Raw genomic sequence first — 109086 nt, 5'->3', positions numbered from 1 at the left:
AGAAACCTGCCGCACCGGGCAAGCCGCGTGAACCGCTTCGACGCAAAACTGAAGCGGACAAATGATGTGCTACCAAACCGGACAACTTGATTTGCTACCGACAGGGGAGGCCGGCGCAGCGCGCATTTCTGCGCTGGGGCGGCGGACTTTCAAGTCGAACCATGCCGCCGCTCATCTTTTTGTTGAGATCGGATTTTCCGACAACCGGTACCCACTTTGGATCCGACCGACTGGCCGCCCTATAGCGCGTCGTCGTCAGCCTGACCCGACGTCGTCATAACTGCATCTCGATCGTCAGGTTGGCCGTGTCGCCAGCCCCGAGGCCTTCGCGGACCCGCACCGCGGTCTTGATCGGCAAGAGCAGGCTGCCGGATTTCTTGTCGGGAAACAGCGATGTCCGCCATCTGGTCTGGCCGATGACGGCCTCCACGCCAAGCGAGCCCCAGGGCCTTGCCATCCCAACCATCGCCGCCTTGATCCGGGCTCCAAGCTCCGGCGGCAGGGTCACGAAATGCCAGCCGCCCTTGCCCGGATAGACCCAGATCTCGGCCTGCATGTCGTAGCGAAACATTCTATGCACCTCCTCAGGTCAAGGCCTTCACGACCGGCTTTTGCCATGGTGTCTTGCTGGCATGCTGACGATCGGCGAACCATCCATGATATCCACAGCCCTGCTGGGGAGGAGTCATTCTTCCCCGCAAGGAGGAAGGCAGCGCCGCCATTCCACTACCGCCTTGTCACTATAGACGGCCGCCGCGTTTCCCAGCCTTCCCGTTCCAGTTCCGGCACGCTGTGGTTCTCGCTCGGGTAGCCGATGCAGAAGTAACCGATCAGTGTCCACTCCGGCGGCACGTCCAGGATCGTCGCCATCTCGGCCGGATCGAGGATCGAGACCCAGCCCATGCCTATTCCCTCGGCGCGCGCCGCCAGCCACATCGTGTGGACCGCCATGACAGCGGAATAGTCTATGGTGGCTGGCATGGTCTGGCGGCCAAGCCCATGCCCTTGCTCGGTTGCGCGGTCGGCGAAAACCGCAAGCTGGCAGGGCGCCTCGTTCAGGCCGGCAAGTTTCAGGCGCCCATAGAGCGCGGCGCGTTCACCGCAAAAATTTGCGAGTGCCTCCGCGTTGCAGCGCTCGAAGCATGCCCTGACGGCGGCGCGGCATGTTTCGCTCTCGACGATGACGAAGCGCCAAGGTTGGCTCAGCCCGACGGACGGCGCGGCGCTGGCAAGCTCGAGCAGCCGCTCCAGCGCCCCTTCCGGGAGCAGCGTCGGCTTGAACCGCCTGACGTCGCGCCGCCACAGGAAGAGCTTGGCGAGCCCGGCGCGAAAGTCGGCCGGGAACTCTGGGTTTGCGGTCATGGCGCGCTGCCTTTGTTGTGGTTGCCCGGTTCGCCGGATTTTCGTCTTGTTTGCTTCGATCCGGGCAGTGATGCGGCGCCTCAAACCCCTTGATCAAAACGGATACTTTAGCCGAGGCCGGGCGACGTTGCCGTCATCTACGCCGTTGAACCTTGATCGGCAAACAAAACCCGCCTCGGCAAGCCGGGCGGGTCGTCGGTACGAATCAGCACCATACCCAAATTAGTAGCATAGCTGCCGGCACAAAGCAAGAACAAAATGTGGCGTTGCCGATGAAGCTGCCGAGCTCAACTTGCGAGAGGTGCGATCGCTGCCGGCGCGACCGTCCGGCCGAGGCCGCCATGCAGATCGAGGCATCGTTCGAACCATTGAGCCACGACATCGCTGTCGTCGAGCAGCCGGTAGGGCGTGGCGATACGCGCCCATTGCAGCGCGCCGAAAACGATGTAATCGGCAAATAGCGGCGACGGGCCGCCAATGAAGGGCTGATAGCCGAGCATCGAGCGGAGCGGCTCCAGCGAGGCGCGGAAGCCGGCGAGCCCGGCGTCGCGGGTGGCGTAAACCGCCTCCAAGCGCTTGCCGAAGCGCTGTTCGCGGTTCTGCCGGAAATAGGCGGCATTCGCCTCGTCCTGCATGGCATGCAGGTCCAGTAGCGCCGCGGTGGTGACGTAGGGATGGATGGTCAGCTGCGACCAGCGTTCGATGAAGCGCGCCGTCGCCTTACCGCCGTCGCCGGAAAACAATGTCGGCCGCTCGGGATAGGCCTCCTCGAGATAGAGCGCGATGGCGAAGGAATCGGCGACCACCGTCTCGCCGTCGCGGATCACCGGAACGAGCTTCGAGACGCCGCCTTCCACCTTCGGCACTTCGAGGAAACGGGTCGGCACGCTGGCGATGTCGAGTCCCTTGTGGGCCAGCGCCATCGCCGCCTTCCAGCAATGTGGGCTGAATGGGCGAGCGGCGTCGCGTCCAACAAGGTCGTAGAGCAGAATGGTCATTGGCGGCAGCGTCCTTGCAGTCTAACTATGGCCGAAACAGACCCGCGCGAAACAGGGTCCCGCAGGTCGAGAGAAGAATGAAACAGCATTTCAGGATGTTTGCGGCCTACAATCAATGGGCCAACGGCCGCATCTACGATGCCGCCGCCGATCTCGACGAGGAAGAGTTCGACCGCAATGTCGGCGTCTTCTTCGGTTCGATGATGGGAACGCTCAACCATCTCCTGGCAGCCGACCGTATCTGGATGAAACGCTTCACCGGCGAGGGCGACGCGCCGGCAAGGCTCGACACGATCTTGCACCGCGCCGTGCCAGGCTTGCGTCTGGCGCGCGAGGCCGAGGACAAACGGATCATCGACTGGGTCGACGGCCTGAGCGACAAGGCGCTGTCGGGCCGCTTCTCCTACATGACCGTCTCGGATATGCGCACCGTCTCCCAGCGGCTGGCGCCGGCGCTCGACCACTTCTTCAACCACCAGACCCACCACCGCGGCCAGGCACATGCGATCCTGACCATTCTGGGCAAGCCAAGCCTCGGACTGGACCTGACGATGTTCCAGCGCAGCGAGGAGGGCAGGGCTTTCGCCTGAACCTGGGGCGGCTGGTGAAGCGGACGGTGGATAGAGGACGATCCGCCGAGATTGCAAAACGCGCCAAAACATTTTATGGAGCGGACGGTCGTGAGGGCGGCCGCTCCAGCAGCATTCAGCAGCAACAGCGAGAATTGGCACGCATGCCCAATGAACCCTTGCGCCTTGTGGCGTTGTTCGCCGTGGTCTTGGCGCTTCTCAACTCCGGTTATTATTTCCACCAGGGCGACATTGTCGCGACCATCTATTTCATGATCGGCGCCATTCTTGTGACCGCGGTGACGCGGATGAGCATCAGAAGGCAGCTGATTTAGGACCGATCTTCTTATCTGGCCGCCATCTCGACGGCTGGTTCGCTTCGACTGCGATCGAATTGAAAGCAAAGTCTTAGGACTTCGTTTGTGCTGTTGCTTCAAGGTAGCCGGCTGAAGCAGGAGCAAAAGCATGCAGATCGATTTGTCCCCGACGAGCTGGGGCAGGGTCGTGGCGGTTACCGTTGCGGGCACGGCGGTCTGCATTGCAGCCGCATTCCTCGTCGATTCCTTCAATTTCCCATATTTGTCGCCGGAAGCGCTGTGGCGGGCGCAGCTGACCGACCTGCTGCTGCCGCTTATCCTGGCCAGCTCGTTCTTCTTTTTCCTGATGTGGAAAATGCGCCAGCTGGCGATCGCGCAAAAGGCACTGGCCGTCGTCGCGGCGACCGACAGCCTGACGGCGGTGTTCAACCGGGGTGCGTTTTCCATGCTCGTCGAGGCCTATCTCGAACAGGCCCGCAGCCATTCTGTCGTTAATGCCGGCGCCTTGCTGATCGTCGATGCCGACCATTTCAAATCCGTCAACGACCGCCTCGGCCACGACTGCGGAGACCAGGCGCTCAAGCTGATCGCCAAGACAATCCAGGGCCAGCTACGCGGCGCCGATATCGTCGGCCGGATCGGCGGCGAGGAATTTGCGGTTTTCCTTCCCGGCGCAGATCCTTCGCAGTCCTGGCTGGTGGCGGAGACAATTCGCCGACGCGTCCGTGAGGCGGAGTTCTCGCCTGGCGGCCGGCCCTGTCCTCTCTCGGTCAGCATCGGCGGCGTCGCTTTCAGCGGGCCGACCACCTACGCCGAGATGTTCGTGGTGGCGGACAAGCACCTTTACAAGGCCAAATCGAACGGCCGCGATCAGGTCAGTTTCGAACCCGCGGCAGCGGGCGACCCGCCGGGCGGCGGCCCGATGACGGTCCACTGATGGTCGTTTCGGTCAGGCGGCGTAGCCGCCGAGGCCCCGGGCGACCGGCTTGACCGAGACCGCCGGCTGGGCGGCCGGCCAGAGGATGCCTGCCGTCACGGCGAAGGTGATCAGGGCGTCGCGTGCCGCTTCGGCCGAGATCTCGCCGGCACGTGCCGCCTCGCAGGCCTTTACCGCGGCGCCATAGCTCAGCCGCCGGCGCGAAGGCGGGAACTCGGTCAGGAATTCGTGCATCTCGGAGAACGAAGCGATCGTACGCTTGTAGCCGGCGCCAACGGTTAGGGCAACCGGAGTGGAAAACGTCCTGTCGTGCATTCTGGCCTCTCGAATGGGCGGAGGTCACGGCGGACGCCGTTCTCCGGTCTGGGGGGTCGGGCAGAAACGCGGGTCACGGCGCGAGGTTCCATGTTGCCGGGATTGTTTTTTCGCTGGCTCCGGGAGCGATCGCCGGGAGAGCAGCGCCAGCGGTGAGGCGGATGCCTATTTCCACATGCCACGCATGCGGGCGCCGAGGTCGACGCGCACCTGCGGCTGGCGGCGCGGATCGTCCGGGGCCTGGACGCTGGCCCAAGCCACCTGTTCGAAGGCGCCTAGGATCGAGCGCGGGATGAAGCGCGTGCGCGAGGCATAGACATGGCGGTCGCCGCGCGCCGCCTGGCCGTGGACGAAAAAGCGATGCGGCATGACCAGGTGCAGGCTGTCCTTGGCCCGCGTCATCGCCACGTAGAGCAGCCGCCGCTCCTCGTCGACGTCCTCCTTGCTGCCGACGCCGAGATCGATCGGGATGCAACCGTCGACGGTGTTGAGCACGAAGACATTTTTCCACTCCTGGCCCTTGGCCGAATGGATCGTCGACAGGATCAGATAATCCTCGTCACGGTGCGGCGGGCCAGCCTCGTCGCTGGTCGCGTCAGGCGGATCGAGTGTCAGCTCGGTAAGGAAGCGCTCGCGCGACGCGTAGCCGGAAGCGATCTGCTCGAGCTGCAGGAGATCGGCCCGGCGCGTCGTTGCGTCCTCGTGGATGCGTTCCAGATGCGGTTCGTACCAGAGCCTGACCTGCTCGAGGTCGGCCGGCCATTTTTGCGCGCCGGCGCGCAGGCCGCAATAGAGCGCGACAAAGCCCGGCCAGTCGTCGGCGGCACGCTGCGGCGGCCGATAGCGGGCAAGCCCCATTGTCTCGTCGAGCGACGTCGCCATGGTCTCGACGATCGCATTGGCGGCCGAAGGGCCGATGCCCGGCAGAAGTTGCAGCACGCGAAAGCCGGCGACGCGGTCGCGCGGGTTTTCGGCAAAGCGCAGCACGGCCAGCAAGTCCTTGACGTGAGCTGCATCGAGAAATTTCAGCCCGCCGAACTTGACGAAGGGGATGTTGCGGCGCGTCAGCTCGATCTCCAGCGGGCCGCTATGGTGCGAGGCTCGAAACAGCACCGCCTGGGCTTTGAGAACCGTGCCGGCCTCGCGCTCGGTGAGTATCGCCTGGCAGACATAGCTCGCCTGCTCGGTCTCGTCGCGCACGCTCACCAGCTTCGGCTTTTCCGCCGATTTGCGCTCGGTCCAGAGATTTTTGGTGAAACGTTCCGACGCTTCGCCGATTACCGCATTGGCGGCCGCCAGGATCGTCTCGGTCGAGCGGTAGTTGCGCTCCAGCATGACGACTTCCGCCGGCTGTGCGAACTGCTTGGGAAAATCCAGGATATTGCGCACTTCCGCGGCGCGGAACGAATAGATCGACTGCGCGTCGTCGCCGACCACCGTCAGCCCCGATCCGTCGGGCTTGAGCGCCGTCAGGATCGATGCCTGCAGCCGGTTGGTGTCCTGGTATTCATCGACCAGCACATGGTCGAAACGCGCACCCAGATGCGCGGCGATTTCCGGCTCGCCGGCCATCTGTGCCCAGTAGAGCAGCAGGTCGTCGTAATCGAGCACATTCTGCGCCTGCTTGGCCTCGACATATCGTGCGAATAATTGCTTCAGCTGTTCGGCCCAGCCGGCGCACCACGGGAACACCGAACCCAGCACCTCACCAAGCGGCGCCTGTGCGTTGACGGCGCGCGAATAGATCGCAAGGCAGGTGCCCTTGGTCGGGAAGCGGGCTTCGGTCTTCGAAAACCCAAGCTCGTGGCGGGCGAGGTTCATCAGGTCGGCGGAATCCTCGCGGTCATGGATGGTGAAGGCCGGATCCAGACCGATCTCCAGCGCATAATCGCGCAGCAGCCTGGCGCCGATGCCGTGGAATGTGCCGGCCCAGCTAAGCGCATCCGAAATGACGGAGGCGTCGCGCCCCAGCACCTCGCCGGCGATGCGCTCGACCCGCTTGGCCATTTCCGCTGCGGCACGGCGCGAAAATGTCATCAAGAGGATGCGGCGGGGGTCGGCACCCCTGACGATCAGATGCGCGACCCGGTGCGCCAGCGTGTTGGTCTTGCCGGAGCCGGCGCCGGCAATCACCAGCAACGGCCCGGCGATCTTGCCGTCGCCATGTTCGACGGCAAGCCGCTGCTCGGCGTTGAGCTTCTCCAGATAGGCCGGCTGGAAGGACGAATCACGGGCGGCGAGGTTCATCGCCCATCAAGCATCGTTTCTGCTTTGTTCGCAACGGTTTGCGGAGCCGGAACAGGGCCCGTGAACGAAGAAGCCTTGCGGGCAGGCCTGTCGACTAACGCCCGGGCTCGACGCCCATCCTTGCCGATTGCCGCCGCAGCGCCTCGCGATCGTCTTCTGGTGGCGGCAGCAGCAGCGGATCGAAATCGTCGGGCACCTCGTCGATCACTTTCCTGGCGACGCGATAGGCAACATAGACGATTGCCCCGGCGATGAGCAGACGGATCATGGCTTCCTCCATTGATTGTGCAGCAACCGGAGACGCGGCATTTTGTTCCCCGACTGCTCGGCGAATGCGGGAACGACACCGGCCGCGCAACCAAATCGCCGACGCCTCGTTGTCGGGCGAGAGGAGACTGCGATGAAAAAGCGCTCAATCCTGCTGCTTATGGCAGCTCTGACCGTTGCGGGTTGCGACAACAACATCCAGCCGACCAAGGCCCCTGGCGATACCGTCGAGCAGAACCCGCAGGTCGACAAGAATCCGGTGCCGAAATCGACGACCGGCGGCGATCAGCCCGGCACGCCGCCGAAACAATGACCGCCTCAAATGGAGTCGGCTCCGGTCAAGGAAGGTGGCCGGCGCCGCTTGGGAGGAAGCTGATGGCGCCGGCCAGGCGGAGATCAGGCCCGCCGCACATCCAAGGATAGCTGAGTCTTTCCGCAGCGTCATGGGCGATAGCGTACAGACGGCACGCCCCTGTGGACAAACCTGCCGGCCACAGCAGCGTTTGTTCATCACATAGTCCGTTCTTCCCATGGAACAAAGCGGGCTGCTGCGTGTTTGGGTGTCGATCGGACGCTCCCAAGGCCGCCGTTCACGAAAGGGCCCGCTCTCCTTGTCCCCCCTCAGGATAGCGGGTTCTTTTTTGCGTTTTGCGGGACGTTGCGGCGCGCGGGGTCGACGTCACCTGCTTGCCGGTTTTCGCACCTTTGCGGAGAACCGGGGCTCAAGGCCTTGCGAAGCATGGTTGTCCCGTGCAAAAGCCCGGCCATGCTGATCATCAACGACCTTTCGCTCCGCATGGCCGGACGCCTGCTTCTCGACCATGCCTCACTGACCTTGCCGGCCGGCAGCAAGGCTGGCCTTGTCGGCCGCAACGGCACCGGCAAGACGACCCTGTTCAAGGCGATCACCGGCGACCTCGCCTCCGAGACCGGCTCGGTCAGCCTGCCCAAAAACACGCGCATCGGCCAGGTCGCGCAGGAAGCGCCGGGCACCGAGGAGCCGCTGATCGAGATCGTGCTCAAGGCCGACCTCGAACGGAGTGCCCTGCTCGAAGAGGAAAAGACGGCGACCGACCCGCACCGCATCGCCGACATCCACATGCGGCTGGCCGATATCGATGCGCACTCGGCCGAGTCACGCGCGGCCACCATTCTCGCCGGCCTCGGCTTCGACGATGCCGCGCAGCGGCGCCCGGCCTCGTCCTTCTCCGGCGGCTGGCGCATGCGCGTCGCGCTGGCCGCGGTGCTGTTTGCCGAGCCCGATCTGCTGCTGCTCGACGAGCCGACCAATTATCTCGACCTCGAAGGCACGCTCTGGCTGGAAAACTACGTGTCGAAATACCCGCATACCGTGCTGCTGATTTCGCACGATCGCGACCTGCTCAACCGCGCCGTCAATTCGATCGTCCATCTCGACCAGAAGAAGCTGACCTTCTGGCGCGGCGGCTACGACCAGTTCGAGCGCCAATACACCGAGCAGCGCGAATTGCAGGAGAAGGGCCGCGTCAAGCAGGAAGCCGCGCGCAAGCACATGGAATCCTTCGTCGAGCGCTTCCGCGCCAAAGCATCGAAGGCGAGGCAGGCGCAGTCGCGCATCAAGGCGCTGGAGAAGATGAAGCCGATCGCCGCGATCGTGAACGACACGGTGCGGCCATTCTCCTTTCCGGAGCCGGTGAAGACGGTGGCTTCGCCGATCATTGCGCTCAACAACGTCAACGTCGGCTACACCGAGGGCGACCCGATCCTGAAGAGGATGACGCTGCGCATCGATGCCGACGATCGCATCGCGCTGCTCGGCGCCAACGGCAACGGCAAGTCGACTTTCGCCAAGCTTTTGGCCGGCCGGCTGAAGCCGGAGACCGGCAGCATGACGGTGGCGCCCGGGCTGAAGGTGGCAATCTTCGCCCAGCACCAGCTCGACGACCTCAGGCCCGATGAAAACGCCTATGAGCATGTCCGCCGGCTGATGCCGGATGCGCCGGAATCCAAGGTGCGCGGCCGTGTCGCCCAGTTCGGCCTGACCACCGAAAAGATGAACACCGCCGCCAAGGATCTGTCCGGCGGCGAAAAGGCGCGGCTCCTGATGGGCCTGTCGGCCTTCGAGGGGCCGAACCTTTTCATCCTCGACGAACCGACCAACCATCTCGACATCGACAGCCGTGAATCGCTGATCCATGCGCTGAACGATTTTCCCGGCGCCGTCATACTGATCTCGCATGACCGCCATCTGCTCGAAGCGACCGCCGACCGGCTGTGGCTGGTCAAGGACGGCGCGGTCAATCCGTATGACGGCGATCTCGAGGATTACAAGACGCTGGTCACCGGCGTCTCCGGTGACCGCCGCGGCAAGCGCGAGGCGGACAAAGCGTCGAAGGCCGACCGCCGCCGCGATGCAGCCGCGCGCCGCGCTGCCTTCGAGCCGCTGGCCAAGGAAATCCGCGCCACCGAAGCGCTGATGGACCGCCTCCGCAAGCGCATAGACCTGATCGAGGACGAACTCGCCAACCCGGCCGTCTACGAAAAGGACCCCTCGACCGCGACAAGGCTGGCCAAGGAGCGCTCACAACTCGCGCAACAGCTGGCCGGCCATGAGGAAAAATGGCTGTCGATGTCGGCGGAGTACGAGGAAGGCACTGCGGAGTAGGAGAATGTCGGCAAAACTATGGATCGAAGCTGCCAAGGTTTTGGCCGTCAATTCCGAAGCTGTCGTAAAATGCCCTGAGTGTGGAGACGGCAATCTGCTGGTCATCGACGCCGGAGCCGGATCATCGCATGTCGAGCGCCACATACATTGTCCGAAATGCGGCGCCTACAACGCCTTGCTCAAGCGCATTGATGGCGTGTAATTGGCCCTACACGCTACTATCACAACCGGCTAGTTTGCGCCCATGAATCAGCACGCCAAGCTCAAAATCGGCCACTCGGCCTGTCCGCATGATTGCCCGTCGACCTGCGCGCTCGAGGTCGAGCTGCTCGACGCCAGGCGCATCGGCCGCGTCCATGGCGCTAAGGCCAACAGCTATACGGCCGGCGTCATCTGCGCCAAGGTCGCCCGTTACGCCGATCGCGTCCATCATCCCGACCGCCTGCTGAAGCCGCTGGTGCGGGCCGGCGCCAAGGGCGACGGCGCCTGGAAGGACGCGAGCTGGGAGGCAGCGCTCGACCTTGTCGCTGAGAAGTTCATTGCCGCCGAGGCGAAGTACGGCTCGGAGACGGTCTGGCCGTACTACTATGCCGGCACGATGGGGCTGGTGCAGCGCGACGGCATCGAACGGCTGCGCCATGCGAAAAAATATTCCGGCTTCTTCGGTTCGATCTGCACCAATCTGGCCTGGACCGGCTGGATGATGGGCGCCGGCGCGCTGCGCGGTCCCGACCCGCGCGAGATGGGCAAATCCGACTGCGTGGTGATTTGGGGCACCAACGCCGTGGTCACGCAGGTCAACGTCATGACCCACGCCATCAAGGCGCGCAAGGAACGCGGCGCCAAGATCGTCGTCATCGACGTCTACGAAAATGCAACGATGAAGCAGGCCGATCTCGGCCTGGTGCTGAAGCCCGGCACCGACGGCGCGCTGGCCTGCGCGGTGATGCAGGTGCTGTTCCGTGACGGCATGGCCGACCGCGCCTATCTGGAAAAATACACCGACGATCCGCACGGTCTGGAAGCGCATCTTCAGACAAGGACGCCGCAATGGGCCGCTGACATCACCGGGCTTTCCGTCGACGAAATCGAGGCCTTCGCCCGTCTCGTCGGCACGACGAAGAAGACCTATTTCCGCCTCGGCTACGGTTTTTCGCGCCAGCGCAACGGTTCGGTCAACATGCATGCCGCGGCCTCGATCGCGGCGGTCACCGGCTGCTGGCAGTATGAGGGAGGCGGCGCCTTCCATTCCAATTCCGGTATCTTCAAGCTCAACCAGGAGCTGCTGGAAGGCACCAAGATGCGCGATCCCTCGATCCGCCATCTCGACCATTCGCGCATCGGCCCGGTGCTGAACGGCGCCAAGGATGCGCTCTATGGCGGTCCGCCGGTGACGGCGCTGCTGATCCAGAACACCAATCCGGTGAATGTCGCGCCCGAGCAGCGGCTGGTGAAGCAGGGCTTCCTGCGCGACGACCTCTTCACCTGTGTGCACGAGCAGTTCATGACCGACACGGCAAAGCTCGCCGATGTCGTGCTGCCGGCGACGATGTTTCTCGAGCATGACGACGTCTACAAGGGTGGCGGCAACCAGCACATCACGCTCGGGCCGAAGCTGATCGACCCGCCGGAAGGTCCGCGCACCAACCATTTCGTCATCGAGGAGCTCGGCAAAAGGCTCGGTGTCGCCGATCGCCCGGGCTTCGGCATGACCGAGCAGCAGCATATCGATATCATTCTGGGCAAGCGCGAGCTGGGCAGCTTTTCGAGCCTGAAAGAGCAGAAATGGCTCGACCTGCAGCCGGATTTCGCGGCCGCGCATTTCCTGGACGGCTTCGGCCATGCCGACAAGAAATTCCATTTTCGCGCCGACTGGACGGGGCAGGCAGCGCCCAACCGGCCGCCGAAAAGCATGGGCCTGTTCGGGCCTGTGGAGCAGTTGCCGGAATTTCCCGATCATGTCGATCTGATCGAGGTCGCCGACGAGGCGCATCCGTTTCGGCTGACGACCTCGCCGGCGCGCAATTTCCTCAATTCGACCTTTGCCGAAACGCCGGTGTCGCAGGCAAAAGAGCGCCGGCCGGAGCTGCTCCTGCATCCCGATGATGCGGCGGCACTCGGCCTCGCCGACGGCGGACGTGTCGAAGTCGGCAACCAGCGTGGCGAAGTGGTGCTGCACGCAAAACTGTTCGACGGCATCAAGCGCGGCGTGGTCGTCGCCGAAGGCATCTGGCCGAACAGCGCCCATGAGCGCGGCGAGGGCATCAACGTGCTGACCGGCGCCGATGCGCCGGCGCCCTATGGCGGCGCCGCCTTCCACGACAACAAGGTCTGGCTGCGCCCGGCGGGTTGAGCGTCGGAACGATATCTCCACCCGGCCGTTTTCGCGTGGCGGGTGGAGGCATTGTCATGGCGGAAGTGTTGCCGGCGCCGGATCCCATCGGAAGGACATTGTCGTCCGGCGAACTCGTAACCACGATGTCCCACTTTCATCGCGCCGAGATTGCGCGCATGGCTGGGTGGCGCGACCGCCTGGACCGGACGAGCAACTGGGCGATAACCGTTGTCGCGGCGATGCTCTCCGTTTCGCTTTCGACAGCCAGCGCTCACCATGGCGTGCTGCTGTTTGCCATGCTGCTTGTCCTGCTGCTGCTGTGGATAGAGGCGCGGCGATATCGTTTCTTCGACTTCTATCGGGCTCGTGTGCGCCAGTTCGAACGGCACTATTTCGCGCAGATATTCTCGCCGCAGCCGGACTTCGCGTCCGATTGGCTGTTGATCGTCGGCGAGAGCCTGCGCGCGCCGAAATTCCTGATTTCGCAACGCGTGGCTTTGGCGCGCCGCCTGCGTCGCAATTACATCTACATGCTGCTGATTCTGCTGCTGGCCTGGATCCTCAAACTGTCGACCCCCAGTCTTCTGACCGAAGGCGTCCCCATCGGCTTCGTCGGGTCGATGCGTGAGGCCGTCGCCAGTGCTGCGCTGGGTCCAGTTCCTGGGGGCGCCATCGTCGTGCTGGTCGCCATCCTCTATGCAGGCCTGCTGGTGACAGCCTTTTTGACAGAGAGCGACGACGGCGAACTCTCCTTCGGTGACGTTCACGTCTAGCAACGCAACGCCCTGTCGCGCGTTGTTGGACACGTGCATTTGGGCGATGGGGGTTTCATGGCTTGGCAGGCTCCGACACGTTCCAGCCTGGCGCTGCTGGTTTGCGCTTTCGTCCCCGCAGGCGCGGCCCGGGCAGCGGAGACGCTTGTTGCCGGGACCAAGGCCTCCGGCATGGGTGGTTCGGGCGAAGGCGCTTTCGTCGCCGAGATCGTGCTTCTGCTGCTTGTCGGGCGCGGCCTGGGCGAAGTGTTGCAGCGCTATGGCCAGCCGGCAATCATGGGCCAACTGATCGGCGGCATCCTGCTCGGTCCTTCGCTGTTCGGCTGGCTATGGCCGTCGGCCCAGCACCTGATCTTTCCCACCGATCCCGCGCAAAAGGGCATGATCGACGCCGTCTCGCAGCTCGGCGTCCTGATGCTGCTTTTGCTGACCGGCATGGAGACGGACCTGCGGCTGGTACGTCGGGTTGGCGCGGCCTGTTTTTCCATTTCGGCTACCGGCGTCGTGGTGCCCTTCATCTGCGGTTTCGCGCTGGCGCAGTTCCTGCCGGACGCATTGCTGCCCAATCCGACGCAACGCACTGTTGCCGGGCTGTTCCTGGGCACCGCGCTGTCGATCTCGTCAGTCAAGATCGTCGCCATGGTGGTGCGCGAGATGAACTTCATGCGCCGCAACCTCGGACAGGTGATTATCTCCTCGGCGATCATTGAGGACACGATCGGCTGGCTGGTCATCGCAGTAACCTTCGGCATCGCCACCAATGGCAGGGTGCAGCTCGTACCGCTGGTGACCACCATCGCCGCCGTGGCACTTTTCATGGTGTTCTCCTTCACCATTGGCCGCCGTCTTGTCTTCACCTTGATCCGCTGGACCAACGATCAATTCCGCAGTGAGTTTGCGGTGATCACCATGATCCTTATCATCATGGGCGTCATGGCGCTGATCACCAACATGATAGGCGTCCATACGGTGCTGGGGGCGTTCGTCGCCGGCATCCTTGTCGGGGAATCGCCTATCCTCTCCAGCCATATCGAAGGCCAGCTGCGCGGCGTCATCACCGCGCTGTTCATGCCAATCTTCTTCGGCATGGCGGGGCTTTCCGCCGATCTCACAGTGCTCGCCGACCCGACGCTTGCCATGCTGACGGGCGCACTTGTGGTCATCGCCAGCATCGGCAAGTTTGGCGGCGCATTCATCGGCGCCAAGCTCGCCGCCATGTCGTTCAAGGAAGCAATCGCCGTCGGCAGTGCAATGAACGCGCGCGGCTCGACCGAGGTGATCGTCGCCAGCATCGGCTTGTCGATGAACATCCTGTCGCACAACCTCTTCACCATGATCGTCACCATGGCCGTGATCACCACCTTGGCCATGCCGCCGATGCTGCGCTGGGCGCTCGGCCGGCTGCCGGTTGGGCATGACGAGCAGCAGCGTGTCGAGCGCGAGGCGTTGGACGAATACGGCTTCATTTCCAGACTGGAGCGGCTGCTGGTGTTGGTCGATGACAGCAGGATCGGCAAGTTCACTGCCTATCTCGCCGGACTGGTCGGTGGAGGCAGCGGCATGCCCACCACCTTGCTTCGCCTGCCCACCACCTTGCTTCAGCCGAAAGACGGCCGAGTTGACAGGCCGACCGACAGCAAGGGACAGGAGCGCGCCCTGCAGGAAATCAAGAAGGGCGCAAAAAAAAGCGCTCAGGCGGTGAAACGGATCGAAGATACGCTTGTCGACAAAGTCCACCTGACGGCCCGCACCGAATTGGAGGCCACGGGTGAGACGATCGCCGAAGAGGCCCGCAAGGGATACGGCCTGTTGCTGGTCGGCCTTGACAATGTGCTGACCGCCGATGGCGCCTTCGCGCCGGCCCTCAACGACATTGCCGCAGGATTTGACGGCCCGCTCTGCCTGGTCCTGAACGGCGGCAATGCTGCCGAAAAGATGCCGACGCTGAAGGCCGGAACCAGCATTCTCGTCCCCGTCAACGGTACCCAGGTGGCGCGTCGCGCCGCCGACTTGGCGCTGGCGCTGGCCCGTCCAAACCGGGCACGGATCAAGGTTCTCTATGTTTCGCAAAAGGCAGCCAAGGGCCGCAGGTCGACATCGGTGTCGCATAGCCGCGAAGAAGCCGTGCTGAAAGACATTGCCGATTTGGCGGGCCGCTACGGCCTGCATATCGACACAGCGTTCCATACCCGCGTCACACCCGACAAGGCGATCACCCGGGAGGCGGCCAAAGGCGCGGCCATCGTCGTGATGGGCGTCACCCAACGTCCGGGTGGGGACCTGTTCTTCGGCGAAACCGCCGGCGCTGTTTTGGCCGCCTGCAATTGCCCCGTCGTGCTTCTGGCCAGCGCGCGGCCCAAGCATGATGCCACCGGCGCTGAGCTGGCGGCGTGATTTTCATGGCGCGCACTGACCGTCGGCAGACATGTCGACTGAGGCTCTGAAGCGCTGATCAGCCAAACGTAGAAGAACTCGAACCGTAACCACTTGAAAATAAAGAAGAACAGTGTGGGGGAAGGAGCCGCATGTCGAATTTCAAGCGGCCAATTTGGCGCACCCGTACAAAATTTTCGTGATTGGAAACGACAGACTTGCCGACCCATCTCGGGGTGGTCCGAGCGACGCGAATTCCTCCCCAGGCACGCCACTTGACGGACAGAACAACGACTACCGGAGTACCCGAAATGACCAAGATCGCTCTTACCGCCGCCGCCATCCTTGTTGCCACAGGCACTGCTTTTGCCGGCAGCGACCACTATGGCTCGGACAACGTCAACCAGCCGGCCGCTCCTGCTGCCAACGTCGACAACACGTTTACCGGCTCGATCCGCAAGCCGGTTACTTCCGAGCATGCTGGTGCCAAGACGACTTCCGAGTCGGTGGCGCCTGAATCCGGCCAAGGCATCTGGGGCCGCTGATTATCACGGCCCCGGAGCACAAAGAGCGGCGGGCTTGGCCCGCCGCTCTTGTTTGGTGCGAAGCGGGTTTGGCCGAAGGTCGGCGATCCCCCGGCCTGCCAGGCAATCCCTAGCGAAGATCCTTCGGCCAGATGCAGTGCGTCAGCCGGGCGCCGCCGAAGGTGAGACCGGCCCAATCGCCATCGACGTCAAACCGAGCCAGGGCCGCGGTCGGGAATTTATCCGCCAGTTTTTTCAGCGCCGCTTCATCCGATCCAGCCCCGGCAAGACCGCGCGCGAACTCCTCCAACCCGGGATTGTGGCCGAGCAGCAGCAGCGTTCCGGTTCCCGCCTTTACTTGCCGCACCTTGGCGAGGATGTCCGCCGCCGCTGCCTCGTAGAGCGCCTGGGCAAATTTGACCTGCACCTTCGCCGGCAATTCCGCCGAGAGCAGCCGCCACGTGTCGCGGGTGCGCAGCGCCGGCGATACCAGCGCCAGCTCCGGCAGCCAGCCGCGCCGGGCCAGTTCGCGTCCGACCAGCGGCGCTGCCTTCAGCCCGCGCGCGGACAGCGGCCGGTCGAAGTCGATGAGGTCGGGATCGTCCCAACTCGACTTGGCGTGACGCAGCAGCAGCAGTTGCTTCATGGATTCAATTCAAGTCCAAGGGATGTCCGGCTGAAAGTCTTTCCCATATCCGCCGCCATGTCTTGCACCCGTGACGGCATCAAAACTCGCCCAAAGCGCACCAAAGATAAACAGGCCTACGCACCGTTCATCTTTATCCCATCTGACCGAAATGTCTGCTTCAGTAATGGCCCAATCGCCCGATCGAACGTGAATTGCACCAACGACAGGACCTACTCGCCCGTCCTCGATCCGACAGAGATAAAAATATGCCGTGGCAGTTTTCGGATGGTCCGCCTCGTCGTACTCGAAGACGCCGGCCAGATCACGCTTTGTCCGGATCGCGCTGTCGAAAACGTCCATTGGTCTATTTCTGCCGACCCGACGATTTATTGGCTTTTTCGACGGACCCTTACGGGGTGATCCGCGCCAGGTGCTCGAGATCGGTCTCTTCGCGCAGCGGGTCGGGCGCGATCACCACCGACGTGGCGTTGTCGGCATCGTCGGCGAAGCGCGAAAACACCGTGCGGCCGCCTTCCATCCGCGCCTTGCCTTCGGCGACCAGCCCCAGCGCCAGCGGATAGAGTTGGTGCTCAGCCTTGAGCACGCGCGCGGCCAGCGTATCCTCATTGTCGCCGACCATCACCGGCACCGCGGCCTGGGCGATGATCGGCCCATCATCCATGTCGAGCGTGACGAAATGCACTGTGCAGCCATGGATGCGCATGCCTGCGCGGAGCGCCCGCGCATGTGTATCCAGCCCCTTGAAGGCAGGCAGCAGGGCAGGGTGGATGTTGACCATGCGGCCCTGCCACTTCTCGACGAAACGCGCGCCGAGAATGCGCATATAGCCGGCCAGCGCGACGATCTCGGCGCCAAAAGAGACAAGGGCCGCGTCGATCGCCCCGTCATGCGCTTCCTTGCTGGCATGGTCCGAGCGCGAAATCACCTTGGTGGCGATGCCGCGCGCCGCGGCGATACCGAGGCCGGCGGCATTGGCGCGATCGGAGATGACGCCGACGATTTCGGCCGGATAGGCCGGGTTGCTTGCCGCCGCGATCAGCGCCGTCATGTTGGAGCCGCGCCCCGAAATAAGCACTACGGTGCGTTTTCTGGTCATAGGCCGATCGAGCCCCGATAGATGACGCCGGCATCGCGGCGCGGCACGATCTGGCCGATCGGCGTCACCGTCTCGCCGGCCTCCTGCAGAACGGCGGCGACCTGCGCCGCCTGGCCCGAGGCGACGACCAGGATCATGCCGATGCCGCAATTGAAGGTGCGCATCATCTCTTCCGGCGCGACGCCACCGGTCTTGGCCAGCCACGAAAACACCGGCGGCACCTCGATGGCGCCGAGATCGAGCTCGGCCGAAAAATCCTTGGGCAGAACGCGCGGGATGTTTTCGGGAAAGCCGCCACCGGTGATATGGGCCAGCGCCTTGATGCCATGCGTGTTGCGGATCGCCTTGAGGATCGACTTGACGTAGATGCGCGTCGGCTCGAGCAGCGCCTCGGCCAGCGTCGCCTCGTCATTGAACGGCGCCGGATCGCCCCAGCCAAGGCCGCTTACGGCGACGATGCGGCGGACCAGCGAAAAGCCGTTCGAATGCAGGCCCGATGAGGCAAGGCCGAGCAGCACGTCGCCCTCGACGATGTCGTCGGTCGGCAGCAACTGGCCGCGTTCGGCGGCACCGACGGCAAAGCCGGCGAGGTCGTAATCCTTGTCGTGATACATGCCGGGCATTTCCGCCGTCTCGCCGCCGATCAGCGCGCAGCCGGCCTGCCGGCAGCCGGCGGCAATGCCGCCAACGATCGAAGCGCCCTGATCGGGATCGAGCTTGCCGGTGGCAAAATAGTCGAGGAAGAACAGCGGTTCGGCGCCCTGCACGACGATGTCGTTGACGCACATGGCGACGAGGTCGATACCGATCGTGTCATGCTTGCCGGCATCGATGGCAATCTTCAGCTTGGTGCCGACGCCGTCATTGGCGGCGACCAGCACCGGATCGGTAAAGCCGGCTGCCTTGAGATCGAACAGGCCGCCGAAACCGCCGATCTCGCCATCGGCGCCCGGCCGGCGGGTGGCGCGCACCAGCGGCTTGATCTTCTCGACCATGAGATTGCCGGCGTCGATGTCGACGCCCGCTTCGGCATAGGTGAGCCCGTTCTTGCGCTTGCTCATACTCTTTCCCTGCTTTCTCGGGCTCTTCGCATGAACGGTTTCGGTCCGCAAGGATAACGGCGCTGAAACTGCCGATCTCCCCACTTGAGGGGGAGATGGCCGGCAGGCCAGAGGGAGGCGCTGTCCAGGGCTCTGTCCGCCGACCTGCCGATCGGCACCATTGCGCATCCAGGTCAAACCCCAACCGGGTTCCAGATATCGATGAGCTTGAGAAAGACCTGCTGTCGGCTCAGCTTTATGAGGTAATGCTGGTTGATGAGGCGTTGATCGCAAATTGCGCGGTGAAAGCCCGGATATAAGCCGGCCGTGCTTCCCCGCGCGCTACATAGGCAGCCAAGTTTTGATATTCGTCCAAAATGCCGGACATTCTTAGTCGCAGCAGCACTGACACCATCAATAAATCGCCCGCGCTGAACGTATCATCGAGCCAGTCGGCGACGCCTAAGTAGGCCGAGAGTTTGTCCAGACGAGCCCGAACACGGTCCTTTACCAACGGCAAGCGCTCCTCGCTCCAAGGCATGTCACGTTCGAATATTCTTGCCGTCGTTAATTCGAGGATCGGCGGCTCGACGGTGTTAAGTGCGGCAAACATCCACGTGATCGCACGCGCGCGGGCATTGCGATCCTTCGGCAGCAATCCCGTATGCTGCTCAGCAAGATGAAAGACGATCGAGCCGGTTTCGAACAGCGAGAGAGAACCTTCCTCATAGGTGGGGATTTGGCCGAATGGATGGATGGCCAGATGGCCAGGCGCATTCATTTCTGCGAAGGAAACAAGACGAACCTCATACGGCTGCCCCACTTCTTCGAGCGCCCAGCGAACGCGCGTATCGCGCGCCAGTCCCTTGCCGCCATCGGGCGATCGTTCAAAAGCTGTGATTGTGATTGTCATCGCGTCCGTTTCCTTGCTCGCGGTCCAGGAAGGTCTGGGCGAATTCTTCGGCTTCCCATCGTGAGACGAATGAGCCTCCCCGAAATCGACATCTGTCTTGACCTATTTCATTGCTGGCGCCCTCGAGGGGTGATTGGCAGCTTCTGTGTCGCTTCTCACTTGCCGTAACCCTCCATCTCCATCATGTATCGACAAACAAGAGCGACGGGATATGCGTTTGACCATCCCCAACATGATCACGATCATGCGCTTCGTGCTGGTGCCGGCCGTGGTGCTGGCCATGCTGCAGGAACGCTGGGACTGGGCGTTTGCCGGCTTCCTCATTGCCGGCATTTCCGACGGCGTCGACGGCTTCATCGCCCGCCATTTCAATCAGTTTTCCAGGCTCGGCGCCTATCTCGATCCCATGGCCGACAAGCTGCTGCTGGTCTCGGTTTTCGTGGTCCTGGGCTTCAGTGGCGAACTGCCGCTGTGGCTGGTCGTTACCATGGTATCGCGCGACGCACTGATCGTCTGCGCCGTGCTTTTATCCACCGTCATGGCGCATCCGGTTGAGATGAAGCCGCTCCTGGTGTCGAAGGCCAACACCGCGATCCAGATCGTGCTGGCGGCAGTGGTGTTGGGCGAACTCGCCTTCGACATCCGTCTCGATCCGCTGAGGCCGGCCCTCATATTGCTGTCCGGGGTCTTGACCGTGGCTTCGGCCGCGGCCTATCTCGTGGCTTGGCTGAGGCATATGAGCGGCTATGGCGAAGGCTCCACACCCGGCACCTGAACGCGGGACACCTGAACACGGGGCACCTGAACACCGGGCACCTGAACATCGGGCACCTGACGAACGGTCCATCGACGCCGAAGCCGAAGCCGCGGCGGCGGAGGCTGCTGCATCGGCGTCGTTTCGCCGGCAGATCCGCTTCTGGCTGGTCAGCGCCATCATCCTCGCCGTCTTCCTTTACGTCTTCAGCGGCATCCTTCTGCCCTTCGTTGCCGGGATGGTGCTCGCCTATTTCCTCGACCCTGTCGCCGACCGGCTGGAGCGTCTCGGCCTGTCCAGGCTGATGGCAACAGTGGTTATCCTCGTCGCCTTTATCGTCGTCCTGGTGCTGGCCGTCGTCATCCTGGTTCCGGTGCTCGCCTCGCAGATGGCTGATTTCGCCAGCAAGCTGCCGGACTATCTGACCCGGCTGCAGAGCCTGATCACCAGCTTCGACCCGAAATGGCTGGAAGAGAAATTCGGCGTCGACGCCAATGGCCTGCGTGAAGGCTTGAACTCGCTGCTGACCTCCGGCTTCGGCCTCCTGACCACCGTCTTCACCTCGATCTGGAGCTCCGGCGTGGCGCTGGTCTCGGTCGTCAGCCTGTTCGTGGTGACGCCGGTCGTCGCCTTCTACATGCTGCTCGACTGGGACCGCATGGTGGCAATCGTCGACAGCTGGGTGCCGCGCGACTATGTCAAGACCGTCAGGGCGATCGCCAGGGATATCAACACGGCAACCGCCGGCTTCGTGCGCGGACAGGGCACGCTGTGCCTGGTGCTGGGCGCCATGTATGCCACCGGCCTGACGTTGACGGGCCTGAATTTCGGCATCCTCATCGGCCTGTTTGCCGGGCTGATCTCGTTCATCCCCTATGTCGGCTCGCTGACCGGCCTGGTGCTGGCCGTCGGCGTCGCCTTCGTCCAGTTCTGGCCGGACTGGACCATGATCGCGGCGGTGGCCGGCGTGTTCTTCGTCGGCCAGTTCATCGAGGGCAATATCCTGCAGCCGCGGTTGGTCGGCAAAAGCGTCGGTCTGCATCCGGTGTGGCTGATGTTCGCGCTGTTTGCCTTCGGCGCGCTGTTCGGCTTCGTCGGCCTGCTGATCGCCGTTCCGGCTTCCGCCGCCGTTGCCGTTCTGGTGCGCTTCGCCATCGCGCGCTATCTCGAATCGCCGCTCTACAAGGGCCATGCCGACGAGCCGGTGCCGCCGCTGCAGGTGCGCCGCCGCGGGGGCGCGCGCGGTTGAGCCAGATGCCGGACAAGATCGATCCGCCGCGCCAATTGCCGCTCGATCTAGGCCACGGCACCGGCTATTCGCGCGACGAGCTCGTCGTTTCCAGCACCAACAGCCAGGCGGCGGCTCTTGTCGACCGCTGGCCGGACTGGCCGTCGCCGGTAGTCGTGCTGGCCGGGCCGGCCGGCTCCGGAAAAACCCATCTGGCCTCGATCTGGCAGACCCGCGCCGACGCGGTCAAAGTGGAGGCCGGCCGCATCGGCGAGCGCATCGAAAATCTTGGCGCGCATCCGGCCCTGATCGACGATGTCGATGCCGGCCCGGTCGACGAGCACGGTCTGTTCCACCTGATCAATGCGGTGCGCGGCGCCGGCTCGACCTTACTGTTGACGGCGCGCCGCTTTCCCTCCGCCTGGGGCGTCGGGCTGCCCGACCTGGCATCGCGGCTGAAGGCGGCGGCTGCCGTCGAGATCCACGAGCCCGACGACCTCTTGCTGGCCGGCGTCATCACAAAGCTGTTCGCCGATCGACAGGTCGAGGTCGAGCCGCATGTCGTGCAATATTTGGTGCGCCGCATCGAACGCTCGCTGGCCACCGCAATGCGGGTGGTCGAACGGCTCGACCGCACCGCGCTCGAGCGCAAGACGCCGATCACCCGCGCCCTAGCAGCCGAGACCGTCAGCGCCATGGATGAAGGGCAGGGCGAGTTCGAGATTTAGAGGATTCCAGTTCAGCCGCCGTCCCATTTTGGGAAAAAAGGCTGGCATCTGTCTTGCAAGAAAGAGCTTGCCGGCTAATCCCGGTCCTGATTGCGTATCAAATCAGGTAGTAGGCTCGCCGGGATGGAGTGGTTGGGGTTCTCGCCCGGCGAGCTTGCCGTCAGTTGCATCTGGCAGCGCCATTGGGCGGCGGCCAGGTCTCAACTTTCACCTCCTGAAATCGCGGCTCGTTCCACGCCAAAGCGCCGGCGATAATCGCCGGGCACCAGGCCGGTTATCCTGGCGAATACCTTGCGGAAGGAGCCGGGATCGTCGTAGCCAACCTCCCAGGCGATCTGGTCGATCGATCGCATCGTGGTTTCCAGCATCTCGCGCGCCTTGCCGACCCGCAGGTGCTGACAATATTCGGTCGGCCTGAGGCCAGTGGCGTTGCGGAAGCGTCGCAGAAAGGTCCGCTCCTCCAGCCCCGCATGCTCGGCCATGACGCTGAGCGTCACGTCGCGCGCGCCGTTCGCCTGCAGCCAATGCTGCACCTTGAGGATCGCTTCGTCGTCATGGGTCAATCGCGGCGCAAACGGGCTGTAAAAACGTTGCTCGCGGCCCGGTGGATCGACCAGCATGAAACGCGCCGTGTCCATCATGACGGCTGACCCGAGCACTCTGTCCACCAGCTTCAGGCCGAGATCGGTCCAGGCCATGTAGCCGCCGGCGGTAATGATATCGCCATCGTCGATGACCAGCCTGTCGGCGTCGAGCAGGATGTCTGGGAAGCGTAGCGCCAGCGCGTCGCGATAAGCCCAGTGCGTCGTCGCGGCGCGACCGGACAACAGGCCGGTCTCGGCAAGCACGAAGGCGCCGGCGCAGACCGAACCGAGCGTCGCGCCTGCCGTGTGGCGATCCCTGAGCCAGCCGGCATAGGGCGCGGCTGCTTCCCGAGCGATCGGATCCCCCAACGTCGGCGGGAGGATAACCATGGCTGGTTCATTGTCGGCGCCGGGCTCGCTGTCGAAGCTGCGGACTACGGTGTGGCCCGCGTCCTCCAATTGCCAATGACTGACGCGAAGCCTCGCCGCGTCCGGCGACCGCTCGACAGCCAGCCGGTTTGCCAGCATGAAAAGATCGGTCAGGCCGAGCACGGCTGCTTCCTGCACGCCGGGATACAAGACGAGGCCGATTTCGATCAGATCACGCGCAGCCGTCATTTGTCAGTTTTGCCATGTTGAATGTCCGTTTTGCCAATGCTCACCCTGACCGCTCTGTTATAATTTTTCCAGCTGAGGGGGCTAAAGGCTTCCCTGTTACCCCCAACTTTTCCATCAAGGAGTAGGACGATGAGCACATTCACCACCCATGACGGCACCGAGATTTTCTACAAGGATTGGGGCAAGGGCCAGCCGATCGTGTTCCATCACGGCTGGCCGCTGAGCTCAGACGACTGGGACAACCAGATGCTGTTCTTCCTCGAAAAGGGCTACCGCGTCATCGCACATGACCGCCGCGGCCACGGCCGCTCGTCGCAGACCGCGACCGGCAATGAGATGGACACCTACGCCGCCGATGTTGCGGCGCTGGCGGCGCATCTCGATCTCAGGGATGCGATCCACATCGGCCACTCGACCGGTGGCGGCGAGGTGGCGCGTTACGTCGCGCTTTATGGCGGCGGCGGCCGTGTTGCCAAGGCGGTGCTGATCGGCGCCGTGCCGCCGATTATGGTCAAGACCGACAGCAACCCCGGCGGCTTGCCGATCGAAGTCTTCGACGGCTTTCGCGCCGCCCTGGCCGCTAACCGCGCCCAGTTCTACAGGGATGTGCCGGCCGGCCCGTTTTATGGCTTCAACCGCGAGGGCGCCAAGGTCTCGCAAGGCGCCGTCGACAATTGGTGGCGCCAGGGCATGATGGGTGGGGCCAAGGCCCATTACGACTGCATCAAGGCCTTTTCCGAGACCGACTTCACCGACGATCTAAGGAAGCTCGAGGTGCCCGTGCTGATCATGCACGGCGACGACGACCAGATCGTGCCGATCGCAGATTCCGCGCTGCTTGCGATCAAGCTGGTGAAGCATGGCACGCTCAAGGTCTACAAGGGCCTGCCGCACGGCATGTGCACTACACATCCGGAGATCATCAATCCGGATCTGCTGGCCTTCATCCAGGGCTGACGGCTTGGGTATCGGACGGGCAGCGCAGGCTCGTGCTGTCCGTCCGCTCGAGCGTGATCCGCTTGCGCTGCCGACGAGATTCGCTTGATGAATGGTCGGAGTGGAGAGATTCGAACTCCCGACCCTCTGGTCCCAAACCAGATGCGCTACCAGGCTGCGCTACACTCCGAACGGTCTGTTGCCTAGTGATTTCAGCCCACCAAAGCAAGCGTAAAAAGCCATCGGCCTTGCTGCCGGCGGCATTGCGCAGTAATGACGGGCAAGTGCATGGCCAGAGAACAGTAATCTGGTGTCGGGGTCGTGCGCTTGCAACCAGCAATGAGGTGGTCATGTCAGCCCGCATTTTCAGCCCAGCCAAAACCGCGATGCAGTCCGGCAAGGCCAAGACCGGCCATTGGGTGCTGGAGTTCGATCCGGAGCAGCGCAAGAAGATCGATCCGCTGATGGGCTACACCACGTCCGGCGACATGCGAAGCCAGATCAGGCTGACCTTCGAAACAAGAGAAGAGGCGGTCGCCTATGCCGAGAAGGAAGGCCTTGCTTTCCGCGTCGAGGAGCCGAAGGAAATCAAGCGCCGCCAGATTTCCTATGCGGAGAATTTCCGCTATGACCGCAGGACGCCCTGGACGCATTGATCCCATACCGGCCCTGCCGGCACAATCCGCCGGTCATGCGGCCGGCCAGCGGTCCCGTAGCTCAGCTGGATAGAGCACCGGCCTTCTAAGCCGATGGTCACAGGTTCGAATCCTGTCGGGATCGCCAATATCTCACAGGTCCATTCGGGACAGGTTCACTCGCCAGTCGCATAGGATTTCCAACATATGACAGCGATGGGCGCGGCGGCGCTGCTGATCCTTGTCCTGACTTATGCCGGCGTTGCCGTCGGCAGGGTACCCGGGCTGCGCCTCGACCGGGCAGGTATCGCGCTGCTCGGCGGTGCGGCGATGATCGCCATCGGCGCGCTCGACATGGAAGACGCCTACCGCGCCATCAGCTTCGACACCATCACGCTTCTGCTCGGCATGATGATCGTCGTGGCGCATCTGAAAGTGTCCGGCGCCTTTCGCGCGCTCGGCGGGTTCGCCATCGAGCATGCGCATGCGCCGTTCATGCTGCTGGTGATGGTGACGCTGTTAACCGGCGTCCTGTCGGCATTCCTCGTCAACGACGCTATCTGCCTGGTCATGGCGCCGATCGTCGTCCATGTCACCCGCGTCATCAACCGCAACCCGGTTCCCTATCTGATCGCCACGGCGACCGCATCCAATTGCGGCAGTGTCGCGACCCTCACCGGCAATCCGCAGAACATGGTCATCGGCGCCCTGTCGGGGATTTCCTATCCGGCCTTCTCGGCGGCGCTTGCGCCGGTGGCCCTGTTCGGCCTCGTCGCCGTCATCGTCATCATTCGCATCGTCTACCATGCCGAATTTTCGCGCAAGGCCGAGCTCAGCCCCGAAGTCTACCGAGGTCGCATGCTGCCGGGGCAGGTGCTGAAGGCGGTGGTCGTCTGTATCGGTTTGGCCATCGCCTTCTTTGCCGGCGTTCCCGTTGCCAAGGCGGCGCTGATCGGCGGTGCGATTCTGTTGCTGACCCGCGCGATCAAACCTGAGCGCATCTATCGCGAGATCGATGGGCCGCTGCTGTTCATGTTCGCCGGGCTGTTCATCGTCGTCGCCGGAGCCGAGAAGACGCTGCTTACGCCCGACATCGTCGCTTCGGCAAAAGACCTTGGGCTGAATGATGTGTGGCGGCTGTCCGGCTTCACCGCGGTGCTGTCCAACATCATGAGCAATGTCCCGGCCGTGCTGGCGCTGAAGCCGTTCGTGCCCGGACTGGAAAACCCCGAGCGGGCCTGGCTGGTCGTCGCCATGAGCTCGACGATGGCCGGCAATTTCACGTTGCTCGGCTCGGTCGCCAATCTGATCGTTGCCGAGCACGCGCGGGTCTCCGGCAAACCGCTGGGCTTCATCGCCTTCTTCAAGGTCGGCCTGCCGTTGACGCTGGTCACCCTTCTTGCCGGGACGGCATGGCTGGCGGCCTAGAAGCGCGTCGTGTTCGACCCACCTCGTGCGGCGCGCATTAGGCTCTTTTTCGTCATGTCGTTATCGCAAAACCGCTGCACACTTTTGCGCGGCAAACATTAGCCGGTCAGGGCGATGTCACCGTCAGATGGCCTTTCATGTTGGGATGGAAGCGGCAGAAATAATCGACCGATTCCGCCTTCTTCACCGTCAGGCTCGCCGCCTTCTTCGGCGGGATCATCACTTCCCAGGCGCCGTTGACGGTTGCCGTGTGGGCGAACACGTCCTTGTTTACCCACCTGATCGTGTCGCCGACCTTCGCCTCGATCTTCGCCGGCGAAAACACAAGCTTCTCGATCGTCACCTCGATGGTTTCGGCCTTGGCCGGCGCGGCACCCATGGCCAATGCCAGAGCAACCCACAGATGCCGCCGCGACATCATTGGCTCGATCCTCACTTCAGCATGCCGGCGACGTGTTCGGCGTGCTGTTCGTGGCCCTGGAATATTTTCAGGCCGGTTTCCAGCAGGCTCTTCAGCTCGGCATTGCTGGCGGACGGAATCAGCAGAGTTTCGAGCGCGCCATTGACCTGCTTGTGGTAGGCCACCTCGCTGGCGACATAGGCCTTGTCGAACGCTGCGCCCTTGAGCTTGGCAAGCTTGGCACGTTCCTCGGCCGCCGCCTTGGTCAGCGCCTTGCTCGTCGGATTGTCCTCAGGCGTGACCTTGAGCTTCTTGACCAGGTCGAGAGCCTGTTTGTTGACCGCCTCGTGATCTCGCACCATGTCCTTGGCGAAATCCACGACTTCCTTGTTTTTCGATTTCTTCAGCGCCTGCTTGGCCGCCTCGACGTCAAGCACGCCCGCTGTGTAGGCGATATGTGCGATCTGCGGATCGGTCGGTTTGTCGGCAGCTTGCGACGAGGGCGCCGCGCCAAGCAGGAAAATTGCGGCCAGTGCCGTGGTCGATCGAATAAACATGATGCTCTCCTTCGCCCCGACGCGGAACTGCATCGGGCTTCGTTTTCAGTGATGCTCATTGGATGCAGGTCACGGGAAAACGTTCCCGCGAAAATCGGTGCGGCCTATCCGGAAAGACCAAGCCGCTGCATCACGGCATTGGTCAGCCGTTCGCAGCGCCGGCCCGCGAACGGAAAGGCGTCGAGCAGCACCGGGCCGATCTGGTCGTCCAGCGCCTTGCGCACCAGCGCGCGGGCGCGGTGCAGCCGGGTCTTGATGGTTTCTGGTCGCACGCCAAGCAGTTCGGCGGTTTCCTCGATGCTCAATCCCTCGATGACGCGCGCCACGAACACCATCCGGTAGACATCGGGAAGACTGTCGGTTGCCCGTTCGACAAGCTCAAGGATCTGCCGTTGCGCCATCGTCCGCTCCGGATCGTCGCTCGGATTGAAGGGAAACCGGATGATTTCGGCTTGCGGGTTTTCTGGCATCGCTACCATTCGCCGCCTTTTGCGCAAGCGGCCGAGGGCTTCGTTGATGACGATACGCGACAGCCATGTGGCGAGCGAGGCATCGCCGCGAAAGGACTCGAGATGGGCAAAGGCGCTGACATACGCCTCCTGGACGATGTCCTCGGCCTCGCTGTCGTTCCGCACAACACCGCGGGCGATGCGGTAGAGCCTTTGGTTGTGCGTCTTGATGATGGTGCGAAATGCATCGCCATCACGTGCCAGCGCGCGGCCGACAAGCTGCATATCGCCGGAAGCGGCGGGCGTTGCCGTCAACGCAGCAGGCATGGCCGATCTCCTGATAGGCTTCTCATCGCGACATTGGATGCATCGGCCGACAAAAGGTTCCCGACCGATCCCGCCGGCCAACCTCGATCCGTTTCAAGGACTGGCAGAGACTATTCTACCGCCTTCACCACACTGCCGCCCCTGTTTTGTAGAGTCGACCGATCGGTCGCCGTGATATCGCTCAGGATCGCAATTTTTCCAGGCTGTTACGCCGATTTTCTGACTCAGTCTGGAATGGTGCTGGCTCAGGCATCAGCGGCCGCCGCCAGCCCGCGCGCCAGGTCGGCCTTCAAATCCTCGACATCCTCGAGCCCGATCTGCAGGCGCACCAGCGGCCCGTCATACGGGCCCTTGGCGATTGTGCGGTCGCCAAGAAATACCGGCACGGCAAGGCTCTCATAGCCGCCCCAGGAATAGCCGAGGCCGAAAAACTTCAACGCGTCGAGGAAGGCGTGCTGCTGCTTCTGTCCGCCGCCCGCGAGAACGATCGAGAAGATGCCGCTCGATCCGCAAAAATCGCGCTTCCACATAGCGTGGTCGGGATGACTGGGCAGCCCCGGATGCAGCACCTGCGCTACGCCGGGCTGATCCTCCAGCCAGCCGGCGAGGGAAAGCGCGCTCTTTTGATGATGCTCCAGCCGCACGCCCATCGTGCGCAGGCCGCGCAGCACCTGGTAGACGTCGTCCGGTCCGGCGCAGCAGCCCATCGTGTTGAACGTCTCGCAAAGCTGATTCCAGCAAGCTGCATTGGCCGACACCGTGCCGAGCAGCACGTCGGAATGGCCGGCCGGGTATTTCGTCGCCGCGTGGATCGAGATGTCGACGCCGTGGTCGAGCGGGCGGAAGTAGAGCGGCGTCGCCCAGGTGTTGTCCATCATGACGATGGCGCCGGCGGCATGTGCTGCCTTGGCGATGGCCGGTATGTCCTGCACCTCGAAAGTGTTGGAGGCCGGCGATTCGGTGAACACCACCTTGGTGTTGGGCTTGATCAGCGCCGCGATGCCGGCGCCGATGCGCGGTTCGTAATACTCGACCTCGATGCCCAGCCGCTTCAGCATCGTGTCGGCGAAGTTGCGGGTCGGATGATAAACGGAATCGACGATCAGCAGATGATCGCCGGCCGACAGGAAGGCGAGCAGCGGCAGCGTCACCGCCGCCAGGCCGGACGGTACCGCGACCGTGCCTGCCGAACCTTCCAGCGCATCGATCGCGCTGTTCAGCGCATCGGTGGTCGGCGTGCCGCGCGTGCCGTAGGTGTATCTCTGGCTGCGTGAAGCCATCGCCGCCGCATTGGGATAGAGCACGGTCGAGGCATGCACCACCGGCGGATTGACGAAGCCGAAATAGTCATGCGGGTTGTTGCCGGAATGGGCGAGCCGCGTGTTGACGCCCATCTCGCTGCCGTCTTTTGCCATTGCTTTTCGTCCCATGGGTTGGTCGTTAGCCATAGTGCGGCGGCATTGGCCGCGCAACCGCACCGCACTCGCCAGGCCAAGGTCTTGAATATGCCAATTCAGCAATGCGCCGTAGATCCTCTGAACGGCTGCCAGGTGCGCTTGGCAAGTCACGGTCGGACTTTGCCGGCTTAATTGGCGCGCTGACCAATTTGCGAGCGCGTTTGTCTGCAATTCAGGCATTTCAGGCGGTTGGTTTTCAAAGTCTTTCGGATTTGGTCATTTCCCTTGACCTCACAGGAATAATCGCCTTCGATGTTGTTCGTGAATGGGAGGCAGCGCGTCGGTTACGATGCGCGATTCCGGTGATGGGCCGGGATTACATAGCTGCGTTCACACGGGAAAAAGTCAGGTTCGCCTGGAAAAAACAGAAAAGGGTCTGTGGGTCATGAAACACATTGCAATCGGCGTTTTGGGCGCCGCCGCGTTTGGATTCGCGGCTTCGGCTGCGTCGGCGAGCACGCTCGACGACGTCAAGGCGAAAGGCTTCATCCAGTGCGGCACCAATACGGGTCTTGCTGGCTTCGCGGCGCCTGACGACAAGGGTGAATGGAAAGGCATTGATGTGGATTTCTGCCGCGCCGTGGCGGCCGCCGTCTTCGGCGATGGCAGCAAAGTCAAGTTCACGCCGCTCAGTGCCAAGGAGCGGTTCACCGCGCTGCAGTCGGGCGAGGTCGACATCCTGTCGCGCAACACCACCTGGACCATCAACCGCGACACGGCGCTTGGCCTGAACTTCGTCGGCGTCACCTATTATGACGGTCAGGGCTTCATGATCAACGCCAAGAAGCTTCCGGGCGTGAATTCGGCACTGCAGCTTTCGGGCGCGGCGGTGTGTGTGCAGAGCGGCACCACGACCGAGCTCAACCTTGCCGACTATTTCAAGTCGAACAAGATGGAGTACAACCCCGTCGTCTTCGAAAAGCTGGATGAGGTTAACGCCGCCTATGACGCCGGCCGCTGCGACGTCTACACCACCGACCAGTCGGGTCTCTACGGCATTCGCCTGACGCTCAGCTCGCCGGCCGACCACGTCGTGCTGCCCGAGATCATCTCCAAGGAACCGCTTGGGCCGGCCGTGCGCCAGGGCGACGACCAGTGGTACCACATCGTCAAGTGGACCTATTTCGCGCTGCTCAACGCCGAGGAACTGGGCATCACCCAGGCCAATGTCGACGAGATGAAGAACTCGGACAATCCCGAGATCAAGCGCGTGCTCGGCCAGGAAGCCGACACCAAGATCGGCACCGATCTCGGCGTCTCCAATGACTGGGTCGTCAACATCGTCAAAGCCGTCGGCAATTACGGCGAGATGTTCGAACGCAATGTCGGCTCCGGCAGCCCGCTGAAGATCGCCCGCGGCATCAACGCGCTGTGGACCAAGGGTGGCCTGCAGTACGCTCCGCCGATCCGCTGATCGAAAATGGATCCGGAAGGCAGATCGTCTGCCTTCCGGTCTCTCTTTCCAGGGGACTGTCGAATGGCATCGCAGGAAGTTCTTCGCGAGGAGCCAAGCCGCGGTTCCTTCATCAATGATCCGCGCGTCCGCGGCATATTCTTTCAAGCGCTGGTCCTCGTCCTGCTGGTAGCGGGTGTCTGGTGGGTTACCCACAACGTCATCGCCAATTTGACGCGGCTGCACATCGCTTCCGGCTTCGGCTTTCTCAAGGGCCGCGCCGGTTTCGACATCAGCGAAAGCGCCATCGCTTATTCATCGGATTCGACCTATTTCCGTGCCATCCTGGTCGGCTTTATCAACACCGTGATCGTGGCCGTCGTCGGCATCATCACCGCCACCATCATCGGTTTCATCGTCGGCATCGGCCGGCTGTCGCATAACTGGCTGATCAGGAAGATCTGCACCGTTTATGTCGAGGTGTTCCGCAACATCCCCCCGCTGCTGGTCATCTTCTTCTGGTATTCCGGCGTGCTCGCCGTGCTGCCGCCGCCGCGCGAGAGCATCAATCTGCCGTTCGGCTCCTTCCTCAACCAGCGAGGCTTCTATTTTCCCCGCGCTATATGGGGCGAGGGCTCCTGGCTGATCCTGGTCGCACTGCTCCTCGGCATCGCCATGGCCTGGTTCGTGGCCCGCAAGGCGCGGCAGCGGCAGATGGCGACGGGACAGCCATTCCCGGTGTTCTGGACATCCATAGCGTTGATTGTCGGCCTGCCGCTGCTGGCCTACGCGCTGAGCGGCTTTCCGCTGAGCTTCGAATTTCCAAAGCAGTCGACCTTCAATCTCGTCGGTGGTTTTCAGGTCAGGCCCGAGTTCCTGTCCCTCTATCTGGCGTTGTCCTGCTATACGGCCGCCTTTATCGCCGAAATCGTGCGCGCCGGCATCAGGGGCGTCAGCGCAGGCCAGACCGAGGCGGCCGCGGCACTCGGGCTGCGCTCGGGATCGATCCTCAGGCTTGTCGTCGTGCCGCAGGCGATGCGCATCGTTATTCCGCCGCTGACTAGCCAGTATCTCAACCTGACCAAGAATTCCTCGCTCGCCATCGCCATCGGCTATCCGGACCTGACAGCGACTGCCGGCACGGTCTTGAACCAGACCGGGCAGGCGGTTGAAGGCGTGGTGATCATGATGGCTGTCTATCTCGCGCTCAGCCTGATCACGTCGGCGATTATGAACGTCGTGAACGCCAGGATGGCGCTGGTGGAGAGGTAGGGACATGCAGGAACACGACATGTCCTGGGTGCGGACGGAGATGGCGCTGGCCCAACCGGCGCCATCGAGCGAGCGTGGCCTCACCGCCTGGATCCGCAAGAATCTGATCGCATCGACCGGCGACGCCATCCTGACCATCATCGGCATCGTGCTGGTTGCCATGATCCTGCCGCAGATCGTCAATTGGGCTTTCATCAACGCCCAGTGGACGGGACCGGACCGCACGGTCTGCGCCACCGTGGCGCAGGGCGGCATCCAGCCGGACGGCTGGACCGGGGCCTGCTGGGCCTTCGTCAACGCCAAGTTCGGCCAGTTCATGTTCGGCCGCTATCCTCTGGAAGAGCGTTGGCGCCCGATCCTGGTGGCCATCCTGTTCGTGGCGCTGCTGGTGCCGCTGCTCATTCCGCGCGTACCGCGCAAGGGGCTGAACGCCATTCTTCTCTTTTTCGTACTGCCGGTCGTCGCCTTCGTTCTGCTGGTCGGCGGCATGTTCGGCCTGCCCTATGTCGAAACCCCGCTCTGGGGTGGACTGCTGGTGACACTCAGCCTGTCCTTCGTCGGCATAGCCGTGTCGCTGCCGGTCGGCATCGTGCTGGCGCTCGGCCGGCGCTCGAACATGCCGATCGTCAAGCTGCTGTGCGTGATCTTCATCGAGACGGTACGCGGCATCCCACTGATTACGGTGCTGTTCTTTGCCAGCGTGATGCTGCCGCTGTTCCTGCCGGCCGGCGTCAGCTTCGACAAGTTCCTGCGCGCGCTGATCGGCGTGTCGCTGTTTGCCGCCGCCTACATGGCCGAAGTGGTGCGTGGCGGCCTGCAGGCGATCCCCAAAGGCCAGTATGAGGGCGCCGATTCGCTCGGCCTCAGCTACTGGCAGAAGATGGGCCTGGTCGTCATGCCGCAGGCGCTGAAGCTGGTCATTCCCGGCATCGTCAACACCTTCATCGGCATGTTCAAGGACACCAGCCTGGTCATCGTGATCTCGATGTTCGACCTCCTCGGCATCGTCAAGCAGAATTTCTCCGACGCCAATTGGGCGACGCCGCAGACGGCCAGATCCGGCCTGGTGTTCGCGGCCTTCATCTTCTGGCTGTTCTGCTTCGGCATGTCGCGCTATTCAATGTACACGGAACGCCGTCTCGACACCGGCCACAAACGCTAAAAAGGGGACCTTGTCATGGCCATAGAAAACGCCGTCAGCGCGGAAGAGATCAAGGTCAATGCCGCCAAGATGCACATTTCCACCACCGATGTCGCCATCGACATCATCGCCATGCACAAATGGTACGGCGAATTCCATGTGCTGAAGGACATCAATCTAAAGGTGATGCGCGGCGAGCGCATCGTCATCTGCGGCCCGTCGGGCTCCGGCAAATCGACGATGATCCGCTGCATCAACCGGCTGGAGGAACACCAGAAGGGCAAGATCATCGTCGACGGCAAGGAACTGACCAACGATCTGAAGAAGATCGACGAGGTGCGCCGCGAGGTCGGCATGGTGTTCCAGCACTTCAACCTGTTCCCGCATCTGACCATTCTGGAGAATTGCACGCTGGCGCCGATCTGGGTGCGCAAGATGCCGCGCAAACAGGCCGAGGAAATCGCCATGCATTTCCTCAAGCGTGTCAAGATCCCGGAACAGGCCAACAAATATCCCGGCCAGCTTTCCGGCGGCCAGCAACAGCGCGTGGCGATCGCCCGCTCGCTGTGCATGAACCCGCGCATCATGCTGTTCGACGAGCCGACCTCGGCTCTCGATCCGGAAATGATCAAGGAAGTGCTGGAGACGATGGTCGGGCTGGCGGAGGAAGGCATGACCATGCTCTGCGTCACCCACGAGATGGGCTTTGCGCGCAAAGTCGCCAACCGGGTGATCTTCATGGACCAAGGCCAGATCGTCGAGCAGAACACGCCGGCCGAGTTCTTCGACCACCCGCGCCACGAGCGCACGAAACTGTTCCTGTCGCAGATCCTGCATTGATCCTGTACGCCGGGTTCGGGACAAGAGCGGCGGATCAAGCCTCTGTCTTGCTGGCTTCGCGCGTATTCGACGAGCGCTGACCGTGCACTGCGCGAGAAGATAGCAAGCGCGCTTCAGGTCGTTCGAGTGGTCACGTTGCAACCTGGTAACTAAGGCCGGCGCGGATCATAAGCGCGCCGGCTGCGTTCATTGCCATTGGGAGTTGTATAGCGAGCCGCGTGGGCGCGTGCGGCGGCAGGTCACGGGTTCATCCTGATGCTCATCCAACCGATCGATTATTTCCTCGTCGTCTGGTTCGCGCTGGCGCTGGTTTCGACGCTTTATGTCGGCTTCGACCAATATCGCAACAATCCCGAGCCGGTGGTGATGAAATGGGGCTTCATTCTGGTCACCCTCTATATGGGTCCGGTCGGCTTGCTGCTCTACGTGCTCGCCGACAAGGAGCCTCGGCCGGGCGAGCATGAACTCTTCACCCGGCCGCTCTGGAAGCAGGGCGTCGGCTCCACCATCCACTGCGTCGCCGGCGATGCCACCGGCATCATTCTTGCCGCCGCCGTCACGGCGGCGCTCGGCCTGCCGATGTGGATCGACCTGATCGTCGAATATCTGGCCGGCTTTGCCTTCGGCCTGTTCATCTTCCAATCGCTGTTCATGAAATCGATGATGGGCGGCACCTATTGGGAGAACGTGCGCAAGAGCTTCCTGCCCGAGTTCATCTCCATGAACTTCATGATGGCCGGCATGGCGCCGGTCATGAGCTTCCTGATGATGGGCCGCGACATGCGCGCGATGGAACCGACGGAGCTGTTGTTCTGGGGCGTGATGTCGATCGGCGTCATCGCCGGCTTTGCGCTTGCCTACCCGGCCAATGTCTGGCTGGTCGCGCGGGGGCTGAAGCATGGGCTGATGACGCAGCGCGCGCAGGCAGCCGGCATCGATGGTCGGGAGCAGCCTGCCACGAGGCAACATGCGCAGATGCAAATGCAGCAGGCCGACGCCAGCGGCCATCACGGGCGAGGCCACGATATGGCTTCCCACAAAGGCAAAGGCGGCGGCCATCACATGGAGACAGATGCCACGATGCCGCAGGTCGCTGCCCTGGGTGCCGTCTCCCTGCTGGCGCTCGGCATCGGCATGATCGCGCCGGCGAACTGGCTGAACCTGACGCTGTCGGCACGCGACGTCGGCGGGGTGATCATGCCGCGAGGCATGATCATGGATCGCGACACGCCGGCTGATGCGATGCGCGACATGGCCGCTACCGATCCGCGCCTCGTGGCCGCCTCTTATGGCCTGACGGTAAGGGGTGACCAGGACCTGCCGTTTCGAATTGAGAACGGTGTGAAGGTGTTCGAACTCAGGCCATCGGTGATCCGCTGGCAAATCCTGCCGAACATTGCGGTCGATGCCTACGCCTATAACGGCCAGATTCCTGGTCCGCGTATCCACATCCGCCAGGGCGATCGGGTCAGGATCAACGTCACCAACGGCCTGCCTGAGGAAACAACCATCCATTGGCACGGGATGATCTTGCCGAACCAGATGGATGGACCGGCTGAGATTACCCAACCGCCGATCGAGCCTGGACAATCGTATTCCTATGAATTCACGGCGACCCAGCACGGAACCTATTTCTATCACCCCCATGCCAAGCCGGACCGGACCCAGGCGCTCGGCCTCTACGGTGCGCTGATCATCGATCCCGCCAATCCCGCCGACGAGGTCGCGGCCGACCATGATTACGTCATCGAGCTTCAGGAATGGCTGGTGCGGGAAGGGCTGACCTACCCGTCGATGCCGATGGACGGCGGCATGCCGAATTTCTTCACCATTAACGGCAAGGCCTATCCCTCGACCGAGACGATCCCGATGAAGGTTGGCGAGACGCTCAAGGTGCGGTTCATCGGCACCAACAACGGCTTCATCCATCCGATGCATATCCATGGCGGACCGTTCGAGGTCGTTGCCCGCGACGGCGAAACGATCGCTGCCTCGGGTCGTTTCCTTGCCGATACGGTCAATGTCGGGCCGGGTCAGCGCTACGACGTGATCTGGAAGGCGCAGCGTCCGGGCAAATGGCTGATCCATTGCCACATCCCGCATCACACCACGAACAACAATGTCGAGGAGAAGGGCGGAGGCGGGCTGATGGTCGTCATCGATGTCACCTGACCGTAGCCGTCTAAAAAGGAGCGTCAGTGCTCGTGGCCGTGGTTTTCGTCATGCACGTCTCGTGAGGGTGCGGATGGTCGTTCTCTCCACGTTCGGTTGAAAACCGCACATTCGCCGTAGCCAAGGCCGGCATATGCCGGGACAGTTCGTCCTTCAGCGCTGCCGCGATGTTGTTCGCTTCCGAGAGCGGCAGGGTTTCGTCTGCGGCAATTGCGATGTCGGCGTGCAATCTATGACCGATCCAGCGCGCCTTGGCATCGACAATGCGTGCGCCCGGAACGTGCTCGGCGGCATGTCGGATTTCATCCATCACACCGGGTTCGATTCCATCCAGCATGCGGGTCAGCACCGAGCGGGCCGATTGCCAGACGATACCGAAGATCGCAATCGTGATCAGCAGGCCGACAATCGGGTCGGCCAAGGAAAAGCCGAGCCAGACGCCGATGGCTCCGATGACCACGGCAAGGCTGGTAAGTCCGTCGGTGCGGGCGTGATAGCCGTCGGCAATCAGTGCCGCGCTGTTGATTTCGCGGCCGACGCGGATACGGAACACGGCAACCGCCTCGTTGCCGAGGAAGCCGACAACGCCCGCCGCAGTCAGCCAGCCGAGATGGGTCACAATGTGTGGATTGATCAGCCTGTCGATGGCTTGGTACGCGGCGACTACAGCGCTGAACAGGATGATGAGCACGATGATGATGCCGGCCAGATCCTCGACCCGGCCCAAGCCATAGGTGAAGGTCCGCGACGGCTTGCGCCGCGCCAGCACGAACGCAATCCATAGCGGGATCGCCGTGGTCGCATCGCCGATGTTATGGATCGTATCGGCCAGCAATGCCACGCTCCCCGACAGCACAACCACGACCATCTGCAATGCTGCGGTGATCGCCAGGATCGCGAACGACCATTTGATTGCCCAGATGCCCCGATCGGTGGTGGCAATTGTCGCATCGATGACGCCATGGCTGTGGCCGTGCGGACCGTGACCGCCGTGATGATGTGCGGCGTGCGAGCCGAACCCGAGCCATTCCAGAATGCGGGCTGCGATGGCATTCATAGATATTTCGCCAGCTGCTTGAGTTCCGCCAGCGAGTTGCCGCCGGTTTCGACGCTGTCCGTCAGGCAATGCTCGATGTGATCGTTGATCAGCTCGCGCTTGGCGCTGCTGATGGCTCGTTCGACGGCATGAAGCTGCTGCGCCAGATCAACGCAAGGGCGATGCGCCTCGATCATCGCCAGCACGGCCGCAAGGTGGCCTTGCGCGCGCTTCAGGCGCTTTATGATGGAAGGATGCGAAGCGTGGAGGTGATCTGACATGCCTCTGCATATCCTCCCCGGGAGGATACGCGTCAAGCTTTAAGTCAGCTGTGCAATTTCCGGAGAGGCTTCACCTTGAACATTGCTTGGCCTATGCCTTCCCCATGAAGAAGCTTGCTCGTTTTCTCGGCCTGCTGGTCGTTGCAGCAGTCCTTGCGGTGGCGCTGGGCACGCTGCTGCCGCGCCCGCTCTGGCCGGCGGCCGCTGCCGATCCGATCGGCGCAAGCCACCGCATCGTGGTGCTGAAAAATCCGATCCACACCGACATCGCCATCCCGGTCGACGACGATGTGCGCCGGCGCTTCCACTTCCTGGTCGATGCCGGCATTCCGGCCGACATGGCGGAGGTCCGCTACATCGTCTTCGGCTGGGGCGGCCGCGCCTTCTATCTCGAGACGCCGACCTGGTCGGAACTGAAGGCAGTGCCGGTGATGAAGGCGCTGACCGTCGATGCCTCGGTGATGCATGTCGACATTTCAGGCGAAATCACCGAGCCGCATCCCGACGTCGCCGGCTTCGACGTAAGTGAGGAACGCTTTGCGGCGCTGCTCCATTTCATTGCAGTGAGTTTTCAGCACGGACCGAACGGGGCCAAACCGATCGAGGATGCGGCCTATTCCCGTTTCGATCGTTTCTTCGAAGCCAATGGCCATTTCAACGCGCTGGTCGGCTGCAACACCTGGGCGGCGGCGGCACTGCGCACCGCCGGCCTGCGCACCGGCTGGTGGAACCCGCTGCCGGCCTCGCTTAGCCTGTCGATGCGGCTTTACAATTGACAAGGCTCCGATGACTTAGGACCGCCGAGCGTCCGCCCGCCAGCCATAGAGCCAGTCCAGATCAGCGGCGAGTTTTTCGGGTGAGCGCATCGCCAGGAACAGGTTGCGGGCCATCGCCACCGGCCCGGCCGCATGCCAGGCGAGGCGGTTGAGGGCGCCGCGGCGGGCGACCTGGGCGACGCGCGGCTGCCGCGCCTGTTCCCAGGCGACAAGCGCGCTGCTGAGATCGGCAGGCGAGGTGGCAACGAAACCGGCAAGGGTTACCGCGTCTTCGATCGCCATCGCCGCTCCCTGTGCGGCAAACGGCGTCATCGCATGCGCCGCATCGCCGATCAGCGCTATGCCCTCCGGCGTCGTCCACCGCCGCCGCTCGACGGTATGGATCGGCCATGCCGTCCATGGCGCGGCCTCGCTCGCCAGACGGACCAGCGCCGGCGCGGTACCGCGCATGGCGCTGGCGAGGATGGCGGGGTCGGCATGCCCCGACCAGCTCTCGGCGATGCGCTCGCCCTTGGTGAAGGCCGCGAGGTTGAAGACCGCGCCACGGCTGACCGGATAGGCGACCATATGGAAGCCTGGATAGAGGAATGTGGTAACGCAATCGGGCGCACCGATCACCCTGAAGGCTTGTCCGGCGAGGCTGTCCGCGGCCACCGTTGCGCGCCAGGCAAGCTCGCCCGAGAAGCGGCTTCTCCGGAAATCGGCCGCCTTGCGGGCGAGCGTTTCTCGCACCGACGACCAGACGCCATCGGCTCCGACCAGCAACGATGCTTCGGTTTCGATGGTCGTGCCGGCAATCTCGACTGTTGTGGTGATGCCATTCGGTCCGGTTGCGACGCCGCCGACGCGGGCACCGGTGACAAGCTCGACTTCGGACCGCTCGGCTACCCGCTCCATCAGCGCTGACTGCAGATCGGCGCGGTGGGCGACGAGATAGGGTGCTCCCCAGCGCCTTTCAGCCACCTGGCCAAGCGGTACGCGTGCCAGTTCGCGCAGCGTGACGGCATCCTTCAGCACGACCGCCTCCGGCCGCACCGCCGTCGGCAGCAGCCGATCGAGTACGCCGAATTGTCGAAGGATGCGTGTCGCGTTGGGTGAAAGCTGGATGCCGGCGCCGGCAGCCTCGAGGTGCTGCGCCTGTTCGAACAGTTTTATCCGATAGCCGCGCTCGGCGAAGGCCAGTGCCGTCGTCAGCCCGGCGACGCCCGCCCCGGCGATGACCACCTGCCGGGACTGCGTTTCTCGCATCAGGCTTGTCGCGGAAGAATCAGGCGGCCTGGTCGATATAGAGGCAGCCCGGCGGCTGCGTTTCCAATGCCTTCAGCTTGGGCGAATAGCGATAGAGCGTCGAGCAATAGGGGCAGACTTTTTCATTGTCGTCGCCCATATCGAGAAATACATGCGGATGGTCGAAAGGCGGATTGGCGCCGGTGCACATGAATTCCTTGACGCCGATGTCGATTGCCGGATAGCCCGCATCGTTCTGGAAATGGGGAATGGAACCGCCTGCCATCGTCGTCTCCTGATCTTGTCGATTGCATCTGGATCATAACCCGTCTCTTTGCAAGATCGATGAAATGAAACTGTCGCAAAAGCCTGTCAGAGGATAAGTTAAGCCGGTTAAGGCTGTGGTCGTCGAACGGTGTGGGAAGAGCGGAAACCATGAACGAACTGAAGCCGGTGCAGAGCGAATTCATCACCGTCGAGGCGGCGAGCCGCGAAGGCGGCAATCCCGACCGCTTCGTCAACCGCGAGTTTTCCTGGCTGCAATTCAACCGGCGCGTGCTCGAAGAATCGCTGAACGCCAATCATCCGCTGCTCGAGCGCGTCCGGTTCCTGTCGATATCGGCTGCCAACCTCGACGAATTCTTCATGGTCCGCGTCGCCGGTCTTGCCGGTCAGGTACGCGAGGGCATCGTGCTGAAGAGCCCGGATGGGCGCACTCCCGAGCAGCAGCTCGAACAATTGCTGCGCGAGGTCGAGCGCCTGCAGGAGGACCAGCAGAACAGCCTTTCGGCGCTGATGCTGCTGCTCGACAAACAGGGCATCGAAAGCATCACCCGCGATGCGCTGACCAAGGACGAGAAGACCTGGCTCGAGGACCATTTCCAGGAGCAGGTATTTCCGGTCCTGACCCCGCTGTCGATCGACCCGGCGCATCCGTTCCCGTTCATTCCCAACCTCGGTTTCTCGATGGCGCTGCAATTGCGCCACCGCAAGAACGGCGAGGAAATGAGCGCGCTTTTGCGCCTGCCGGTGGCGCTGAGGCGCTTCATCCGTTTGCCGGATCGCAAGCATCATGTCCGCTTCATTCCACTCGAAGAGGCGGTCAGTCTCTATATCGGCAAGCTGTTTCCCGGCTATGAGGTCAAGGGCTCCGGCACGTTCCGCATCATCCGCGACAGCGATATCGAGGTCGAGGAAGAATCAGAGGATCTGGTGCGGCTGTTCGAGACGGCGCTGAAGCGGCGACGCCGCGGCTCGGTCATCCGCATCGAGTTCGACAGGTCGATGCCGGCCGAATTGCGCGATTTCGTCGCCGGCGAGCTCGGCGTCTCGGCCAGCCGGATCAGCGTGCTCACCGGTCCGCTGGCGCTCAGCCAGATCTCGGAGATCGTCGCCGTCGCCCGCGACGATCTGAAATTCACCCCCTACAATCCCCGCTTTCCCGAGCGCATCCGCGAGCATGGCGGCGATTGCTTTGCCGCGATCCGCGAGAAGGACATCATCGTCCACCACCCTTACGAATCCTTCGACGTGGTGGTGCAGTTTCTGCGCCAGGCAATGGCCGACCCGGAAGTGGTGGCGATCAAGCAGACGCTCTACCGCACCTCCAACGACAGCCCGATCGTACGCGCGTTGGTCGACGCCGCCGAGGCCGGCAAGTCGGTGACCGCCCTCGTTGAGCTCAAGGCGCGCTTCGACGAGGAGGCCAACATCCGCTGGGCGCGCGACCTCGAGCGCGCCGGCGTCCAGGTCGTCTTTGGCTTTCTCGAACTGAAGACCCACGCAAAGATGTCGCTGGTCGTGCGGCGCGAGGACGGCAGGCTGCGCAATTACGTGCATCTCGGCACCGGCAACTACCACCCGGTCACCGCTCGCATCTACACCGATCTGTCCTTCTTCACCACCGACCCGACAATCGCGCGCGATGTCGCCCAATTGTTCAACTTTATCACCGGCTATGCCGAGCCGGCCGAGCAGATGCGGCTGGCCATCTCGCCGTTCACGCTGCGCGACCGCATCCTCCAGCACATTTCGGATGAGATCAGCCACGCGCTGGAGGGCAGACCGGCCCGCATCTGGATGAAGATGAACGCCTTGGTCGACCCGATCGTCATCGACGCGCTCTACGATGCCAGCCGCGCCGGCGTCGAGATCGATCTCGTCGTGCGCGGCATCTGCTGTCTGAGACCGCAGGTGCCCGGCCTATCGGAGAACATCAGGGTGAAGTCGATCGTCGGCCGCTTCCTCGAGCACAGCCGAATCTATTGCTTCGGCAACGGCCACGGCCTGCCCTCGGACGGGGCGATCGTCTACATCTCCTCGGCCGATCTGATGCCGCGCAATCTCGACCGCCGCGTCGAGACCATGGTGCCGATCACCAATCCAACTGTGCATGAGCAGGTTCTCGGCCAGATCATGCTCGGCAACATCATGGACAACCAGCAAAGTTTCGACGTATTGGCTGACGGAACCTCCCGGCGCGTCGTGCTGGAGGAGGGCGAGGAACCGTTCAACGCGCAGGAATATTTCATGACCAATCCGAGCCTGTCCGGACGGGGCGATGCGTTGAAGTCGCATGCGCCCAAGCGCATCGCGCAGTTCAAACGCCGCAAGAAACAGAACGCAGCGACGGGCTGATGATTTCAGCGTCCCAGGGCCGGCTCCAGGACCGCCGACCGCTGTCCATCATCGATATCGGGTCGAACTCGATCCGTCTTGTGATCTATGAGGGGCTGGCGCGCTCGCCGACCTTGCTGTTCAACGAAAAGATGCTGGCCGGCCTCGGTCGCGGCATCGTTTCGACCGGAAAGCTCGATCCCGAGGCGGTGACGCGTTCGATGGAAGAGTTCCGCCGCTTCCGCGCGCTCTCCGACCAGGCCGGCGCCGAGCGCATGTATGTGCTGGCGACCGCCGCCGCTCGTGAGGCGGTCAACGGCCCCGACTTCATCCACCGCGCCGAGGATGTGCTCAGGACCGAGATCCAGGTGCTGAGCGGTCGCGAGGAAGCTCATTATTCGGCACTCGGCGTCATCTCCGGTTTCCATCCGGCCAACGGCATCGCCGGCGACCTTGGCGGCGGCAGCCTCGAACTGATCGATATCGACGGTGAGACGATCGGTGACGGCATCACGCTGCCGTTGGGCGGCTTGCGCCTGCAGGACATGGCGAAGAACTCGCTGGCCCAGGCGGCAAGGATCACGCGCGAGCAACTGGCGCGGGCGAAATTGCTGAAGGGCGGGCAGGGCAGGGCCTTCTACACAGTCGGCGGCACCTGGCGAAACCTCGCCCGGCTGCACATGGAAATGACCAACTACCCGCTCGGCGTCATGCACCACTACGAGATCGGCATCGAAAGCGCCGCGAACTTCCTCCGGCAGGTCGCCAAAGCCGAGATCGATAAGATCAAAGGCATCGAGGGCATCTCCAAGAACCGCCGCTCGCTGCTGCCCTATGGCGCCATCGTGCTGCAGGAGATCATGGCGGCGATGCAGCCGTCGAAGATCATCGTGTCGGCGCTGGGCGTGCGCGAGGGCTTTCTCTATTCGCTGCTCGATAAGGCCGAGCAGAAAGCCGATCCGCTGATCTCGGCTGCGGAAGAGCTTGCCCGCCTGCGCTCGCGCTCGGTCGACCACGCGCATGAGCTTGTCGAATGGACCGGCAAGGCGTTCGCCGCCTTCGGCATCGACGAAACCAGGGATGAGGCGCGCTACCGCCACGCCGCCTGCCTGCTCGCCGATATCGGCTGGCGTGCCCATCCCGAATATCGCGGCAAGCAATCGCTCAACATCATCGCTCACGCCTCGTTTATTGGCGTCGACCATCCCGGCCGCGCCTTCCTGGCGCTTGTCAGCCTGTTTCGCCACGAGGGCGTGTTCAATGAAGCCGCTCCGGAAATCCGCGGGCTGGCGACGCCGCGCTATCTCGAGCGCGCCCGCGTGCTGGCCGCGCTGCTGCGCGTCGTCTATTTGCTGAGCGCGGCAATGCCCGGCGTCATGCCGCGACTGAAATGGGAAAACCGCGGCAATGGCGTGCTGGCGCTGGTGCTGCCGGCGGCGCTGGCCGATCTTTACGGCGAGCGGCCGGCCGGCCGGCTGGCACAACTGGCAAGGGTGACCAACCGCCGGCTGGTGCTGGCGGTCGAGGGCGGGCCTAGCATGTCTGTCAAATAGACGCCCGCGCTGTCGCGTCGCGACCGTTGAGGAAAGAAGGGAAACGCCGTGAAATCCAGGCAGGTTCTTCAGCTGTTGGTTGCCGGGATCTTCGTCCTCTTCGCGGGCCCGTCAATGTGAGCCGTCTCGCAAAGTTCGTTTTTCTGGACACCGAATAAACCAGGCGGCAGCTTAGGCGCTCGCTGCAACCAGCCGCCCGTCGGCCGACCAGGCGCCCGCACCAGCCATTGCCAGCGCCAGGAAACCGCCTGCTATGGCGATGTCCTTCATCAGCATCTGTGAATGCATGAAGGTCAGGGTCGGATCGTCGCCGCCCTGGCCATAATGACCGAGGAAGCCCGCCGCGATGCAGAACGCAGCGAGCAGCAACGCCACGACCGGCGTCTTCAAGCCGACGAGGATGAGCAGCCCGGCGATCAGCTCGAACAGGCCTGTCGCCCAAGCCACCAGCGTCGGCAGCGGCAGGCCGAGGCCGGCGAAATAGCCTGATGTGCCGGCGATGTCGGCAAGCGCATGGAAGCCGGACGGCACGAACAGCGCGGCGAGCAGCAGCCGGGAAAGCAAGAGCAGCGCATTGCGAGGCATGGTCTCCTCCGATATCGGCGACCGATCCTAGCAGAGTTCCAGCCAGCGGATCTAAACCGACAACGAAAAAGGGGCGTGGAAAATTCCGCGCCCCTTTGTTCAGGAAACGCTGGACTGCTTCAGCCGCGCTTGGCGTCGATCGAATACGCGCCTGGGCCCGAGGAGGCAAGCACGAGGAAGCCGCCGGCAATGCCGAGGTTCTTCATGAAATTGATCATCTGCATCTGATCGGCCCAGCCGGTGTGGGCGACCAGCGCGGTGGCGACGGTGAAGATCGCCATTACCCAACCGACGATCCGGGTCTGGAAGCCGACGAGGATGGCCAGGCCGCCAAGCAGTTCGATAAGGCCGACGACAATGGCGGTCACCATCGGCAGCGGCAGGCCAAGGCTGCCGAAATAGCCGGCGGTGCCGGCAATCGCCGTCAGCTTGCCGAAACCGGAAAGCAGGAAGATGACAGAAAGCAGGAGGCGGCCGAGCAGGATCGTGCCCGAGGCGCCGGCGGCGGTTCCGGAACCGGCAAACGAAGCGTTGGTGGACGTGTTGGTGGACATGCGTAACTCTCCAGAAGGGTTTGGCCAAACGGCTTGGGATACCCGCCTAGTTAGCGCAGGCCGACTGTTCACCAAAGACGTCAGATTGGTTACGGATTGTTTACCCAGGTAACGTTTTCGCGATGAACATGGGTGTTGTGATCCAGGCATATCAACACCCCTAGCCCGGATGCGTCATGTCCTCCGGCCGCACCAGCCGCTCATAGTCGGCTTCGCTGACCAGCCCGGTGGCCAGCGCTTCCTCGCGCAGCGTGGTGCCGTTCTTGTGCGCCGCCTTGGCGATCTTGGCGGCGTTGTCGTAGCCGATCGTCGGCGCAAGCGCCGTCACCAGCATCAGCGAACGGTCGAGCGCCGCCTTGATGTTGTCTTCGCGGGCCTCGATGCCGACGACGCAATTGTCGGTGAAGGACGCCGAAGCGTCGGCCAGCAGCTGTACCGATTGCAGGAAACAATAGGCCATCAGCGGATTGTAGACGTTGAGCTCGAAATGGCCCTGACTGCCGGCGAAGCTGATCGCCGCATTGTTGCCGAACACCTGCACGCAAACCTGTGTCATCGCCTCGCATTGTGTCGGATTGACCTTGCCAGGCATGATCGACGAGCCCGGTTCGTTTTCCGGCAGCGACAATTCGCCGAGGCCCGAACGCGGGCCGGAGCCGAGCAGGCGGATGTCGTTGGCGATCTTGAACAGCGCCGCCGCGCAGGCATTGATGGCGCCGTGCGAGAACACCATGGAATCATGGGCGGCCAGCGCCTCGAACTTGTTCGGCGCGGTGACGAAATCGATGCCGGTGATCGCGGCGATGCGCGCCGCCACCTTTTCGGCAAAACCGACCGGAGCGTTGAGACCGGTGCCGACCGCGGTCCCGCCCTGCGCCAATTCCTGCAGGCCGGGCAGGGTCATTTCGATGCGCTTGATCGACGAGGCGACCTGCGCCGCATAGCCGGAGAACTCCTGGCCGAGCGTCAGCGGCGTCGCGTCCTGCGTGTGGGTGCGGCCGATCTTGACGATGTGGGCGAAAGCCCTGGTCTTGGCGTCGAGTGCCGCATGCAAATGTCTCAGCGCCGGCAGCAGGTCGTGAATGATGCGCTCGGCGCAGGCGATGTGCATGGCCGTCGGATAGGTGTCGTTCGACGACTGGCTCATGTTGACGTGGTCATTGGGATGCACCGGCTTCTTCGACCCCATGACGCCGCCCAAAAGCTCGATCGCGCGGTTGGAAATCACCTCATTGGCGTTCATGTTGGACTGCGTGCCTGAGCCGGTTTGCCAGACGACCAGCGGGAAATGGTCGTTCAGCTTGCCGTCGATGACCTCCTGGGAGGCCTCGATAATGGCCTTGCCGATCGCCGGATCGAGCCGCTTCAGCTCCATGTTGGCTTCGGCGGCCGCCCGCTTGACGATGCCCAGCGCCCGCACGATCGAGGCCGGCTGTTTCTCCCAGCCGATCTTGAAATTGGCCAGCGAACGCTGCGCCTGCGCGCCCCAATAGCGGTCGGCGGCGACCTCGATGGGACCGAACGTGTCGGTTTCGGTTCTGGTCTCTGGCGCGCTCACGAAGTCTCTCCGGTTTGCAATTTGCAAACGGCGTATCGCGTTGCACAAACGCCTTCAAGCGGAGATTGCGGGCGAGGGAGATGCAAATCGGTTGAAGCCGCGCCTTTTCCTTCTCCCACAAGGGAGGAGGAAGGGCGCGCTCCTCACCCCGCCGTATACCCGCCGTCGATGGCAAAGATACCGCCGCTGGTCCACGCCGCCTCGTCGCTGGCGAGATAGACCGCGATGCCGGCAAGGTCGCTAGTCCGGCCGATGCGGCCGAGCGGATAGCTGCGCTCGACATAGGCCTTGAGCTCGGCTTGCGCGGCCTCCGGCAGGTTTTCGATCGACCTGCGCCGCATCGCTGTGTCGACCGTGCCGGGCGCGATGGCGTTGACCCTTATGCCGCGCGGCCCAAGCTCGAATGCGAGCGATTTGGTCAGCGAATTGAGCGCGCCCTTCGACAGCGAATAGAGGCTGGACGGCCGCTTCGGGATCATCTTGTGCGCAAAATAGGACGAGATGTTGATCACCGAAGCCGCGCCCGGCGCGAGATGCGGCAACAGCCGTTGCGTGAGGAAGAATACGGCCGTGACGTTGAGCGCGAACGATTGCTGGAACTGGTCCTGGCTGACGGTCTCGAACGGCACCAGGAATGCCACGCCGGCGTTGTTGACGAGGATATCGAGAGGTGGGCCGCGCCTGGCATGCTCGACCACGGCGTCGATGCCGGCGCTGGCCGACAGGTCGGCCGACAGCGTTTCGACATTATTCCCGAGCTGCTCGCGGGCGGCGTCGAGTTTCTTGCCGTCGCGGCCGACGATCAGCACGTCCGCGCCTTCGCGCGAGAAAGCCTCGGCGATTGCCAGCCCGATCCCGTCCGAACCGCCGGTGACCAGTGCCCGTTTGCCGCCTAGTCTCATCCAACACTCCCGCGCATTGTCGTCTTGTCTGGTAAGGAGAGCAGCGCCGTTGCCGATTGTGGTCAAGCCTCCGGCTTATCCTACAATATGAACTTTCGGCTGATGCGCCTGGCTATTCGGCAGCGGCTGCACCGCGCCGAACAGCCAGCCGGGTAGCGACAAAATCCTTGACCTGATGAATGGCCTGTTCACGCGTAACGCTGCCTGGCTGCAGGCCAAGCCTCAACCACAGCCCGTCGATCAGGGCGGTGACGCCGAAAGCGATCTCGTCAGCATCGCGCGCCGGCGCCAGGCCGCGCAGGCCGGACAGCAGGTTGGAGCGCATGCGCGCATGGATGACCTTCTGGATGCGGGCAAGCTTTTCGTCGCGCGGCACCTCCGCGCAAAGCGAAAGCCAAGCGTGGCAGAGGGACGGCTGGAAGAGATGCGGCTCGAAATTGCCTTCGATGATGGCATCTATCCGTTGCATTGGCGTGCGCGCCTGCCTCAACCGCTCGACCACCGCATGACGCAGCACCAGGTTCGATTCGCGCATGGCATGCTCGAAAAGCTCCCGCTTGCTGTTGAAATAGTGCAGCACGATGCCCTTCGACGCGCCGGCCTGTGCCGCCACTTTTTCTATGGTGGCGCCAGCTATGCCTTCGCGCTGAAGCACGGCAAAGGCGGCTTGCCGCAGCTCCTTGCGGCGTATGTCGCTGAGACGCTTGAGTTTCACGGGCCGGGATCCATGCATCGAAAACCGACGTTGACATTTTTGTCCGCCGAGATCAATGATTGACCGTTGGGACAATTTAAAAACCGAATGGTCAACGTCGTTGGTGAAATGAGGAGAACCGAAATGCTGCGTTGCCTTGAAATAGGCGCCTCGCTCTGCGTCCTGCTGGCGATCCAGCCGGCCTTTGCGGCTGAACCCGAGCAATGCAAGGTCGTGCGCATGGCCGAGCCTGGATGGAACGACCTTGCCTTCACTACCGGCGTCACCAGCGTCTTGCTCGATGCGCTCGGCTACAAGCCGGCAAGCTCGCTTCTGGGCATCAACGTCATCTATGAATCCTTGAAGAACAATGATTTGGACGTGTTCCTTGGCTATTGGGATCCGGCGATGATCACCTACTACGAGCCCTATAAGAAGGACGGCTCGGTGGACGATGTGCGCGTCAATCTCGTCGGCGCCAAATACACCTTTGCCGTGCCGACTTACGTCTGGGAGGCCGGCGTCAAGGATTTTGCCGACCTGCAAAAGTTCGCCGACAAGTTCGGCAGGAAGATGTACGGCATCGAGCCGGGCTCGAACCAGCTGATGATGGACGCCATCGCTGATAAGTCGCTCGGCCTCGATGGCTGGCAGGTCGTCGAATCGAGTGAAGCCGGCATGCTTTCCGAGGTCGGCTACGAGATCAAGGAAAAGCGCTTCATCGTCTTCCAGGGCTGGGCGCCGCATCCAATGAACACGATGTACGACTTCAAATATCTGAGCGGCGGCGACAAGTTCTACGGACCGAACTTCGGCGCCGCAACGGTGACGACGCAGGTGCGCAAGGGCTATCTGCAGCAATGCCCGAATGTCGGGCAGTTGCTGAAGAATCTCGCCTTCGACATCGATTTCGAAAATCTCGGCATGGGCTATCTCATCAATGACGGCATGAAGCCGGAGGAAGCCGGCCTGAAGGCGGTCAAGGAGAATCCGGATAGGCTCGGCGCCTGGCTTGCCGGTGTCACCACATTCGATGGCAAGCCCGCGCTCGACGCGGTCAAGCAGCAGCTCGGCCTGTGATATCGGCCGATCAGGCGGGCTGGAACGGCCGCAAGCGCAAGGTCGGTGCTGAAACGGCCTGCGTCGAAATCGCCGGGCAGGAGCCCGCGCTGGTGCTGGTGCACGGCTTCTCCGACACGAGCCGCAGCTTCTCCTTGCTGGCGCCGCATCTCGCCGGGCGCCGGCGTGTCATTCCAGACCTGCGCGGGCATGGCGCCTCGCCGGCCGGGACACGCGGCTTCGCCCCGGCGGATTTCGCGGAAGATGTGGCGAGTTTGATCGAGCGATTGCGGCTCGAGCGGCCGGTTCTGGTCGGGCATTCCCTGGGCAGCATGGTGGCGATCGAGGCAGCCGCGCGCTACCCCGAGATGATCGGTGGCCTGGTGCTGATGGCCGGAACGCTGCGGCCGCAGATCGGTGAGGATCACCCGATGACCATTGGTGTGCGGGCACTTCGAGACCCGATATCGCCGGCCGATCCGTTCTATGAATATTGGCATGCCTGCGAGGCCGAGGTTCCAGCGGACTTCCTGACCATGGCTGCAAAGGAAGCGTCAGCCATGCCGGCGGCACTTTGGTGCGCAATCCTGGAGCAGGTTCGGCGCGTCGATCTGACCGACAAGGCGCGCACGCTGCACCTGCCGGCGCTTGTCATTGCGGGCGGGCGCGACCTGCTCTTCGACGAAACGCACCAACGGCGGCTCCTCGAAGAAATCCCCGCCGCCGCGTTTGTAAGCGCGGTGCGGTGCGGACACAACCCGCACTGGGAGGATCCGGCATTGGTTGCGGCAGCCATCGCCCGGTATTTCAAGGTCTGGAATGAAGCCGACCTCGAAGCGACCGGCAATCTGGGCTGAGAGCAGTCATGAACCTTTCCGAATACGTGGCGTTGGATGCCGTCGCCCTGGCCGGGCATGTTCGCTCGGGTGAACTGTCGGCTGTTGAGGTCGTTGAGGCGGCTATCGAAGCGATCGAAAGCATCAATCCCGCCATCAATGCCGTGACACTGATCGATGCGGACCGGGCGCTTTCCGCGGCGGCAAGCTGCAACCGGCAGGCCGCACTCGCCGGCATTCCCTTCTTGGTCAAGGACACCGGCGTCAATGTACGGGAGTGGCCGACGACGCACTCGTCGCTCTACTTCAAGGATGCCGCGCCGAAGCCCGACAGCGAGATCGTCCGGCGCTGGCGGGCCGCCGGTCTGATCTTGCTGGGAAAGACAAACACGCCTGAATTTGCCAACGACTTCGTCACCGAACCCAGCTTTCGCGGCCCCACCTTGAATCCCTGGGATCCTTCGCTGACGGCGGGCGGCTCAAGCGGCGGAGCTGCCGCCGCGGTGGCAAGCGGCATGGTGCCGGTCGCCCACGGTTCCGACATCGGCGGCTCGATCCGGGTGCCGGCTGCCTGTTGCGGCGTGTTCGGCATGAAGCCGTCGCGCGGGCTCACGCCTGTCGGCCCCTATCGAGGTCAGGTCGGCGCCGGCCTCTACGCCGACAGTGTCCTATCCCGCACCGTTCGGGACAGCGCCGCCATGCTGGACATGACTGCCGGTCCAGAGCAAGGAGCGCCTTACTCCGTGCCGAAATCGGTGCCGTCCTACCTGGACTGGCTGTCTTCCCCCGGCGAGCGTCTGCGCGTCGCGTGCCTGGCGCACCGGCCGGATGGCACGCCGGTCGCGTCCGAGATCGGGGAAAAATTCCAGGAAGCCATGAGCCTCCTCGAGGACATGGGGCACGAGGTCACAGAGGCGCGTTTCCCGCGGGAAGCCAGTGCCGAAGCGGACTGGAGCATCTTCTGGATGTCGGAGGTCGCGCGGCTGGTTGACGAGCGCGCCGATGAGATCGGGCGGATGCCGGGTGCCGGCGAAATCGAAAGCCTGACTCGTCACGCTCTCGACAGTTTTCGGCGATCCTCGGCCGCCGATTATCTCAGGGCGCAGGACCATGTGCACAGCGCTTCGCTGGCGATGGCGATGGCGTTCGATGGGTTCGACCTGATCATGACGCCGACGACGGCCGAGCTTACGCCCCGGCTTGGCGCCATCCATGGCGATGGTGCTCTCTTCGATTACGAGGCTTGGGCGAGCCGGGCCTACGGCTTTGCGCCCTTCACCGAAATCTTCAATGTCACCGGGCAACCGGCCGCCAGCCTGCCGCTTTTTCAGTCGAAGGGCGGCCTGCCGATTGGCATCCAGCTTATTGGCCGCAAGAACGAGGACCACCGGCTGCTTCGCGTTTCCCTTGACCTGGAGCAGGCAACCGCATGGACGGCGCGCTACCAGGCGATCCATGCCAGACACTTTCAGGCATGAACCAGGAGGCTCCGGCGACGTAGGGGGCGTCGACGATGTTGGTTCATACCGAAATTAGGTGCTGCCCGAGCAGCGATCGCGCCGTCGGTAACAGACGCAAAACCTCCGCGGGCCTGGCGAATTCCCCTTGTACGGTCTGCTGAAGCGCCTGCCAGTCCGGGGAGGCGGCCAAGGCCGCTTCATGCCGGGCATACGCTTCGGCGCTTGCGAAACCCGTGATGCTGATGAAGACGTTTTCGCTGGCCCGCACCGGCAGCCGCGGAAAGCTGTTTTCGGCATGTTCGGTGACGAGGGCGGCCAGCGGCTGTGCGCCAAGTGCGGCAAGCACCGGAAGAGCCGCGGACTGGAAATCCCTGGCGAAGCCGGCTTCTAGGCCCGGTCGCAAATGATGAATCTTGATGACAACAATTGTCTGCAAAGCACTGCTTGTGCTTGGTTCTTCGAGATCCGTCTGGATTGCTCGTTGCGATCCCGAGAGATCGAAGCCGGCGCCCGCCCAGGCCGGCCTCAGCAGCAGCACGTCGTCGGAATCGATCATCGTGGCGTTGGCGGCGTCGCGCCAGGCAGCCCAGACCGGCCCGTCATAGAAGGCGGTCAGAGCGTTTTTCCGCGCTTCCATGCCGTCGAAGCCGCGCAGCCAGACGAACATGTCCGGCCGGTCGAGATCGCGGAACTGGCCGATGATGGTCATTCCCGCGGTTTCCTGCCCCTCGATCAGGTGATTGTCGAAGATGCCGATCAGCGTCTCGCGCCGGCCGGGTTTCAGCGTGTATTGCCTGAGTTCGACGACGGGCGAGGCGAGCAGATCGGGATTAGGTATGGCGTTCAAAGGCAGGTTCATCGTGCGAGCTCCAAAACAGGACAGTCATCCTGTTTTGCAAAACAGACCGGTTGTCCTGTTTTGTCAATCTGCTATCGTGTGAAGATGTCAGCAGAGATATCCGCTCGCCCAAGGTCGCGGGCTCAAAAACGCACCAACGACCCCGAAGGCATGCGCAAGAAAGTGCTCGACGTCGCCGAGGAGGCGTTTCAGGCACGCGGCTATCATGCGTCCAGCATGGGCGACCTGATGGCGACGGCGGGCGTCACCGGTGGTGCGCTGCACCACCATTTCGCGACCAAGAAGGCGCTGGCGCTTGCAGTGATCGAGGAGCGGGTCGCCGCCGCGGTCGAAGAGACATGGATCGCACCGGTGCGGATGGCTCCCTCAGCGCGCGAGGGCGTGCGCTCCGTGTTCGCGGCCGTCGCGGCGGAGCTGGAGCGGCAAGGTTTCGTGCGCGGCTGCCCGCTCAACAACCTGGCGCATGAACTGTCGCTTGCCGATCCGGATTTCCGCATTGCCCTTGCCGGCATTTTTTCGGCCTGGCGCCAGGCGATCGCCGACAAGGTCAGCGCCGATCGGCAGGCGGGACGGGAGCTTGGCACCGATCCGCAGCGCTTCGCAGCGCTCGCCGTCGCCAGCTATTCGGGCGCCATGTCGATGGCCAAGACCGCACAGGACGCAAGCGTGCTGCGCGACTGCCTGATGGCGTTGGAGCAGGGAGTTATGTCGTCCAAAACGGGAACGAGGCGACGTAGCAGGATACTGCACAGAGCCCTTTGACGCCGGCAGGACAGTCGCTCACTATGACCGAGGCGGGGAGGCCGAGCTCTTAATTCGGCAGTGGCTTGATCAGCTCGTAGCCGACCACGCTTTCGGCACTGGTGCCCTCGTCATAGCGCCTGGCCACAACTGCCTGCAGATCGGGTGCGTAAAGCGCGGTGAACTCGTCCCGCGTCTCGCCGGCCTCGCTCCTGATCGTCTGCTTGACCGCAAGCACGGCGTATTTGCAATCACCCAGGCTGAACGTCTCCTTGCCCTTGACGTTGATCTCCAGCGTCTCGGTGCCCTTCGGCGGCTTGTTCGGTGCAAGACGGGCAAACACGATCTTGCTCTTGGCCCCCGCCTTCAGTGGGAACACCTTCCTGAGATCGGAAAACGGGATCATCGCCATCTGCCCTGTGCTGCTGTCGCGAAACACTTCGATCAGCCCGCCGAACAGGTACTGCGACTGCGGCGATTGCGACTGGTATTTGTTGGCAACCGCCACCATTCCGCCCGCCGCCGGACGAAATTCGCTGTGGGTGCCAGGCCTTTCGAGAACGAAGCCGGCCTTGGCCGATTTGGCGTCGATGCACGCGGAGGCGTGCGCTGCGCTCGTCATCGCCAGAATCGCCATTGTCATGCCGATGGATGCAGTTTTCATGGCGTCCTCCTCTGCCCGCGCAAGTTGAATGCCGAAAGCAATGCCAGACCTGGGAGAACGTGTCGACACACTTTGCGAGCAACTGGACTGCCGGTTCGCGTCGTGCTGAATTTTAGCGCATGATGCATCGTATTTCCGCCCGACCGGTCTCCCGGCGCAGTTTCCTGATGAAGGCAGCGGCCGTTGCCGCGGCCGGCGCCGTTTCGCGCCCGGCCTTCGGCCAGACCGGGCAGCGCATTCCGCCGATCGACGCCACCTTCCTGTTTATCGCTGATGTCCATGCCTGCCGCATGGCGAACGGATTGAGCCCGCACTGCGAGCAGGAGGGCAAGACCGACGCCGCCCTGCTGCGCAATGTCGCCGCGCTCAACGGCGTCGGTGACAGGCAATGGCCAGCTGAAATCAACGGCGTCGCCACCGGTCTGCATTCGACGGGCAATATCGGCACGCCGCTCGGCCTCGTCGTTGGCGGCGACATCACCGATGATGGTGGCGGCCAGATCACCCAGCCCAGCGAAGGCACGCAGCTGCTCCAGTTCAGCCAGCGCTACCAGCAGGGCGTTGGCCCCGACCGCGTGCACATGCCGGTCTATGTCGGCCTCGGCAATCACGACCTCGACCAGAACGGCCCGCGCTCGCATGTCGACTGGTACCGCCGCGAAATGCGCGACTACGTCGAGGTCAATCACCGCCCCGGCGTTTTCTTCAAGCCGCCCGCGCCGGCGACCAACTACGATCTCGAGACCGATTGCTATTCATGGGATTGGGGCGGTCTACATCTTGTCCAGACGCACCGTTTTGCGGGCGATACCGGCCATGGCGCAGTCAGCAGCCTGCCATGGCTGAAGCAGGACCTGGCGACCTATGCCGGCGACGGCCGCCCGGTCATCCTGTTCCAGCATTATGGCTGGGATACTTTTTCGATCGAAAGATGGGACGCCGCCGAGAAAACCTTCGACGACAACGGCAAGGGTCCGCCGCATTGGTGGAGCGAAGCCGACAGGCAGGCGCTGCTGGCCGTGCTGAAGGGCTACAACGTCGTCGGCATCTTCCATGGCCACCAGCACGCGACGCCGATGATCTATCACCGTGACGGGCTCGATTTGTTCAAGCCGAAGGCTGCCTTCATGGGCGGCTTTGCGTTGGCGCGGGTGACCGGCAGCAGCATGGATGTGGTTCTGGGCGAAGCCGCCGGAGATCATGGCGAGGTCGCCTTCACCAATGCGTACAGCAAAAGTCTGACTTTCTGACGGGCAGGAGAGGCCCAAAAAAGGCGGCCGAGCCGCCTTTTTCTGGTTTGCGAAGCGTCGGCGTCAAAGCGCCTTCTTCACCTTGTGCTTCACGTCGCCGTAAGCCTTCTGCATCTTGCCGGTCGCCTTGTCGACGTCGCCTTCGGCCTCGGTGCGCCTGTTGCCGGTGGCCTTGCCGGCGGTCTGCTTGACCGAGCCCTTGGCTTGCTTGGCAACGCCGGCAACCTGATCCTTGTTCACCATCTCGCATCTCCTGATCCGTTCGCCTGGAGAAACGGTCCCGGATCGCTTAGGTTCCGGGTTCTGCCCGTCGATTGGCATAGCTTCCGGTCGCGAAGCCGACAGGATAGGGTACACCAGGACGCCGAACAGACAGGGGCCGGAGGGACAATGGCTGAATTCACGCTCTTCATCGGCAACAAGTGTTTTTCGTCGTGGTCACTGAGGCCGTGGCTGGCGATGAAGCATCTGGAGATCCCGTTCGAGGAAGGTCTTGTGCGCCTGCGCACGCCCGAGACCGCGGCCAATCTGGCCAGGATATCGCCGACCGGCCAGGTGCCGGTGCTGAACCATCGGCTGCCGAATGGCGAGGTCCGGATCGTCTGGGAAACCCTTGCCATCCTTGAATACCTCGCCGAGTTGTTTCCCGGGAAAAAGCTCTGGCCGGCCGACATCGGCGCCCGCGCGCTGGCCCGCTCGGCGGCGACAGAGATGCATTCCGGCTTTCGCGAGGTCCGCTATGGCTGGCCGATGAATTTGCGCCGGCCAAAAGGCCACAAGCCGCTCGACGCCGAAGGTGAGGCACAAGGGGCGCGCATCGAGGAGCTATGGCGCGAATGCCGCGAAAAATACGGCAAAGGCGGCCCGTTCCTGTTTGGCCATTTCACCGCGGCCGACGCCATGTACGCGCCGGTCGTCACCCGGTTCGACACCTATGGCGGCACGCTGGCAACCGATACCCGCGCCTATGTCGACGCCGTGCTTTCGATGCCGGCGATGCGCCAGTGGTATGCCGAGGCGGCGAAAGAGCCTTGGCCGGAGCCCGGCCCAGACGAATAGAGCCGAGCAACCCGCAAGCTGGTCTTCCACTTCGCCGCCCGCGGCCTATCTGAAGATCCGGCTGGGGCCTCGGAGACTTCACAATGATATCTGTTCCTTCCGCATTGGCCGGCAAGCTCGCGCTCGTTACCGGCGCATCGTCGGGCATTGGCGAGGCGACGGCTGCGGCTTTGGCCGCCGCCGGGGCCAAGGTGGCGATTGCCGCACGCCGCGCCGATCGCCTCGAAGCGCTGGCCGCGCGTATCGAAATGGCCGGCGGCGCGGCGCTCCGCATCGAGGCCGACGTCACCAGCAACGATGATGTCACCGACATGGTCGACAAGGTTGTCGCCGAATGGGGCCGCCTCGACATCCTCGTCAACAATGCCGGGGTGATGCTTCTGTCGCCCGCCGCCGAAGCGGTGCTCGACGACTGGCGCCGCATGGTCGAGCTCAACCTGCTGGCGCTGATGGGGGTCACCAAGGCGGCGCTGCCGCATCTCAGGGCCGCCAAGGGTCACATCGTCAACGTCTCGTCGGTCGCGGGCCGTGTCGCGAATCCGGGGGCCAGCGGCTATGCAGCAACCAAGTTCGGTGTCGTCGGCTTTTCCGAATCGCTGCGTCGCGAAGTCTACGCCGACAAGGTTCGCGTCACCGTCATCGAGCCCGGCCTGGTGCGCACCGAGCTCGGCGACCACATCACCAATCCGGCGTTCAAGGCTGATCTGGACAAGCGGCTTGCCGCAATGGAGGCGCTGACCGCCGAGGACATTGCCGCGGCCATTCTCTACGCCGTGAGCCAGCCGCCACACGTCAACGTCAACGAGATCGTCATCCGCCCGACCGACCAGGAACGATGAACGGCGTCGGATCTTTTCGCTACGCCTCAAATCCCGCCCGCAGGAAATCGCCACATTCCTCGACCAGCCGCGACGGGTCCCTCGCGAGGTAGACGCCGAAATCCGCCGTCGGCGCCGGCGGCAGGTTGAAGCGTCCGTTGAGGCTTTGGCAATCGGGCGGCAGCCCCTCCTGCAGCAGAAGCCCGATGCCAAGCCCGGCCCTTAGCGCCGAGATCAGCGTCGCAAAGGTCGACACGCGGCAGCCGATCTTCCAGCCGATCCCGGCCGCGGCGAGCGAAGCCAGCATCCTGTCCTGCCAGGAGCAGGCGCCTTCGAAGATGATCAGCGGCAGCTCGACCTCGTCGTCGATCTCGATCATGCGGCTTGCCGCCCAGACCAGCTGTCGCGACAGATGGCCTCGCGGCGCCATTGTGAAGCGCGCCGGATCGGCCATGACGATGTCGCATTTTCCTTCGCCCAGCGACTTGCTGAGATCGCTGCTGCTGGCCGATGTCAGTTCGATCTCCACGGAAGGATGCCGGCGCCGGAAGTCGGCGATGATCAACGGCAGCCGCGTTACCGCCAAATCCTCGACGATGCCCAGCCGGACACGGCCGACCAGCCTGCGGCCTTCTATCTCACGCCTGGCATCGTCGCCGATCGCGATGGCCTTGCGGGCGAAGGCGAGCAGGATCTCGCCGGCCTCGGTCAGCGTCACGCCGCGCGGCGAGCGGTGCAGCAGCTCCGCGCCGACTTCGCCTTCGAGGCGCTGAAGCTGCATGCTCACCGCCGCCTGGGTGCGGGCAAGCCGATCGGCTGCCCGGCTCACCGTCCCGGTATCGGCCACGGTGACGAAGGCGCGCAGCAGTCTGACGTCGATATCTCCGGTCATAAGAATTCCTGATAGCTGTGTCAGAACTATCAGGCTATCCGAAAGCCCGATCTGAATTCAAGGTCTGCTCGCACGAACGAAAACAGGAGCAGCCACCTTGTCCTACAGAAGAAGATTTGAGGAGTTCGGTGTCGCCTGGCCGTCGCTCGACCGGCCCGCTTTGCCGTTCTCGCCGACGGTTCGCGTTGCCGACATCGTCTATGTCTCCGGTCAGATCCCCGAAATCGGGCAGGAAATCGCCGCGATCGGCCAGGTTGGCGCAGAGATCGATCTGGCTGCTGCGCAGAACGCCGCCCGGCTTTGCGCGGCCAACGTCGTCTATTGGCTGGACAAGGAACTGGACGGCAATCTCGACCGCGTCGTGAAATTCGCCAAGCTGACCGTCTATGTGAATGCGGCGGCCGGCTTTTCGGCCTATTCGGAGGTCGGCAACGGAGCATCCGAATTTCTGCTCCATGTTTTCGGCGGACGTGGCGAGCACGCCCGCTGCTCGCTCGGCATGGCCGGCTTGCCGGCCAATGTTCCGGTCGAAGCCGACGCTATCGTGCATGTCCGCTGATGCACCCCCAAAGCATGCCCTCGGGCCTGACCCGAGGCTGCGCAGTGAAACAAAAACCAGGAGGAGACTTGGCTTGATTAGCGCAAATCTTGAGGGGCGGAAGGCGCTTGTCCTCGGCGGAGGCAAGGGCCTCGGTTTCGGCGTTGCCGAAGCGCTCGCGGCGAAAGGTGCCGAGATCATCCTGGTCGGACGAGGGGAGGCGACCCTGGATGCGGCACGGCGCGCGATCGACGCCGCCGGCCACATCTGCTCGACCTTCAGCGCCGACCTCTCGGACAACGACAGCGTCTCCCGACTGATCCGTGCCGTCGAGGACGAGCAGCAGCGGATCGACATCGTCCTGCTCAATGGCGGCGGCCCGCCGCCCTTCGCGGCCAGCGTCTTCGATGCGAGCGTCTGGGAGAAGCAGTTCACCAGCATGGTGCTGAGCCAGATGCGCATCGCCATTTCTTTCCTGCCAGGCATGCGGGCGCGGCGCTGGGGGCGCATTATCGCCGTTTCCTCTACATCCGTCCGCGAGCCGATCCCCGGCCTCACCGCTTCGAATGCGCTGCGTGCGTCGCTCGCCGGCTGGGCCAAGACGCTGGCCGGCGAAGTGGCGGCGGACGGCGTCACCGTCAACCTGTTGCTGCCGGGCCGTTTTGCGACGGATCGGACGAAAGAGTTCGACGCCATGGACGCAGCCGACAGGGGTGTCGACGCCGCCGTGATCGCCGCCGAGAGTCAGGCCGAGATCCCGGCAAAGCGCTACGGCACCCCCGCCGAATTCGGCGCTGTTGCCGCGTTCCTGGCCAGCGACGCCGCCGCCTATGTCACCGGCGTGGCATTGCCGGTGGATGGTGGGCTCAGCCGCGGCATGCTGTGAGGAGCAGGAGCAGCGGCGGGATGGTCACATCACACAGGAACGCCCCTCGTGCCTTTTATCTGCGCGGGGGCGTCCTGTTTGTCGTCCGCCTTTCTCAAGATCGCTCTTTCGAGAACGGCTTTCGACATCGAAAAAATGCCCTGGCGCCGAAATGGTTCCCGGCTGGAGCAATTCCCGGAAAAGTGTGAACGATTTTCCGTCCGGAATTGCGCGAAAACAAAGAGCTCCAAGTGGTTTTTTGGCAGGCAATAGCCCGGCTTTTGCTGTCGGATTTGCCGGCGCGCCGGTCGCTGACGCGCGTCTCCGCGAGTGTCGCAAATCAAAAAATTGACACGGCGCGCAAAGAAGTCTATAAGAACTTTGTCGATGTTTGTTTGACCGACTTTTGTTATCCGCGTGCCAAGGCGCGCCTTTGACGAACTTCCCCATCAATATCGAGACAAACGTTGTTGTGCATCCGCATGACGACGAACGAATATTTGCCATGGAAAGGGTTCGTTATGAGCACAGGCACAGTTAAATGGTTCAACGCCACCAAGGGTTTTGGTTTTATTCAGCCTGACGACGGTTCTGCCGACGTTTTCGTCCACATCTCAGCCGTCGAGCGCGCCGGAATGCGCGACATCGTCGAGGGCCAGAAGCTTGGCTACGAGATGGTCCGCGACAACAAGTCGGGCAAGATGTCCGCCGACCAGTTGAAGGCGGCGTAAAACGGAATTCAGCCTCACCGGTGACCACGGATGTACTGGCACCGGTGAATGGCTAATTCCAGCGCATGATCGCGGGAGGCTAAGTCCCCAGTTCATGCGCATGAGAAGAGCGTCTCTTTGCGCGTCTCTCGGGATGCGCAGGCGCTCTCATGGAAGGTCAGGCGGTGCCTGGCCTTTTTCATTTTTGCGCTTCGACCGCCGAAAGAGCGCTGCTCGACGGCCCGGACGTGCTAAGAGGCTGTTTCGAAATTCGCTCTGGCGAGTCATATGGTGGTGGTTTCGAGAACCGGAGCGCAGCGGACATTTGGGCCCGTGAGCACCGGAAGCGCGGAAAGCGCCATCAGATGGCCGTCAGAGTAGAATTCCCAGCAATTTGAAACCGGCTGCCGTATTGCTTTGTGCGGGATACTGGCCGAAAGACCAGTCTCGTCACCTTTTGGGCGGCGCGCTCCGAACCGGGAGAAAGACCTTGACCGAAACTTCAAAAAAAACCCGCGACCAGGCTGAATCCATCTTCAGCAAGACGCGGACCCAGTCGATGTCGCTCGACCGCATCAATTCCGAACGGGATGCCGTCAGCCAGGCCCGCGAAGCCAAGACCGCGCGGCTGCGCGAACTGCGGCTGGAAAAGGAAGCCGATGACATCGCGGCAACGGCTGCGCTCGCGGCCTCGCCAAAACGCGCAGGCAAACGCTGATGGCCACCAAACGTGTGCCTCAAAAGGCGATCGCCGCCGATTCGACCATTGCCGATGTCGTAGGCGAACTCGACAAGCCGGTCGAATATGTCCGGCGCGTGCTCGAAAAGCTCGAGCGCTGCCGGCGTGTCCACGGCGATGCCCAGGTGCGGCTCGGCGTGCGCGGCCGCGCCGAATGCCCCAATTATCTGATCGAATACGTCCGGGAAAACGCCAAGACGCACGAGCGCGTGACCTTTCAGGACGCCGCCTACAGCGGCAGCACGCATCGCGAGCTGGCCCCCCGGCACATCGAGGAGGCCAGGAACTGGTCGCCCGAAGAAATGAACATCACGGCCGTTTCGGCGCTCATCGGCCGCCTTCGCAATCCGAACGCGCCATCATCGCGTTTCTCTGACGAGGATTGATATGGCAATCAAGTTTTCCGCCAAGGGGCAACCGGCAGCACCTGCTGCCGCCGTGAAGCCGGCCAAGCCGGCCGCCGCGCCAAAAACCGGCGAAGCCGCCGAAGCGGGCACCGATCTGTTCAGGTCGCCGGCCGAAGCGCCGCCGCGCAAGCCGAAGAAGAAATAGCGCCCTTGCAGCAAGATGCCGGCCGGAAATCGGCGCCAAGGCTGCTTGCCTTGGCGGTCGCAGAGGATTCTTCGTCGCCACAAGAGGGCGCCGACCCGGTTGCCTTCGATTGCCAGACTTGTGGCGCCTGCTGCGCCTACTCATCAAGATGGCCGCGCTTTTCAACCGAGGACGACGCTCAGCTCGACCTTATCCCGCAAAAATACGTGGCTGCCGACGAAGCCGGCATGCGCTGCGACGGCGCGCGCTGTTCGGCACTGTGCGGCGAAGTCGGCAAGTCGACCGCCTGCGGAATCTACGAGATCCGTCCCGACGTCTGCCGCGCGTGCATGCCGGGCGATGACGACTGCCTGATGGCGCGCCGGGCTCACGGACTGCCGACGCTGTAATGACAGCACACGGGCTGGCGTCCCCAGTTTAAATTTCCTCAGTCGGATGATCGAAAGTCGCTGCGGTAGAGGCCGGGCGATCGTCCGGTCAATCGTTTGAATGCCTGCGAGAACGACGGCACCGATTCATATCCGACGGCGCGCCCGATCTCGCCAATATTCTGGTTCGTTTCCCGCAGAGCCTTGGCGGCAAGATTCATCCGCCATCGAGTCACATAGGACAGCGGCGGCTGTCCCACCAGTTGAGCGAAGCGACGCGCGAAGGTGGCTCGGGACTGTGCCGCGCCGCTGGCAGGGGAAGCGATGGTCCAGGGATTGCCCGGCCGCTCGTGGATCAGGCGCAAGGCCTGCGCAATGCCTTTGTCGCGCAGGGCGCCAAACCATCCCCCTGTTCCGAGTGGCTGATGTTCGATCCAGGCACGCAACAAGAAGATCAACGTGCTGTCGAGAAGGCGTGGGGCGACAATGTCGTGGCCGCCGAGATTGCCTTTCGCTTCGACCTGCAGAAGTTCCAGGGCAAGCCGCAGCGGCTCGCTGGTGTCGATCTGATACCGGGTCAAATGAATCAGCGGAGGAAACAGCGAAACCATCGGATATGGCCCGACGCCGTCGAGTGAATATCTCGCACAAAGAAGAGTTGTCGCGCCGCTTTCGCTTTTCGGTTCCGGTCCGCTCCGATTTGCGGAAAGGACGGCGGATATCGATGCCGTCGGTGCATCCGCCGGATTGCAAAGGGCATGCCCGATACCGCTCGCGACAAGGATGACGTCTCCCTCGCCTAAGCGGATCGGCTCTTTTTCACCGGCTAGGCGCAACCAGCATTCGCCGTTCTGTATGACGTGGATGGCGGCATTCCTTGTCGGATCGACTGAAATACCCCATGGCCGATGCAGGGTCGCGCTGCCGATCATGACGCTGCCAAATCGCAGCGAAGCAAGAACTTCGGACAAGGCGTCCATGAGAACCATCCTCCGACGATGAACCAGATGACGATATTAGACGATTGGATAAGAATCCAGGCGAATAGCGTATCGACCATCTCACAAGCGTGGCTGATCATGTTGGCAATATCGGCCTGCGGACTCCTGTCCATGCCAGGCAAAAGCAGGCACCCCACGGAGCAAAAACATGCGTGACGAACCATCAAATCCAGTTCCAGCCAAGAGCTTTAATTCGCTCGAGACCAACAAGACGATCGTCCTGGACTTCATCGACAAAGCAGTAAACCAGGGCAACATCGAAGCAGCTTCGATGCATTTTGGCGAACGCTACATCCAGCACAATCCGAACATTGCGGATGGTGCGGACGGCTTCAAAACCTATCTTCAACAGCTCAAACAGTCATTTCCCCTCGTGAGGGGAGAGGTGAAGCGGATTTTTGCCGAAGGGGATTTCGTCATCGTGCACATGCACGCAAAACGTGAACCCGAAGAGGAGGGCTTGGCCATTGTCGACATTTTCAGGCTGAAGGACAGCAAGCTCGTCGAACACTGGGAAGTTCGGCAGCCCATCGCCGATAGCAAGCTGCACGCCAACAGCATGATCTGAATGCGCATAGCTCTGAGGCTGGCTTGTGCCCGCACGTTTCGCTGATTACGCTGCCGGCGGCAGGGCCAACGCCGGGAGACCATCCGTGAGCATCGAATTCCTGTTGACGTCGCTGATTGTCGTGGCTTCGCCCGGCACCGGCGTTCTCTATACGCTGAGCGCCGGGCTTTCGCGTGGTGCGCGCGCCAGCATCATTGCCGCTTTCGGCTGCACGCTCGGCATTATTCCGCACATGGCGGCCGCCATCACCGGCCTCGCGGCACTGCTGCACACCAGCGCCGTCGCCTTCGAAACGCTGAAATATCTTGGCGTCGCCTATCTTCTCTACATGGCCTGGAACACGCTGAAGGAGAAGGGCGGCCTGAGCGTCGACGAAGATGTCGCGCCGCGATCCGCCGGCAAAGTGATCGCCTCCGGCATTCTGATGAACATCCTCAATCCGAAGCTGTCGATCTTCTTCTTTGCCTTCCTCCCGCAATTCGTCAGCACCACCGAACCGCATGCGCTGTCGAAGATGCTGGAACTCAGCAGCGTCTTCATGCTGCTCACCTTCGCGGTCTTTGTCGGCTACGGCGTTTTCGCGGCGTCAATCCGCAGCCATGTCGTGTCGCGGCCAAAGGTGCTGACCTGGATGCGCCGCACCTTCGCCGGAGCCTTTGTCATGCTCGGCGCCAAACTGGCGCTAGCGGACCGGTAGCTCTCGCTCTTTTGACGCAATTCCGGACGGGAAACCGTTTTCACACCTTTCCTGGAATTGCTTACCGCTGCGGATCGGCCGGCCCGCCTGCGGTTTCGGAAGCCTCGCCGCCTCCGAAACCGGGAGCAGCGCGAACACCCAGCCGCCAGGCCGATGGCGGGACGCCGATCATCTTCTTGAACGCACGGCTGAACGCCGCCTCGGACTCGTAGCCGATTTCCGCCGCTATGTTTGCGACGTTGCTGTTGCCGGTGCTGAGCAGTTCCGAGGCAATCTGCATCCGCCATTTGGCGAGATAGTGCACCGGCGGCATCCCGACGAGCCTGGTGAAGCGCTCGGCCAGCACGGTGCGCGACAGCGCGGCCTCCTTCGCCAGCGCCTCCACCGTCCAATTGTGCGCCGGCCGGTCGTGGATCAGCGCCAGCGCCTTGCTCAGATGCGGATCGCGCAGGCCCGCCAGCCGCCGGTTTGTTGTGGCGGCAGCGACTCCACATAACGGCGCAGCACGTCGACGAACATCAATTCGCTGAGCTTGGTGAGAACCGTCTCGCTGCCCGCACGCTTTTCCGCGACCTCCGACACCGCCAGCTTGATGAACTGGCCGAGCCAGCCGCCGTCGCCTTTCACGTCTCCGGCCTTGATGACCGGCGGCAGCGCTTCGAGCAGCGGATTGAAGGGCAGCGCATCGCAAGCGAGATAGCCGCATACCAGCCGGGCCGACAGCGATCCGTCCTTGACGTAGTTGATGGGAAACGGTGTCTGGCTGGCGGCGGCGATATCCAGCACATCCGCGGTCGGCGGATCCGCGCGCAGGGCCGGATTGCTCGACATAATATGCGGATCGCTCCTGGTGAAGACCACGACTTCGCCGGCCTCCACGGGTATCGCCTCCTTGCCGATGATGCGGGCGAAGCAGCGGCCGGCCGTGAGCACGTGGTAGGAAATCAGGTGATCCGCGCCCGGCAGTATCCTCGGCAGTATCGAGGCGGGGGAGGGCGAGCAGACCGCCCAGGGGTCCTGGGCCGCGATGTCGAAAAATGTCGCGCCGGTGAGACGCACCTTTTTCAAGAGGTCAGACAGAGCGTCCCCGGCCATTCCATCCATATCCCGTAAGTTGCGCGGCAACCCGGCGCGACATCCCTTTCGAGTTCCGGACGCGCTGTCAAGTAAGGCGGACGCCCCGTCATTCCGTTCATTGCCGGAAGCTTTACACCCGTCGGTGCTGAGTTCTGTCTCAAATCAGCTGCTGAGCGCAGTCGAACTCAAGAAAAATGAGGATCTAAGTCATGACGGTACATAAGGGCGGGTGTTTTTGCGGCGCCGTGGAAATCGAAGTGCACGGAGCGGCCGAGGCGATGGGCTACTGCCATTGCAGTTCCTGCCGTTCGTGGTCGGCGTCTCCCGTGAACGCCTTCACGCTGTGGAAGCCGGAAAACGTCAAGGTCACCAAGGGCGAGGAGTTCCTGTCCGGCTTCGAGAAGTCAAACATGAGCGACCGTCAGTTCTGCACGAAGTGCGGCGGCCATCTGATGACCGATCATCCGCCGCTCGGACTGGTCGACGTCTATGCGGCCACGATACCGACGGTGAAGTTCACGCCGGGGGTTCACGTCAACTACGCCGAGACGGTCCTGCCGATGAAGGACGGATTGCCGAAGCTGAAAGACTTCCCCGCCGAACTCGGGGGCTCGGGCGTGAGCGTGCCGGAGTAACCCGGCAATGACACACGATTTCCAACAGCCACATCTCACGACAGGAGAATACGCATGGACATCACGACATTTCGCGCCACGCAGGAGCCGATCAAGGATCTTTATCGCAAGGATGCGCGCGCGGCACTTCTTACGCTGAAGGCCAAGGGCAGTGCCGACGACTCCAAGGTCACCTGCAAGGTCGAGACAGGACGTGGGCTCGCGCTGGCGGGCATCCATCCGAAGGCCGGGGGCAGCGGACAGGAGCTTTGTTCCGGCGACATGCTGCTGGAAGCCCTTGTCGCATGCGCCGGCGTTTCGATGAGGGCGGCGGCCGCCGTCCTCGAAATACCGATCAAGTCGGCCGAAATCTCCGCCTAGGGCGACGTCGATCTTCGCGGCACGCTCGGCGTCACCGAAGGTGTGCCGGTCGGCTTCAAGGAGATCCGCCTGCGGTTCGACATCGAGACCGACGTTGCGCAAGACCGGCTGACTGACCTGCTCGAGCTCACCGATCGCTACTGCGTGATCTTCCAGACGATCCAGCGCAGTCCCAAGACCTTCGTGAAGCTTCACAAAGTCGTGCGGTAACCACGACCTGCCCGGAATCCTAAAACTTTGGGGGTTCCGGGCTGGGCCTGAGCGCGGCCTCACTGAATGCAGCTTGGCTGAATGCAGCTTTGTCGCGCCAAGCGTTATCCCTTCACGTAGCCCATCGCCTCGACGATCCGACCGTCCTTGACGCGCATCAGGTTGACGCCGCGCAGCGAATTGCCGTCGGCCATCCAGTAGCGCCAGCGGATCGTCGCCCGGTCTCCGGCGACGAAGGTTTCTTCGACGTCGAAGCGCGTGCCGGGTCCGGTCGCGATCGCCGACCACAGTTCGACGCAGGCGCCCTTGCCGATGCGGCGGCCGCCATCCGGGGCCGGCGTGGTGTTCTCGATCACGCAATCTTCCGCCACCAGGTCGTCGAGCGCCGATGGGTCGTGACGCTGGAAGACGTCGTTGTAGCGCCGCATGATCTCGGCCGTTTCGGCGGAGCGTTTGGCCGCGGCGATGTCGATGATGAGTTCCTGTGTCATTGCATATTCCTTTCCCTTCAGTGATCAGTAGCGGTTTCGATGAGGCGGGCCGTGAGCGTGATCACGGCGACGCCGGCCAGCGCCCGCGATACGAGGCAGCTCTCCTTGGCCGTCTGCGCCAGCCGCTCGAAATCCCCCGCCGCCAGCCCGGCGACGCTTGCCTCCGTCTCCAGCTCGATAGGGGTCAGCGTCGGTCCGGCCGCGGTGGCGCCGAGATGCGCTTTCGCGATCGTGTGGATGCGCGCGGGGGTGTAACCTTCGCGGCCGAGAATGGCGCTTAGCGCCATCGAGAAGCAGCCGGCATGCGCCGCCGCAATCAATTCCTCCGGGTTGGTGCCGGGACCGTTCTCGAAACGCGACGGGAAGGAGTAGGCACCTTCGAAGACGCCGCTACCGAGCCTCAGCCGACCCGAACCTTCCTTCAACGATCCCTGCCATTGAGCTTCTGCTTCACGAATGGTCATTGCGTCTCTCCTTTTAGTTTGAGGCTCGATCGAATTTTGGGGGTGAACCAGTCAGGCGCCGTCGACGACCACTTTCCCGAAGACGTCGCCTTGCTGGAAATAGCGGTAGGCGTCTTGGGCCTCGTCGAAGGCGAACACCTTGTCGATGACGGGCTTAAGCCGATGCACCGAGATGGCGCGCAGCATGGCTTCGAGGTTGGTGCGATTGCCGACGAACAGCCGGCTGATGGTGGCGAGGCTGCGCTGGTAGACCGGGCCGGGGATCTGCACCGTCCCGCCTTTCGCATCCTGTATGGTGAGAAGCACGATGCGCCCGTAAAGCGCGCAGGCGATCATCGATTGCGCGAAGGTCGGCGGGCCGCCGGTCTCGACGACGAGGTCGATGCCGCCGGTCTGGTCGCGCACCGCAGCACCCCATTCCGGCATGCCGGCTGTCGAGACGACGAGGTCGGCGCCCAGCGCCCGCAGCCGGTCCAGCTTCTCGCTGCGCGAACTGACGGCCACGACCCGGCAGCCGAGCAGCTTGGCGAATTGCAGCGCAAACAGCGCGACGCCACCTGAACCGATGACAAGAACCCATTGGCCGGGCTTCGGCATCTCGGCCGCCGTCACCGCATTCCAGGCGGTCAGGCCGGCGCAGGTCAGCGTCGCCGCTTGATGCCAGTCGAGATGATCGGGAAGCCGCACCGCCCATTGCTCATCGAGCACCGCGTATTCGGTCAGCATCCCGTCCAGCGTGCAACCGAGCTGGTCGATCAGCCCGGCATTGATGTGGCCGTCGATCCAGCGCGCAAAATAGCTGCCGGTGATGCGGTCGCCGACGGCGAAGCGGGTGACGGCATCGCCGACGGCAACGACTTCACCGGCACCGTCGCTCAGCGGGATAACGCCCTGGCGTGGCGCCAGTGGATAGGTGCCGTTGAGGATCATCGTGTCGCGGCGGTTGAGCGAAGCGGCGCGCACACACACGGCGATCTCGTGTTGCTTCGGCGCCGGCTGCGCCTCGTCGCGCCTCACCAGGCGTTCGATTCCGCCGGTTCCTTCAAGGCGATAACTGCGCATATCGGCTTTCTCTCCCGAATATGTAGACTGATCTACATATTCTGTAGACCGATTGCTATATTCGACGCAAGGCCTATAGTGTTCACTCCTGACAGAGGTTGACATGGCGAACGACACCCGGACCCGCATACTCGAGACGACGGCGCGGCTGCTGAGGCAGCGCGGCTACCACGGCACTTCGCTCAATGACATATTGAGCGCCTCGGGTGCGCCTAGAGGCTCGCTCTACTTCCACTTTCCGGGCGGCAAGGACCAATTGGTCATCGAGGTGACGCGCGACAGCGTCGACGAGGTGACGCAGAGGCTGGGCGCCGCGCTCGCCGCCGAAAGGGACCCGGCGGTGGCTGTCCACCACATCTACCAGTCGGTCGCGCGCATGCTGGAAGACAATCAGTTCACGCTCGGTTGCCCGATCGCGCCCGTGGTGCTGGACTCGCCGGCAGACATGCCGGAGTTGGCCGAATTGTGCCGCTCGGCTTTCGAGCAGTGGATAGGCTTGCTCAGGGCCGCCTTCGTCAGGGCAGGGGTGCCCGAGCGCCGCGCGCACGCGCTCGCATTGCTGGTCGAATCATCGCTGGAAGGGTTGATGGTGATCGCACGCGCCACCCACGACCGTGCCCCTGTGCTGGCAGTAGCCGATGAAGTCGCGGCGCTGATTGAGGGTGCATTGCCTGCCAAAATCTCACCCTCGCGGCGGATTGACGCCGCCGTCTGAGCGGGCAAACCGCTAAGCAAAGCAAACAAAAAGGGCGACCTCTCGGCCGCCCTTTTCGTATCTGAAGGTAGATGGGCTGGACTAGAAATCCATGCCGCCACTCAAGCCCGCTTGCGGGCTTGAGCAACGTGAGTTCATGGGCGTGCTTTATGGACTTCTTAGAAGTCCATGCCGCCACTCAAGCCCGCTTGCGGGCTTGAGCAACTTGAGTTCATAGGCGTGCTTTATGGACTTCTTAGAAGTCCATGCCGCCCATGCCGCCCATGCCGCCGCCGCCCATGCCGCCAGGCATGCCGCCGCCAGCCGACTCCTTCTTCGGAGCCTCCGCGATCATGGCTTCGGTGGTGACCAGGAGGCCGGCGACCGAGGCCGCGTCCTGCAGAGCCGTGCGCACAACCTTGACCGGATCGACGATACCCATGGCGATCATGTCGCCATATTCGCCGGTCTGGGCGTTGTAGCCGAAGGTCGCGCCCTTGTTCTCGAGGATCTTGCCGGCAACGATCGATGCTTCCGCACCGGCGTTGGACGCGATCTGGCGGGCCGGAGCCTGCAGCGCGCGACGCACGATGGCGATGCCCGCGGTCTGGTCGGAGTTGGCACCGGTTGCCTTGATGGTCAGCGAGGCACGCAGCAGTGCGACGCCGCCGCCGGGAACGATGCCTTCTTCGACGGCCGCGCGGGTCGCGTTGAGGGCGTCATCGACGCGGTCCTTCTTTTCCTTGACTTCCACTTCGGTCGCACCGCCGACGCGGATCACGGCAACGCCGCCCGCCAGCTTGGCGAGACGTTCCTGCAGCTTCTCCTTGTCGTAGTCCGAGGTGGTCTCCTCGATCTGCTGCTTGATCTGGGCGACGCGGCCCTGGATCTCGGCCTTCTTGCCGGCGCCGTCGACGATGGTGGTGTTCTCCTTGGAGATCGACACCTTCTTGGCGCGGCCGAGCATGTTGAGGCCGACATTCTCGAGCTTGATGCCGAGGTCTTCGGAGATGACCTGGCCACCGGTGAGAATGGCGATGTCTTCCAGCATGGCCTTACGGCGATCACCGAAGCCCGGCGCCTTGACGGCAGCGATCTTCAGGCCGCCACGCAACTTGTTGACGACCAGCGTCGCCAAGGCCTCACCTTCGACGTCTTCGGAGATGATGACCAGCGGCTTCGAGGTCTGCACGACAGCCTCGAGGATCGGCAGCATGGCCTGCAGGTTGGAGAGCTTCTTCTCGTGGAGGAGGATGTAGGCGTCTTCCAGATCCGCAACCATCTTTTCGGCGTTGGTGACGAAGTAGGGCGAGAGATAGCCGCGGTCGAACTGCATGCCTTCGACGACTTCGAGCTCGGTCTCGGCGGTCTTGGCTTCCTCGACGGTGATGACGCCCTCATTGCCGACCTTCTGCATCGCTTCAGCGATCATCGAGCCGACCGAAGCATCGCCATTGCCGGCGATGGTGCCGACCTGGGCAACCTCTTCCGAGGTCTTGATCTTCTTGGCGTTCTTGATCAGCGTCGCGACGACGTCGGCGACGGCGAGGTCGATGCCGCGCTTGAGGTCCATCGGGTTCATGCCGGCGGCAACCGCCTTGTGGCCTTCCTGGACGATCGACTGCGCCAGAACGGTCGCGGTCGTGGTGCCGTCGCCGGCGATGTCGTTGGTCTTCGAAGCAACTTCGCGGACCATCTGCGCGCCCATGTTCTCGAACTTGTCTTCAAGCTCGATTTCCTTGGCGACGGTAACGCCGTCCTTGGTGATGCGCGGTGCGCCGAACGACTTGTCGATGACGACGTTGCGGCCCTTGGGGCCGAGCGTGACCTTCACCGCGTCGGCGAGGATGTTGACGCCGCGCAGCATGCGCTCACGAGCGTCGCGGGAGAATTTTACGTCTTTGGCAGCCATTTTTAGCTCCTGGCAGGGGCTTGGATTAAGCCCGAAGATTTAAATGAGGGTGAGGCCGATATTCAGCCGATGATGCCCATAATGTCGGATTCCTTCATGATCAGAAGGTCTTCGCCATTGAGCTTGACTTCGGTGCCCGACCACTTGCCGAACAGGATGCGGTCGCCGGCCTTGACGTCCAGCGGGACGAGCTTGCCGGCTTCGTCGCGGGCGCCGGAACCGACGGCGATGATCTCGCCTTCCTGCGGCTTTTCCTTAGCCGTATCGGGGATGATGATCCCGCCCGCGGTCTTGGATTCGGATTCGACCCGACGAACGACCACGCGGTCATGAAGCGGGCGGAACTTCGACTTTGCCATTTTTTATTCCTCGATGAGAATGGTGAGAACAGTTCCTCCGTCCGGCGGCGCCGGACATGTGGTTAGCACTCATCTTGGGGGAGTGCTAACGTGGCGCTGAAATAGGCTGGCAGCTCGCGCGAGTCAAGACGCCTGGTGAGCATCCTCAGGACGATTGCTTCAAACGGATACTTGACTAAGTCAACTAAATGGCTGATCTTGCCGGGCAGGAGGATGCCATGACCATTCATCATCACCCAGGCAAGGAGCGGATCGACGCGGTGCGGGCCTTCAACCGCTTCTACACCCGCCAGATCGGGCTGCTCGACGAAGGGCTGCTGAAAAGCACCTTCTCGCTGACCGAAGCGCGGGTGCTCTATGAGCTGGCGCATCGCGACGGGCTGACCGCCACCGACCTTGGGCGCGATCTCGGCCTCGATGCCGGTTATCTCAGCCGGCTGCTGAAGAAGTTCGAGGAGCGTGATCTGGTCGAGCGGGCCACGATCGAGGCGGATGCGCGGCGCTCGTCGATCGCGCTGACCAAGGCCGGGCGGCAGGCCTTCGCGCCGCTGAACCAGGGTTCGCACGAACAGGTCGCGGCTTTGCTCGAACGGCTTTCGGCTGCCGAACAGGACAGGCTGGTCAGGGCCATGCAGACGGTGCAGCGTCTGCTGGGCGGAAGTGCCGAGCCCAAAATTCCCTATATGCTGCGGTCTCTGCAAGTCGGCGACATCGGCCGGATCATCCATCGCCAGGGCCTGCTCTACGCGCAGGAATATGGCTGGGACGAAACCTATGAAGCGCTGGTCGCCGAAATCCTCGGTGCCTTCGTCAAATCCTTCGATCCGAAATGGGAACGCAGCTGGATCGCCGAGCGGGAAGGGGAGGTCGTCGGCTCGGTCTTCGTCATGCACCAGTCGGACGAGGTGGCGAAGTTGCGCCTGCTCTATGTCGAGCCTTCGGCGCGCGGTCTCGGCATCGGCAGGCGGCTGGTCGAGGAATGCATCGGCTTTGCTCGAACGAAGGGTTACAGGACACTGACGCTGTGGACCAACGACGTGCTCACCTCGGCGCGCCGCATCTACGAGGCGGCCGGGTTCAAGCTGACCGACGAGGAGCGCCACCATTCCTTCGGCAAGGATCTGGTCGGCCAGAACTGGAATTTGGAGTTATAGCAGCGCCGCAGAATTTCGAGCATCGGCCTGCGGCGGTCGCTCAGGTCGCAGGCTTAATGTTTTGGTTCAAGCGACAGAGATTGGTGGGGTCATACTTGTTTTTTAGCGCGGCCAGCCTCGGATAATTCTCGCCGTAGGCCGCCAGAACGGCTATGCGCGCAGGATGCCGCGGGACGTTCCCGCGCAGGAAATTTTTCGGGACGCATTCTTTCCGGTATGCAGCCCGGATCTGTTCGCAGGAGGCGACCGACAGATCGAGCGCGCCGCCGATCTGCTGCAATACCCGCTCATCCATTTCAATTGGACGAACCGCGACCCGGAAGCGCCGACCTGGCAGCGATGGCTGGCAATCGCACGCTCGATCGATCCCAGCATCCCGAATGCCAACCGGGCATGGGACTTGAGTTTCCGCGAAGAGCTGCACGCGATTGACGCGGTAGCGGCAGGCCAAGGCATCGCTATCTGCAGCGATGTGGTCGTCAGTGGCGAACTCGAGGCTGGCAGGCTGGTCAAGGCACATGATCTCTCTCTGCCAGGCTATGGCTTTTACCTTGCTGGCGTAGCCAATCACCCCCGACAAGCGCATATCGAAGCCTTTTCCGCCTGGGTGAGATCGATAGTCTAAGCATCTGAACGCCGATCTTCCGCATGCTCGTCACAAACGCCCGGCGTAATAAATTGCTAACCACGATCGCCCTGCACCGATTGCCATGCACACTTACCGGCTTCTGGCACAATCGGGCTCCTTGAATTATGAGCACGCTTATTATATATGTCGCTCATGGTTTCCGACGGCATCGACAGATTAGGCTTTTTGATCCACGACGTGCAGCGCCTGATGCGCAAGCGCTTCGAGGCGCGCGCCAGTGGTTTCGGCCTTTCTTCGGCGCAATGGCGGCTTCTGGTACGTGTCGCCAAGGAGGCGGGTGTCGCGCAGGCGCGGCTTGCCGAGCTTCTCGAAATCGAGCCGATCAGCGTCTCGCGTCTTGTCGATCGAATGGAGGAGGGCGGCTGGATCGAGCGCCGTCCCGACGCAACCGACAGGCGAGTGCGCATGATTTTCCCGACCGCCAAGGCGGACGCGGCCTACGCCCACGTCAAGAGCCTTGCCGGCGAGGTCTATGAGGAATCGCTCGTCGGCGTTTCGCCGGAAGATCGCCGCGTCCTGGTCAAGGCGCTGGAAACAATGGTGCAGAATCTTGCAGATGGTGAGACGCCGCCCTCGGAAAAAGTGAAGAATACGGAAGGCGCAGCAACATGAACGCGGTAGCCAAACTAGATGAGAATGCGGCCAAGCTGGAGATGGAAGCTCCCGCGAAGCCGGCGGCAGCTCCGGTAACGGTCGCTCCGCAGGTAGCTCCGGCGCCGGTGGTGCCGAAGAAGAAGCGCCGTGCCGGCCGCTTCCTTTTGATGTTTGTGCTGCCCGCTGCGTTGATCGCCGGCGGCAGCTATGTCTGGGTGACCGGCGGCCGCTATCAGGAGACCGAGAACGCCAATCTGCAGCAGGCCAAGGTGTCGATAGCCGCCGATACGGCGGGCCGCATCGTTCAGGTCGACATTTTCGACAACCAGTCTGTCAAGCAGGGCGACGTGTTGTTCGCCATCGATCCCGAGCCCTATCGGATCGCGTTGGCCCAGGCCGACGCGGCGGTGGCTGGTGCGCGGCTCAATGTCGAGCAACTGCGTGCGGCCTACAGCCAGGCGCTGGCGCAGGAGAAGTCCGACGAAAGCCAGGTCCAGTACGCGCAGTCGCAATATGACCGCGCCGCCGACCTTGCCCAGAAGGGCATCAACGCCAAGTCGTCGCTGGACGAAGCCAAGAACGACCTCGACAAGGCCAAGCAGCAGCTGGCCGTGGCCCAGCAGGGGATCGTCAGCGCCAAGGCGGCACTTGGCGGCAATCCCGACATCGAAACCGACAAGCATCCGACAGTAATGGCGGCGCTCGCCGCACGCGACAAGGCGGCCTACGATCTGGTCCAGACCAAGGTCAAGGCGCCTGCCGACGGCATCATCAGCCAGGCCGCTTCGTTCAAGGTTGGCCAGTATGTCGGTTCGGGCACGCCGCTGTTTTCGCTGGTGGAGACCGGCGACACCTGGGTCGACGCCAATTTCAAGGAAACCCAGCTCACCAACATGAAGCCAGGCCAGAAGGCCGAAATCGTGGTCGATACCTATCCCGGCAAGACCCTCGAAGCCACCGTCAAGGCGATCGGCGCCGGCACCGGGGCCGAGTTCTCGCTGCTGCCTGCGCAGAACGCCACCGGCAACTGGGTCAAGGTCACACAGCGCATTCCGGTCCGCCTGGAATTGGCCGATGCCGACGCCAAGGCGGCGCTGCGCACCGGCATGAGCGCTACGGTCACGGTGGACACCGGCGTTTCCCGCGGGCTGCCGAGCATTTTCCGCGGCGCCACGGCAGGCGAGGCCAAGTAAGGAGGCCGAACAGCGGCCGCATAGCAAACAGTGAGATGGATGCAGGATTGGTCCGAAAGGAGGCGCAGGAAAAGTTGAATGCGTAAACGGGCTGCGCTGTAGCCTACCCTGAGCAGACAATTCCGCGCAGGATCTTCGGTCCTCAGGTTTCCGGGCGGCGGGCGCCCGCTTGTCGAGACGCTCAGTTGATGTAACCCCCACATCGATGCTCGCGTCCCACCGCGATGAGGGTCTCTCTGCAGCGAGGGCCTCGCCGTCCGGAAACCCAATTTACACGTTTTTGTTACCTGCTGGAAGTTTTACGTCATGAGCAGCCCAGAACCCTTTCGCGAAGTACCGCACCGCGGCCTGATCACAGTCGCGCTCATGCTTGCGACGATCATGCAGGCGCTCGACACGACGATCGCCAACGTTGCGCTGCCGACCATGACCGGCGATCTCGGCGCCTCCCCCGACAACATCAACTGGGTGCTGACCTCCTACATCGTTGCCGCGGCGATCATGACGCCGGTGACCGGCTGGCTTGCCGACCGCTTCGGTCGCAAGGAGCTGTTCCTGACGGCCGTGGTCGGCTTCACCGTCTTCTCCATGCTGTGCGGCATCGCCTGGAGCCTGGAGACCATCGTTTTGTTCCGGCTCATGCAAGGTGTGTTCGGCGCTGCCATCGTGCCGCTGTCGCAGACCTTCCTGCTCGACATCAACCCTAGGGAACGCCACGGCCAAGCCATGGCCATCTGGGGCGCCGGCATCATGCTGGGACCGATCCTTGGCCCGACGCTGGGTGGCTGGCTGACCGAGAACTTCAACTGGCGCTGGGTGTTCTTCATCAACCTGCCGGTCGGCATCATCGCCTTCCTCGGCATGGCGGCGTATCTTCCCAGCGTTGCCCGGCGGGTGCGCAGCTTCGATTTCTTCGGCTTCACCATGCTCTCGCTCGGTGTCGGCGCGCTGCAGCTGATGCTCGATCGCGGCGGCGAGGTCGACTGGTTTTCCTCGATCGAGATATGGATCGAGCTCGGTCTTTCCATCACCGGCTTCTGGGTGTTCACCATTCACACATTGACGGCGGAGCACCCCTTTATCGACCCGAAGATCTTCCTCGATCGCAATTTCGTCACCGGGCTGGCGTTCATCTTTGTCATGGGCGTGCTCATCTTGGCGAGCATGTCGCTGCTGCCGCCAATGCTGTCGACCATCTTCGGCTATCCGACCCTCACCATCGGCATTGTCCTGGGACCGCGCGGTGTCGGCACGATGATCGCGATGCTGTTCGTCGGGCGGATCATGCACAGGATCGATGCCAGGATCCTCGTCGTCATCGGCTTTCTGCTGACCGCGCAGTCGCTCTACACGATGTCCAGCTTCTCGCCGCAGATGGACGACTGGCTGATCCTCAGTTCCGGCGTCATCCAGGGCCTGGGAATGGGCATGGTGTTCGTGCCGCTGTCGACCGTAGCCTTCGCCACGCTCGACGCACGCTTCCGCACCGATGCCACGGCGTTGTTCAGCCTGGTGCGCAACCTTGGCTCGTCGATCGGCGTGTCGGTGGTGACGGTTTTGCTGGTACGCAACACGCAGATCAACCATGCCGAGCTTTCGGCCTACATCAACCCGTTCAATCCCAACCTCTGGGCGGCATCGCCGGCAGCGGCGGGCGGCGATCCGACGGCGCTGTCGCTGATGGATCGCATGGTCAATGTCCAGGCGATGATGATCTCCTACGTCAATGACTTCAAGCTGCTGATGATGATGACGCTGCTTGCCATTCCGTTTGTTTTCCTGCTGCGCAAGCCAAAGGCCGCGCCGCCCGCCGGTGGGGCGCCTGCCGCGCATATGGACTAAGCCTCAGGGCTTACGGCAACCACGACCGGCATGAGGCTTCCGTTGGCTGTGCCGGTCGCGTGGCGTTTAGCCAGGTTCACCTGCCATTAGTATATCCGGACCAATATGCACTCGCTTTTGGGTTGAAGGCGAGCCTCCACTGCTTGCCTCAAGCATCAGCGGGAGGAATTGTGTTTGGCCACGAAATCATCCAGGCAAACCGCCGCAGCGCCCGAGTCCGCCAATCTGACGACGCTGGCAAAACTGGCGACTACCTCGTACGAAGTCCTCGAGCGCGAACTTCGCGCCACGATTGCGGCACTTCAGGACCAGGCACTGCGGTTCCAGACCGCGATAGAGAACATCTCGCAAGGCATCTGTTTCTTTGACGCCGATGAACGGCTGATCCTGTGCAACCGACGCTACGCGGAAATCTATCGCCTTGCACCGGAGCAATTGCAGCCGGGTGTGGCGCTGCGCGAAATCGTCGAGCGGCGCGTCGCTGTCGGGACCTCGGCAATGAATGCGGACGCCTATCTGGGGTTGGCCCGGGCAGTCAATTCGGGCACGGCTTCGGGGAACTGGACAGCCGAGCTCGCCGATGGCCGGACAATTCAGGTCTGCCATCAACCGATGCCTGACGGCGGCTGGGTGGCCACGCACGAGGACATCAGCGAGCTCAGCGCCAATCGCTTGGTCGTTGACGAGCGTATCTCCTTGCAGATGCTGATCGACCTGGTGCCTGACTACATGTGGGTGAAGGACACCGAGAGCCGCTTCGTCGTCGCGAACCGAGCCATTGCGTCCGACAGCGGTCGGGACAGTACGAGCGACATGATCGGTCTGAGCGACTTCGACCTTCATGCGCCGGAACTTGCGCAGAAATTTCGCTTCATCGAGCAGCAACTGATGCGCGACGGACAACCGATGATCGACGAGGAAGAGTTCGTCATCGATGCGTCAGGCACCGGCAAATGGTTCCTGTCGACGAAACTGCCGTTGCGCAACGTTCAAAACAACATTTTCGGCCTCGTCGGCATTGCCCGCGACATCACTGCGCGCAAGCAGGCCGAAATCCTGCGCGACGGGCAGGCGCATATCCTCGAGATGATCGCAAAGAGCGCTCCCCTCGAAGATGTGCTCGAGCGGCTCATGCGTCTGGTCGAATCCCAACTGGCGGGGATATTCGGTTCGGTCTTGCTGCTCGACAAGGATGGCAGCCACTTGCGTCACGCCGCCGCGCCCAGCCTGGCGAGAGACTACACCGACGCCGTCGACGGCGCCGCGGTCGGCCCCGGAGCAGGGTCTTGCGGAACCGCAGTCTATCGGCGCGAGCCGGTGATCGTCGCTGACATCATGCGCGATCCGCTTTGGCAGGATTATCGCGAACTCGCGCGGCCGCACGGTTTGCGTTCATGCTGGTCGACCCCGATCCTGTCGCATCAGGGCGCCGTGCTTGGCGTCTTTGCGATGTATTCGATGACGGTGCGCGAACCGACCGAGGCCGAGACTCGCCTCATCGATTTCACCACGCGCATCGCCGGGATCGCCATCGAACGCAAACAGGCCGAAGACCGGATCCACTTCATGGCCAACCATGACGTGCTGACCGGGCTTCCCAATCGCGCCTTGTTGGAGGATCGGCTTTCACAGGCGGTCTTGTACGCCCAGCGATACGATCGCTGGGTGACGGTGGTGTTCATCGATCTGGACAATTTCAAATTCGTCAACGACACGCTCGGCCACAATGCCGGCGACGAGCTTCTGAAGACCGTCGCTAGTCGCATGGTCGACTGCGTAAGGGCGACCGATACCGTCGTGCGGCTTGGCGGTGACGAATTTGTCATCGTGCTGTTCGACCAGCCGGCGAACGTTGATCTCGTTTCCGAGACGTTGCAAAAGCTCAGGGCTGCACTCGCCGAGCCGGTTCGGCTCGGAGCACATCTGGTGCGGGCGACGGCCAGCATCGGCATTGCCAACTATCCCAAGGATGGAACGGATCCCGATACGCTGCTGGCAAATGCCGATGCGGCCATGTATCGCGCCAAGGAGTTCGGCCGCGACAATTTCCAGTTTTACGCTCCGGAGTTCAACACCAGGGCGCATGAAAAATTCGTGCTTCAGGAAGAGTTGCGAAACGCCTTGGCCCGTTCGGAATTCACGCTGCTCTACCAGCCGCAAGTGGACCTTCGGTCAGGTCGGGTTTTTGCGGTCGAGGCGCTGATACGCTGGAACCATCCAACGCTTGGCACGGTAATGCCGACGATGTTCATACCGACCGCCGAGGAGACAGGTCTGATCGTACCGATCGGCGACTGGGTTCTGCGTGAGGCGTGCCGGCAGAACAAAGCCTGGCAAGACGCGGGACTGCCGCCCTTGACCGTTTGCGTGAATGTGTCGGCGCGGCAATTCAGGGAGCGCAACCTGATCGATCGCATCGTCAGCGCGCTGAAGGACAGCGGCCTGGAGGCCAGGTATCTCGAGCTGGAGGTGACCGAGAGCCTGATCATGCAGGATATCGAGCTGGCGGTCGCCACCATGAACGCCCTGCAAGGCCTGGGTGTCCAGATCTCGATCGATGATTTCGGCACCGGCTATTCCAGCCTCAGCGCACTCAAGACCTTTCCCGTGGCGCGGCTGAAGATCGACAAGTCCTTCATCAAGGATCTCGCCGCCGATGAGAACGATCAGGCTGTGGCCAGCGCGGTGATTTCATTGGGGCAAAATCTCAACCTGAGGGTCATCGCCGAGGGCGTTGAGACAGATGATCAGGTTGCTTTCCTGCGCAGGAACAATTGCGACGAAATGCAGGGCTATCATTTCAGCAGGCCGGTTTGCGCGCAGGACATCGAGGAATTGCTCGGCGGCGGCCGCAAAGACTGACGGATCGGTCGCCAGCAGGCTTCCGCCGACCAAATGGCGGAAGTTATCTGCCGAGCACAAGGCACCAGTAGCGAAGCGTGCTGTCGCGGCCGTCGCGCACGTAAGCGAGACCGAAGCGGGTGAAGCGCGGGTCGAGCATGTTGCGGCGGTGGCCTGGCGAATGCACCCAGATATCGAACAGCTTCTGCTGGTCGAAGCGGCCTTCGGCGATGTTTTCGGCGGCAGCGCCGGCAATGCCATTGTCTTTGACGCGCGAGGCAAAGTCCTTGCCCCAGCCGGTGGTGTGGTTCATTCGGCGGCCGCGCGCCATATAGCCGGCCTGCTGCAGTGCCGCCTGCTCGAGCCGGGCATCGGGGACAAGCGGCCCGAGACCCGCCGAAGCGCGGATGCCGGCCAGCGTGCCAGCGGCGGAGGCAGAGACACCGGCGCCTTCGCCGGTGGGCAGCACGGTGGCGCAGGCGACGAGCCCGGCAAGGGCGCCAAGGCCGGCAGCTCTGAGCAGCACGCGCCTACTTAGGCTTGGTTGGGCCCCATAATTTTCGATTTTCGTAACGGTCATGCCCGCCTGACATAAGCGCGATCATGGCTTTTGCCGGGCAGGGCGGTGAAAATGCGTGATGATGGTTTCCGGCTCGATACCAGTCGGGCATTCACGGACAGACAGTTTCTTTTTCCCCATCTCTGCGGCTTCACGAGCGCTGACGAGGTATCCTCGGTTGCAAATTTTCTCTGGGGGATATCGCTTGCAGTGACGACCGCAGCGATTCGTACGCCTGAGCACCAAGCAGCCTCCGGTATTGGTCTTCGAGACGCTGATTGAAATCGTGGACGATCCGGATCACCGCAAGCGCCGCGTCAGTTGCAACGATTAATTTGGCCCGTCGGTCGTTCGGATCATGCGAGCGCCGAACATAACCGAGGCGCTCCAGTTCATCGATCAACTCACCCATCGATGCTTTGCCAATGCCCGCACGCTCCGCGAGGACGCTGGGTCGGGTTCCCTCCGCGTCGATGTTGGCGAATACAGCGCCGTGTTTGGGCTTGATTGCCGAATGGCCGCTCTCCCGGAGAACCTGGACCAAAGCGCTCGCCGACGATTGATAAGCATAGAGAAGCAGAGATTGCGTGTATGGCTGATTATCCATCTTTCCAAACTTATATGGTGCCCATATAGTATGGCAACCGAACTATATGGCAGGAGGTCAGCATGGCTACCGGCAACGTCCGAACTGAAGGGGTGGAAAGTGTCGCGCACAAGCTGATCGAAGCTTGGAATCGTCACGATGCTCGCGCCTTTGCCGCCGTATTCGCGGCAGATGCCGAATTTACAAACGTCTTCGGTATGCAGGCGACTGGACGTGACAGGATCGAGCAGTTCCATGCCCCAATTTTTGAGAAGATGTTCAAGCACAGCCACCTATCCGCCGAAAGCGTGCGGAACAGGCTTGTTCGCCCTGATGTTGCCACGCTCGACCTGCGGTGGTCCATGACTGGCGCACTCGATCCGATGGGAAACGAATGGCCGCGTCGGCGCGGATTAATCAGCGTAGTGGCGACGCGGGATCACGATGAATGGTTGATTGCAACGATGCACAATATGGAACTTGGGGACGATCAAATGGCAAAGTCTCAGGAGAAACTTCAAGAGGATAAGTAGGCTCTTCATTCACGTCAGAATCGAAAGCGACAGCCATCCAGCATGATCAGCCGATCTGATCGGGCAATGAGATCGAACGGCGGGTCAGGTGAATCGGGATTGGCGAGCCATGCTACAGGAGTTGGTGCTGGATGGCCCGCGCCTTGCCCGGTTTGGCCGGCCACAATGGCGCGCCCCATAAGCCGGTCGCTTGGTCTTGCGGAATCTAATGTATGAACGGCTTGGCGCGCGCTGGGCTCGCCGGCAGTTCTTTGCAGCGCGGTGATCGCCGGTCGGCTATTCCGCCGCCACAAGTTTGGTTTCCGGCGTCGATGAAACCCGGCCGGCCCGATCGTCTTCGGTATGTTCCCACCAGTCGCCCAGGGCGTCGATAAGCGGCACAAGCTTGAGGCCGGGCTCCGTGAGGTCGTAATCCACACGTAGTGGATAGCCGGCGTGCGCCGTTCGCCGCACGATCCCGGCTTCCTCCAGCTTGCGCAGTTCCAGCGCCAGGATGCGGTGCGACACTGCCGGGTTGTCACGCCTCAAATCGCTGAAGCGCTTGGTACCATCCTTGAGATAATAGAGCAGCAAGGTGGGCCAGCGACCGCTGAGCACACGCATGGTCTCCTCGATCGGGCAGCGTGAGACGACATCCTTCATGGCGGGGACCTGGTTACAGAATAGTGCCTAATTTACATGGGGCGACCAGCGTTTAGGGTCAAGTTTCGCTGCGCAGCGTGACCCCTAACATGGAAGAGACAAAGAAATGGAACCTATTCTCCTTTACGGCTTCCCGCTGGGAAGTTCGATGGGGCTTGTCGCTGCTTTTGAACGCCTCGGACAACCCTATCGCCTGTGTCGTGTCGACATGCTCACTGAGATGAAGAACGACGCCTATGCCAGCATCAACGGCCGTCAGGAAACGCCGGTATTGATCACGGACGAGGGCAGGGTGCTCACCGAGACCATGGCGATTGCCGCCTGGCTCGAAGCCCGCGATACGCAACGCCGTATCAGCTTCGATCCTCGCTCGCCGGAGGCCGACCGGATGCACCAGCTGGTCGCCTTCATAAACACCGGCTTCACCGCCGCCTTCACCCCGCTCTGGGCGGCATATGAAATGGAGTCGGCCGAACCGGTGCTGCTGGCGACTTTGCGTGATTTCGGCCGCAAGGTCGTTACCAACCGCCATAACCAGCTTGAGGCGATGATCCTCGACACGGATTTCCTGATCGGCGAGCGGCTGACGCTTGCCGACACCACGTTGATCGGCGTGGCGCGCTGGGCAGAATTCCACCAGGCGGTCGACGGCGCCGCTTACCCGAAGCTGGCGGCGCTACGCCGCCGCATCGAAGCCGATCCGGCCGTGCAATACGCGCTCGCTGTCGAAGCTGGCGAAAAGCCCGCCGGGTCAGGCGCTTGCTTCGGTCACTTGCCGCTGGGCGAGGTGATCGATCGCTTCGCGGCGTAACTGTTCGCTCAGCGCCCGGCGCCCCGGCGCCGGGCGCTGGCGACAAGCACGCCCAGATCGGCTATCATGTCACCGTTCTTGAAGTGGCAGCTGCGGGCGGCCATCCTGGCGGTGACCGCTCCGACACACGGGAGAAAGGTTATGGCCAGCTTTCATGTCATGGCTGATGCACGTGGAATGCATGTACAGCCCAAGGTGCGCCGCATCAGCACCGAGGATCTGATTGATGCGCTCCGTCTCGGCGTCGAGGATTTCTGGGCCAAGCCGTCGCATTATGTGTTCCTGTGCCTGATCTATCCGGTGGTCGGCCTGATCCTGACGCAATGGACCTCGGGCTCGAACGCCATCCAGCTCATCTATCCGCTGATGTCCGGCTTCGCTTTGGTCGGTCCGTTCGCGGCTATCGGCCTTTACGAAATCAGCCGCCGGCGCGAGTTCGGCATGGATACATCCTGGTGGCATGCGCTCGACGTGCGCCACTCGCCGGCGCTCCCCGCGATTGCAGTCATCGGTATCATGCTGCTGGTACTGTTCCTGCTCTGGCTGTTCACCGCGCAATCGATCTACACCAGCCTGTACGGCAATCAGCCTCCGGCCTCTATTGCCGGCTTTGTTCGCGAGGTGCTGACGACCAGCAAGGGCTGGACGCTGATCCTGCTCGGCAACCTGGCCGGGTTCGCCTTCGCCGCGATCGTGCTGGCGACGACCGTCGTCGCCTTTCCGCTGCTGCTGGACCGCGATGTCGGCGCGGTCTCGGCAGTCGAGACGTCGGCGCGCGCCGTCCTGACAAACCCGCTACAGATGGCGCTGTGGGGCCTGATGGTCGCCGTGCTCCTGGTCATCGGCTCGATCCCGCTATTTGCCGGGCTTGCCGTCGTCATGCCCATCCTTGGCCACGCGACCTGGCATCTTTATCGCAGGGTGGTCGAACCGGAGCGGGCGGAGCAGGTCAGGCGGCCGATGTAGGACCGATCAGCGTTGCGCGTCGGTTGCCATCTTGACGGCCAGCGCGGTCAGCACCGTGCCCATCATCCAGCGCTGGATCACCATCCATAAGGGCCGCCCGGCGAAGAAAACTGCGATCGAGCCGGCCGTCACCGCGATGATGGCGTTGACGGTCAGGCTGATCGCGACCTGCGTGGCACCGAGCACTAGAAGCTGCGACAGCACGTGGCCCTTGCCGGGGCTGATGAATTGCGGCAGCAGCGACAGATAGAGCACTGCCACCTTCGGGTTGAGCAGGTTGGTCATCAGGCCCATCGCGAACAGCTTGCGCGGCCTGTCTTTCGGCAGTTCGCGGATATGGAAGGGCGAGCGCCCGCCGGGCTTCACCGCTTGCCAGGCGAGCCACAGCAAATAGAGCGCGCCGGCAAGGCGCAGCACATCATAGGCAAAGGGTACGGCGAGCAGCAGCGCGGTGATGCCGAACGCCGCCGACAGCACATAGAACAAGAAACCGAGCGCCACGCCGCCCAGCGAGATCAGCCCGGCCTTCGGCCCCTGCGACAGCGAGCGCGAGATCAGATAGATCATGTTCGGGCCGGGCGTCAGCACCATGCCGAGGCAGACCAGCGCGAAGGCAAGGTGGTTGGCGGGTTCAGGCAAGAGCGCGCCTCCGGATGGGAACACTCACCACATGCTTCCATCATCCGCAAGGGCATGAGGGCAGGAGCCTTTGCGCCAGTGCGCCGGGCCTCCTGCCTTAGTTCCCGGACGACAATTTTGCGGACACAATGAAAGCTGGTGACAGGGCGAAGCGCTTCGGTTAATCCGGGCCGGCCGCTACGGACCGTCGGTCGCGGCGCTTGCAAGCATCATGGTACAGGGACAACGGCATGGCGGATTCGCCCGACATCATCGGTTCGCTCGCAGACTTGTCGGGAGCCTATTCAGCCATACTGTGCGACGTCTGGGGCGTGGTGCACAATGGCGAATGGCATTTCCCGGCGGCGGCTGCCGCGCTGATCGCTGCTCGCGCGGCGAGAATACCTGTCGTGCTGATCACCAATTCGCCGCGCCGCAGCGCCGACGTGGTGGCGCAGATGAACGCCATCGGCGTTCCTCCCGCTGCCTATGACCGTGTCGTAACGTCCGGCGACGTTACCCGCGATCTGATCGCCGAAGGGCCGCGAAAGATCTTCCATATAGGCGCCGATCGGGATTTCACGCTCTATGAGGGCCTCGACGTCGAGCTCGTCGAGGAGTTCGAAGCATCCGGCGTGGTCTGCACCGGCCTGTTCGACGACGAGGTGGAGAAGCCGGAAGATTATGCCGATCTTCTGCGGCGGCTGCGTGCCAGGAACCTGCCCTTCATCTGCGCCAATCCCGACATCGTCGTCGAGCGCGGCGAACGCATGATCTGGTGCGCAGGCGCTTTGGCCCGCGAATACGCACAGCTTGGCGGACGCACGCTGATCGCCGGCAAGCCGTACGCGCCGGTCTATGACGTCGCCATGAAGGAGGTCGCCGTCATTCTCGGCCGCCCGGTCGAGCGTTCGCAAGTTCTGGCCATCGGCGACGGCATGATGACCGACATCAAGGGCGCGGCCGACAATGGCTTCGACGTGCTCTACGTATCGGGCGGCATCCATGCCCGCGATTACGGTGAGACGCTGCAGCCGGATCCGGCCAGGCTCGCGGCCTTTCTGGAAAAATACGGCTACAGGCCGGTCGCGGTGATTCCCAGACTGCAATAGGTTCAAGCCATGACGGCAATGTTCGAACGCATTTCCGCAACCGCACCGCTGCCGGCCCATCTGCGCGGCGGCGTGGTGGCTATCGGCAATTTCGACGGCGTCCACCGCGGCCACCAGGCGGTGCTCGAACGCGCGCGCGCCGAAGCGGAGCGTCGCGGCGTACCCGCCCTGGTGCTGACCTTCGTACCGCATCCGCGAAAGGTTTTCAGGCCGGACATGCCGTTGTTCGTGCTGACACCGCCGCCGATGAAGGCGCGGCTGTTGTCGCATCTGGGCTTTGCGGCGCTGGTCGAGCAGCCGTTCACACGCGAGTTCGCCTCCTTGTCGGCGGAGGCTTTCGTCACCGGCGTGCTCGAGCGCAACCTCGGCATAAGCCACGCCGTCACCGGCTTCGATTTCCATTTCGGCAAGGACCGCCAGGGCGGTCCGGCCTATCTGATGGCTGCCGGCGAGCGCCACGGCTTCGGCGTCACGCTGGTCGATGCGTTTCGCGACGAAAGCGCCGAGGTGGTGTCGTCGAGCCGCATACGCACGCTGCTGTGCGAGGGCAATGTGGCCGAGGCCGCCGGCTTGCTCGGCTACCGTTTCACCGTCGAGGCGGAGGTGATCGGCGGCCAGCAGCTCGGCCGGACACTCGGCTTTCCGACCGCAAACATGAGGCTTTCGCCGGAAGCCACCCTCAAGGAAGGGATTTATGCCGTCCGCTTCCGCCGCGCCGACGGTTCCCTTCATGATGGCGTCGCCAGCTTCGGCCGCCGGCCGACGGTCGACGACAATGGCGCGCCATTGCTGGAGACCTTCGTCTTCGACTTTTCCGGCGACCTCTATGGCGAGATTTGTGCCGTGTCCTTCTTCGGCTACCTGCGCTCGGAGGTGAAGTTCGACGGGCTTGACGCGCTGGTCGCCCAGATGAAGCGTGACGAGGCCGAGGCGAAGGCACTGCTCGCCGGCGTCAGGCCGCTTTCCGGGCTGGACCGCGCGATCGCGTTTTGACAACCCGCGCCGTCGTCGTCCGCGTCGCTTCGCCCTGGGATGACGAAGCTGGGGATTTCAGCCAATCTCGAAGGTATGCGATAGAAATGAACGACGAGCATTACCTGTCGGCGTCCTGCAATCCGCCATGTCGATCACAATTTATCTCTTCAGCGCCAGGCCGACGGCAATGAAGGTCCAGCCTTGGAAAATCAGGTCGACGGCTAGGAACAGGCCGAGCACCCACACGCTGTTGAACGGCCAACCCATGGCGATGACCAGTCCCGCCAGCGCGCTGATGACGCCGGCCGTGACCACCCAGCCCCAGCCCGGCTGCGGCCGGTGGCTGTAGCCGACCCAGGCCCTGAGCACGCCTGAGGCAAGCAGCGCGACCGCCAGGAGGAATGTCAGCACCGCCGAGGCCAGCAGTGGATTGTAGAAGGCGAAGAACCCGGCGACGGCGTAGAGAAGCCCGCTGAGCAGCCAATAGAAGAAGCGGCCCCATGTCTTCACGCCGAAGGCATGGATGATCTCGACAATGCCGGCCATCAGCATCAGCCAGCCGACGACATAAACCGAGGCGACGGTTGCGATGAACAGATTGCCGAAAGCAATGCCGCCGACGATGAGCAGCAGCACCCCGAGCGCGACGAACCATCCCCACTTCGCCCGCGTCTGGCCAATGGCGTCTTTCATGGCATCGCTGTGCACGGTCATTGCCCTTCTCCGTCAAGGTTGCCTAGCTTCTTTGTTCCGAAAGGTAGCGCCGATCGCCTTGCCCGTCCAGCGAGCAGGCTGTGAGCGCAACACTCCCGAGCGATCCGCTTGCCAGACCTTCGCTTTTTATCCGAAGCGGCCAAATACCAGATGGAATATTCGATCGTGTGCAGCGGTGGGCCAGCGCTAAAAGATGACAAGCGGGTTTACGGGCGACCCCCGTCGTCCCGTGTATTCGCCATGGCGCAAGTGAAACGAAAAATTGCCAGCGCTGGAATTGGCCCTTTATCGATGACGTGCGGCTGCTGCTGTATACCGTTTTCTACGCTTGATGAGGCTGGGGAAGCAAAATGAGCGATATGGACGAACACCGCGATCTGCTGGAGATCAATGCCATCCGCAGGCTGTTGACGTCAAAACCACGAACGGTCCGCTGGGACGAACGCCGGGCACGGCTCGACGAAGTCGGTTCGGTCTGGCCGGTCGCGGAGGACATCCGATGCGAGCATGTGGTTTTCGATGGCCTCGAGGGAGAGTGGTCCCTGGCGCCTGGCAGTGACAGGGATAAGATTCTGCTCTTTTTCCACGGTGGCGGCTACTGCTCCGGCTCTCTTAAAAGTCATCGTCGAATGGTGACCGAGGCAGGTCGGGCAATGGGAATGCGCACCCTCGCGATCGACTATCGACGCGCGCCGGAACATCCTTTCCCTGCGCAACATGAAGACGCACTCACCGCATGGCGCTTTCTGAGGCGGCAAGGCATCGCGCCGGATCGCATCGTGGTTGGGGGAGACAGTGCGGGCGGCAATCTCACCCTGTGCCTGGTCAGTATATTGCGCACGGCAGGCGAGCGGTTGCCGCGATGTCTTTGGCTGTGTTCGCCCTGGACGGACCTTTCGATGTCCGGCGCGACACTATCAACCAAGGACGCAATCGACCCTATCATCCACCGGGCGTATTTGGGGGAACTGGCAACCGCCTATGTTCCCAATGGCGTTGGTCGGCGCGATCCGCTGATCTCGCCTTTGTTCGCCGATCTGAGCGGATTTCCCCCAATGCTTATACAAGTCGGTTCGGCCGAGACGCTGTTGTCGGACGCAACTCGGCTCGCGGAAGCCGCTGGCGCGGCTGACGTCAAAGTACGTCTCGAAATTTGGCCGCATATGATTCACGCTTGGCCGGTTTGGAATGCGGGGCTGGGTGCCGGTCGGCGCGCTCTTCACAGCGCGGGCATGTTTGCCCGCGAATATTTATAACCCCTGCCGAAGCAGCTGCTGGCGCATTCCAAACGTCTTGATCTGGAATCTTGGTGCGCCAGTACAATTCGCTGCAATGCGGAAAACAGCCCGGCCAACGCTGCCAAGGTTACGGACATTAAGTCAAATTTTACCGAACTGGCGCCATGGCTTGGATGAAGGCTGATAGTGTTCGTCAACGCGTTCGACGTATGGAGTAACGATGCGGTCTGTCCCGACGGTCTTGGCCGCATTCATGCTCGGCACCTGCGGCGTTGCCAAGGCAGGCGAGGGCACCTTCGGCTGGATGTCCGGAGACTGGTACCTGACGGTCGGCGCCACCGGCATGGTTGCCCCGAATTTCGAAGGCGGCAAACGGTACCTGCTCAGCGCCTCGCCGATCATCTCGCTCGGCAAGGCTGGTCCCGCGGCGCGCTTCACCTCGCGCAACGACAATATCTCGTTGGCATTGATCGACGATGGCGGCGTCCGCGCCGGCCTGACAGGCAAGTTCCTGTTTTCCCGCGACGGTGGTGATGCCGACGAGTTGAAGGGTCTCGACCCGGTGCCCTGGGGCGGCGAGGCTGGCGGCTTCTTCGAATTCTATCCTTTGGATTGGCTGCGTGCCCGCGCCGAATTGCGGCATGGCATTCGCGCCCATAACGGCTTTGTCGCCGACATCGCCGCCGACGCCTTTTACGATGTGACCCCCGATGTCAGGATTTCGGGCGGGCCGCGCGTTTCGTTCGCCTCATCGGACTATTTCGACGCCTATTACGGCGTTGATGCCGAGGAGTCCCTGGCCTCGGGGCTCAGCGAATATCATCCCGGTGGCGGGGTGAAGTCGGCGGGCCTGGGCGGCGCGGTGACCTGGAAGGTGACCGAACCGATGACGGCCAGTCTGTTCGGCGAATATTCCCGCCTGATGGGCCCGGCCGGCGATTCCAGCCTGGTCAAGGAGCGCGGCGATCGCAACCAGTTCACGATCGGCGTGTCGACGACCTATCGCTTCGATTTCTCGATGTGAGCGGGCGGGCGTCGGCTCATTTGATCAAACGGCTGTCGAACGGATAATGGTATAGGCCCGCAATCGTAATGCGTGACGCATCGTCATGGGTCGGGTTGAGCAGATAGTTGTTTGCCTTGCGCATTATGATCGAAGGGATTTTCATGAGCGCGTAACGATTGGCCGAGAGAAAGTCCGTGCCCTGTCGCCGTGTCGATTCCATGTCCTTGTCCCAGCCGTCATGGATAACCGGTTCGGTCATTTCTATTCCGTCCGGAACGTCGATTTCGATAAGCTGGTAGGTTTCCGGAACGGTTTCGCGCGTCGCATGCACCAGTATCTCCAGCAGTGCCGTCGAAGGGTGGTCGGTGCAATAGACGATGGGCATCCCGCGCCTGTTCCATCTTCCATCAACGAGCGTTCCGCCACGACCCGAGAGATCCGCGAAATTGGAGATGCGCCAGATGCGCATCGTCAGGCAAGCATGCCAAAGTCGATACGGATAAGCTCTTCGGAAACGACGTGGGCGCCGGTCTCTGTCTCAAGGAGATCGATCGGCCTTGCACCATCCAATGCTATGATCTCGCTTCTCAGCCAACGCTGGGCTTTCTCATGGCTACCGAATACCCGATCCGCCTGCTCGGCGATGCGTTCAAGGCGCAGCGCGCGGTCGGATTCAGCTGGCGAAAGCGGCTCGGCATGTTCCTTGCGACGCGCCAGCGTGCGGCGGGGGGCAACGATACGATAGAGTTCTTCGCTACTGAAACCCAAACTGCGCAGATGATCGATCTTGTCCGTAGGGACGGAAAAGTCGTGTGTTGCGCGAATTGCCCTTGCTGCGACCGACATGAATTGTTTCCTTGGTACTGCAGGCCATTTGCCTACAAATGTATGCGCAATTGGCACTTAACGCAAGGAAGCATCAGAGTTCGGGCTTTTCAATATCGCCTGTCTCGGTTAAAAGCCCAGCCATGACGAGCTTTTCGCGCCTTCTCGCGACTGCAATACGAATTACAGGCCCGGTGTTCCGGGCGGCTTGACCGCCGCCGGGGCCGCCGGGAATCTTGCGCGCGGCCTCTCGCGCTTTTTCCAGATCATGATAGTTCAACGCCCGGGCTCTTTCACCGCCGGGCAACGCATATGGCAGACGAATGACTGATACCGAGACCGCCGAGACGATCGACTATTCCAAAACGCTCTACCTGCCGCAGACGGATTTTCCGATGCGCGCCGGTTTGCCGGAAAAGGAACCGCTGCTGGTCAAGCGCTGGCAGGACATGGACCTTTACCGCAAGCTGCGCGAAGACGCTGCCGGCCGCGAAAAATACGTGCTGCACGACGGCCCGCCCTATGCCAATGGCAACATCCATATCGGCCATGCGCTGAACAAGATCCTCAAGGACGTCATCACCCGCTCATTCCAGATGCGCGGCTATGACTCGAACTATGTACCCGGTTGGGATTGCCACGGCCTGCCGATCGAATGGAAGATCGAAGAGCAGTACCGCGCCAAGGGCAAGAACAAGGACGAGGTGCCGGTCAACGAGTTCCGGCAGGAATGCCGCGAGTTTGCGGCGCACTGGATCAAGGTGCAGGGTTCCGAATTCCAGCGGCTTGGCGTCGTCGGCGACTTCGACAATCCCTATACGACGATGGCTTTCCACGCCGAGGCGCGGATCGCCGGCGAGCTGCTGAAATTCGCCATGTCCGGCCAGCTCTATCGCGGCTCCAAGCCGGTGATGTGGAGCGTGGTCGAGCGCACCGCGCTGGCCGAGGCGGAGGTCGAATACCAGGACTATGAGTCGGACACGATCTGGGCGAAGTTTCCGGTCGTCAGCCTCGCTCGCCAGGTCATCAACATCGAGGATGGGCAGCCAGCCCTGGATCCCAAACTGACGCAGACGTCGCTCGATCTGCTTGATGCCAACGTCGTCATCTGGACGACGACGCCGTGGACAATCCCCGGCAATCGCGCCGTCAATTACTCGCCGCGCATCAACTATGGTCTCTACGAGGTTACGGCGGCCGAGAACGCCTTTGGTCCCCAGCCCGGCGAAAAGCTGATCTTTGCTGAGAAACTTGCCGACGACGCTGCCGCGAAGGCCAAGGTCACCCTGAATCGGCTTCGCAACGTTGGCGCCGAAGAGCTTGAAAATCTTACGCTTTCGCATCCCCTCAAAAGTCTGGGTGGCGGCTACGATTTTCCCGTGCCCATGCTCGCCGGCGATCATGTCACCGACGATGCCGGCACCGGATTCGTCCACACCGCGCCGGGACACGGCCGGGAAGACTTTGACGCCTGGATGGATGCCGCCTCTGATCTTCGCCAGCGCGGCATCGACACTGCGATCCCCTTCACCGTTGACGATGCCGGCTTCTTCACCAAGGACGCGCCGGGCTTCGGCCCGCACCGCGAGGGTGGAGCGGCGCGCGTCATCGACGACAATGGCAAGAAGGGCAACGCCAACCAGGCTGTCATCGACGAGCTGATCAAGCGCAACGCGCTGTTCGCGCGCGGCCGCCTGAAGCACTCCTATCCGCATTCCTGGCGCTCGAAGAAGCCGATCATCTTCCGCAACACGCCCCAATGGTTCGTCTATATGGACAAGGAGCTTGGCGACGGCACGACGCTGCGCGGCCGCGCGCTGAAAGCCATCGACGATGCCCGCTTCGTGCCCGCCGCCGGCCAGAACCGCATCCGCGCCATGATCGAGGAGCGCCCCGACTGGGTGCTGTCGCGCCAGCGCGCCTGGGGCGTGCCGATCGCCGTCTTTGCCGATGCCGACGGCAACGTGCTGCGCGACGAGGCAGTCAACCAGCGCATCATGGACGCCTTCGAGAAAGAAGGCGCCGACGCCTGGTTCGCCGCCGGCGCCAAGGAGCGGTTCCTCGGCAATCACGATGCCTCGAGATGGCAGCAGGTCATGGACATCCTCGATGTCTGGTTCGATTCAGGCTCGACGCATGCCTTCACGCTTGAGGACCGGCCCGACCTGAAATGGCCGGCCGACCTCTATCTCGAAGGCTCCGATCAGCATCGCGGCTGGTTCCACTCGTCGCTGCTCGAAAGCTGCGGCACCAGGGGCAGGGCGCCCTATGACACCGTCGTCACCCATGGCTTCACCATGGATGAGGAGGGGCGGAAAATGTCGAAGTCGCTCGGCAACACCGTCGTGCCGCAGGACGTCATCAAGCAGTCCGGCGCCGACATCTTGCGGCTGTGGGTGGTGACGACCGATTATTGGGAAGACCAGAGGCTCGGCAAGAACGTGCTGCAGACCAATATCGACGCCTACCGCAAGCTGCGCAACACCATCCGCTGGATGCTGGGCACGCTCGCCCATGACGACGGCGAGGAGGTGCCGCTGGACAAGATGCCGGAACTTGAGCGGCTGATGCTGCACCGGCTCGCTGAACTCGATGAAGCCGTACGCTCGGGCTACGACGCGTTCGAATTCAAGCGCATCACCCGCGCGCTGCTCGACTTCATGGTGGTCGAGCTGTCGGCCTTCTATTTCGACATCCGCAAGGACGCGCTTTACTGCGAAGCGCCTTCCAGCGTGAAGCGCAAGGCTTCCGTGCAGGTGGTGCGCCATCTCTTCGACTGCCTGGTGAAATGGCTGGCGCCGATGCTGCCCTTCACTATGGAGGAGGCTTGGCTCGACCGTCATCCGGATGCGGTCTCCGTGCATCTCGACCAGTTCCCGAAAATCCCGGCGGACTGGAAGGACGAGGCGCTGGCGGAGAAGTGGCGCAAGGTGCGGCAGGTCCGCCGTGTCGTCACCGGCGCGCTGGAAATCGCCCGCGCGCAGAAGGTCATCGGCTCTTCGCTGGAAGCGGTGCCGGTCGTCACCCTCGACGATGCCGCGCTCGAAGCGGCGATCGCCGATGTCGATATGGCAGAGATGGCGATCACCAGTGATCTGGTTATCGTGCACGGCAAGGCGCCGGCGGGCAGCTTTACCCTCGACGACGTCAAGGGCGTCGCCGTGGTCGTCGAGAAGGCGGAGGACCGCGGCCTGGTGAAGTGCGCGCGCTCCTGGCGCTACACCGCCGATGTCGGCTCAGATCCGGAATTCCCGGATGTTTCGGCCCGTGACGCCGCTGTCCTGCATGAACTCAAGGCTTTGAGCCGCCTCTAAGGCGGTGCACAAATGCCAAGGCGGGCAGCCGATCGGCCCCGGCGCGTTGCCCTTAACGAGTGGTTGAGGTAAACACGCGAAACTCCGGACGACAAATTGTCGCCGGAATTCCGTCGGAAGAGCATAGGCGACGGGGACCGGACCTTTCTTTGGCCGGCGGCAATCGAGAGGCTGTCTACAGTGGGACTTTTTGGCATGACCGAGAGAACTTACGCGCGCGTTGCGCTGCTGGCGCCGCTTGTCGTATCGGGCCTCGCCTTGTCCGGCTGCATGGGCTCGCCCACTTACGGGACCGACAAGCCTGCTGCCTCGCAGCTTGCCGACGACCTCACGGGGGCTTTTTCCTTTGCACCCAAGCGCAAGAACAACATCGACTACAAGCCGCGCCCCACGCTGGTGAAGCCAGGGCCGGGGCAGAAGGAAGTGTTGCCGCCGCCCCAGGAAAGCATCGAGACGGCAAGTGCCGAATGGCCCGAATCGCCGGAGCAGCGCCGTGCCCGCCTGCGCGCCGATGCCACCCTGCATCAGGACGACCCGGCCTACCAGGCGCAGATTGTCGATGACGTGCAGACCGACCCGGTGGCCGTCAAGGCCGCGATGGCGCAGTCGGCTTCGAGCCATCCGCCGGCCTGGACTCCAGCGGATTCGGACAAGGGCCGCGCCGCGGAAGTCAAGCGCCGTCTGGCTGAAGGCAAACAGGGCGACCCGACCACCCGCAGATATCTGAGCGAGCCGCCGGTGCAATACCGCGCCGCCGCCCCCACCGCGCCGGTGGATGACCTCGGCGAGGATGAGTACAAGAAGGAACGCCGCCTCAAGAAGGAGGCGGCCGCCAAGAGCAAGAGCGGCGGCATGTTCGACTGGCTGCCCTGGTAGACTGGCTGGGCCAGAGACGTTCTTGCCTGGATTGGCTGGCTGGATTGGCTGACTTGGATTTGGACCGTCTGCCGGACCGGAAAATTAGGGTCCGCGTCGCTCGCGAAAAAAGTCTTTCAGCAGCGCTGCCGCAGCGTTCTCGGCCATGCCCGGATAGATGTCGGGCACATGGTGGCAGGTCGGTGACGTGAAGAAGCGAACGCCGTTGACCACTGCGCCGCCCTTCTCGTCGGCAGCGCCGAAATAGAGCCGGCGCAACCTGGCGAAGGAGATGGCGCCGGCGCACATGGCGCACGGCTCCAGCGTCACATAGAGATCGTGGCCGCTGAGCCGCTCGCTGGAAAGCTTGCGGCAGGCTTCGCGGATCGCCAGCATCTCGGCATGAGCGGTGGGATCGGCGAACTCGCGGGTGCGGTTGCCGGCACTCGCAACGACCGTATCGCCGCCGACGACGACCGCGCCAACCGGCACCTCGCCACGCTGGGCGGCGGCTTCGGCCTCTTTCAGCGCCAGCGCCATGAAATCCTGCCGCTTCACGCGGTTTCCATTCCGATTATCTCCTCGCCACTTGAGCGCGATCCTGTTACTACCCGCGCAAACGAGCAAAGGCCACATGGACGACAAAAAGAAGAAATTCCCGCGCAAGGCCGGCCCGAAACCGGCGGGGCCGCGCGGTCGCGATAGCGCTCCTGGCAAGGGCGTCAAGCCGTCCTTCGGCGCCAAAAAAACCTACACTCCGCGCGGCGACCGGCCGGCGGCGGCCGAAGGCGAACGGCCGAAGCGCGACTTCAAAGGCGACCGGCCATTCAGCAAAGGGCCGCGTCCAGAAGGCAAGCCTTATGAACAGCGCGACGGTCCACGCAAGCCGTACGCACCGCGCGGCGACCGGCCAGCGGCGGCCGAAGGCGAACGGCCGAAGCGCGACTTCAAAGGCAGCGACCGGCCGTTCAGCAAAGGGCCGCGTCCGGAGGGCAAGCCTTATGAGAAGCGCGAAGGTCCGCGCAAGCCCTACGCGCCGCGCGGCGACCGGCCGGTCGCAGCCGAAGGCGAGCACGGTGAAAGGCGCTTCGACCGTCCCAAGCGTGACTTCGGCGATCGTCCTAAGCGTGATTTTGGCGGCGATCGGCCGCAAGGTGCACAAACGGCACGGGCGGCGTCGGACGGCGGCTTCAAGCCGCGCCCGCGTCGCGTCGAGGTAACGGAAGAAGCCGGCGAACGCATTGCCAAGCGGCTGGCGCGTGCCGGCCTGGCCTCGCGCCGCGATGCCGAGGAATTGATTGCGGCCGGTCGCGTCAAGGTCAATGGCAAGGTGTTGTCCTCGCCGGCCTTCAACGTGATGCCCGGCGACATCATCCATCTCGACGGCATGGAGATCCCGCCGATCGAGCGCACCAGGCTGTTCCTGTTCCACAAACCGGCCGGCGTGGTCACCACCAATCGCGATCCCGAAGGCCGCAAGACCGTCTTCGATGTGCTGCCCCCCGGGCTGCCGCGGCTGATGACCATCGGCCGGCTCGACATCAACACCGAAGGCCTCCTGCTGCTTACCAATGATGGCGGCCTGTCGCGCGTCCTCGAACTGCCGGCCACCGGCTGGCTCAGGCGCTACCGCGTGCGCGTCCACGGCAAGGTCGAGGAAAGCGCGCTTGCCGGCCTGCGCGAAGGGCTTGCCGTCGACGGCGTCTTTTATGGCGCCATCGAAGCGACGCTCGACCGCGAGCAGGGCTCGAACGCCTGGCTGACACTCGGCCTGCGCGAAGGCAAGAACCGCGAGGTCAGGAACATCCTGGGCTCGCTCGGTCTCGACGTGACGCGGCTGATCCGCATTTCCTACGGGCCGTTCCAGCTCGATGATTTGCCGGAAGGCCATGTGCTGGAGATCAAGGGCCGCGTGCTGCGCGACCAACTCGGCGAGCGTCTGGTCGAAGAGTCCGGCGCCAATTTCGACGCCGATATCGCCAAGCCATTTTCCAACAAGCCGGTCAGGCGTGAGCGGGAGGAGGAGCCTGAGCGGCCGAAATTCACCCGCGACGGCGAACGCCGGCCGATCGGCGAGGGCGGCCTGATCAAGAACCGCAAGCGTCGCGAAGGCAGCCGCGACGAAGCGCTCGGCAAGCTGTCGACAAGCCCCGACAGGAGCTTTGGGCCGAATAAGAGCTTTGGCGAGCGTGGCCCCAGACCTGAACGTAGCGACTTCGGGGACAAACCCCGTGGCGACAAGCCGCGTGGCGGCTTCGGTGGGAAGAAGTCCGAACGCGAGCAGCGGCCGATCGAGCCGCCGGGCCAGCGCAAGGCCAATGTCTGGATGGCGCCGGGCGCACGGCCGATCGGCAAGGGCAGGGCGGAGGCAGACGCCGCCAAGGCGGCAGAAAACAAGGCGCGCAAGGCCTCTTTCAAGCCGTCTTACGGCAAGCCCGGCGGCAAGCCGCAAGGCGGCGGTGCAAAGCCGTTCGGCAAGCCACGCGGCGAGCGTCAGGATGGCGGTGGCGACCGGCCGCGCGGCGGCCCGAAGGGAAGCAATGCGGATCGTCGGCGGTGAGTTTCGCGGGCGTCCGCTGGCGACGCCCCGCACCTTTGCCATCCGCCCGACGACCGACCGCACGCGTGAGGCGGTCTTCAACGTGCTGGCGCATCGCTTTCCCGAAAGACTGGACGGCGCGCGCGTCCTCGACCTGTTCGCCGGCACCGGTGCGCTCGGCCTCGAAGCGCTGTCGCGCGGCGCCTCCTACGCTGTCTTCATCGAAGAATCCGCCGAGGGGCGCGGCCTGATCCGCACCAATGTCGAGGCCTTCGGCCTCACCGGCCGCACCAAGACATTCCGCCGCGACGCGACGGCCCTGGGCGAGGCGGGCACCATCGCCGCATTCGGCCTGGTCTTCGCCGATCCGCCCTATGGCAAAGGCCTTGGCGAACGGGCCTTGCGCTCGGCCAAGGCCGGCGGCTGGCTCGCCCCCGGCGCGCTCTGCGTCGTCGAGGAAGCGGCGGCGGCGCCGTTCGAGGCAGGGCCGGGCTTTTCGGTTGTCGATGAGCGCAACTATGGCGAGACGGTCATCCGGTTTATCGAGGCCGCCTGAATTCGGTGTCCGCGATGGCGCCTTCAAAATGACGCACAATTCGCTTTGCCTCGACCAGCAACCCCGCCTATCGTCCGACCACCAAACCGGAGCCATCTATGACATTTCAGGCTGAATGGCTGCGCGGAACGCTCTTGGGGCTGGCTCTGGTGATGGCCGCGCCGGCTCTGGCGGGCAACAATCCCGACGACGGCGTCGTGACCGATTTCCTGCTCGACAACGGCATGGAGGTCGTCGTCATCCCCGATCACCGCGCCCCGATCGTCACCCATATGGTCTGGTACAAGATCGGCAGCGCCGACGAGCCGCCGGGCAAGTCCGGCATCGCCCATTTCTTCGAGCATCTGATGTTCAAGGCGACCAGCAACCATGCGGCCGGCGAGCTCGACCGCGCCGTCGCCGCCATCGGCGGCTCGGACAACGCCTTTACCTCCTACGACTACACCGCCTTTCACGAGACGGTGGTGCCGCAGGCGCTCGGTGAGATGATGGGCTTCGAGGCCGACCGCATGCGCAACCTCATCCTCACCGACGATGTCATCAAGACGGAGCGCGACGTCATCCTCGAGGAGCGCCGCTCGCGCATCGATAGCAATCCGCAGGCGGTGCTCGACGAGGAAGTCGATGCCACGCTGTGGCAGAACCAGCCCTACCGCATCCCGGTCATCGGCTGGATGCAGGAGATGGAGAAGCTGAACCGCACCGACGCGATGGCCTTCTACAACAAGTATTATACACCCAATAACGCCGTGCTGGTGGTGGCCGGCGATGTCGAGCCGGAAACGGTCAAGGCGCTGGCCGAAAAGACCTATGGCAAGGTCGCGCGCGGCCCGGATCTGCCGCCGCGCATCCGCCCGGTCGAGCCGGAGCAGAACACCAGGCGTACGGTGACGCTGACCGACGGGCGCGTCAGCGTGCCGAGCTTTACCACGCAGTGGGTGGTTCCGTCCTATCACACGGCAAAGCCCGGCGAAGCCGAAGCGCTCGACGTGCTGTCCGAAATCCTCGGCGGCGGCAACCGCAGCCGGCTCTATCAGGAGCTTGTCGTCAGGCAAGGCATTGCCGCGACGGCCGGCGCCTTCTTCCAGGGCACCATGCTCGACGACACCAATTTCACCGTCTACGGCGCGCCGCGCGGCGATGCCAAGCTTGCCGACGTCGAGGCCGCGGTCGACACCGAGATCGCCCGCATCGCCAAAGACGGCGTCACCAGCGACGAGCTGGAAAAATCCAAGGACCGTTTCGTCCGCTCGATGATCTTTGCCCGCGACAAGCAGGAGGACATGGCCAACATCTACGGCTCGACGCTCGCCACCGGCGGCAACGTCCAGGACGTTCAGCAATGGCCGGACCGCATCCGCAAGGTCACCGCCGACCAGGTCAAGGAAGTCGCTGCCCGCTACCTCCATCTCGACCACGCAACGACCGGCTATCTTCTGCCGCAAACCCAAGCTGGGAATTGATGTGATGATGAGCCAGCATGGTCCCGCTCTGCCTTCTCCCGTCGTGGGCTCCTCCCCTTCTCCCACAAAGGGAGAAGGGAAGCGCCAGCACGCCGGCCCGCTTCTAGCAACCCTCATCCTCTCCCTCGTCTTCCTCGTCCTGCCGGCGCTTTCCGCCCGTGCTGCCATGAACATCCAGGAGGTGACCTCGTCGAAGGGCATTACCGCCTGGCTGGTGGAGGATTATTCGGTGCCGATCGTCGCCATCCGCTTCGTTTTCGATGGCGGCGCGACGCAGGATCCGCCCGGTAAGGAAGGGCTTGCCAATCTGATGAGCGGCCTGTTCGACGAAGGTGCCGGCAACCTCGACAGCGAGGCCTTCCAGATCAAGCTTGACGAGGTCGGCGCCGAGATGAGCTTCGATGCGCAGCGCGACGGCATCTACGGTTCGATGCGCATGCTGGCCGACCAGCGCGACGGCGCCTTCGACCTGTTGCGCGTGGCGGTCAACCAGCCGCGCTTCGACCAGGTGCCGATCGACCGCATCCGCGCGCAAATCCTGTCCGGCATCATCGCCAGCGAGCGCGATCCCGATACGCTCGCCCAACGCAAATGGCTGGACGCGATCTACGGCAGGCATCCCTATGCGCGGCCCGACCAGGGCACCAGGCAAAGCATCGCGACGATCACGCCGGCCGATCTCAGCGCCTTCCACAAAGCAAATTTCGCCCGCGACGGCCTGCATGTCGCGGTGGTCGGCGCCATCGACGCCGAGACGCTGAAGCAGAAGCTCGACCTGGTGTTCGGCAGCCTGCCGGAAAAGCAGGCGCTGACGCCCGTTCCCGACATCGACCTGAAGCTTGGTCAGCAGCTCGAGGTCGTGTACGACCAGCCGCAGGCCTCGCTGCAACTCGCCTATCCCGGGGTGAAGCGGAATGCGCCGGACTTCTTCGCCGCGGTGCTGATGAACGAGATCCTCGGCGGCGGCACCTTCACCTCGCGGCTGTTCGACGAGGTACGCGAAAAGCGCGGCTTGGCCTACAGCGTCAGCTCCGACCTCGTCGACCACCAGCATTCCGAGGCGCTGTCCATCACCACCTCGACCCGCGCCGACAGGGCGGCCGAGACGCTGGCCGTGGTGCGCGACGTGGTCAAGCGTATGGCCGAGGATGGGCCGACCGAAGCCGAGCTGGCGGCGACCAAGAAATACATGATCGGCGCCTACGCCATCAACAATCTGAATTCCTCGGGCGCGATCGCCTCAACGCTGGTCGAGATCCAGCTCGGCAAGCTCGGCATCGACTACATGCAGCGCCGCGCCGCCCTGATAAACGCGGTGACGCAGGACCAGGTGAAAGCGGTGGCGAAAAAGCTGCTCTCCGCCGAGCCGGCCGTCATGGTGGTCGGGCCGAAGCTGGGCGCGGCCAACAAGGGATGAGCCCTAGCTTCGGCATCGCCTTTGGCGGCGGCGGCGCGCGCGGGCTGGCGCATATCCATGTAATCGAGGCGCTGGACGAGCTGGGCATCAGGCCGGCGGCAATCGCCGGCTCGTCGATCGGCGCCATCATGGGCGCCGGCATGGCCTCGGGTATGACCGGCAAGGATATCCACGACTATGCGCGCTCGATCCTCGGCCGGCGCGCCGAGGTGGCGACGCGCATGTGGCGGGCGCGGCCCGGCACTTTTGCCGAAGCGATGCAGGGCGGCCTGCGGGTCAGCCAGTTCAATGTCGAGCGCATCCTCAAGGCGTTCCTGCCCGATGCCATTCCCGAGACCTTCGCCGAACTCAAAATTCCGCTGAAGGTGACGGCAACGGATTTTTATGGCCACAAGCTCGCGGTGTTGGCCGAAGGCGAACTGCCTTCGGCGCTGGCCGCCTCGGCGGCGATTCCGGCGGTGTTCCGCCCGGTGATGCGCGACGGCAGGATGCTGATCGACGGCGGCATCTACAATCCCGTGCCGTTCGACCTGATCGAGCTGGACGCCGACATCATCATTGCCGTCGACGTGGTCGGCGCGCCGACCGAGGCCGGGCGCAAATTCCCGACCTCGGTCGACCTGATGTTCGGCGCCACGCAGCTGATGATGCAGTCGATCATCGCCAGCAAGCTGAACCAGAGCCGGCCCGACATATTGGTCCGGCCGGCGGTGTCGAAATACCGGGTGCTCGACTTCATGAAGGTCGAGGCGCTGATGGCCGAGACGGTTGCGATCAAGGACGAGCTGAAGCGCGAGGTGGAGCAGGCGCTGAAGGCGAGGGAAGACGCTGCGGTCGCGGGCAGGCAGCGGACGGTGTAGGGAAGCTGCCAATCTCCCCTCTTGAGGGGGAGATGTCGCCGAAGGCGACAGAGGGGGTCGTCTCGCGTAATGCGCCAACCCCGCCGTCGAAAGAGAGAAACCGCGCCCGGTCGAACCGACCCCCTCTGCCCTGCCGGGCATCTCCCCCTCGAGGGGGGAGATTGGCTGATCACGCCGTCCCGGCCGCATACTCCAACGCCACCACGCCGTTGCTGAATTGCGTGGCCGAGATCAGCTCGAGCGGCAATTGCGCGCCGGGCGGGAACAGCAGCTTGCCCTGGCCGACGGCACCGGGGTAGCTGAGCAGCCTGATGCGGTCGACCAGGCCGTTGCGCAGCAATTCCTGCGCGACGCTGAGGCTGCCATGCACATAGATGTTGCCGCCGCTGCCTTGCTTCAGCCCTCTGACCGCTTCCGGCAACGCGCCCTGCAGCAGCTCGGCCGGCTGCCAATCGAGCGCCTGCAAGCTGGTCGAGGCGATATATTTCGGCAGCGCGTTGAACCGGTCGGCGAAGTCTCCGGTCTCCTTGGGCCACGAGCCGGCAAATATCTGATAGGTCGTGCGTCCCAAAAGCATGGCACCACTGTCGGCAAGCTCGTCGTCCTTGAACTTTTGCATCTCATCGTTCCAGGCGACGCTCGGCAGCTTCTCGACCTCGGCGATGCCGTCGACGCTGATGAATTCGGTGACGATGAGTTTTCTCATGGCGGGTTCCTTTCTGCCGAGCGCGGGTCTTGTGCGAACTGCAGCGTCAACTAGCGCGGCGCTTTTTCAGGGGGAGGGTTTTCCTGTCTGCTTCCAAAGACCGATACCGTGGGAAAAGCTTCTTCGACCCGCCCGCCGTTCGGTCATGCCACAAGGTCCGCGTCGGGTGGGATCTTTTTTGCCTGTCCCCGATTGGATCTGGTTCGTAGTTACGGGCTGCCTACAGGTTGGCAATACCGGCTTTCAGCAGTCCTTCGCGGATGTGCTGCACATCGGACTCCTGGGCATAGTGCAGGGTGGCGATGAATGAATCGAGGTCGAATTGGGGATCGAGCGTTCTGATCTTGCCCAGATGCGCCGCGGCCGCGATTTCGTCGCCGAGCCAGCCGTAGCAGGCAGCGGCGAAAGCGTGCTGAGCCGCGTCCATGGCTGACAGATGCATGAAAGCTTCGATCGCCTCGCCATACTGGCGCGCGGCGAAATGCGCCTTTCCCAGATGGCTCCAGAACCTCTCCGGGTGGTGTGGGTTCAACTGCATGGCCTTGCGGATCCATTCAATTCCCTCTTCCGGTCTCCCGAGCCACGTCAATAACTCGCCTTGCTGCACCACCACGAGGTCGTAATTGGGATTGAGGGCCAGCGCCCGCTCTTGATGGTAGCGCGCGGTGGTCAGCTCATTGTTGTTCACGTTCACTGCCGCGAGAATGCGGTGGACATCGGCATCGTTGTTGTCCAGCGCCAGCGCCCTGTCCAGCGCCGCCATAATGCTGTTCCAGACGGCATCCCTGTCTTCGCACCAGTTATGGACCCAGGCCTGGCCAAGAATGCAGGCCCGCCAGGCATGGGCATGGGCATAATCGGGGTCGAGCGCGACGGCCCTTTCTATCAAGGTTCGCGCGCGTTCATTATCCGCAATCGTGCTTCGGTGATGCAGCACCTTGGCAGCAAGCACACATTCATACGCGGCCATGTTTGCAGGTTTCGCCCGCGCGAGCTGGTCCCGCTGAGCCGCCTCGACACGACCGGGCAGCGTGGCTGCGATCGCCGCCGTCACCTCATCCTGAATCGCGAATATGTCGACCAGCTTCCGGTCATACTTGTCTGCCCAGATATGAGCGTCATTCGCCGTGTCGATGAGCTGAACCGTCACGCGCACCCTCTCGCCGATCTTGCGGACGCTTCCCTCCACCAGGTATTGGACGTCGAGTTTCTCCGCCACCTCACGCACATTCACGGCGCGGTTCTTGTAGACGAAGCTGGAATTGCGCGAGATGACGAACAACTCATGGTGGCGGGACAGTTCGGTGATGATGTCCTCGGTCAGTCCGTCCGCGAAAAATTCCTGCTCGGGGTCGCCGCTCATGTTGGTGAATGGCAGCACCACTATCGAAGGTTTCGAAATGGATCGCTTTGCCTCGACTTCCGGCAGGACAGGACTGTCAAGCCCGATGCGATAGAGGCGAACCGGGCGGCTGATGTTCTTCAACGTCTTCTCGCCCAGGTCCTCCATGGCAATTTCGAGACGGTCGGCAATCTGGGTCGCCACCGCTGCGGTCACGCAGATGCCGCCGACGTCGGCGAGTTGCTCGATGCGCGAGGCAATATTGACACCGTCGCCGAAAATATCCTCATCGTCGAAAATGATGTCGCCGAGATTTATGCCGATCCTGAACTCGATACGCCGTTCTTGCGGCACATCCGAATTGCGCCGTTTCATGCGCTGTTGGATTTCCACGGCGCATTTCACGGCATCGGTCACGCTCTGGAACTCAACGAGCATGCCGTCTCCGGTGGTCTTGATGATCCGGCCCTTGTTCTTCGCAATGGCGGGATCGACCAGTTCTATGCGATGGGTCCGAAGGCGTGCGAGCGTGCCGGATTCGTCGGCCTCCATTAGCCGGCTGTAGCCCGCCATATCGGCAGCCAGAATTGCGGCTAGTCTCTGTTCCATCGCTGAACCAAAAACCAAGCCTACGCTTCCTGGGCCGCCAAATCCAGCAATTTGGGCTTGTGGCTGGATCAAGAAGCCTTCCTGCCGGCAGCAGCAAGAAAGGGCGGATCAGAACCTTCCGCCTTCCGCCTGCTGGCTGCGAACTCGATCGCATCAATCGCGGGAGGCGCGGCGTCAGTTCGTCGAGGCGACATATTTCGGCAGCGCGTTGAACCGGTCGGCGAAATCTCCGGTTTCCTTGGCCACGAGCCGGCAAAGATCTCATAGGTCGGGCGCCCCAAAAGCATGGCGCCGCTGTCGGCAAGCTCGTCGTCCTTGAATTTTTGCATCTCAGCGTTCCAGGCCACGCTCGGCAGCTTCTCGATCTCGGCGATCCCGTCGACGCTGATGATGGACGGAAATTCGCAACCGATCCCATTTGAAAGAACGGGATTTCTTTACCCGTAACGCCAATCTGTAGTAAACCCACGGTGAGCTTCGGCTCCGAATCCGAGGATCCCGATGGAAACGCATTCCGACGCAGGCCAATCGCTTGGCAGATTCACCTCGCTGTTGTCAGAGGGAGTGTGTCCAAGACCGATCTATGACGAAATCCTGTTTGAGACCGACAGCTGTGTTGTCACGCCTACATTGGGCTCCATCGTGCCGAATTGGCTTCTAGTTATTCCTCGGAAGCCGATAATCAACTTTGCAGAGTGGTCACGCTCGAACAGTGGGCAGCCTTGCGATTTGATCAGCGCAGTCGCTCGGCGATACGACGTGGCTGATGACCGAGTCATTTGGTTCGAGCACGGCCCCTCTGAAGCCGGCTCGCAGGTCGGCTGCGGTGTCGACCAAGCTCATTTACACATGATAGTAGATGCTCCGTTCTCATTCCATGAATTCGTCTCACGCGCAGTCAAGGCCAGCCACTTCGTTTGGGAAGGGTCGGACGCTCGTGAGACCTATCGTTTGCTAGATGCTGGCCAATCGTACCTTGTGGCTGGCAGCGGCCAGCGGGCACTTTTTGCGAAGAATGCCGAGCACGTCGGATCGCAATTCTTTCGGCGTGTCGTGGCAGATCTAATGCGGTCGCCGGGTTCATGGGACTATCGGAAGCATGCTCATATTCGAAACGTCCAGCAAACTGTTGACCGTTTCGGCCACCCCGGACTCCTGCGACAGCCGTATCAGGAATGAAGCCCGCTCCCGGCGACGAGCCAAACTCAGCAGATATAGTTCCGATTTCAGGTGTATCTCAGCCGACAGGCTCGTTCGCCGTGCCGACGAAGGCGGCCGAGTATACCGACGGACGGCTCCCGGGAGATTGGCAAAGCAAATATCCTCAAGCGGCGCGGAGCGGAATAAATCGTGAAGCCTGTTTCCTCGCCTCCCTACTCGTCATCCTGGCGCTTGTGAGTGGGTTATTTCTGGGATTTTCTGGTCAGCTGCTGCAATTTCCGATTCCTTGGCTTGCGATGCCAACAGCCGCTGGCGTGACTCCAATCTTAACCATCGATTCTAGGCTGTTGACGATCTTCTTCGTCGGAGCCCTCGGCGGCACTACGTTCTCGATAAAGTGGCTCGTCCACTCGGCGGCCAAGTGCAAGTGGCATCTTGATCGGCGGTACTGGCGAATGTTTGTTCCGTTGATCGGCGGCGTGTACGCTTGCGTTGTTCTTACGCTGTTCGACGGCGGATTGATCGGCGCTCAATCATCGCAGCAACCCCATTCGTTAGCCACCAGCGCAGCGTTTGCTTTTTTGGTTGGATATTTTTCGGACGGGGTCAGTGGGTTGTTGTCTAACATCGCAAACGCTGTGTTTGGAACTTTAGAAAAAAAATGACCGACCTCGTGGTCTTTTCAGACGATAGCCCGCCGGTCGATTGGTCTGAAGTCGCGTCTCTGACCCTCGAATTCGGACCGAAAGCTGCGTCCTTGGCCGCTATCCCTCGGGCATGGACACCGCCGTTTGCCCTAATTTCTGCAGCGGCTCTCGAGGGACCGTCTCCCCAACGACGACTTGACGAGGGTGTTTTATCGCGCGTCCGCGCGATAGCCGCAATCACGGGCCGGGTTTATGTCCGATCAAGCGTGATCGGGGAAACCATCTGGGATCGAGGAAGCTATGACAGCGTCGTTGTCGAGATAGGCTCGCAGAATTTCCACGCAGAGTTCGCAAACGCCATTGAGCGGGTTCTTGGCTCGGCGCATGGAAGACGCGTCGGTTTGGTTGTACAGAGCCATGTTCAGCCACGCGCACGCGGTGAATTCGGTAATCTTCTACGGGTCTCGAAAACGAGAGATCACTGGGAGCTAAGCTCGGAAATCGCCGGCACCACTTCACGCATCCGTTTCAATGCGCAGCGGGATGAGGCCGCCAATCCGGCCAGTGCCTTGGAAATAAGGAGCGGCGTTCCGCCCGAGCGTGTCTTCGGTTCGGTCGCTGCATATCTGAATAATTACTTGTTTAGAGGGCGCTCTCTGCGGGTCAATTGCGAGTGGATCGCAGGCCACGATCGTGCGTATCTTGTGCAAATTGATGAAGAGAGTGAGGACTTTGCTGGCGTCAATCCGTTTCAGCTGCGAGTCGCACCAATTCACTATCCGACAGCGGCTGAGGGAATCTTTCTGCGCTATCCGGGAGGGCAAGCGCTTAACGATTGGGACAAACTCAGCGTCCTTAACGAGCTGTGGGAACCCCAAGCGTCGCACAAGCCTACCCTCTTCTACGTCCCTCTATCGACGTTGCCAGCCCCCGGCGATCCAATCGGCGTCAATAATCTGGAAGCCGACTTTCGGGGCCTGATCGGCCCCGATAATATTGTGGTAAGGACAAGTGTTCGCGGCGGGGCTGAAAAGGTTCCTAATTTGAGCCGTACCGAGGGCTTAGATCCTGCCGGCGCTGCTAAATGGTGCTTGGCCAGGCGCGACAGCTTCCTGCAAGAGCACGGTAACGTCGACCACCTGGCCTTCATTGCGCATCGCTTTATGGCAGCACGTGCTTCCGCGTGGGTGAGGGCTGAGGTGGGCAATCCGGTTGTTGAAATCCATAGTCTGTGGGGTCTACCTGACGCGCTGCAATACTGCCCTTACGATATTTGGGAAGTCCATCTACCGACCGAAGCTGCTACCGAGTATCCCGATTACAAGTCTCATATGCTGATACCGAGAGACGACGGCGGCTGGGAATATGCAAGAGTTAAGAACGAATTCGGCCGGAGCCTTAGCATTGGCAGGCGCGAGGCGATTGACATCGCTACTAGGACAGCAGCCATCGCCAACCGACTCGACAAATCCTGTCACGTTATGTGGTTCATCGGCTGTATAGACGCTAATGGCGGGTCATTTAGTATACCTTGGTACTGGACGTTAGCCCATGAAACCGAAAAGAATCTCGATCGGTCTAGCTATCAGGTATTCTCTATCGCCAACCAGGACGACCTACTCGCATTCAGAAACCTCTCTGGCTCACGCACAAGACAGGCTCTGGAACTGACCCCGAAGGACCAGATGCTCATGCGAGACATGGGATTCATCGGGTCAGTTGGCGCGACGGCCAAGGAGCTTGGCGTACCAGTTGTACTGGCGGGGTCCACCTTAGCACATGCATATTTCGAACTGCGGCGTCAGGGTTGTACTGTAGTGGCGCGCGGTGACAAAGATCATTCGCGTGTTAGACGCAATGCGACATTCGGAAAACTTGTCCGCGACAAAATACCGGCGAGGATAGCAAGCCGAAAAGAAGTGGAAATAACTAAAAGAATTCCAAGGGACCTACGGAAGAGCTTCTTAACCAGCAAGCTTCTCGAAGAAGCGCTTGAAGTTAGGAATGCTCGTAGCATTGATGAGAAGAGGCTCGAACTCGCTGACTTGTTCGAAGTCGTTAGGGCACTAGCTCAGGTTGAAGGAGTGCCGATCGAGGAGGTCGTCTTGGCCGCCGACGATAAGAAAAGAAGGTCAGGGGGATTCGACGACGGTCTTGTATTGTTGCAAACTGGTATTTTGGGCCGAGGGCGAGACAGCATATACGAGTCGGACAAGCAGCTAACCCAAGTTCTAGCACGGCGACTGGCTGGCGACTCGTACGAACTCCCGTTCACATTTTTCGGATTCATGGAGCTTGATCAGCCTCGGTCTATATTTTTTGACGATTTTGGTATCCGGCTGCATGTCGTTTTGAAAAGCGACCGTATCGAATTAAGGGCATCACGTGAAGCCGAGCAACTCGAACTTCCACTCGACCTGACAGTGACCCAGTTTGGCGAAGGATCTCAGCCCGGAGCATAGGATTAGATACGTATAAGCGCACGACGCCTTTTGACTTCATTTTGATTTCATTGCGCACCTTACGCGACCTTTCGGTGAGAATGGCGTTGCAGGACTACCGCTTCGATCGGACCTCCTGGTTGTCATTCCAATTGCCTTACCCGCGAATCTCATCCTAATCTTCTCTGAGAAACGTTTTCCCAACACGCCCCGCACATCCGCTGATCTCACTAATTAGCGCTGACCAACGACCTATCGCCGCGCCTTCGGCGCGCATTTGTGACGGTCACCGCCTTCATGAAGCAACTCTGATCCCAAATATCGTCGTGCGATGCCAAGCCGTTGCGTGAGCGGATGCGGGTAACATCGTTGAAATGGAACAATCCGGCAGCCGGCGGGTTTGTAGGATGAAGGGCGATCTGTTTCGGAGGAACATTACGATGAAACGCGTCCTTGCCCAACATGCGGTGCGACTGATGCTCGGCGCCGCCTGTCTGCTCACGGTCGTCGAGATTCCCAACCCAATTGCGCCATTGTCGCTTGTGTCAGAGGCAAAGGCTGCCACCACCGTTTCGATCAGCACATTCTACGAAGACCTGTCTTCCTATGGTGATTGGGTCTCGTATCACGGAGCGACCGTTTTCGTGCCGGTTGATGTGCCTGACGACTGGCGTCCGTATACGCTTGGACATTGGGTCTACACCGAGCAGTATGGCTGGCTCTGGGTATCCGACGAGCCATTCGGCTGGGCGACGTACCATTACGGCCGGTGGGGCTATGCCGACGATATCGGCTGGTACTGGGTTCCGGGCACCCGCTGGGCGCCAGCATGGGTGAGTTGGCGTCGTGACAGGGAGCACATGATCTGGGCTCCGCTGCCGCCGCGCCGTGATCCGGATTTGATTTCAATCGAGGTGACCTTCGACACGACGCCGGATTATTACTGGGTTGTGGTCCCCACCCGCGAATTCCTTGCCGCGGACGTTTCTACCGTCGTCATCCGTGATGAGCCGGAATTTGTGCGCATCGTGGAGGCGGCCGAGCCGGCCGGCGACGTGACGATCCAGAACAACGTCGTGATCAACAAAGTCATTGATGTCGATGTGATCGAAAAGGAGACGAACCAGAAGGTGACTGCCGTCAAGGTCAGCAAGACCGACGCGCCCGAGCAGTCCGGCAAACTGGAAAAAGATACGGTCGCTGTCTTTGAGGGCGAGGTGAAAGCCGACCCTAAGGCCAAACCAGCTAAGCTCAAAGACATCGAGGAGGTGAAGCAGGTTCAGGCTGGCCGGAAATCGAAGCCGACCGAAGGCGCTGC

General features: G+C 62.5%; 114 protein-coding genes, 2 tRNA genes and 2 pseudogenes (1 of these 118 cut by a window edge). 68 read left to right on the top strand and 50 right to left on the bottom strand.

The window, feature by feature from the left end; genetic code table 11:
- Positions 1 to 274: 274 nt before the first annotated feature.
- The 3 genes from NKI79_RS16100 to NKI79_RS16090 all read right to left on the bottom strand — a co-directional run bounded on the left by NKI79_RS16100 (position 275) and on the right by NKI79_RS16090 (position 2360).
- Entirely contained in the window at positions 275 to 571 is a 297-nt protein-coding gene (locus NKI79_RS16100; RefSeq protein WP_254820282.1) for a DUF1905 domain-containing protein, read from the bottom strand.
- Positions 572 to 726: 155 nt separating this feature from the next.
- Entirely contained in the window at positions 727 to 1362 is a 636-nt protein-coding gene (bluB, locus tag NKI79_RS16095) for a 5,6-dimethylbenzimidazole synthase (protein ID WP_352479262.1), read from the bottom strand.
- 287 nt (positions 1363 to 1649) lie between these two features.
- Positions 1650 to 2360, bottom strand: coding sequence for a glutathione S-transferase family protein (locus tag NKI79_RS16090; RefSeq protein ID WP_352479263.1), 711 nt, complete (start codon positions 2358 to 2360; stop codon positions 1650 to 1652).
- 77 nt (positions 2361 to 2437) lie between these two features.
- Here NKI79_RS16090 and NKI79_RS16085 point away from each other — a divergent pair, with 77 nt between their 5' ends.
- The 3 genes from NKI79_RS16085 to NKI79_RS16075 all read left to right on the top strand — a co-directional run bounded on the left by NKI79_RS16085 (position 2438) and on the right by NKI79_RS16075 (position 4183).
- Positions 2438 to 2950 carry a DinB family protein gene (locus NKI79_RS16085; RefSeq protein ID WP_352479264.1) on the top strand — a complete coding sequence of 171 codons (513 nt, stop codon included), beginning with the start codon at positions 2438 to 2440 and terminating at the stop codon, positions 2948 to 2950.
- Between the two features lie 14 nt (positions 2951 to 2964).
- On the top strand, positions 2965 to 3264 hold the full coding sequence (locus NKI79_RS16080) for a hypothetical protein (protein WP_352802645.1): 300 nt from the start codon (positions 2965 to 2967) through the stop codon (positions 3262 to 3264).
- Between the two features lie 130 nt (positions 3265 to 3394).
- Entirely contained in the window at positions 3395 to 4183 is a 789-nt protein-coding gene (locus NKI79_RS16075) for a GGDEF domain-containing protein (protein ID WP_254820278.1), read from the top strand.
- 12 nt (positions 4184 to 4195) lie between these two features.
- On the opposite strand, the gene NKI79_RS16070 is transcribed toward NKI79_RS16075, so the two are convergent.
- From NKI79_RS16070 to NKI79_RS16060, 3 genes are all read right to left on the bottom strand, one after another.
- Entirely contained in the window at positions 4196 to 4498 is a 303-nt protein-coding gene (locus tag NKI79_RS16070; RefSeq protein ID WP_352452964.1) for a DUF982 domain-containing protein, read from the bottom strand.
- Positions 4499 to 4663: 165 nt separating this feature from the next.
- Positions 4664 to 6745: an ATP-dependent helicase gene (locus NKI79_RS16065; RefSeq protein ID WP_352802642.1), complete on the bottom strand. Its 2082-nt coding sequence runs from the start codon at positions 6743 to 6745 to the stop codon at positions 4664 to 4666.
- 94 nt (positions 6746 to 6839) lie between these two features.
- Positions 6840 to 7013, bottom strand: coding sequence for a hypothetical protein (locus NKI79_RS16060; RefSeq protein WP_352802639.1), 174 nt, complete (start codon positions 7011 to 7013; stop codon positions 6840 to 6842).
- A gap of 132 nt (positions 7014 to 7145) precedes the next feature.
- Here NKI79_RS16060 and NKI79_RS16055 point away from each other — a divergent pair, with 132 nt between their 5' ends.
- From NKI79_RS16055 to NKI79_RS16025, 7 genes are all read left to right on the top strand, one after another.
- Positions 7146 to 7325 (top strand): hypothetical protein, encoded by a 180-nt coding sequence (locus tag NKI79_RS16055; RefSeq protein WP_254820275.1) that lies wholly within the window; start codon positions 7146 to 7148, stop codon positions 7323 to 7325.
- 453 nt (positions 7326 to 7778) lie between these two features.
- Positions 7779 to 9656 carry an ABC-F family ATP-binding cassette domain-containing protein gene (locus tag NKI79_RS16050; protein WP_352802636.1) on the top strand — a complete coding sequence of 626 codons (1878 nt, stop codon included), beginning with the start codon at positions 7779 to 7781 and terminating at the stop codon, positions 9654 to 9656.
- A gap of 4 nt (positions 9657 to 9660) precedes the next feature.
- Complete coding sequence (locus tag NKI79_RS16045; protein WP_254820273.1) at positions 9661 to 9858, top strand: hypothetical protein; 198 nt, start codon at positions 9661 to 9663, stop codon at positions 9856 to 9858.
- A gap of 42 nt (positions 9859 to 9900) precedes the next feature.
- Positions 9901 to 12009 (top strand): molybdopterin-containing oxidoreductase family protein, encoded by a 2109-nt coding sequence (locus tag NKI79_RS16040; protein WP_352802633.1) that lies wholly within the window; start codon positions 9901 to 9903, stop codon positions 12007 to 12009.
- Positions 12010 to 12065: 56 nt separating this feature from the next.
- Positions 12066 to 12764, top strand: a complete 699-nt coding sequence (locus NKI79_RS16035; RefSeq protein WP_352802630.1) for a DUF2270 domain-containing protein — start codon at positions 12066 to 12068, stop codon at positions 12762 to 12764.
- A gap of 171 nt (positions 12765 to 12935) precedes the next feature.
- Positions 12936 to 15158 carry a cation:proton antiporter domain-containing protein gene (locus tag NKI79_RS16030; RefSeq protein ID WP_502909820.1) on the top strand — a complete coding sequence of 741 codons (2223 nt, stop codon included), beginning with the start codon at positions 12936 to 12938 and terminating at the stop codon, positions 15156 to 15158.
- 290 nt (positions 15159 to 15448) lie between these two features.
- On the top strand, positions 15449 to 15682 hold the full coding sequence (locus tag NKI79_RS16025) for a DUF680 domain-containing protein (RefSeq protein WP_352507893.1): 234 nt from the start codon (positions 15449 to 15451) through the stop codon (positions 15680 to 15682).
- A 109-nt stretch (positions 15683 to 15791) separates the two neighbouring features.
- Here NKI79_RS16025 and NKI79_RS16020 read toward each other — a convergent pair whose 3' ends face one another.
- The 5 genes from NKI79_RS16020 to NKI79_RS16000 form a co-directional block, all read right to left on the bottom strand.
- Positions 15792 to 16307, bottom strand: coding sequence for a SixA phosphatase family protein (locus NKI79_RS16020; protein ID WP_352802522.1), 516 nt, complete (start codon positions 16305 to 16307; stop codon positions 15792 to 15794).
- Positions 16308 to 16316: 9 nt separating this feature from the next.
- On the bottom strand, positions 16317 to 16649 hold the full coding sequence (locus NKI79_RS16015; protein WP_352802525.1) for a hypothetical protein: 333 nt from the start codon (positions 16647 to 16649) through the stop codon (positions 16317 to 16319).
- A gap of 49 nt (positions 16650 to 16698) precedes the next feature.
- The gene (purN, locus tag NKI79_RS16010; RefSeq protein ID WP_352802528.1) at positions 16699 to 17406 is read right to left on the bottom strand and encodes a phosphoribosylglycinamide formyltransferase; all 708 of its coding nucleotides are present in this window, start codon (positions 17404 to 17406) and stop codon (positions 16699 to 16701) included.
- Entirely contained in the window at positions 17403 to 18467 is a 1065-nt protein-coding gene (purM, locus tag NKI79_RS16005; RefSeq protein ID WP_352472623.1) for a phosphoribosylformylglycinamidine cyclo-ligase, read from the bottom strand. Before purM ends, purN begins: the two co-directional genes overlap by 4 nt.
- 235 nt (positions 18468 to 18702) lie before the next feature.
- A complete protein-coding gene (locus NKI79_RS16000; RefSeq protein ID WP_352802622.1) occupies positions 18703 to 19359 on the bottom strand; it encodes a glutathione S-transferase family protein in 657 nt (218 codons plus the stop codon).
- Between the two features lie 217 nt (positions 19360 to 19576).
- Here NKI79_RS16000 and NKI79_RS15995 point away from each other — a divergent pair, with 217 nt between their 5' ends.
- Genes NKI79_RS15995 through hdaA form a run of 3 tightly spaced genes read left to right on the top strand, consistent with a single transcriptional unit; the run spans position 19577 to position 22069 of the window.
- The gene (locus NKI79_RS15995) at positions 19577 to 20134 is read left to right on the top strand and encodes a CDP-alcohol phosphatidyltransferase family protein (RefSeq protein WP_023677645.1); all 558 of its coding nucleotides are present in this window, start codon (positions 19577 to 19579) and stop codon (positions 20132 to 20134) included.
- Positions 20106 to 21362, top strand: a complete 1257-nt coding sequence (locus tag NKI79_RS15990) for an AI-2E family transporter (RefSeq protein WP_352802619.1) — start codon at positions 20106 to 20108, stop codon at positions 21360 to 21362. Before NKI79_RS15995 ends, NKI79_RS15990 begins: the two co-directional genes overlap by 29 nt.
- Before the next feature lie 5 nt (positions 21363 to 21367).
- Positions 21368 to 22069 (top strand): DnaA regulatory inactivator HdaA, encoded by a 702-nt coding sequence (gene hdaA, locus NKI79_RS15985; RefSeq protein WP_352802617.1) that lies wholly within the window; start codon positions 21368 to 21370, stop codon positions 22067 to 22069.
- 200 nt (positions 22070 to 22269) lie between these two features.
- Here the strand turns inward: hdaA and NKI79_RS15980 are convergent, their stop codons facing one another.
- Positions 22270 to 23271 (bottom strand): GlxA family transcriptional regulator, encoded by a 1002-nt coding sequence (locus NKI79_RS15980; protein WP_352802616.1) that lies wholly within the window; start codon positions 23269 to 23271, stop codon positions 22270 to 22272.
- 129 nt (positions 23272 to 23400) lie between these two features.
- Between NKI79_RS15980 and NKI79_RS15975 the strand changes: the two genes are divergently transcribed.
- The gene (locus NKI79_RS15975; RefSeq protein WP_352802613.1) at positions 23401 to 24228 is read left to right on the top strand and encodes an alpha/beta fold hydrolase; all 828 of its coding nucleotides are present in this window, start codon (positions 23401 to 23403) and stop codon (positions 24226 to 24228) included.
- A 92-nt stretch (positions 24229 to 24320) separates the two neighbouring features.
- On the opposite strand, the gene NKI79_RS15970 is transcribed toward NKI79_RS15975, so the two are convergent.
- Positions 24321 to 24397, bottom strand: a tRNA-Pro gene (locus tag NKI79_RS15970).
- Between the two features lie 160 nt (positions 24398 to 24557).
- Between NKI79_RS15970 and NKI79_RS15965 the strand changes: the two genes are divergently transcribed.
- The 3 genes from NKI79_RS15965 (at position 24558) to NKI79_RS15955 (ending at position 26270) form a co-directional block, all read left to right on the top strand.
- Entirely contained in the window at positions 24558 to 24863 is a 306-nt protein-coding gene (locus NKI79_RS15965; protein ID WP_352802611.1) for an ETC complex I subunit, read from the top strand.
- Positions 24864 to 24913: 50 nt separating this feature from the next.
- A tRNA-Arg gene (locus NKI79_RS15960) sits at positions 24914 to 24990 on the top strand.
- A 59-nt stretch (positions 24991 to 25049) separates the two neighbouring features.
- Positions 25050 to 26270: an anion transporter gene (locus tag NKI79_RS15955; RefSeq protein WP_352802610.1), complete on the top strand. Its 1221-nt coding sequence runs from the start codon at positions 25050 to 25052 to the stop codon at positions 26268 to 26270.
- 106 nt (positions 26271 to 26376) lie between these two features.
- Here NKI79_RS15955 and NKI79_RS15950 read toward each other — a convergent pair whose 3' ends face one another.
- From NKI79_RS15950 to NKI79_RS15935, 4 genes are all read right to left on the bottom strand, one after another.
- Positions 26377 to 26688 (bottom strand): cupredoxin domain-containing protein, encoded by a 312-nt coding sequence (locus NKI79_RS15950; RefSeq protein WP_352508883.1) that lies wholly within the window; start codon positions 26686 to 26688, stop codon positions 26377 to 26379.
- A gap of 14 nt (positions 26689 to 26702) precedes the next feature.
- The gene (locus tag NKI79_RS15945) at positions 26703 to 27227 is read right to left on the bottom strand and encodes a DUF4142 domain-containing protein (protein ID WP_254820743.1); all 525 of its coding nucleotides are present in this window, start codon (positions 27225 to 27227) and stop codon (positions 26703 to 26705) included.
- 104 nt (positions 27228 to 27331) lie between these two features.
- Positions 27332 to 28003, bottom strand: coding sequence for an RNA polymerase sigma factor (locus NKI79_RS15940; RefSeq protein WP_352649732.1), 672 nt, complete (start codon positions 28001 to 28003; stop codon positions 27332 to 27334).
- Positions 28004 to 28248: 245 nt separating this feature from the next.
- On the bottom strand, positions 28249 to 29418 hold the full coding sequence (locus NKI79_RS15935; protein ID WP_352649731.1) for a cystathionine beta-lyase: 1170 nt from the start codon (positions 29416 to 29418) through the stop codon (positions 28249 to 28251).
- 427 nt (positions 29419 to 29845) lie between these two features.
- Here NKI79_RS15935 and NKI79_RS15930 point away from each other — a divergent pair, with 427 nt between their 5' ends.
- From NKI79_RS15930 to NKI79_RS15910, 5 genes are all read left to right on the top strand, one after another.
- Positions 29846 to 30874, top strand: a complete 1029-nt coding sequence (locus NKI79_RS15930; protein ID WP_352649730.1) for an amino acid ABC transporter substrate-binding protein — start codon at positions 29846 to 29848, stop codon at positions 30872 to 30874.
- Between the two features lie 63 nt (positions 30875 to 30937).
- Entirely contained in the window at positions 30938 to 32125 is a 1188-nt protein-coding gene (locus NKI79_RS15925; protein ID WP_352649729.1) for an amino acid ABC transporter permease, read from the top strand.
- Positions 32126 to 32129: 4 nt separating this feature from the next.
- The gene (locus NKI79_RS15920; RefSeq protein ID WP_352802608.1) at positions 32130 to 33287 is read left to right on the top strand and encodes an amino acid ABC transporter permease; all 1158 of its coding nucleotides are present in this window, start codon (positions 32130 to 32132) and stop codon (positions 33285 to 33287) included.
- Between the two features lie 69 nt (positions 33288 to 33356).
- A complete protein-coding gene (locus tag NKI79_RS15915) occupies positions 33357 to 34106 on the top strand; it encodes an amino acid ABC transporter ATP-binding protein (RefSeq protein WP_031212005.1) in 750 nt (249 codons plus the stop codon).
- 255 nt (positions 34107 to 34361) lie between these two features.
- Positions 34362 to 36278, top strand: coding sequence for a multicopper oxidase domain-containing protein (locus NKI79_RS15910; protein WP_352802605.1), 1917 nt, complete (start codon positions 34362 to 34364; stop codon positions 36276 to 36278).
- Positions 36279 to 36372: 94 nt separating this feature from the next.
- On the opposite strand, the pseudogene NKI79_RS15905 reads toward NKI79_RS15910, so the two are convergent.
- Together NKI79_RS15905 and NKI79_RS15900 are read right to left on the bottom strand one after the other, a co-directional pair.
- Positions 36373 to 37326 (bottom strand): annotated as a pseudogene (locus NKI79_RS15905) (cation diffusion facilitator family transporter); the annotation flags it as partial.
- Positions 37327 to 37331: 5 nt separating this feature from the next.
- Positions 37332 to 37595, bottom strand: a complete 264-nt coding sequence (locus NKI79_RS15900; protein WP_023719742.1) for a metal-sensing transcriptional repressor — start codon at positions 37593 to 37595, stop codon at positions 37332 to 37334.
- Between the two features lie 104 nt (positions 37596 to 37699).
- Here NKI79_RS15900 and NKI79_RS15895 point away from each other — a divergent pair, with 104 nt between their 5' ends.
- The gene (locus NKI79_RS15895) at positions 37700 to 38371 is read left to right on the top strand and encodes a TIGR02117 family protein (protein ID WP_352802603.1); all 672 of its coding nucleotides are present in this window, start codon (positions 37700 to 37702) and stop codon (positions 38369 to 38371) included.
- Between the two features lie 15 nt (positions 38372 to 38386).
- On the opposite strand, the gene NKI79_RS15890 is transcribed toward NKI79_RS15895, so the two are convergent.
- Both NKI79_RS15890 and NKI79_RS15885 read right to left on the bottom strand, forming a co-directional pair.
- Positions 38387 to 39619 carry an FAD-dependent monooxygenase gene (locus NKI79_RS15890; protein WP_352802600.1) on the bottom strand — a complete coding sequence of 411 codons (1233 nt, stop codon included), beginning with the start codon at positions 39617 to 39619 and terminating at the stop codon, positions 38387 to 38389.
- Between the two features lie 19 nt (positions 39620 to 39638).
- Complete coding sequence (locus tag NKI79_RS15885) at positions 39639 to 39884, bottom strand: zinc-finger domain-containing protein (protein ID WP_254820632.1); 246 nt, start codon at positions 39882 to 39884, stop codon at positions 39639 to 39641.
- 149 nt (positions 39885 to 40033) lie between these two features.
- Between NKI79_RS15885 and NKI79_RS15880 the strand changes: the two genes are divergently transcribed.
- Together NKI79_RS15880 and ppx are read left to right on the top strand one after the other, a co-directional pair.
- Positions 40034 to 42235, top strand: a complete 2202-nt coding sequence (locus tag NKI79_RS15880; protein WP_254820633.1) for an RNA degradosome polyphosphate kinase — start codon at positions 40034 to 40036, stop codon at positions 42233 to 42235.
- On the top strand, positions 42235 to 43767 hold the full coding sequence (gene ppx, locus NKI79_RS15875; protein ID WP_352690666.1) for an exopolyphosphatase: 1533 nt from the start codon (positions 42235 to 42237) through the stop codon (positions 43765 to 43767). Before NKI79_RS15880 ends, ppx begins: the two co-directional genes overlap by 1 nt.
- A 171-nt stretch (positions 43768 to 43938) precedes the next feature.
- Here the strand turns inward: ppx and NKI79_RS15870 are convergent, their stop codons facing one another.
- The 5 genes from NKI79_RS15870 to betI form a co-directional block, all read right to left on the bottom strand.
- A complete protein-coding gene (locus tag NKI79_RS15870) occupies positions 43939 to 44352 on the bottom strand; it encodes a DoxX family protein (protein ID WP_352802598.1) in 414 nt (137 codons plus the stop codon).
- 119 nt (positions 44353 to 44471) lie between these two features.
- The gene (locus NKI79_RS15865; RefSeq protein WP_352479295.1) at positions 44472 to 44906 is read right to left on the bottom strand and encodes a DoxX family protein; all 435 of its coding nucleotides are present in this window, start codon (positions 44904 to 44906) and stop codon (positions 44472 to 44474) included.
- Positions 44907 to 45066: 160 nt separating this feature from the next.
- Complete coding sequence (gene fumC, locus NKI79_RS15860) at positions 45067 to 46464, bottom strand: class II fumarate hydratase (RefSeq protein WP_352802595.1); 1398 nt, start codon at positions 46462 to 46464, stop codon at positions 45067 to 45069.
- A 143-nt stretch (positions 46465 to 46607) separates the two neighbouring features.
- Entirely contained in the window at positions 46608 to 47366 is a 759-nt protein-coding gene (locus NKI79_RS15855) for an SDR family NAD(P)-dependent oxidoreductase (protein ID WP_352802592.1), read from the bottom strand.
- Positions 47367 to 47478: 112 nt separating this feature from the next.
- Entirely contained in the window at positions 47479 to 48081 is a 603-nt protein-coding gene (gene betI, locus NKI79_RS15850) for a choline-binding transcriptional repressor BetI (protein ID WP_352479299.1), read from the bottom strand.
- Between the two features lie 123 nt (positions 48082 to 48204).
- On the opposite strand from betI, the gene choX reads away from it, so the two are divergent.
- Genes choX through NKI79_RS15835 form a run of 3 tightly spaced genes read left to right on the top strand, consistent with a single transcriptional unit; the run spans position 48205 to position 51433 of the window.
- Positions 48205 to 49140 carry a choline ABC transporter substrate-binding protein gene (gene choX / locus NKI79_RS15845; protein ID WP_352802589.1) on the top strand — a complete coding sequence of 312 codons (936 nt, stop codon included), beginning with the start codon at positions 48205 to 48207 and terminating at the stop codon, positions 49138 to 49140.
- Positions 49137 to 49976, top strand: a complete 840-nt coding sequence (locus NKI79_RS15840; protein WP_254820641.1) for an alpha/beta fold hydrolase — start codon at positions 49137 to 49139, stop codon at positions 49974 to 49976. The genes choX and NKI79_RS15840 overlap by 4 nt, the downstream gene beginning before the upstream one ends.
- Positions 49977 to 49984: 8 nt before the next feature.
- A complete protein-coding gene (locus NKI79_RS15835; RefSeq protein WP_352802587.1) occupies positions 49985 to 51433 on the top strand; it encodes an amidase in 1449 nt (482 codons plus the stop codon).
- 43 nt (positions 51434 to 51476) lie between these two features.
- Here the strand turns inward: NKI79_RS15835 and NKI79_RS15830 are convergent, their stop codons facing one another.
- Complete coding sequence (locus NKI79_RS15830) at positions 51477 to 52274, bottom strand: NIPSNAP family protein (RefSeq protein WP_352802586.1); 798 nt, start codon at positions 52272 to 52274, stop codon at positions 51477 to 51479.
- A gap of 150 nt (positions 52275 to 52424) precedes the next feature.
- On the opposite strand from NKI79_RS15830, the gene NKI79_RS15825 reads away from it, so the two are divergent.
- The gene (locus NKI79_RS15825; RefSeq protein ID WP_352479304.1) at positions 52425 to 53036 is read left to right on the top strand and encodes an LmrA/YxaF family transcription factor; all 612 of its coding nucleotides are present in this window, start codon (positions 52425 to 52427) and stop codon (positions 53034 to 53036) included.
- Positions 53037 to 53085: 49 nt separating this feature from the next.
- On the opposite strand, the gene NKI79_RS15820 is transcribed toward NKI79_RS15825, so the two are convergent.
- A complete protein-coding gene (locus NKI79_RS15820) occupies positions 53086 to 53679 on the bottom strand; it encodes a hypothetical protein (protein ID WP_352802584.1) in 594 nt (197 codons plus the stop codon).
- Between the two features lie 119 nt (positions 53680 to 53798).
- Here NKI79_RS15820 and NKI79_RS15815 point away from each other — a divergent pair, with 119 nt between their 5' ends.
- On the top strand, positions 53799 to 54929 hold the full coding sequence (locus NKI79_RS15815) for a metallophosphoesterase (RefSeq protein WP_352479306.1): 1131 nt from the start codon (positions 53799 to 53801) through the stop codon (positions 54927 to 54929).
- 63 nt (positions 54930 to 54992) lie between these two features.
- Here NKI79_RS15815 and NKI79_RS15810 read toward each other — a convergent pair whose 3' ends face one another.
- The gene (locus NKI79_RS15810) at positions 54993 to 55172 is read right to left on the bottom strand and encodes a CsbD family protein (protein ID WP_352479307.1); all 180 of its coding nucleotides are present in this window, start codon (positions 55170 to 55172) and stop codon (positions 54993 to 54995) included.
- A gap of 147 nt (positions 55173 to 55319) precedes the next feature.
- Between NKI79_RS15810 and NKI79_RS15805 the strand changes: the two genes are divergently transcribed.
- Both NKI79_RS15805 and NKI79_RS15800 read left to right on the top strand, forming a co-directional pair.
- Positions 55320 to 55988: a glutathione S-transferase family protein gene (locus NKI79_RS15805; RefSeq protein WP_352479308.1), complete on the top strand. Its 669-nt coding sequence runs from the start codon at positions 55320 to 55322 to the stop codon at positions 55986 to 55988.
- Between the two features lie 83 nt (positions 55989 to 56071).
- The gene (locus NKI79_RS15800) at positions 56072 to 56827 is read left to right on the top strand and encodes an SDR family NAD(P)-dependent oxidoreductase (protein ID WP_352802578.1); all 756 of its coding nucleotides are present in this window, start codon (positions 56072 to 56074) and stop codon (positions 56825 to 56827) included.
- Positions 56828 to 56846: 19 nt separating this feature from the next.
- On the opposite strand, the gene NKI79_RS15795 is transcribed toward NKI79_RS15800, so the two are convergent.
- Positions 56847 to 57698: a LysR family transcriptional regulator gene (locus tag NKI79_RS15795; protein ID WP_352479310.1), complete on the bottom strand. Its 852-nt coding sequence runs from the start codon at positions 57696 to 57698 to the stop codon at positions 56847 to 56849.
- A 97-nt stretch (positions 57699 to 57795) separates the two neighbouring features.
- On the opposite strand from NKI79_RS15795, the gene NKI79_RS15790 reads away from it, so the two are divergent.
- The 8 genes from NKI79_RS15790 to NKI79_RS15755 all read left to right on the top strand — a co-directional run bounded on the left by NKI79_RS15790 (position 57796) and on the right by NKI79_RS15755 (position 61491).
- Entirely contained in the window at positions 57796 to 58257 is a 462-nt protein-coding gene (locus tag NKI79_RS15790; RefSeq protein WP_352802582.1) for a RidA family protein, read from the top strand.
- 73 nt (positions 58258 to 58330) lie between these two features.
- Entirely contained in the window at positions 58331 to 59122 is a 792-nt protein-coding gene (locus NKI79_RS15785; RefSeq protein ID WP_352479312.1) for an SDR family oxidoreductase, read from the top strand.
- Positions 59123 to 59328: 206 nt separating this feature from the next.
- Complete coding sequence (locus NKI79_RS15780) at positions 59329 to 59538, top strand: hypothetical protein (RefSeq protein ID WP_352802581.1); 210 nt, start codon at positions 59329 to 59331, stop codon at positions 59536 to 59538.
- Positions 59539 to 59622: 84 nt separating this feature from the next.
- A complete protein-coding gene (locus tag NKI79_RS15775; RefSeq protein WP_010915421.1) occupies positions 59623 to 59832 on the top strand; it encodes a cold-shock protein in 210 nt (69 codons plus the stop codon).
- A 469-nt stretch (positions 59833 to 60301) separates the two neighbouring features.
- Positions 60302 to 60529 carry a hypothetical protein gene (locus NKI79_RS15770; RefSeq protein WP_352479329.1) on the top strand — a complete coding sequence of 76 codons (228 nt, stop codon included), beginning with the start codon at positions 60302 to 60304 and terminating at the stop codon, positions 60527 to 60529.
- A complete protein-coding gene (locus NKI79_RS15765) occupies positions 60529 to 60936 on the top strand; it encodes a hypothetical protein (protein ID WP_254820653.1) in 408 nt (135 codons plus the stop codon). Before NKI79_RS15770 ends, NKI79_RS15765 begins: the two co-directional genes overlap by 1 nt.
- A gap of 1 nt (position 60937) precedes the next feature.
- Positions 60938 to 61102 carry a hypothetical protein gene (locus NKI79_RS15760; RefSeq protein ID WP_023722752.1) on the top strand — a complete coding sequence of 55 codons (165 nt, stop codon included), beginning with the start codon at positions 60938 to 60940 and terminating at the stop codon, positions 61100 to 61102.
- A 50-nt stretch (positions 61103 to 61152) separates the two neighbouring features.
- Complete coding sequence (locus tag NKI79_RS15755) at positions 61153 to 61491, top strand: YkgJ family cysteine cluster protein (protein ID WP_352479330.1); 339 nt, start codon at positions 61153 to 61155, stop codon at positions 61489 to 61491.
- Between the two features lie 38 nt (positions 61492 to 61529).
- On the opposite strand, the gene NKI79_RS15750 is transcribed toward NKI79_RS15755, so the two are convergent.
- Positions 61530 to 62450 carry an AraC family transcriptional regulator gene (locus tag NKI79_RS15750; RefSeq protein ID WP_352802579.1) on the bottom strand — a complete coding sequence of 307 codons (921 nt, stop codon included), beginning with the start codon at positions 62448 to 62450 and terminating at the stop codon, positions 61530 to 61532.
- 169 nt (positions 62451 to 62619) lie between these two features.
- Between NKI79_RS15750 and NKI79_RS15745 the strand changes: the two genes are divergently transcribed.
- Together NKI79_RS15745 and NKI79_RS15740 are read left to right on the top strand one after the other, a co-directional pair.
- Entirely contained in the window at positions 62620 to 63039 is a 420-nt protein-coding gene (locus NKI79_RS15745) for a nuclear transport factor 2 family protein (RefSeq protein ID WP_352479315.1), read from the top strand.
- A gap of 85 nt (positions 63040 to 63124) precedes the next feature.
- Entirely contained in the window at positions 63125 to 63736 is a 612-nt protein-coding gene (locus NKI79_RS15740) for a LysE family translocator (RefSeq protein WP_352479316.1), read from the top strand.
- A gap of 61 nt (positions 63737 to 63797) precedes the next feature.
- On the opposite strand, the gene NKI79_RS15735 is transcribed toward NKI79_RS15740, so the two are convergent.
- The gene (locus NKI79_RS15735) at positions 63798 to 64121 is read right to left on the bottom strand and encodes a helix-turn-helix domain-containing protein (RefSeq protein WP_352802576.1); all 324 of its coding nucleotides are present in this window, start codon (positions 64119 to 64121) and stop codon (positions 63798 to 63800) included.
- Between the two features lie 47 nt (positions 64122 to 64168).
- On the bottom strand, positions 64169 to 64831 hold the full coding sequence (locus tag NKI79_RS15730) for a cupin domain-containing protein (protein WP_352802575.1): 663 nt from the start codon (positions 64829 to 64831) through the stop codon (positions 64169 to 64171).
- A 191-nt stretch (positions 64832 to 65022) separates the two neighbouring features.
- Here NKI79_RS15730 and NKI79_RS15725 point away from each other — a divergent pair, with 191 nt between their 5' ends.
- A complete protein-coding gene (locus tag NKI79_RS15725) occupies positions 65023 to 65448 on the top strand; it encodes a GFA family protein (RefSeq protein WP_031195266.1) in 426 nt (141 codons plus the stop codon).
- A 54-nt stretch (positions 65449 to 65502) separates the two neighbouring features.
- Positions 65503 to 66018 (top strand): annotated as a pseudogene (locus NKI79_RS15720) (OsmC family protein).
- Between the two features lie 104 nt (positions 66019 to 66122).
- Here the strand turns inward: NKI79_RS15720 and NKI79_RS15715 are convergent.
- From NKI79_RS15715 to NKI79_RS15705, 3 genes are read right to left on the bottom strand one after another with little or no spacing between them, the layout of a single operon-like run.
- Complete coding sequence (locus NKI79_RS15715) at positions 66123 to 66509, bottom strand: nuclear transport factor 2 family protein (RefSeq protein WP_352802573.1); 387 nt, start codon at positions 66507 to 66509, stop codon at positions 66123 to 66125.
- 17 nt (positions 66510 to 66526) lie between these two features.
- Entirely contained in the window at positions 66527 to 66973 is a 447-nt protein-coding gene (locus tag NKI79_RS15710) for an OsmC family protein (protein WP_352802570.1), read from the bottom strand.
- 51 nt (positions 66974 to 67024) lie between these two features.
- Positions 67025 to 68035 (bottom strand): zinc-dependent alcohol dehydrogenase family protein, encoded by a 1011-nt coding sequence (locus NKI79_RS15705; protein ID WP_352802568.1) that lies wholly within the window; start codon positions 68033 to 68035, stop codon positions 67025 to 67027.
- A 103-nt stretch (positions 68036 to 68138) separates the two neighbouring features.
- Between NKI79_RS15705 and NKI79_RS15700 the strand changes: the two genes are divergently transcribed.
- Complete coding sequence (locus NKI79_RS15700) at positions 68139 to 68750, top strand: TetR/AcrR family transcriptional regulator (RefSeq protein WP_352802565.1); 612 nt, start codon at positions 68139 to 68141, stop codon at positions 68748 to 68750.
- Positions 68751 to 68985: 235 nt separating this feature from the next.
- Here NKI79_RS15700 and groL read toward each other — a convergent pair whose 3' ends face one another.
- Together groL and groES are read right to left on the bottom strand one after the other, a co-directional pair.
- Positions 68986 to 70641 carry a chaperonin GroEL gene (groL, locus tag NKI79_RS15695; RefSeq protein ID WP_352649698.1) on the bottom strand — a complete coding sequence of 552 codons (1656 nt, stop codon included), beginning with the start codon at positions 70639 to 70641 and terminating at the stop codon, positions 68986 to 68988.
- A gap of 62 nt (positions 70642 to 70703) precedes the next feature.
- A complete protein-coding gene (gene groES, locus NKI79_RS15690; RefSeq protein ID WP_006203049.1) occupies positions 70704 to 71000 on the bottom strand; it encodes a co-chaperone GroES in 297 nt (98 codons plus the stop codon).
- Positions 71001 to 71218: 218 nt separating this feature from the next.
- On the opposite strand from groES, the gene NKI79_RS15685 reads away from it, so the two are divergent.
- Entirely contained in the window at positions 71219 to 72154 is a 936-nt protein-coding gene (locus NKI79_RS15685) for a bifunctional helix-turn-helix transcriptional regulator/GNAT family N-acetyltransferase (protein ID WP_352802562.1), read from the top strand.
- A 40-nt stretch (positions 72155 to 72194) separates the two neighbouring features.
- Here NKI79_RS15685 and NKI79_RS15680 read toward each other — a convergent pair whose 3' ends face one another.
- Positions 72195 to 72434, bottom strand: a complete 240-nt coding sequence (locus NKI79_RS15680) for a BBE domain-containing protein (RefSeq protein ID WP_352479890.1) — start codon at positions 72432 to 72434, stop codon at positions 72195 to 72197.
- On the opposite strand from NKI79_RS15680, the gene NKI79_RS15675 reads away from it, so the two are divergent.
- The 5 genes from NKI79_RS15675 to NKI79_RS15655 all read left to right on the top strand — a co-directional run bounded on the left by NKI79_RS15675 (position 72318) and on the right by NKI79_RS15655 (position 79294).
- Positions 72318 to 72779 carry a LysR substrate-binding domain-containing protein gene (locus NKI79_RS15675; RefSeq protein WP_352479891.1) on the top strand — a complete coding sequence of 154 codons (462 nt, stop codon included), beginning with the start codon at positions 72318 to 72320 and terminating at the stop codon, positions 72777 to 72779. The genes NKI79_RS15680 and NKI79_RS15675 overlap by 117 nt on opposite strands.
- Positions 72780 to 72935: 156 nt before the next feature.
- Positions 72936 to 73415, top strand: coding sequence for a MarR family winged helix-turn-helix transcriptional regulator (locus NKI79_RS15670; RefSeq protein WP_352802666.1), 480 nt, complete (start codon positions 72936 to 72938; stop codon positions 73413 to 73415).
- Entirely contained in the window at positions 73412 to 74590 is a 1179-nt protein-coding gene (locus tag NKI79_RS15665) for an HlyD family secretion protein (RefSeq protein WP_352802559.1), read from the top strand. Before NKI79_RS15670 ends, NKI79_RS15665 begins: the two co-directional genes overlap by 4 nt.
- 306 nt (positions 74591 to 74896) lie before the next feature.
- Entirely contained in the window at positions 74897 to 76432 is a 1536-nt protein-coding gene (locus NKI79_RS15660; RefSeq protein WP_352479893.1) for a DHA2 family efflux MFS transporter permease subunit, read from the top strand.
- Positions 76433 to 76606: 174 nt separating this feature from the next.
- Complete coding sequence (locus tag NKI79_RS15655) at positions 76607 to 79294, top strand: EAL domain-containing protein (protein WP_352802556.1); 2688 nt, start codon at positions 76607 to 76609, stop codon at positions 79292 to 79294.
- A 43-nt stretch (positions 79295 to 79337) separates the two neighbouring features.
- Here NKI79_RS15655 and NKI79_RS15650 read toward each other — a convergent pair whose 3' ends face one another.
- On the bottom strand, positions 79338 to 79853 hold the full coding sequence (locus NKI79_RS15650; protein ID WP_352479895.1) for a CAP domain-containing protein: 516 nt from the start codon (positions 79851 to 79853) through the stop codon (positions 79338 to 79340).
- Positions 79854 to 79983: 130 nt separating this feature from the next.
- Complete coding sequence (locus tag NKI79_RS15645; protein ID WP_352703362.1) at positions 79984 to 80439, bottom strand: MarR family winged helix-turn-helix transcriptional regulator; 456 nt, start codon at positions 80437 to 80439, stop codon at positions 79984 to 79986.
- A gap of 62 nt (positions 80440 to 80501) precedes the next feature.
- Between NKI79_RS15645 and NKI79_RS15640 the strand changes: the two genes are divergently transcribed.
- A complete protein-coding gene (locus tag NKI79_RS15640) occupies positions 80502 to 80951 on the top strand; it encodes an SgcJ/EcaC family oxidoreductase (protein ID WP_352802554.1) in 450 nt (149 codons plus the stop codon).
- Between the two features lie 276 nt (positions 80952 to 81227).
- Here the strand turns inward: NKI79_RS15640 and NKI79_RS15635 are convergent, their stop codons facing one another.
- Positions 81228 to 81593, bottom strand: coding sequence for a winged helix-turn-helix transcriptional regulator (locus NKI79_RS15635; RefSeq protein ID WP_352703357.1), 366 nt, complete (start codon positions 81591 to 81593; stop codon positions 81228 to 81230).
- Positions 81594 to 81699: 106 nt separating this feature from the next.
- Between NKI79_RS15635 and NKI79_RS15630 the strand changes: the two genes are divergently transcribed.
- A complete protein-coding gene (locus NKI79_RS15630) occupies positions 81700 to 82404 on the top strand; it encodes a glutathione S-transferase family protein (protein WP_352802550.1) in 705 nt (234 codons plus the stop codon).
- Positions 82405 to 82545: 141 nt separating this feature from the next.
- Positions 82546 to 83370 (top strand): DUF2189 domain-containing protein, encoded by an 825-nt coding sequence (locus NKI79_RS15625; protein ID WP_352802547.1) that lies wholly within the window; start codon positions 82546 to 82548, stop codon positions 83368 to 83370.
- A gap of 6 nt (positions 83371 to 83376) precedes the next feature.
- On the opposite strand, the gene NKI79_RS15620 is transcribed toward NKI79_RS15625, so the two are convergent.
- Positions 83377 to 84009 (bottom strand): LysE family translocator, encoded by a 633-nt coding sequence (locus NKI79_RS15620; protein WP_352802544.1) that lies wholly within the window; start codon positions 84007 to 84009, stop codon positions 83377 to 83379.
- A 230-nt stretch (positions 84010 to 84239) separates the two neighbouring features.
- Here NKI79_RS15620 and NKI79_RS15615 point away from each other — a divergent pair, with 230 nt between their 5' ends.
- Together NKI79_RS15615 and NKI79_RS15610 are read left to right on the top strand one after the other, a co-directional pair.
- A complete protein-coding gene (locus tag NKI79_RS15615) occupies positions 84240 to 85100 on the top strand; it encodes a TIGR01459 family HAD-type hydrolase (RefSeq protein WP_254817424.1) in 861 nt (286 codons plus the stop codon).
- A gap of 9 nt (positions 85101 to 85109) precedes the next feature.
- Positions 85110 to 86093 (top strand): bifunctional riboflavin kinase/FAD synthetase, encoded by a 984-nt coding sequence (locus tag NKI79_RS15610; RefSeq protein ID WP_254817425.1) that lies wholly within the window; start codon positions 85110 to 85112, stop codon positions 86091 to 86093.
- Positions 86094 to 86234: 141 nt separating this feature from the next.
- Here NKI79_RS15610 and NKI79_RS15605 read toward each other — a convergent pair whose 3' ends face one another.
- Positions 86235 to 86789: an HdeD family acid-resistance protein gene (locus tag NKI79_RS15605; RefSeq protein ID WP_352802542.1), complete on the bottom strand. Its 555-nt coding sequence runs from the start codon at positions 86787 to 86789 to the stop codon at positions 86235 to 86237.
- 350 nt (positions 86790 to 87139) lie between these two features.
- Between NKI79_RS15605 and NKI79_RS15600 the strand changes: the two genes are divergently transcribed.
- Both NKI79_RS15600 and NKI79_RS15595 read left to right on the top strand, forming a co-directional pair.
- Entirely contained in the window at positions 87140 to 88045 is a 906-nt protein-coding gene (locus NKI79_RS15600; RefSeq protein ID WP_352508896.1) for an alpha/beta hydrolase, read from the top strand.
- Positions 88046 to 88247: 202 nt separating this feature from the next.
- Entirely contained in the window at positions 88248 to 89051 is an 804-nt protein-coding gene (locus NKI79_RS15595; protein ID WP_352802540.1) for a MipA/OmpV family protein, read from the top strand.
- Positions 89052 to 89067: 16 nt separating this feature from the next.
- Here the strand turns inward: NKI79_RS15595 and NKI79_RS15590 are convergent, their stop codons facing one another.
- From NKI79_RS15590 to NKI79_RS15580, 3 genes are all read right to left on the bottom strand, one after another.
- The gene (locus NKI79_RS15590) at positions 89068 to 89502 is read right to left on the bottom strand and encodes an RES family NAD+ phosphorylase (protein WP_254817429.1); all 435 of its coding nucleotides are present in this window, start codon (positions 89500 to 89502) and stop codon (positions 89068 to 89070) included.
- Between the two features lie 2 nt (positions 89503 to 89504).
- A complete protein-coding gene (locus tag NKI79_RS15585) occupies positions 89505 to 89879 on the bottom strand; it encodes an Xre family toxin-antitoxin system antitoxin (protein ID WP_254817430.1) in 375 nt (124 codons plus the stop codon).
- A 73-nt stretch (positions 89880 to 89952) separates the two neighbouring features.
- Positions 89953 to 90138, bottom strand: coding sequence for a hypothetical protein (locus NKI79_RS15580; RefSeq protein ID WP_352802539.1), 186 nt, complete (start codon positions 90136 to 90138; stop codon positions 89953 to 89955).
- A 43-nt stretch (positions 90139 to 90181) separates the two neighbouring features.
- Here NKI79_RS15580 and ileS point away from each other — a divergent pair, with 43 nt between their 5' ends.
- Together ileS and NKI79_RS15570 are read left to right on the top strand one after the other, a co-directional pair.
- Positions 90182 to 93172, top strand: coding sequence for an isoleucine--tRNA ligase (gene ileS / locus NKI79_RS15575; RefSeq protein ID WP_352802537.1), 2991 nt, complete (start codon positions 90182 to 90184; stop codon positions 93170 to 93172).
- Between the two features lie 195 nt (positions 93173 to 93367).
- Positions 93368 to 94048 (top strand): hypothetical protein, encoded by a 681-nt coding sequence (locus tag NKI79_RS15570; RefSeq protein ID WP_352649680.1) that lies wholly within the window; start codon positions 93368 to 93370, stop codon positions 94046 to 94048.
- Between the two features lie 84 nt (positions 94049 to 94132).
- Here NKI79_RS15570 and NKI79_RS15565 read toward each other — a convergent pair whose 3' ends face one another.
- Positions 94133 to 94585 (bottom strand): nucleoside deaminase, encoded by a 453-nt coding sequence (locus NKI79_RS15565; RefSeq protein ID WP_352479909.1) that lies wholly within the window; start codon positions 94583 to 94585, stop codon positions 94133 to 94135.
- A gap of 76 nt (positions 94586 to 94661) precedes the next feature.
- Between NKI79_RS15565 and NKI79_RS15560 the strand changes: the two genes are divergently transcribed.
- From NKI79_RS15560 to NKI79_RS15540, 5 genes are all read left to right on the top strand, one after another.
- Positions 94662 to 96587 carry a pseudouridine synthase gene (locus NKI79_RS15560; protein WP_352802535.1) on the top strand — a complete coding sequence of 642 codons (1926 nt, stop codon included), beginning with the start codon at positions 94662 to 94664 and terminating at the stop codon, positions 96585 to 96587.
- A complete protein-coding gene (gene rsmD, locus NKI79_RS15555; protein WP_352802532.1) occupies positions 96568 to 97122 on the top strand; it encodes a 16S rRNA (guanine(966)-N(2))-methyltransferase RsmD in 555 nt (184 codons plus the stop codon). The genes NKI79_RS15560 and rsmD overlap by 20 nt, the downstream gene beginning before the upstream one ends.
- A 98-nt stretch (positions 97123 to 97220) precedes the next feature.
- Positions 97221 to 98585, top strand: a complete 1365-nt coding sequence (locus tag NKI79_RS15550; RefSeq protein WP_352802530.1) for a M16 family metallopeptidase — start codon at positions 97221 to 97223, stop codon at positions 98583 to 98585.
- Between the two features lie 166 nt (positions 98586 to 98751).
- Positions 98752 to 100002, top strand: a complete 1251-nt coding sequence (locus NKI79_RS15545; RefSeq protein ID WP_502909819.1) for a M16 family metallopeptidase — start codon at positions 98752 to 98754, stop codon at positions 100000 to 100002.
- Positions 99999 to 100862, top strand: a complete 864-nt coding sequence (locus NKI79_RS15540; RefSeq protein WP_352703336.1) for a patatin-like phospholipase family protein — start codon at positions 99999 to 100001, stop codon at positions 100860 to 100862. Before NKI79_RS15545 ends, NKI79_RS15540 begins: the two co-directional genes overlap by 4 nt.
- Positions 100863 to 101031: 169 nt before the next feature.
- On the opposite strand, the gene NKI79_RS15535 is transcribed toward NKI79_RS15540, so the two are convergent.
- Both NKI79_RS15535 and NKI79_RS15530 read right to left on the bottom strand, forming a co-directional pair.
- Positions 101032 to 101568, bottom strand: coding sequence for a dihydrofolate reductase family protein (locus tag NKI79_RS15535; RefSeq protein ID WP_352802524.1), 537 nt, complete (start codon positions 101566 to 101568; stop codon positions 101032 to 101034).
- 220 nt (positions 101569 to 101788) lie between these two features.
- A complete protein-coding gene (locus NKI79_RS15530) occupies positions 101789 to 103519 on the bottom strand; it encodes an adenylate/guanylate cyclase domain-containing protein (RefSeq protein WP_352802521.1) in 1731 nt (576 codons plus the stop codon).
- A gap of 1175 nt (positions 103520 to 104694) precedes the next feature.
- Between NKI79_RS15530 and NKI79_RS15525 the strand changes: the two genes are divergently transcribed.
- From NKI79_RS15525 to NKI79_RS15515, 3 genes are all read left to right on the top strand, one after another.
- Entirely contained in the window at positions 104695 to 105345 is a 651-nt protein-coding gene (locus tag NKI79_RS15525; protein WP_352802518.1) for a hypothetical protein, read from the top strand.
- A 248-nt stretch (positions 105346 to 105593) separates the two neighbouring features.
- A complete protein-coding gene (locus NKI79_RS15520; protein WP_352802516.1) occupies positions 105594 to 107789 on the top strand; it encodes a nucleoside triphosphate pyrophosphohydrolase in 2196 nt (731 codons plus the stop codon).
- A 455-nt stretch (positions 107790 to 108244) separates the two neighbouring features.
- Positions 108245 to 109086, top strand: the 5' portion of a protein-coding gene (locus NKI79_RS15515; protein WP_352802513.1) for a DUF6600 domain-containing protein. Its footprint extends 520 nt past the window's final position; the window shows 842 of its 1362 coding nt (coding positions 1-842); its start codon is at positions 108245 to 108247; the stop codon falls past the right edge of the window.

It is taken from the genome of Mesorhizobium sp. M0340 (assembly GCF_040321535.1).
In the GTDB taxonomy this organism is placed as follows: Bacteria; Pseudomonadota; Alphaproteobacteria; order Rhizobiales; family Rhizobiaceae; genus Mesorhizobium.
The sequence above is the reverse complement of the archived record's forward strand: the minus strand, read 5'-3'. Positions and strand labels throughout refer to the sequence as shown.

Coding starts and splice junctions, on each gene's coding strand:
- NKI79_RS15980 (WP_352802616.1), bottom strand. CDS start 23,271: ATGACGGCTGCGCGTGATCTGATCGAAATCGGCCTCGTCTTGTATCCC.
- NKI79_RS15900 (WP_023719742.1), bottom strand. CDS start 37,595: ATGTCAGATCACCTCCACGCTTCGCATCCTTCCATCATAAAGCGCCTG.
- NKI79_RS15585 (WP_254817430.1), bottom strand. CDS start 89,879: ATGTCGGTCGCAGCAAGGGCAATTCGCGCAACACACGACTTTTCCGTC.
- purM (WP_352472623.1), bottom strand. CDS start 18,467: ATGAGCAAGCGCAAGAACGGGCTCACCTATGCCGAAGCGGGCGTCGAC.
- NKI79_RS15945 (WP_254820743.1), bottom strand. CDS start 27,227: ATGTTTATTCGATCGACCACGGCACTGGCCGCAATTTTCCTGCTTGGC.
- NKI79_RS15815 (WP_352479306.1), top strand. CDS start 53,799: ATGATGCATCGTATTTCCGCCCGACCGGTCTCCCGGCGCAGTTTCCTG.
- NKI79_RS15715 (WP_352802573.1), bottom strand. CDS start 66,509: ATGACACAGGAACTCATCATCGACATCGCCGCGGCCAAACGCTCCGCC.
- NKI79_RS16060 (WP_352802639.1), bottom strand. CDS start 7,013: ATGATCCGTCTGCTCATCGCCGGGGCAATCGTCTATGTTGCCTATCGC.
- NKI79_RS16000 (WP_352802622.1), bottom strand. CDS start 19,359: ATGACAATCACAATCACAGCTTTTGAACGATCGCCCGATGGCGGCAAG.
- NKI79_RS16065 (WP_352802642.1), bottom strand. CDS start 6,745: ATGAACCTCGCCGCCCGTGATTCGTCCTTCCAGCCGGCCTATCTGGAG.
- NKI79_RS15665 (WP_352802559.1), top strand. CDS start 73,412: ATGAACGCGGTAGCCAAACTAGATGAGAATGCGGCCAAGCTGGAGATG.
- purN (WP_352802528.1), bottom strand. CDS start 17,406: ATGACCAGAAAACGCACCGTAGTGCTTATTTCGGGGCGCGGCTCCAAC.
- NKI79_RS15750 (WP_352802579.1), bottom strand. CDS start 62,450: ATGGACGCCTTGTCCGAAGTTCTTGCTTCGCTGCGATTTGGCAGCGTC.
- NKI79_RS15935 (WP_352649731.1), bottom strand. CDS start 29,418: ATGGCAAAAGACGGCAGCGAGATGGGCGTCAACACGCGGCTCGCCCAT.
- NKI79_RS15855 (WP_352802592.1), bottom strand. CDS start 47,366: ATGAGACTAGGCGGCAAACGGGCACTGGTCACCGGCGGTTCGGACGGG.
- groL (WP_352649698.1), bottom strand. CDS start 70,641: ATGGCTGCCAAAGACGTAAAATTCTCCCGCGACGCTCGTGAGCGCATG.
- NKI79_RS15705 (WP_352802568.1), bottom strand. CDS start 68,035: ATGCGCAGTTATCGCCTTGAAGGAACCGGCGGAATCGAACGCCTGGTG.
- NKI79_RS15800 (WP_352802578.1), top strand. CDS start 56,072: ATGATATCTGTTCCTTCCGCATTGGCCGGCAAGCTCGCGCTCGTTACC.
- NKI79_RS15965 (WP_352802611.1), top strand. CDS start 24,558: ATGTCAGCCCGCATTTTCAGCCCAGCCAAAACCGCGATGCAGTCCGGC.
- hdaA (WP_352802617.1), top strand. CDS start 21,368: ATGCCGGACAAGATCGATCCGCCGCGCCAATTGCCGCTCGATCTAGGC.
- NKI79_RS15700 (WP_352802565.1), top strand. CDS start 68,139: ATGGCGAACGACACCCGGACCCGCATACTCGAGACGACGGCGCGGCTG.
- NKI79_RS15885 (WP_254820632.1), bottom strand. CDS start 39,884: ATGGCAGGCGGTTCCATTCCCCATTTCCAGAACGATGCGGGCTATCCG.
- NKI79_RS15625 (WP_352802547.1), top strand. CDS start 82,546: ATGGCCAGCTTTCATGTCATGGCTGATGCACGTGGAATGCATGTACAG.
- NKI79_RS16015 (WP_352802525.1), bottom strand. CDS start 16,649: ATGGACGTTTTCGACAGCGCGATCCGGACAAAGCGTGATCTGGCCGGC.
- NKI79_RS16085 (WP_352479264.1), top strand. CDS start 2,438: ATGAAACAGCATTTCAGGATGTTTGCGGCCTACAATCAATGGGCCAAC.
- NKI79_RS15830 (WP_352802586.1), bottom strand. CDS start 52,274: ATGAACCTGCCTTTGAACGCCATACCTAATCCCGATCTGCTCGCCTCG.
- NKI79_RS15675 (WP_352479891.1), top strand. CDS start 72,318: ATGCCGCGGGACGTTCCCGCGCAGGAAATTTTTCGGGACGCATTCTTT.
- NKI79_RS15920 (WP_352802608.1), top strand. CDS start 32,130: ATGCAGGAACACGACATGTCCTGGGTGCGGACGGAGATGGCGCTGGCC.
- NKI79_RS15570 (WP_352649680.1), top strand. CDS start 93,368: ATGACCGAGAGAACTTACGCGCGCGTTGCGCTGCTGGCGCCGCTTGTC.
- NKI79_RS16100 (WP_254820282.1), bottom strand. CDS start 571: ATGTTTCGCTACGACATGCAGGCCGAGATCTGGGTCTATCCGGGCAAG.
- ppx (WP_352690666.1), top strand. CDS start 42,235: ATGATTTCAGCGTCCCAGGGCCGGCTCCAGGACCGCCGACCGCTGTCC.
- NKI79_RS15605 (WP_352802542.1), bottom strand. CDS start 86,789: ATGACCGTGCACAGCGATGCCATGAAAGACGCCATTGGCCAGACGCGG.
- NKI79_RS15530 (WP_352802521.1), bottom strand. CDS start 103,519: ATGGAACAGAGACTAGCCGCAATTCTGGCTGCCGATATGGCGGGCTAC.
- NKI79_RS16035 (WP_352802630.1), top strand. CDS start 12,066: ATGGCGGAAGTGTTGCCGGCGCCGGATCCCATCGGAAGGACATTGTCG.
- ileS (WP_352802537.1), top strand. CDS start 90,182: ATGACTGATACCGAGACCGCCGAGACGATCGACTATTCCAAAACGCTC.
- NKI79_RS16020 (WP_352802522.1), bottom strand. CDS start 16,307: ATGAAGCAACTGCTGCTGCTGCGTCACGCCAAGTCGAGTTGGGACGAT.
- NKI79_RS15615 (WP_254817424.1), top strand. CDS start 84,240: ATGGCGGATTCGCCCGACATCATCGGTTCGCTCGCAGACTTGTCGGGA.
- NKI79_RS16050 (WP_352802636.1), top strand. CDS start 7,779: ATGCTGATCATCAACGACCTTTCGCTCCGCATGGCCGGACGCCTGCTT.
- NKI79_RS15640 (WP_352802554.1), top strand. CDS start 80,502: ATGGCTACCGGCAACGTCCGAACTGAAGGGGTGGAAAGTGTCGCGCAC.
- NKI79_RS15635 (WP_352703357.1), bottom strand. CDS start 81,593: ATGAAGGATGTCGTCTCACGCTGCCCGATCGAGGAGACCATGCGTGTG.
- NKI79_RS15940 (WP_352649732.1), bottom strand. CDS start 28,003: ATGCCTGCTGCGTTGACGGCAACGCCCGCCGCTTCCGGCGATATGCAG.
- NKI79_RS15775 (WP_010915421.1), top strand. CDS start 59,623: ATGAGCACAGGCACAGTTAAATGGTTCAACGCCACCAAGGGTTTTGGT.
- NKI79_RS15610 (WP_254817425.1), top strand. CDS start 85,110: ATGACGGCAATGTTCGAACGCATTTCCGCAACCGCACCGCTGCCGGCC.
- NKI79_RS16055 (WP_254820275.1), top strand. CDS start 7,146: ATGAAAAAGCGCTCAATCCTGCTGCTTATGGCAGCTCTGACCGTTGCG.
- NKI79_RS15670 (WP_352802666.1), top strand. CDS start 72,936: ATGGTTTCCGACGGCATCGACAGATTAGGCTTTTTGATCCACGACGTG.
- NKI79_RS15975 (WP_352802613.1), top strand. CDS start 23,401: ATGAGCACATTCACCACCCATGACGGCACCGAGATTTTCTACAAGGAT.
- NKI79_RS15730 (WP_352802575.1), bottom strand. CDS start 64,831: ATGGCCGGGGACGCTCTGTCTGACCTCTTGAAAAAGGTGCGTCTCACC.
- NKI79_RS15910 (WP_352802605.1), top strand. CDS start 34,362: ATGCTCATCCAACCGATCGATTATTTCCTCGTCGTCTGGTTCGCGCTG.
- NKI79_RS16030 (WP_502909820.1), top strand. CDS start 12,936: ATGGGTGGTTCGGGCGAAGGCGCTTTCGTCGCCGAGATCGTGCTTCTG.
- NKI79_RS15650 (WP_352479895.1), bottom strand. CDS start 79,853: ATGACCGTTACGAAAATCGAAAATTATGGGGCCCAACCAAGCCTAAGT.
- NKI79_RS15590 (WP_254817429.1), bottom strand. CDS start 89,502: ATGCGCATCTGGCGCATCTCCAATTTCGCGGATCTCTCGGGTCGTGGC.
- NKI79_RS15810 (WP_352479307.1), bottom strand. CDS start 55,172: ATGGTGAACAAGGATCAGGTTGCCGGCGTTGCCAAGCAAGCCAAGGGC.
- NKI79_RS16070 (WP_352452964.1), bottom strand. CDS start 4,498: ATGCACGACAGGACGTTTTCCACTCCGGTTGCCCTAACCGTTGGCGCC.
- choX (WP_352802589.1), top strand. CDS start 48,205: ATGCTGCGTTGCCTTGAAATAGGCGCCTCGCTCTGCGTCCTGCTGGCG.
- NKI79_RS16075 (WP_254820278.1), top strand. CDS start 3,395: ATGCAGATCGATTTGTCCCCGACGAGCTGGGGCAGGGTCGTGGCGGTT.
- NKI79_RS15795 (WP_352479310.1), bottom strand. CDS start 57,698: ATGACCGGAGATATCGACGTCAGACTGCTGCGCGCCTTCGTCACCGTG.
- NKI79_RS15645 (WP_352703362.1), bottom strand. CDS start 80,439: ATGGATAATCAGCCATACACGCAATCTCTGCTTCTCTATGCTTATCAA.
- NKI79_RS15825 (WP_352479304.1), top strand. CDS start 52,425: ATGCGCAAGAAAGTGCTCGACGTCGCCGAGGAGGCGTTTCAGGCACGC.
- NKI79_RS15880 (WP_254820633.1), top strand. CDS start 40,034: ATGAACGAACTGAAGCCGGTGCAGAGCGAATTCATCACCGTCGAGGCG.
- NKI79_RS15545 (WP_502909819.1), top strand. CDS start 98,752: ATGAACATCCAGGAGGTGACCTCGTCGAAGGGCATTACCGCCTGGCTG.
- NKI79_RS15525 (WP_352802518.1), top strand. CDS start 104,695: ATGAAGCCCGCTCCCGGCGACGAGCCAAACTCAGCAGATATAGTTCCG.
- NKI79_RS15925 (WP_352649729.1), top strand. CDS start 30,938: ATGGCATCGCAGGAAGTTCTTCGCGAGGAGCCAAGCCGCGGTTCCTTC.
- NKI79_RS15725 (WP_031195266.1), top strand. CDS start 65,023: ATGACGGTACATAAGGGCGGGTGTTTTTGCGGCGCCGTGGAAATCGAA.
- NKI79_RS15915 (WP_031212005.1), top strand. CDS start 33,357: ATGCACATTTCCACCACCGATGTCGCCATCGACATCATCGCCATGCAC.
- NKI79_RS15895 (WP_352802603.1), top strand. CDS start 37,700: ATGAAGAAGCTTGCTCGTTTTCTCGGCCTGCTGGTCGTTGCAGCAGTC.
- NKI79_RS15595 (WP_352802540.1), top strand. CDS start 88,248: ATGCGGTCTGTCCCGACGGTCTTGGCCGCATTCATGCTCGGCACCTGC.
- NKI79_RS15600 (WP_352508896.1), top strand. CDS start 87,140: ATGAGCGATATGGACGAACACCGCGATCTGCTGGAGATCAATGCCATC.
- rsmD (WP_352802532.1), top strand. CDS start 96,568: ATGCGGATCGTCGGCGGTGAGTTTCGCGGGCGTCCGCTGGCGACGCCC.
- groES (WP_006203049.1), bottom strand. CDS start 71,000: ATGGCAAAGTCGAAGTTCCGCCCGCTTCATGACCGCGTGGTCGTTCGT.
- NKI79_RS16025 (WP_352507893.1), top strand. CDS start 15,449: ATGACCAAGATCGCTCTTACCGCCGCCGCCATCCTTGTTGCCACAGGC.
- NKI79_RS16090 (WP_352479263.1), bottom strand. CDS start 2,360: ATGACCATTCTGCTCTACGACCTTGTTGGACGCGACGCCGCTCGCCCA.
- NKI79_RS15870 (WP_352802598.1), bottom strand. CDS start 44,352: ATGCCTCGCAATGCGCTGCTCTTGCTTTCCCGGCTGCTGCTCGCCGCG.
- NKI79_RS15950 (WP_352508883.1), bottom strand. CDS start 26,688: ATGTCGCGGCGGCATCTGTGGGTTGCTCTGGCATTGGCCATGGGTGCC.
- NKI79_RS15820 (WP_352802584.1), bottom strand. CDS start 53,679: ATGAAAACTGCATCCATCGGCATGACAATGGCGATTCTGGCGATGACG.
- NKI79_RS15745 (WP_352479315.1), top strand. CDS start 62,620: ATGCGTGACGAACCATCAAATCCAGTTCCAGCCAAGAGCTTTAATTCG.
- NKI79_RS15765 (WP_254820653.1), top strand. CDS start 60,529: ATGGCCACCAAACGTGTGCCTCAAAAGGCGATCGCCGCCGATTCGACC.
- NKI79_RS15990 (WP_352802619.1), top strand. CDS start 20,106: ATGGCGAAGGCTCCACACCCGGCACCTGAACGCGGGACACCTGAACAC.
- NKI79_RS15890 (WP_352802600.1), bottom strand. CDS start 39,619: ATGCGAGAAACGCAGTCCCGGCAGGTGGTCATCGCCGGGGCGGGCGTC.
- NKI79_RS15660 (WP_352479893.1), top strand. CDS start 74,897: ATGAGCAGCCCAGAACCCTTTCGCGAAGTACCGCACCGCGGCCTGATC.
- NKI79_RS16040 (WP_352802633.1), top strand. CDS start 9,901: ATGAATCAGCACGCCAAGCTCAAAATCGGCCACTCGGCCTGTCCGCAT.
- NKI79_RS15560 (WP_352802535.1), top strand. CDS start 94,662: ATGGACGACAAAAAGAAGAAATTCCCGCGCAAGGCCGGCCCGAAACCG.
- NKI79_RS15535 (WP_352802524.1), bottom strand. CDS start 101,568: ATGAGAAAACTCATCGTCACCGAATTCATCAGCGTCGACGGCATCGCC.
- NKI79_RS16045 (WP_254820273.1), top strand. CDS start 9,661: ATGTCGGCAAAACTATGGATCGAAGCTGCCAAGGTTTTGGCCGTCAAT.
- NKI79_RS15930 (WP_352649730.1), top strand. CDS start 29,846: ATGAAACACATTGCAATCGGCGTTTTGGGCGCCGCCGCGTTTGGATTC.
- NKI79_RS15955 (WP_352802610.1), top strand. CDS start 25,050: ATGACAGCGATGGGCGCGGCGGCGCTGCTGATCCTTGTCCTGACTTAT.
- NKI79_RS15865 (WP_352479295.1), bottom strand. CDS start 44,906: ATGTCCACCAACACGTCCACCAACGCTTCGTTTGCCGGTTCCGGAACC.
- NKI79_RS15630 (WP_352802550.1), top strand. CDS start 81,700: ATGGAACCTATTCTCCTTTACGGCTTCCCGCTGGGAAGTTCGATGGGG.
- NKI79_RS15540 (WP_352703336.1), top strand. CDS start 99,999: ATGAGCCCTAGCTTCGGCATCGCCTTTGGCGGCGGCGGCGCGCGCGGG.
- NKI79_RS15550 (WP_352802530.1), top strand. CDS start 97,221: ATGACATTTCAGGCTGAATGGCTGCGCGGAACGCTCTTGGGGCTGGCT.
- NKI79_RS15805 (WP_352479308.1), top strand. CDS start 55,320: ATGGCTGAATTCACGCTCTTCATCGGCAACAAGTGTTTTTCGTCGTGG.
- bluB (WP_352479262.1), bottom strand. CDS start 1,362: ATGACCGCAAACCCAGAGTTCCCGGCCGACTTTCGCGCCGGGCTCGCC.
- NKI79_RS15760 (WP_023722752.1), top strand. CDS start 60,938: ATGGCAATCAAGTTTTCCGCCAAGGGGCAACCGGCAGCACCTGCTGCC.
- NKI79_RS15685 (WP_352802562.1), top strand. CDS start 71,219: ATGACCATTCATCATCACCCAGGCAAGGAGCGGATCGACGCGGTGCGG.
- NKI79_RS15835 (WP_352802587.1), top strand. CDS start 49,985: ATGAACCTTTCCGAATACGTGGCGTTGGATGCCGTCGCCCTGGCCGGG.
- NKI79_RS15710 (WP_352802570.1), bottom strand. CDS start 66,973: ATGACCATTCGTGAAGCAGAAGCTCAATGGCAGGGATCGTTGAAGGAA.